The 108,285-nt window shown below is 41.6% G+C and carries 115 protein-coding genes, 1 tRNA gene, 1 rRNA gene and 1 pseudogene (1 of these 118 cut by a window edge); 105 read left to right on the top strand and 13 right to left on the bottom strand.

Annotation, left to right across the window (positions count from 1 at the left end; genetic code table 11):
- The 35 genes from WC848_05410 to WC848_05240 all read left to right on the top strand — a co-directional run.
- Nucleotides 1–651 (top strand): 16S ribosomal RNA (locus tag WC848_05410); the annotation flags it as partial.
- 915 nt (nt 652–1,566) lie between these two features.
- Complete coding sequence (locus WC848_05405) at nt 1,567–2,133, top strand: hypothetical protein (protein MFA5962093.1); 567 nt, start codon at nt 1,567–1,569, stop codon at nt 2,131–2,133.
- Nucleotides 2,134–2,164: 31 nt separating this feature from the next.
- A complete protein-coding gene (locus tag WC848_05400) occupies nt 2,165–2,497 on the top strand; it encodes a hypothetical protein (protein MFA5962092.1) in 333 nt (110 codons plus the stop codon).
- A 363-nt stretch (nt 2,498–2,860) separates the two neighbouring features.
- On the top strand, nt 2,861–3,511 hold the full coding sequence (locus WC848_05395) for a haloacid dehalogenase-like hydrolase (GenBank protein ID MFA5962091.1): 651 nt from the start codon (nt 2,861–2,863) through the stop codon (nt 3,509–3,511).
- Nucleotides 3,508–4,314, top strand: coding sequence for an amidohydrolase family protein (locus tag WC848_05390; GenBank protein ID MFA5962090.1), 807 nt, complete (start codon nt 3,508–3,510; stop codon nt 4,312–4,314). Before WC848_05395 ends, WC848_05390 begins: the two co-directional genes overlap by 4 nt.
- On the top strand, nt 4,311–4,814 hold the full coding sequence (locus WC848_05385; protein ID MFA5962089.1) for a cysteine peptidase family C39 domain-containing protein: 504 nt from the start codon (nt 4,311–4,313) through the stop codon (nt 4,812–4,814). Before WC848_05390 ends, WC848_05385 begins: the two co-directional genes overlap by 4 nt.
- 4 nt (nt 4,815–4,818) lie before the next feature.
- Nucleotides 4,819–5,355, top strand: coding sequence for an NUDIX hydrolase (locus WC848_05380; protein MFA5962088.1), 537 nt, complete (start codon nt 4,819–4,821; stop codon nt 5,353–5,355).
- Nucleotides 5,356–5,396: 41 nt separating this feature from the next.
- A complete protein-coding gene (locus WC848_05375) occupies nt 5,397–5,981 on the top strand; it encodes a Type 1 glutamine amidotransferase-like domain-containing protein (protein MFA5962087.1) in 585 nt (194 codons plus the stop codon).
- 159 nt (nt 5,982–6,140) lie between these two features.
- On the top strand, nt 6,141–6,461 hold the full coding sequence (locus WC848_05370; GenBank protein MFA5962086.1) for a hypothetical protein: 321 nt from the start codon (nt 6,141–6,143) through the stop codon (nt 6,459–6,461).
- 4 nt (nt 6,462–6,465) lie between these two features.
- Entirely contained in the window at nt 6,466–7,092 is a 627-nt protein-coding gene (locus WC848_05365; GenBank protein ID MFA5962085.1) for a Type 1 glutamine amidotransferase-like domain-containing protein, read from the top strand.
- Nucleotides 7,089–7,676, top strand: a complete 588-nt coding sequence (locus tag WC848_05360) for an NUDIX domain-containing protein (GenBank protein ID MFA5962084.1) — start codon at nt 7,089–7,091, stop codon at nt 7,674–7,676. Before WC848_05365 ends, WC848_05360 begins: the two co-directional genes overlap by 4 nt.
- Nucleotides 7,677–7,903: 227 nt before the next feature.
- Nucleotides 7,904–8,074, top strand: a complete 171-nt coding sequence (locus tag WC848_05355) for a hypothetical protein (GenBank protein MFA5962083.1) — start codon at nt 7,904–7,906, stop codon at nt 8,072–8,074.
- A 3-nt stretch (nt 8,075–8,077) separates the two neighbouring features.
- Nucleotides 8,078–8,623 carry a hypothetical protein gene (locus tag WC848_05350; GenBank protein MFA5962082.1) on the top strand — a complete coding sequence of 182 codons (546 nt, stop codon included), beginning with the start codon at nt 8,078–8,080 and terminating at the stop codon, nt 8,621–8,623.
- 6 nt (nt 8,624–8,629) lie between these two features.
- Entirely contained in the window at nt 8,630–8,866 is a 237-nt protein-coding gene (locus tag WC848_05345) for an ABC-three component system middle component 6 (GenBank protein ID MFA5962081.1), read from the top strand.
- A complete protein-coding gene (locus WC848_05340) occupies nt 8,856–10,640 on the top strand; it encodes a DUF2326 domain-containing protein (GenBank protein MFA5962080.1) in 1,785 nt (594 codons plus the stop codon). Before WC848_05345 ends, WC848_05340 begins: the two co-directional genes overlap by 11 nt.
- A gap of 94 nt (nt 10,641–10,734) precedes the next feature.
- Entirely contained in the window at nt 10,735–11,139 is a 405-nt protein-coding gene (locus WC848_05335; GenBank protein ID MFA5962079.1) for an NUDIX domain-containing protein, read from the top strand.
- A gap of 13 nt (nt 11,140–11,152) precedes the next feature.
- Nucleotides 11,153–11,677 (top strand): hypothetical protein, encoded by a 525-nt coding sequence (locus WC848_05330; protein MFA5962078.1) that lies wholly within the window; start codon nt 11,153–11,155, stop codon nt 11,675–11,677.
- Nucleotides 11,678–11,698: 21 nt separating this feature from the next.
- Complete coding sequence (locus WC848_05325; GenBank protein ID MFA5962077.1) at nt 11,699–12,595, top strand: DUF1749 domain-containing protein; 897 nt, start codon at nt 11,699–11,701, stop codon at nt 12,593–12,595.
- 29 nt (nt 12,596–12,624) lie between these two features.
- Nucleotides 12,625–13,305: a phosphatase PAP2 family protein gene (locus tag WC848_05320; GenBank protein ID MFA5962076.1), complete on the top strand. Its 681-nt coding sequence runs from the start codon at nt 12,625–12,627 to the stop codon at nt 13,303–13,305.
- 20 nt (nt 13,306–13,325) lie between these two features.
- Complete coding sequence (locus tag WC848_05315; protein MFA5962075.1) at nt 13,326–13,895, top strand: alpha/beta hydrolase; 570 nt, start codon at nt 13,326–13,328, stop codon at nt 13,893–13,895.
- Between the two features lie 9 nt (nt 13,896–13,904).
- Complete coding sequence (locus tag WC848_05310; protein MFA5962074.1) at nt 13,905–14,438, top strand: alpha/beta hydrolase; 534 nt, start codon at nt 13,905–13,907, stop codon at nt 14,436–14,438.
- Nucleotides 14,439–14,577: 139 nt separating this feature from the next.
- Complete coding sequence (locus WC848_05305) at nt 14,578–14,814, top strand: DUF5320 domain-containing protein (protein MFA5962073.1); 237 nt, start codon at nt 14,578–14,580, stop codon at nt 14,812–14,814.
- A 94-nt stretch (nt 14,815–14,908) separates the two neighbouring features.
- Nucleotides 14,909–15,184, top strand: a complete 276-nt coding sequence (locus tag WC848_05300; GenBank protein ID MFA5962072.1) for a DUF134 domain-containing protein — start codon at nt 14,909–14,911, stop codon at nt 15,182–15,184.
- Between the two features lie 49 nt (nt 15,185–15,233).
- Nucleotides 15,234–15,632 (top strand): cupin domain-containing protein, encoded by a 399-nt coding sequence (locus WC848_05295; protein MFA5962071.1) that lies wholly within the window; start codon nt 15,234–15,236, stop codon nt 15,630–15,632.
- A gap of 362 nt (nt 15,633–15,994) precedes the next feature.
- The gene (locus WC848_05290; GenBank protein ID MFA5962070.1) at nt 15,995–16,663 is read left to right on the top strand and encodes an NUDIX domain-containing protein; all 669 of its coding nucleotides are present in this window, start codon (nt 15,995–15,997) and stop codon (nt 16,661–16,663) included.
- Nucleotides 16,664–17,147: 484 nt separating this feature from the next.
- Nucleotides 17,148–17,969: a protein phosphatase 2C domain-containing protein gene (locus WC848_05285; protein ID MFA5962069.1), complete on the top strand. Its 822-nt coding sequence runs from the start codon at nt 17,148–17,150 to the stop codon at nt 17,967–17,969.
- The gene (locus WC848_05280) at nt 17,956–19,923 is read left to right on the top strand and encodes a hypothetical protein (GenBank protein MFA5962068.1); all 1,968 of its coding nucleotides are present in this window, start codon (nt 17,956–17,958) and stop codon (nt 19,921–19,923) included. The genes WC848_05285 and WC848_05280 overlap by 14 nt, the downstream gene beginning before the upstream one ends.
- A gap of 96 nt (nt 19,924–20,019) precedes the next feature.
- Nucleotides 20,020–21,711: a hypothetical protein gene (locus WC848_05275; protein ID MFA5962067.1), complete on the top strand. Its 1,692-nt coding sequence runs from the start codon at nt 20,020–20,022 to the stop codon at nt 21,709–21,711.
- Nucleotides 21,712–21,813: 102 nt separating this feature from the next.
- Nucleotides 21,814–22,644 (top strand): hypothetical protein, encoded by an 831-nt coding sequence (locus WC848_05270; GenBank protein ID MFA5962066.1) that lies wholly within the window; start codon nt 21,814–21,816, stop codon nt 22,642–22,644.
- 209 nt (nt 22,645–22,853) lie between these two features.
- Nucleotides 22,854–23,906, top strand: coding sequence for an NUDIX domain-containing protein (locus WC848_05265; GenBank protein ID MFA5962065.1), 1,053 nt, complete (start codon nt 22,854–22,856; stop codon nt 23,904–23,906).
- Nucleotides 23,907–24,189: 283 nt separating this feature from the next.
- A complete protein-coding gene (locus tag WC848_05260; GenBank protein MFA5962064.1) occupies nt 24,190–25,359 on the top strand; it encodes a hypothetical protein in 1,170 nt (389 codons plus the stop codon).
- Between the two features lie 168 nt (nt 25,360–25,527).
- A complete protein-coding gene (locus tag WC848_05255; protein MFA5962063.1) occupies nt 25,528–26,472 on the top strand; it encodes a hypothetical protein in 945 nt (314 codons plus the stop codon).
- A 143-nt stretch (nt 26,473–26,615) separates the two neighbouring features.
- A complete protein-coding gene (locus tag WC848_05250; protein MFA5962062.1) occupies nt 26,616–27,431 on the top strand; it encodes an NAD(+)/NADH kinase in 816 nt (271 codons plus the stop codon).
- 17 nt (nt 27,432–27,448) lie between these two features.
- A complete protein-coding gene (prs, locus tag WC848_05245; protein ID MFA5962061.1) occupies nt 27,449–28,351 on the top strand; it encodes a ribose-phosphate diphosphokinase in 903 nt (300 codons plus the stop codon).
- 26 nt (nt 28,352–28,377) lie between these two features.
- Nucleotides 28,378–30,318 (top strand): NAD(+) synthase, encoded by a 1,941-nt coding sequence (locus WC848_05240; protein MFA5962060.1) that lies wholly within the window; start codon nt 28,378–28,380, stop codon nt 30,316–30,318.
- Nucleotides 30,319–30,445: 127 nt separating this feature from the next.
- Here the strand turns inward: WC848_05240 and WC848_05235 are convergent, their stop codons facing one another.
- Nucleotides 30,446–31,207, bottom strand: coding sequence for a sulfite exporter TauE/SafE family protein (locus WC848_05235; GenBank protein ID MFA5962059.1), 762 nt, complete (start codon nt 31,205–31,207; stop codon nt 30,446–30,448).
- A 149-nt stretch (nt 31,208–31,356) separates the two neighbouring features.
- Between WC848_05235 and WC848_05230 the strand changes: the two genes are divergently transcribed.
- The 32 genes from WC848_05230 (at nt 31,357) to WC848_05075 (ending at nt 57,839) form a co-directional block, all read left to right on the top strand.
- Nucleotides 31,357–31,740, top strand: coding sequence for a hypothetical protein (locus tag WC848_05230; GenBank protein MFA5962058.1), 384 nt, complete (start codon nt 31,357–31,359; stop codon nt 31,738–31,740).
- Nucleotides 31,741–31,865: 125 nt separating this feature from the next.
- Complete coding sequence (locus tag WC848_05225) at nt 31,866–32,165, top strand: YggT family protein (GenBank protein ID MFA5962057.1); 300 nt, start codon at nt 31,866–31,868, stop codon at nt 32,163–32,165.
- A 155-nt stretch (nt 32,166–32,320) separates the two neighbouring features.
- Complete coding sequence (locus WC848_05220) at nt 32,321–34,138, top strand: tetratricopeptide repeat protein (protein MFA5962056.1); 1,818 nt, start codon at nt 32,321–32,323, stop codon at nt 34,136–34,138.
- Between the two features lie 96 nt (nt 34,139–34,234).
- Nucleotides 34,235–35,125: a hypothetical protein gene (locus WC848_05215; GenBank protein ID MFA5962055.1), complete on the top strand. Its 891-nt coding sequence runs from the start codon at nt 34,235–34,237 to the stop codon at nt 35,123–35,125.
- A 28-nt stretch (nt 35,126–35,153) separates the two neighbouring features.
- Complete coding sequence (locus WC848_05210) at nt 35,154–35,420, top strand: hypothetical protein (GenBank protein ID MFA5962054.1); 267 nt, start codon at nt 35,154–35,156, stop codon at nt 35,418–35,420.
- A gap of 123 nt (nt 35,421–35,543) precedes the next feature.
- Entirely contained in the window at nt 35,544–36,257 is a 714-nt protein-coding gene (locus WC848_05205; protein ID MFA5962053.1) for a hypothetical protein, read from the top strand.
- A gap of 38 nt (nt 36,258–36,295) precedes the next feature.
- Nucleotides 36,296–36,898, top strand: a complete 603-nt coding sequence (locus WC848_05200; GenBank protein ID MFA5962052.1) for a hypothetical protein — start codon at nt 36,296–36,298, stop codon at nt 36,896–36,898.
- 146 nt (nt 36,899–37,044) lie between these two features.
- On the top strand, nt 37,045–38,397 hold the full coding sequence (locus tag WC848_05195; GenBank protein MFA5962051.1) for an MATE family efflux transporter: 1,353 nt from the start codon (nt 37,045–37,047) through the stop codon (nt 38,395–38,397).
- 92 nt (nt 38,398–38,489) lie between these two features.
- Complete coding sequence (locus tag WC848_05190) at nt 38,490–39,332, top strand: Bro-N domain-containing protein (GenBank protein ID MFA5962050.1); 843 nt, start codon at nt 38,490–38,492, stop codon at nt 39,330–39,332.
- 187 nt (nt 39,333–39,519) lie between these two features.
- Entirely contained in the window at nt 39,520–40,359 is an 840-nt protein-coding gene (locus WC848_05185) for a dihydrodipicolinate reductase C-terminal domain-containing protein (protein MFA5962049.1), read from the top strand.
- 12 nt (nt 40,360–40,371) lie between these two features.
- A complete protein-coding gene (locus WC848_05180; protein ID MFA5962048.1) occupies nt 40,372–40,812 on the top strand; it encodes a hypothetical protein in 441 nt (146 codons plus the stop codon).
- 306 nt (nt 40,813–41,118) lie between these two features.
- Nucleotides 41,119–41,628 carry an HD domain-containing protein gene (locus WC848_05175; GenBank protein MFA5962047.1) on the top strand — a complete coding sequence of 170 codons (510 nt, stop codon included), beginning with the start codon at nt 41,119–41,121 and terminating at the stop codon, nt 41,626–41,628.
- Nucleotides 41,629–41,661: 33 nt separating this feature from the next.
- Entirely contained in the window at nt 41,662–42,681 is a 1,020-nt protein-coding gene (locus WC848_05170; GenBank protein ID MFA5962046.1) for an alpha/beta fold hydrolase, read from the top strand.
- Between the two features lie 193 nt (nt 42,682–42,874).
- Nucleotides 42,875–43,546 carry a DNA repair protein RadC gene (gene radC / locus WC848_05165; protein ID MFA5962045.1) on the top strand — a complete coding sequence of 224 codons (672 nt, stop codon included), beginning with the start codon at nt 42,875–42,877 and terminating at the stop codon, nt 43,544–43,546.
- Between the two features lie 131 nt (nt 43,547–43,677).
- Nucleotides 43,678–45,111, top strand: coding sequence for an AAA family ATPase (locus tag WC848_05160; protein MFA5962044.1), 1,434 nt, complete (start codon nt 43,678–43,680; stop codon nt 45,109–45,111).
- 430 nt (nt 45,112–45,541) lie between these two features.
- The gene (locus tag WC848_05155; GenBank protein ID MFA5962043.1) at nt 45,542–45,718 is read left to right on the top strand and encodes a hypothetical protein; all 177 of its coding nucleotides are present in this window, start codon (nt 45,542–45,544) and stop codon (nt 45,716–45,718) included.
- 3 nt (nt 45,719–45,721) lie between these two features.
- On the top strand, nt 45,722–46,069 hold the full coding sequence (locus tag WC848_05150) for a nucleotide pyrophosphohydrolase (GenBank protein MFA5962042.1): 348 nt from the start codon (nt 45,722–45,724) through the stop codon (nt 46,067–46,069).
- Nucleotides 46,070–46,072: 3 nt separating this feature from the next.
- The gene (locus tag WC848_05145; GenBank protein ID MFA5962041.1) at nt 46,073–47,929 is read left to right on the top strand and encodes a DUF2075 domain-containing protein; all 1,857 of its coding nucleotides are present in this window, start codon (nt 46,073–46,075) and stop codon (nt 47,927–47,929) included.
- A 31-nt stretch (nt 47,930–47,960) separates the two neighbouring features.
- On the top strand, nt 47,961–48,362 hold the full coding sequence (locus tag WC848_05140; GenBank protein MFA5962040.1) for a TIR domain-containing protein: 402 nt from the start codon (nt 47,961–47,963) through the stop codon (nt 48,360–48,362).
- Between the two features lie 7 nt (nt 48,363–48,369).
- Nucleotides 48,370–48,852, top strand: a complete 483-nt coding sequence (locus WC848_05135; protein ID MFA5962039.1) for a hypothetical protein — start codon at nt 48,370–48,372, stop codon at nt 48,850–48,852.
- Between the two features lie 18 nt (nt 48,853–48,870).
- Nucleotides 48,871–49,161 (top strand): hypothetical protein, encoded by a 291-nt coding sequence (locus WC848_05130; GenBank protein MFA5962038.1) that lies wholly within the window; start codon nt 48,871–48,873, stop codon nt 49,159–49,161.
- A gap of 148 nt (nt 49,162–49,309) precedes the next feature.
- On the top strand, nt 49,310–50,116 hold the full coding sequence (locus tag WC848_05125; GenBank protein ID MFA5962037.1) for a hypothetical protein: 807 nt from the start codon (nt 49,310–49,312) through the stop codon (nt 50,114–50,116).
- A 72-nt stretch (nt 50,117–50,188) separates the two neighbouring features.
- Nucleotides 50,189–50,914: a restriction endonuclease gene (locus tag WC848_05120; protein ID MFA5962036.1), complete on the top strand. Its 726-nt coding sequence runs from the start codon at nt 50,189–50,191 to the stop codon at nt 50,912–50,914.
- Between the two features lie 246 nt (nt 50,915–51,160).
- Nucleotides 51,161–51,955, top strand: a complete 795-nt coding sequence (locus tag WC848_05115; GenBank protein MFA5962035.1) for a type II toxin-antitoxin system antitoxin SocA domain-containing protein — start codon at nt 51,161–51,163, stop codon at nt 51,953–51,955.
- A gap of 11 nt (nt 51,956–51,966) precedes the next feature.
- Nucleotides 51,967–52,329: a hypothetical protein gene (locus WC848_05110; GenBank protein ID MFA5962034.1), complete on the top strand. Its 363-nt coding sequence runs from the start codon at nt 51,967–51,969 to the stop codon at nt 52,327–52,329.
- 160 nt (nt 52,330–52,489) lie between these two features.
- Complete coding sequence (locus WC848_05105) at nt 52,490–53,461, top strand: virulence protein RhuM/Fic/DOC family protein (GenBank protein MFA5962033.1); 972 nt, start codon at nt 52,490–52,492, stop codon at nt 53,459–53,461.
- A gap of 67 nt (nt 53,462–53,528) precedes the next feature.
- Entirely contained in the window at nt 53,529–54,359 is an 831-nt protein-coding gene (locus WC848_05100) for a KilA-N domain-containing protein (GenBank protein MFA5962032.1), read from the top strand.
- A 61-nt stretch (nt 54,360–54,420) separates the two neighbouring features.
- Nucleotides 54,421–54,714, top strand: a complete 294-nt coding sequence (locus WC848_05095) for a hypothetical protein (protein ID MFA5962031.1) — start codon at nt 54,421–54,423, stop codon at nt 54,712–54,714.
- 5 nt (nt 54,715–54,719) lie between these two features.
- Entirely contained in the window at nt 54,720–55,382 is a 663-nt protein-coding gene (locus tag WC848_05090; protein ID MFA5962030.1) for a metal-dependent hydrolase, read from the top strand.
- A 46-nt stretch (nt 55,383–55,428) separates the two neighbouring features.
- A complete protein-coding gene (locus WC848_05085; GenBank protein MFA5962029.1) occupies nt 55,429–56,400 on the top strand; it encodes a DUF4349 domain-containing protein in 972 nt (323 codons plus the stop codon).
- A gap of 112 nt (nt 56,401–56,512) precedes the next feature.
- Nucleotides 56,513–56,803 carry a hypothetical protein gene (locus WC848_05080; GenBank protein MFA5962028.1) on the top strand — a complete coding sequence of 97 codons (291 nt, stop codon included), beginning with the start codon at nt 56,513–56,515 and terminating at the stop codon, nt 56,801–56,803.
- A gap of 214 nt (nt 56,804–57,017) precedes the next feature.
- A complete protein-coding gene (locus tag WC848_05075) occupies nt 57,018–57,839 on the top strand; it encodes a sugar nucleotide-binding protein (protein MFA5962027.1) in 822 nt (273 codons plus the stop codon).
- Here the strand turns inward: WC848_05075 and WC848_05070 are convergent.
- Together WC848_05070 and guaA are read right to left on the bottom strand one after the other, a co-directional pair.
- Nucleotides 57,836–59,275: an amidohydrolase family protein gene (locus WC848_05070; protein ID MFA5962026.1), complete on the bottom strand. Its 1,440-nt coding sequence runs from the start codon at nt 59,273–59,275 to the stop codon at nt 57,836–57,838. The two genes, WC848_05075 and WC848_05070, sit on opposite strands and share 4 nt — an antisense overlap.
- Nucleotides 59,276–59,290: 15 nt before the next feature.
- Complete coding sequence (guaA, locus tag WC848_05065; GenBank protein MFA5962025.1) at nt 59,291–61,105, bottom strand: glutamine-hydrolyzing GMP synthase; 1,815 nt, start codon at nt 61,103–61,105, stop codon at nt 59,291–59,293.
- Nucleotides 61,106–61,249: 144 nt separating this feature from the next.
- Here guaA and guaB point away from each other — a divergent pair, with 144 nt between their 5' ends.
- Nucleotides 61,250–62,713, top strand: coding sequence for an IMP dehydrogenase (gene guaB, locus WC848_05060; GenBank protein MFA5962024.1), 1,464 nt, complete (start codon nt 61,250–61,252; stop codon nt 62,711–62,713).
- Between the two features lie 19 nt (nt 62,714–62,732).
- Here guaB and WC848_05055 read toward each other — a convergent pair whose 3' ends face one another.
- Nucleotides 62,733–64,205, bottom strand: coding sequence for a glycoside hydrolase family 28 protein (locus WC848_05055; protein MFA5962023.1), 1,473 nt, complete (start codon nt 64,203–64,205; stop codon nt 62,733–62,735).
- A 363-nt stretch (nt 64,206–64,568) separates the two neighbouring features.
- Between WC848_05055 and WC848_05050 the strand changes: the two genes are divergently transcribed.
- Together WC848_05050 and WC848_05045 are read left to right on the top strand one after the other, a co-directional pair.
- Nucleotides 64,569–66,410, top strand: a complete 1,842-nt coding sequence (locus WC848_05050) for a glycosyltransferase family 39 protein (protein ID MFA5962022.1) — start codon at nt 64,569–64,571, stop codon at nt 66,408–66,410.
- Nucleotides 66,370–68,226, top strand: coding sequence for a phospholipid carrier-dependent glycosyltransferase (locus tag WC848_05045; GenBank protein ID MFA5962021.1), 1,857 nt, complete (start codon nt 66,370–66,372; stop codon nt 68,224–68,226). Before WC848_05050 ends, WC848_05045 begins: the two co-directional genes overlap by 41 nt.
- Before the next feature lie 6 nt (nt 68,227–68,232).
- Here the strand turns inward: WC848_05045 and WC848_05040 are convergent, their stop codons facing one another.
- Entirely contained in the window at nt 68,233–69,408 is a 1,176-nt protein-coding gene (locus WC848_05040) for a geranylgeranyl reductase family protein (protein ID MFA5962020.1), read from the bottom strand.
- A 260-nt stretch (nt 69,409–69,668) separates the two neighbouring features.
- Nucleotides 69,669–70,892 carry a DEAD/DEAH box helicase gene (locus tag WC848_05035; GenBank protein ID MFA5962019.1) on the bottom strand — a complete coding sequence of 408 codons (1,224 nt, stop codon included), beginning with the start codon at nt 70,890–70,892 and terminating at the stop codon, nt 69,669–69,671.
- A 259-nt stretch (nt 70,893–71,151) separates the two neighbouring features.
- Here WC848_05035 and WC848_05030 point away from each other — a divergent pair, with 259 nt between their 5' ends.
- From WC848_05030 to WC848_05005, 6 genes are all read left to right on the top strand, one after another.
- The gene (locus WC848_05030) at nt 71,152–71,397 is read left to right on the top strand and encodes a hypothetical protein (protein MFA5962018.1); all 246 of its coding nucleotides are present in this window, start codon (nt 71,152–71,154) and stop codon (nt 71,395–71,397) included.
- A gap of 364 nt (nt 71,398–71,761) precedes the next feature.
- A complete protein-coding gene (gene secE / locus WC848_05025; GenBank protein MFA5962017.1) occupies nt 71,762–71,947 on the top strand; it encodes a preprotein translocase subunit SecE in 186 nt (61 codons plus the stop codon).
- Nucleotides 71,948–71,986: 39 nt separating this feature from the next.
- On the top strand, nt 71,987–72,532 hold the full coding sequence (gene nusG / locus WC848_05020; protein ID MFA5962016.1) for a transcription termination/antitermination protein NusG: 546 nt from the start codon (nt 71,987–71,989) through the stop codon (nt 72,530–72,532).
- Nucleotides 72,533–72,550: 18 nt separating this feature from the next.
- Complete coding sequence (gene rplK, locus WC848_05015) at nt 72,551–72,976, top strand: 50S ribosomal protein L11 (protein MFA5962015.1); 426 nt, start codon at nt 72,551–72,553, stop codon at nt 72,974–72,976.
- Between the two features lie 466 nt (nt 72,977–73,442).
- Complete coding sequence (gene rplA / locus WC848_05010) at nt 73,443–74,132, top strand: 50S ribosomal protein L1 (GenBank protein ID MFA5962014.1); 690 nt, start codon at nt 73,443–73,445, stop codon at nt 74,130–74,132.
- 113 nt (nt 74,133–74,245) lie between these two features.
- Entirely contained in the window at nt 74,246–74,809 is a 564-nt protein-coding gene (locus WC848_05005; GenBank protein MFA5962013.1) for an AAA family ATPase, read from the top strand.
- Nucleotides 74,810–75,263: 454 nt separating this feature from the next.
- Here WC848_05005 and pth read toward each other — a convergent pair whose 3' ends face one another.
- Nucleotides 75,264–75,809 (bottom strand): aminoacyl-tRNA hydrolase, encoded by a 546-nt coding sequence (gene pth, locus WC848_05000; GenBank protein MFA5962012.1) that lies wholly within the window; start codon nt 75,807–75,809, stop codon nt 75,264–75,266.
- A gap of 193 nt (nt 75,810–76,002) precedes the next feature.
- Nucleotides 76,003–77,478: an LCP family protein gene (locus tag WC848_04995; protein ID MFA5962011.1), complete on the bottom strand. Its 1,476-nt coding sequence runs from the start codon at nt 77,476–77,478 to the stop codon at nt 76,003–76,005.
- A 169-nt stretch (nt 77,479–77,647) separates the two neighbouring features.
- Between WC848_04995 and lepB the strand changes: the two genes are divergently transcribed.
- The 7 genes from lepB (at nt 77,648) to WC848_04960 (ending at nt 82,043) form a co-directional block, all read left to right on the top strand.
- Complete coding sequence (gene lepB, locus WC848_04990; GenBank protein MFA5962010.1) at nt 77,648–78,301, top strand: signal peptidase I; 654 nt, start codon at nt 77,648–77,650, stop codon at nt 78,299–78,301.
- Between the two features lie 33 nt (nt 78,302–78,334).
- On the top strand, nt 78,335–79,738 hold the full coding sequence (gene hisS / locus WC848_04985; protein MFA5962009.1) for a histidine--tRNA ligase: 1,404 nt from the start codon (nt 78,335–78,337) through the stop codon (nt 79,736–79,738).
- A gap of 64 nt (nt 79,739–79,802) precedes the next feature.
- Nucleotides 79,803–80,159: a histidine triad nucleotide-binding protein gene (locus WC848_04980; protein MFA5962008.1), complete on the top strand. Its 357-nt coding sequence runs from the start codon at nt 79,803–79,805 to the stop codon at nt 80,157–80,159.
- 54 nt (nt 80,160–80,213) lie between these two features.
- Nucleotides 80,214–80,468, top strand: coding sequence for a hypothetical protein (locus WC848_04975; GenBank protein MFA5962007.1), 255 nt, complete (start codon nt 80,214–80,216; stop codon nt 80,466–80,468).
- 13 nt (nt 80,469–80,481) lie between these two features.
- The gene (locus WC848_04970; GenBank protein MFA5962006.1) at nt 80,482–80,934 is read left to right on the top strand and encodes a GatB/YqeY domain-containing protein; all 453 of its coding nucleotides are present in this window, start codon (nt 80,482–80,484) and stop codon (nt 80,932–80,934) included.
- Nucleotides 80,935–81,094: 160 nt separating this feature from the next.
- Nucleotides 81,095–81,772: a hypothetical protein gene (locus WC848_04965; GenBank protein ID MFA5962005.1), complete on the top strand. Its 678-nt coding sequence runs from the start codon at nt 81,095–81,097 to the stop codon at nt 81,770–81,772.
- Nucleotide 81,773: 1 nt separating this feature from the next.
- Nucleotides 81,774–82,043, top strand: coding sequence for a hypothetical protein (locus WC848_04960; protein ID MFA5962004.1), 270 nt, complete (start codon nt 81,774–81,776; stop codon nt 82,041–82,043).
- Between the two features lie 66 nt (nt 82,044–82,109).
- Here WC848_04960 and WC848_04955 read toward each other — a convergent pair whose 3' ends face one another.
- Together WC848_04955 and WC848_04950 are read right to left on the bottom strand one after the other, a co-directional pair.
- Nucleotides 82,110–82,613, bottom strand: coding sequence for a transposase (locus WC848_04955; GenBank protein MFA5962003.1), 504 nt, complete (start codon nt 82,611–82,613; stop codon nt 82,110–82,112).
- Nucleotides 82,614–82,734: 121 nt separating this feature from the next.
- Nucleotides 82,735–82,816 (bottom strand) — tRNA-Leu (locus WC848_04950).
- Between the two features lie 120 nt (nt 82,817–82,936).
- Between WC848_04950 and WC848_04945 the strand changes: the two genes are divergently transcribed.
- The 7 genes from WC848_04945 (at nt 82,937) to WC848_04915 (ending at nt 87,432) form a co-directional block, all read left to right on the top strand.
- A complete protein-coding gene (locus WC848_04945) occupies nt 82,937–83,725 on the top strand; it encodes a ParA family protein (GenBank protein ID MFA5962002.1) in 789 nt (262 codons plus the stop codon).
- A gap of 10 nt (nt 83,726–83,735) precedes the next feature.
- A complete protein-coding gene (locus WC848_04940) occupies nt 83,736–84,734 on the top strand; it encodes a ParB/RepB/Spo0J family partition protein (GenBank protein ID MFA5962001.1) in 999 nt (332 codons plus the stop codon).
- Between the two features lie 51 nt (nt 84,735–84,785).
- Nucleotides 84,786–85,046: a pyrimidine/purine nucleoside phosphorylase gene (locus WC848_04935; protein MFA5962000.1), complete on the top strand. Its 261-nt coding sequence runs from the start codon at nt 84,786–84,788 to the stop codon at nt 85,044–85,046.
- A 75-nt stretch (nt 85,047–85,121) separates the two neighbouring features.
- Nucleotides 85,122–85,499 carry a hypothetical protein gene (locus tag WC848_04930; protein ID MFA5961999.1) on the top strand — a complete coding sequence of 126 codons (378 nt, stop codon included), beginning with the start codon at nt 85,122–85,124 and terminating at the stop codon, nt 85,497–85,499.
- A gap of 29 nt (nt 85,500–85,528) precedes the next feature.
- Nucleotides 85,529–86,221, top strand: a complete 693-nt coding sequence (locus WC848_04925) for a methyltransferase domain-containing protein (GenBank protein ID MFA5961998.1) — start codon at nt 85,529–85,531, stop codon at nt 86,219–86,221.
- 23 nt (nt 86,222–86,244) lie between these two features.
- Complete coding sequence (locus WC848_04920) at nt 86,245–86,397, top strand: hypothetical protein (protein MFA5961997.1); 153 nt, start codon at nt 86,245–86,247, stop codon at nt 86,395–86,397.
- Nucleotides 86,398–86,439: 42 nt separating this feature from the next.
- Nucleotides 86,440–87,432 carry a hypothetical protein gene (locus WC848_04915; protein MFA5961996.1) on the top strand — a complete coding sequence of 331 codons (993 nt, stop codon included), beginning with the start codon at nt 86,440–86,442 and terminating at the stop codon, nt 87,430–87,432.
- 175 nt (nt 87,433–87,607) lie between these two features.
- On the opposite strand, the gene WC848_04910 is transcribed toward WC848_04915, so the two are convergent.
- From WC848_04910 to dprA, 3 genes are all read right to left on the bottom strand, one after another.
- Nucleotides 87,608–89,104 carry a RelA/SpoT family protein gene (locus WC848_04910; protein ID MFA5961995.1) on the bottom strand — a complete coding sequence of 499 codons (1,497 nt, stop codon included), beginning with the start codon at nt 89,102–89,104 and terminating at the stop codon, nt 87,608–87,610.
- Between the two features lie 184 nt (nt 89,105–89,288).
- A complete protein-coding gene (gene topA / locus WC848_04905; protein MFA5961994.1) occupies nt 89,289–91,547 on the bottom strand; it encodes a type I DNA topoisomerase in 2,259 nt (752 codons plus the stop codon).
- 127 nt (nt 91,548–91,674) lie between these two features.
- Nucleotides 91,675–92,757: a DNA-processing protein DprA gene (gene dprA / locus WC848_04900; GenBank protein MFA5961993.1), complete on the bottom strand. Its 1,083-nt coding sequence runs from the start codon at nt 92,755–92,757 to the stop codon at nt 91,675–91,677.
- Between the two features lie 98 nt (nt 92,758–92,855).
- Here dprA and WC848_04895 point away from each other — a divergent pair, with 98 nt between their 5' ends.
- The 15 genes and pseudogenes from WC848_04895 to tyrS form a co-directional block, all read left to right on the top strand.
- Nucleotides 92,856–93,917, top strand: coding sequence for a sigma factor-like helix-turn-helix DNA-binding protein (locus WC848_04895; protein MFA5961992.1), 1,062 nt, complete (start codon nt 92,856–92,858; stop codon nt 93,915–93,917).
- A gap of 62 nt (nt 93,918–93,979) precedes the next feature.
- A complete protein-coding gene (locus WC848_04890; protein ID MFA5961991.1) occupies nt 93,980–95,257 on the top strand; it encodes a hypothetical protein in 1,278 nt (425 codons plus the stop codon).
- 13 nt (nt 95,258–95,270) lie between these two features.
- On the top strand, nt 95,271–97,160 hold the full coding sequence (locus tag WC848_04885) for a type IV secretion system DNA-binding domain-containing protein (protein MFA5961990.1): 1,890 nt from the start codon (nt 95,271–95,273) through the stop codon (nt 97,158–97,160).
- Nucleotides 97,161–97,325: 165 nt separating this feature from the next.
- Nucleotides 97,326–98,396 carry a tRNA 2-thiouridine(34) synthase MnmA gene (gene mnmA / locus WC848_04880; GenBank protein MFA5961989.1) on the top strand — a complete coding sequence of 357 codons (1,071 nt, stop codon included), beginning with the start codon at nt 97,326–97,328 and terminating at the stop codon, nt 98,394–98,396.
- A 47-nt stretch (nt 98,397–98,443) separates the two neighbouring features.
- Nucleotides 98,444–98,734, top strand: a complete 291-nt coding sequence (locus WC848_04875; protein ID MFA5961988.1) for a hypothetical protein — start codon at nt 98,444–98,446, stop codon at nt 98,732–98,734.
- Between the two features lie 25 nt (nt 98,735–98,759).
- On the top strand, nt 98,760–99,020 hold the full coding sequence (locus tag WC848_04870; protein MFA5961987.1) for a hypothetical protein: 261 nt from the start codon (nt 98,760–98,762) through the stop codon (nt 99,018–99,020).
- Between the two features lie 38 nt (nt 99,021–99,058).
- The gene (locus WC848_04865) at nt 99,059–100,999 is read left to right on the top strand and encodes a DUF2339 domain-containing protein (protein MFA5961986.1); all 1,941 of its coding nucleotides are present in this window, start codon (nt 99,059–99,061) and stop codon (nt 100,997–100,999) included.
- A 13-nt stretch (nt 101,000–101,012) separates the two neighbouring features.
- Nucleotides 101,013–102,266: a DUF3999 family protein gene (locus tag WC848_04860; protein MFA5961985.1), complete on the top strand. Its 1,254-nt coding sequence runs from the start codon at nt 101,013–101,015 to the stop codon at nt 102,264–102,266.
- A gap of 81 nt (nt 102,267–102,347) precedes the next feature.
- A complete protein-coding gene (locus WC848_04855) occupies nt 102,348–104,288 on the top strand; it encodes an alanine--tRNA ligase (GenBank protein ID MFA5961984.1) in 1,941 nt (646 codons plus the stop codon).
- Nucleotides 104,289–104,318: 30 nt separating this feature from the next.
- Nucleotides 104,319–105,719: a hypothetical protein gene (locus tag WC848_04850; protein MFA5961983.1), complete on the top strand. Its 1,401-nt coding sequence runs from the start codon at nt 104,319–104,321 to the stop codon at nt 105,717–105,719.
- Nucleotides 105,720–105,726: 7 nt separating this feature from the next.
- Nucleotides 105,727–105,844, top strand: a pseudogene (locus WC848_04845) (hypothetical protein).
- Between the two features lie 319 nt (nt 105,845–106,163).
- A complete protein-coding gene (locus tag WC848_04840; protein MFA5961982.1) occupies nt 106,164–106,391 on the top strand; it encodes a hypothetical protein in 228 nt (75 codons plus the stop codon).
- Nucleotides 106,392–106,560: 169 nt separating this feature from the next.
- Nucleotides 106,561–106,803, top strand: a complete 243-nt coding sequence (locus tag WC848_04835) for a hypothetical protein (protein ID MFA5961981.1) — start codon at nt 106,561–106,563, stop codon at nt 106,801–106,803.
- A gap of 94 nt (nt 106,804–106,897) precedes the next feature.
- The gene (locus WC848_04830; protein ID MFA5961980.1) at nt 106,898–107,623 is read left to right on the top strand and encodes a hypothetical protein; all 726 of its coding nucleotides are present in this window, start codon (nt 106,898–106,900) and stop codon (nt 107,621–107,623) included.
- Nucleotides 107,624–107,743: 120 nt separating this feature from the next.
- A protein-coding gene (gene tyrS / locus WC848_04825) for a tyrosine--tRNA ligase (GenBank protein ID MFA5961979.1) crosses the window boundary here: on the top strand, nt 107,744–108,285 show its 5' end (the start). The gene runs 670 nt beyond the window's last position; 542 of the gene's 1,212 nt are visible here — the first part of the coding sequence; it begins with the start codon at nt 107,744–107,746; its stop codon lies off the right edge, out of view.

The following is a 108,285-nucleotide window of genomic DNA, read 5'->3' as shown; positions in this document are numbered from 1 at the left end:
TTCGAGGGTGCTAAGCAGGTGCTGCATGGTTGTCGTCAGCTCGTGTCGTAAGATGTTCTGTTAAGTCAGGAAACGAGCGCAACCCCTATCGCGTGTTATATATGTCACGCGAGACTGCCCAGAACTTTGGGCGTTAGCCCAAAGTAATTTTGAAATCATAATTTTGAATTTCGAATGAATTTTTAATGATTCAATTTCGAATGTTTCAAAATTAGGGAATTATAATTTTATTCAAAATTGATAATTCAAAATTCAAAATTGCTTTGAGAGCGTAGCGAACAAAGTTCTGGGAGGAGGGTGGGGATGACGTCAAATCAGCATGGCCCTTTGACGCCCTGGGCAACACACGTGCTACAATGGACAGTACAAAGGGTAGCCAAACCGCAAGGTGGAGCCAATCCCAAAAAGCTGTTCTCAGTTCGGATTGAGGTCTGCAACTCGACCTCATGAAGTTGGAATCACTAGTAATCGTGAATCAGCTATGTCACGGTGAATACGTTCTCGGATCTTGTACTCACCGCCCGTCACACCAAGAGAGTCGGTAATACCCGAAGGCCCTGTTTCAAAGCAGGGACCACGGTAGGATCGATGATAAGGGTGAAGTCGTAACAAGGCATCCGTAGCGGAAGCTGTGGATGGATCACCTCCTTTCTAGGGAGATATGGTAAAATCGTAGAGTATTCTGCACAAAGACATCCGGTGTCAAAACTGAATGTTGCAGGATATTGATTTTGCCCGCTGGTCGTAATCTTGGAGTAATCCAAGGTAACAGCAAAGGCCGAAACGAGCCAAATAATCGTTAGTTGTAGGACTTGTACAGCTTACACATTGATTCAGTAATGAATCTCTCAGAGGATTTAGACTTCGTTTTTTGGACTAATCGCAAAAGGATGTGATAATTTTGCCACTAGGCATTTTGATGCCCAATTTTCTCGAGGGGAAATTGTGATAAAAAGGAAATATGTGAAACTGAGATACCTACACTTAGGTGTTTTTGTTTTTTATATTTCTTTTTTCTATTTTTTGGTTCTTTTCAGAAAGGAGACGTACGATGCAACAAAAGTTACCCCGCTGGGTGCCTATTGGATTTGTCATAGCCATTCTAAGTAGTTTTTATTTTGGCTATATCCGATTATTTCTTCATCAATAATTATTAGTGAAAGGAGGTGAGAAGTTGAAAGTTTTAACTTTTTGCCGGCTTGCTTGTGCCGCCGGATATTTTGTATTTGCGATTTACGGGGCATAGCCCCCAGATAATAAACCTGACACAGCGTTGTCAGAACCCCCATCCGTTTTTTGGATGGGGTTTTTTATGGGGCAGGTTTTTGTGTTTTTTACCCCGGAACGAGTTCGTTTTGTGGGTGGGTTTTTCAGCATTTTTTGTCCATTGCTCAGCTCGTTGACTAATAACTAATTTTGTGCTAACGTAAAACATCAACAATTAGTTGATAATAGCAGTTCTTTTAATGTGTAACATTCGGGATGAAGTTGCACAGTAACCATTAGGTTGGCAATAAACGGGATGCTATTGTCGACAACAACAGCTGAAAATCAAAGGAGGTTACAATGACTTTATTTTCTGAAAAAAGAAGAGATGCATTTTTTCAAGAATTTCCCTGGCTCAGCAAATATATTTCTCAGAAGCATAGGAAATATATCCAGCAGATTCTAGTTTCACGAGTGGACAAAGACCTGCTGGGAAGAATCATTCTTGAGAAATACATCGATAGCGGTGAAGGTGATGGATATTATCTCTTTGAACGAATCATTCTTCTTGACAAAAATGGGGACATTATAAAGCGGGAGCTTCCTCTGGAAGAATTCAGCTTGTGGAAACCTCATACGTGGAGGAGACATCGTTCTGTCGAAGGTAGGGTAGATTTCTCCCAGACAGTTGCTGAGTGCATCGTGAGCCTTGGCAATGAATCGGACAAGATTGCCTTTATCTTTTCCTCCTTCTGTAATTATTTGGTCATCTACAAGCCTCCCAAGAGATTTAATGTTCAAACTCTTCTGAAGGAGGTGGCGGAAGACAAAAGAAGAAGGGAAGAGGAAGAGAAAAGGAAGGAAGAAGAAGCTTTTATCGCTCAGCGACGGTCTATTAGAGAGGATTGGGATTCTCTGAATCCATAAATAGCTTAATGAACTAAAATGGGAGGGGAAAATGGTTGACGCATATTTGCCAGGAATTGGCGAGGAACCGCAACTGCCGAGTCAAGATGAGTTGCGAAAAGTGTTTAACTTCTATTTCGGGAGTGTCTATAAGGGCATTGACCCTAAAGACCCACTGGCTTTAAAGAAACAATACGAGAGCGCCTACAAGGCCTTGACTGCTCTGCTCTCCAAGGGGTCAAAGATTGAACCAATGCCAACATCCCCTGAAAATTTGCCTGAGCCGACTAAAGATGACCTGGCAGAGGTGGAGGCTTCTTGCGGGATATATGTCGTTGCCCTTGTTGGCTGCGTCAGAGGCATGGCAAGCGTGTTCTTGCAATAGGAGTCGCTCAATAGTGATTTTATCTTGGGGTGGTAGCAAGTTTCGCTATCACCCTGTTTTTATTTTCAGAGGCGAATAGGACTAATCGCAAAAGTTTGTGACTTTTGATAAGAACACCTCGAATGGTGTTTTTTGCGTTGACTAACCGCTCCGCTCTGTTTTACCGCCACAGCTGGCGGTTTTTTGCTATATCCTCCGTTCCCCGCTGGAGTGGATAACTCGCCTTGACTTCCTCTGCCACGAAGCTAATATGTCACTGACCTAAATATTAGCCACAAAATTTATGACCAAAGCCAAGTTTCTTATCTTTGAAAAAGTAAGAAAAAGCTTATCAATTCCAGGGGAAAACGCTATAATCAAACCATGCGTAATCAATACAAAACAATCTTTTTTGACTGGAACAAAACCCTCTCTCATTCTTTATTCTGGAGTCAGTTGGCTGATCCGAAACACGAACGGCGCGCGTGGCACAAAAACATCATTGATTATATCTTTGTCAAAAATAGATATTTGATTGATGAGTGGATGCGAGCTAAGTTTGACGAAAGATATGTCGCCAAATTGATTTCCGAAGAATTTGGTTATCCGGACAATTTGATCCTGAAAGATTTGGCGGAGAGTTGCCAAAAAATGCAACTGGTCAGCGATGAGGTTTATGACTTAGTTGCTCAGATTAGAAAACGGGGGACTCAATGTGTGATTGCGACGGATAATATGGATACGTTTTTGAAGTATACCAAGCCGGCACTAAAACTGGAAAACTATTTTGATGATTTTTTAGTTTCCTTTGAACAAAAAATACTGAAATTTGATGTGAAGAATAACTCTATCCCATTTTTTGATGATTACCTAAAAAAGCATAAGCTAAGCTATGAAGATGTTTTACTAATTGATGACTGCATAGACAAAAGTGGAACATATGCTAGACTTGGCTTTAGGGTACTTCAAGTTTTTAGCCCGGATGATTTTTTGGAGAAATTGAGAAAATGCGTTATTCAACAAGATAGCCTATGAATATGATAATTGATTCTCACGTTCATCTTTCAATATTTGATAATAATGTTATCTCTTTGCAGGGAGCGTTAGATTTGCTTTTGGAAGAAATGGTTAAAAATAAGATAAACGCCGCCATCATTATTCCGGATAATATTGAAGGTAGCGAAAAAATCGCTGATTTGGATAGGGCTGTTGAACTGATTGGAGAGTGTAAAAATCTGTATTTGCTTGGCAGTCCGCAAATTGTCCAAAGGGGCTCAAGTGAATTAGAAAAATATCAAAAAATCATAGAAGAAGGAAAAATTAAAGGACTTAAATTTTTTCCCGGTCATGATCCATATTACCCGACGGATGATAGGTGTCTGCCGTATTATGATGTGTGTCAGAAGTTAAATGTGCCTGTATTATTTCATACGGGAGAAAATTCAGGTGATAGTGAATGCGCCAAATGGAATGATCCAAAATATATCGTAGAAGTTGCCAAAAAATATCCGAAGCTTAAAGTTATTATCACGCATTACTATTGGCCAAAAATGGATTATTGCTATGATATAACCAAAGACATTCCCAATATTTATTTTGAAATTGCCGCCATGGCTGATGCGGAGGTGGTCAGGAAAAGTGGAGGCATAGAAAAAGTTAAAGAAATATTAAGAAAAACTATTGCTGATAGGCCGGATGAGGTAATTTTTGGCACTGATTGGCCGATGTGTAAAATCGATGAACATATTCAATTAGTGAAGGAATTGAATTTGAGTGATAGCGTTGAAGAACAAGTGTTTAGTGATAATGCGAAAAAAATTTATTGTTTGCAGATATGAAAATAATACTGAGGGTTGAATCATTTCAGGAAACACTAAGCGCCAGCATGTGTGGTCCAGCTTCGCTTAAAATAGTTCTCGGCTATTACGGTGTGGAAAAAACGGAAAAAGAATTGGCAAAACTATGCGAAGTGAAAAAAGATCTGGGCACTGATGCGCAAGGAATTAAAGGAGCAGCGGAAAGCCTGGGATTTAAAGTGGAAATAAAAAACAATAGCAGTTTTGGAGATATTGAAAAATGGCTAGAAAAAGGTGTGCCAGTGATTGTGAATTGGTTCACGCGGGGCAGAATAGATTACCCTGACTCAAATGTGCCGGATGGCCATTATTCAGTCGTGACGGGCTTAGACGAAAAATATATCTATCTGCAAGATCCGGAAATTGGCAAAATCAGAAAATTGGAAAAAGATGATTTTCTCACAGTATGGTTTGATTTTGGTGGAAAATATATCAAAGCTGATGAGCTAATCATTCAGCAAATAATTGCAATTTATAAATAATCCTATGCTAACAAAAATCGAAAAATGGAAAGAATTGTCGCGCGAAGTGGTTTTTCAAAAATATGGTCGAAAAATCGAGAAAGTGATGTTTCAATTTCCTGATGGGACGCAGAGTGATTATTACATTAAAAAAGAAGGTCCGACGATTTGTATCTTGGCGCTGACGAAAAATAACGAAGTGATTCTGGCAAGGCAATTTCGACCGGGACCGAATGAAATTCTCCTGGAACTTCCCGGCGGCGGAACGGAAAGCGGAGAGATGCCAGAGCAGGCGATTGAGCGTGAACTGCTTGAAGAGACGGGCTATCGTGGAAAAATTCAGTTTGTGGCAGAAATTTTAGATGATGCTTATTCGACGATGCGTCGGCGCTGTTTTGTGGCGACAGATTGTGAAAAAATGGCGGAGCCGAAAAATACCAGTTCGGAAATTTGTGAGACCATTCTTCTGACTATTCCTGAATTTCGTAAATTGCTTCGCGCCGGCCAACTGACTGATATCGAAGTGGGGTATTTGGGACTAGATTATTTGAACTTGTTGTAGAAATAAAGCCATTACTTTGTACTAGGAATTCTAAAAAATTTATGATCGAATATATCCTCCAAGGCGGTGGAACGAAAGAATTTTCATTCAAAAAATACATCAATCTCTGGAAATCTCTAAACCTGATTCCGAGAAAATCCAAGGTGTTAGTGGTTTTTTTCGCTAGACCAAAAGAAACTTGGGAAATGCTTTACAAAAAAACAAAAAATTCTAATTTTGTTTTTGGAAGATGGGATATTGAATATGTTTTAGCCTCGGATAATTCAAATGAATTTATCAAACAAATCAAAGAGTGCGACGTGATATCTTTCCGAGGAGGCAATACCCCGAAGCTTCAGAAAAGGTTAGCGGAAATTTCTGATTTTAGACAACTCTTGGAAGGAAAAATTACTATCGGCTCTTCAGCGGGCGCACTTGTGTTTGCGAAATACTATTATGACCAAGATTATGACCAGATTTTTGAAGGCTTGAATTTTCTGAATATAAAAATGATTACGCATTATAAATCAAAGGGAGAATATGCCGCTTCTAGTGGAGATGACAAGCTAAAAATGTTAAAGAGCTATAAAGAGGAATTGCCAGTTTATGCAATTCGGGAAACGGAATTTGTAGTAATCAATGAATAAATCGAGCGCCGTCATCAACTAATAGTGAACAAATTTTCTAGAAGCTTCTATAGAGGCCTCTATAGAAGCTTCTATTTTTAGCGGATAACAAATGATGTCTAAGTTATGCTTTTATGAATAGAGCTTTATTTGGGCAAAGATTTGCGCTATACTGAATATATGGAAACTTCTAACGTAAAATTGGTCGTCTTTGTTCCACTATCCCACGCGGATATTGTTCGCAAAGCATTGGGCGAAGCGGGAGCTGGCAAGATTGGCAACTATGATTTTTGCTCATTTTCTTCGCGCGGGATCGGTCGCTTTAAGGGCAATGAAAAATCTAATCCGACAATCGGCGAAGCGGGAAAGTACGAAGAAGTAGAAGAAGAACGAGTTGAAGTTATTGTGCCGAGGGAAATTTTGGAAAAAGTTATTAATAAAATGAAATCCGTGCATCCTTATGAGGAAGTCGCTTTTGATATTTATCCGATAGAAAATTAAGATTATGAAAATAATACTTGCGTCTGATGTGAGCTTTCTTTTGAAATATGGGTATGCCTTGACTGGTATTCCTAAAGATCAAATGAAAATCGGCTATATCACCACCGCTGCTAAAGGTGCGCGGGATAAATCTTTTTTTGAAAATGTAAAAAATATAATCCGGGCTAATGGGTATGATTTTGAGGAAGTTGACATCGAAAGTAAAACAAAGGAGGAGTTGAAAAGTTTTTTTAAGGACAAGAATGTGATCCATATGGAGGGTGGCAATACTTTTTATTTATTAAAAGCAATACGAGAGACTGGATTTGCTGAAATGCTAAAAGAGTTGCTCGAAGAAGGCAAGGTTTACATTGGCACAAGTGCCGGCGCTTATATTATGTGTCCTTCTATTGATGTTGCAAACTGGGATAAGACCGGCAAAAGCAGATTCGGGCTCACTGATTTTACCGCTCTAAATTATGTTCCATTTGTTTTGAAAGTTCACTATACCAACGAACAAGAAATGAAAGTTAAGGAGGGTATGCAAACTTTAAAATATCCAATCCGCATTCTCAAGGATGGGCAGGGCATATTTTGTGAAGATGGAACTTGCAAATTTGTTGGGGATGGGAAGGAGATAAAATTATTGTGAGCAAAATTAGAGAAAAAATAAATAAACTGATTCAAGCTATTGTTCCGCTTGATGAGATAGAACGAGAACATCAGAAGGACGTTTTGGATTGGATTGCCAGCGGCGTGGAAATTTTTCGCATTGAAAAACCAGCCACACCCTTGAAGCACTTGGTCAGTTATTCGGTTTTAGTTGATTTCAAAGAAAGAAAAATTTTATTGCTAGATCATAAAAAAGCATTGATAAAGCTTCCCAGCGGAGGGCATATCAACAAAAACGAGCTACCACTTGAAGCAGCCAAACGAGAACTGGTTGAAGAATTAGGAATCGAGCCTGCGCCTGCGTTTGGCGCTTCAGAGATCCCATTATTTATTACTGTGACGGAAACGGTCGGTTTGACTCCCGGGCATATTGATGTTAGTTTGTGGTACGTTTTCAAGGGAGACTCAAGTTTGAAGATTAACGACGAAACTGATGAATTCAAAAAAGAATTTGGTGGCTATCATTGGCTCGGTTTTGAAGAAATTCTCTCAATGTCGATTGAAGAATTTGACCCTAATATGCATCGGTTTGTTGAGAAATTGAAGATCTCCTCAAATAATTGAGAGCCGTCTTCTACTAATTTAATCCTAAAATATTACTTAGGAGCCGTAAATGAGGCCAAAGTGAGGGAGGTGATAAATGACAAGTATTTTTATTTTATTCTTGGAAACTTGGTTAGATAGGCTGCTAAAAATAGTCGAGCGCAATTAGATGTGATAATTGTTTTTTGATAATTAAAGTGTTATATTATAAATAGCGAGTTGCTTAATTTTAAATTATTTTTATTCATATGAATGATTGGCTAAATAATCACCAAGGACTACTTGCAATTATCTCAGTTGGGATAACAATTATAGGTTTTTTTATTACAAATAAAAATATTACAAACAAAAAACAAGTTCAAAAAAGTGGAAAAAATTCTCAAAATAATCAAGCGGGGAGGGATATAGATATCAAATAGCTTATGAACGAGAGGCAACGTATAAAATCAGGAGATAGATGTACCAATAATCAAGCTGGAGGCGATTTAATAATTAATTATAATAATGATGTTGCAGAGGAACAGAAGGATTATGGTATCATAGGTGAAATTTTTGATTATTTACTTCAAGGCGAATCTGTATTTTTGGGTGAATCAGATTTTAATGATCAGGTCTGGGGAAATGGCTTGGGCAAAATCCCTATTAATTTTTCTGGAGATTCAAAAATAACTATTGAAGAGTTAGTAAGGAAAACCTACAGCAAAATAATTTCAGTTGGACAATTCGTTAATGATCAAAGAGAACTCGGAGATGAAAAGATCGATTATCTTGTTATTAAGATACAAAAGCTATTTAGAGATATAAAGAGCGCAGAGAATCATTATGTTCCGATTGAGAAGGTATCAATCATAGAAAATATGGCATTGGATTTTCTCCCGAAATCAAAACGTGAAAATCCTGAATATTATTTCAATTCTCTTGCTGTTGCGTTATATTTTTTTGAAAGGTGTGATTTTGGTAAAAAATAAAAAATTATGGTTATCCCCTCAAAACATGAAAATCTTCAAAGAAATCTGCTTGTTGTTGGAGCAGACATCCTGTCTTTCTTGAAAAAGAAGCAATATAATGTGGAAAATTTATTCCAGGAAATTAGACAAAAAAAGTCCATAGGGATTGATCAATTTTATAATATACTTTCGTTTCTCTATACCGCAGAATTAATTGATTTTAATGATTTTAGCATTTCTATAAAAAATAATTATGTTTCTTAGCAAGCTTTATTCAGAACCAAGTGGATTATTTGAGTCAATCGAATTTGTGGATGGCTTGAATTTTATATTTGCCAAAAAAGACAATAAGAGTGATAAGAAAAAATCGTTAAATGGCATAGGAAAATCACTTTTATTAAATCTACTTGATTATTGCTTATTGTCCTCTGAGACTCAGCATATCAAATCAGCAAAAAGTAATAACGAGCTGGACGATTATAGCGTTGTTTTAGAATTTATAGTAGATGATAAAATCTATGTAGTCAAAAGATCTTTCAAGACACCAAATCAAGATATTTTATTTGGTGAAAAAGACAAAGAATTGAAGTATTATGGCAATACCAAGAAAGACAAAGAGCTTAGTCGAATCCTTTGTGATCTTATTTTCAAGGACGCAAATTACAATGGAAAATATTCCAATGAATGGTTAAGAAAGTTATTACCATTTTTTATAAAAAATCAGTCTACAAATGCAAAAGTTAACTTTAAGGATCCCATTAAATTTCTACACAATAACTCAAAGGAAGAGGAATTGATCCCGCTGCATCTGTTTTTAATGGGTATTGATAACACGGTTTTCTATAGAAATTTTGTTGTTTGCTCGGACATTAAGGCCTTGAGACCTGCCATAAGGGAGGTCACGAACCTCGTTCAAGAAAAATATGGATTAAATGATATTTCTCAGGCGGAAAGTGAAATTGATAAACTAAAATCTCAAATCAGCAGCTTAGAGAAAAACATTGACAGCTTCAAGCTGGCAGAACAGTACGAAGATGTAGAAAAAGAAAGCAACAAGCTTACATCTCAAATTAAAGAGTTATGGCATGATAATTACTCAGATAGGAGAAAAATAGAATTTTATGAGGAGAGTTTTTCATTAAAAGATGATGTAAATGTTGCAAAAATAAAAAAAATATATAGCGAGCTGAATGAGTTGTTGGCTGGAAATATTAAAAAAACATTAGACGATGCAATAAATTTCAGGAAAGCGATTTCTCAATCAAGAAAGGATTTTCTTTCTTCAGAAATTCACTCGCTAAAGGAATCCATAAAGGACAAGAGTAATAAGATTAATGAACTTGAGGAGAAAAGGTCAAAACTTTTCCAGTTTTTAAGTGCGAAAAAAGCAATTAATGATCTTTCGGAAGCATACATGAATTTAAGTAGAAAGAGAGATGAAATGAGCGATCTAGATGGACGAATTAAAACATATCGTGATTTAAGAAATGAAATGGCTGAGAGGGAAGTAGAAAGTGCGAAATTGTATGTTGAAATAGAAGCTTTCTCTCAAAAAATTAAAAAAGAGTTATCAGAATTTAGAAATGTTTTCTTTGAAATTCATGATGCTATATATGTCGAAAATGAAGGAGATTCAGCTTTTATTTTTAGTCCGAAAAAACGTAAAGATTCAAGAATCGATATGAATGTTGTCCTTTCTTCGGATCTTTCTTACGGGAAAAATAAAGGAAGAACGTTAATTTATGATTTGGCGATTCTATTTAATGCGATTAGAAGAAATTTATGTGGCCCGAAGTTTTTGGTGCATGATGGTATCTTTGACGGAATAGATAAGGCACATTTTATCAGTCTGTATGAATTTTTAGAAAATTTGAGCAAAACCGGGACTAAATTCCAATACATTGTAACTCTAAATGAGGAGGGGACACTTAATGATAATTTTGGTAATTCAGATAAGGTTAATCCAGAAAAAATATCTGAAGAATCGATTATCACTCTTACGCCATCAACTCCATTGCTTGGAAAAAATTGGAAGTAAATTATTTTGAAACCACCCTCCCAGGGTGGTTTTTTCAGGGGTGTCTGATATAATCGAGTTATATAAAATAATAAAAATTTATTTAATTAAATCTATGGAAAAACAATTTATCGACAAGCTAGCCTACATCCATCTCAAGGATGAAAAAGTATTGGAAACTTTAAGCAAGGGAAAAGATACGTGGTATATCCCCGGCGGTAAACGGGAGAAGGACGAAACTGACCAGGAGGCTTTAATCCGCGAGATCAAAGAAGAGCTCTGTGTTGATCTTGTTCCTGATACAATAAAGCATTATGGAACTTTTGAAACGCAAGCACACGGCAAGCCCTTAGGTACTGTTGTTCGCATGACATGCTGCACTGCTGACTATAAGGGCGAATTAAAGCCTGACGCTGAAATAGAGAAAATGGCCTTTTTCACTTATTCTCAAAAACCAATGACTTCTCCCGTTGACCACCTAATTTTTGACGATTTATACTCTAAAGGGTTAATCAAATAAATTTTTTGTTACAATGGACAAAGTATTGATTATCGGAATAAGCGGAACTGGCAAAACGAGATTGGCAAGAAAATTATCCGATTTTTCAAAAATTCCAGTCACTCATTATGACGAGTTTGTTTGGGGCGAAAATTGGAAAGAAATAGATGAAAAAATAGTGGAACAAAAATTAGAAGAGATTATTAAAAAGGATAGGTGGATTATTGAAGGCTTTATCCACCCAGCTGCCAAAAGTAAATTGAAAAATGCAGATACTATAATTTACTTGGATTATTCTGGCTGGCAGGCATTTTGGGGTGGTTTAAGCAGGTGGTGGAGATGTCGAGGCAAAACTAGACCGGAAATGGCGGCGGGGTGTATTGAAAAATTTGACTGGAATTATTTAGAAGTCATGTGGAAAAGAGCGGAAAGACCGGAAATAGAGGAGGCTCTAAAAGGTTTTGAAGATAAAATAATCCACATAAAAAATAGAAGCGGTACGGATAATTTTCTTGCCAAACTGTTTGCGGGGGAAAAATCGAGGACGGTCATCGACTAAATTGACTAAATTAATACATCTATGCAAAACCCAAAATACATCGAACTTAACACAAAAGACGGGTTGACTCTTCCTGGGCTTTTGTATGTGGGGAAAAAGTCCAAGAAAGTTGCTATTATGCTCCACGGCAATGGGAGCTCGTCGGTTTTTTATGATGAAGTGCAGAATCGAATATTGGCAGATGCACTAGAGAAGCGGGGGATCTCGAGCCTCTTTTTCAATAATCGCGGCGCGCATATTGTCAAAAAACTGAATGTGAGAAGGTGCGGAAAAATAGAAAGAATCAGATATGGGACGGCCTATGAAAAGATAAAAGAATGTGTGGAAGATATTGATGGGGCGATCAGTTTTCTCAAAAAATTAGGCTTCGAAGAGTTCTTTCTGATTGGCGAGTCTACGGGAGCCAACAAAATTTGTGTGTATAATTTCTACAAACCAAAAAACCAAATTGCCAAATACGTTTTGCTTTCCGGTGGAGATGATACGGGGATTTTTTGTGAGATGCTGGGAGAAAGAAAATTTTTTGCAATGCTGTCCAAAGCCAAGGAAAAAATTAAAGTGGGCAAAGGCACTGAAATCATGCCAGAACTGTTGGGATATGATCTTATATATTCCTATGCCAGTTTTTATGACACAGCGAACCCGGACGGAGATTATAACACGTTTCCATATTACGAAGTTATGAATAAAATTAACTTGTCGACAAAAGAGCGTTTCCGACATTTCAAATCAATCAAAAAATCTACGCTGGTCGTCTATGGTGAGATTGATGAATTTTCCGGAGTGGATGTCAGAAAGAGTGTGGACATTTTAAAAGGCTACAAATCAGATTTTAGTTATGAAATTGTGAAAGGCGCCGATCATTCATTTAGAAATCACGAAGCAAAAATGGCGAAAATTGTGGCTGATTGGTTGTGAGTCGAGGACCGTCTTCGATTAATAATATTATGCGAAATTTTTTCAACCAACTATTTCGAAATATCCTGAAGATTTTTTCCGGGTATAATTTGCTCTGGCATTTTTTGGCGATTGCGCTCACTTACATTATTGTGGTCTCTGGGTTCGACTGGAAATTTTTTCTCTATGCCATCACTGTCGCTTGGCGGGCTGATTTTTTTCCTGCCTTGGCGCTGGGAACGACTTTGCCGGTGCTTCTTCCGCTTATTTTGATTTTGGTTGGATTACTTTTGAAAAATAGAAAAGCATTGAAAGTTGGAGTGGCGGTAGCGCAAGCGGCTCTTCTTGGTGTGCTCATTTCCAGTTTCTATAAAGCTTTCACCGGAAGAATCCAGCCGCCCGGTCACTCGCATGCGGCGATTATTGATGGCAGTAAATTGGTGGACATTAGCCATCAGTTTCAGTTTGGCTTTTTGCGCCACGGCGTTTTTTGGGGTTGGCCATCATCGCACACGACCATTGCTTTTGCCATGATGGTCACCATTTGGGTCATGTTTCCCAAAAACAAACTTATCCGCACCATCGCCCTGGCCTATGCTTTCTATGTCGGCATCGCTGTGGCGATGACCAGCATTCACTGGTTTTCTGAATTCGTCGCTGGTGCTATCATTGGATCAGTGATTGGTATGGTTGTTGGCAGGAGTTTCTTGAAGGAATCAGAACGTAATTAAATAACAAAATATTTAAAATCATGAAACGAGCAATCATTGTCCATTGTTGGGAAGGATATCCGCAGTATTGCTGGTACTCTTGGGTCAAAAAAGAACTGGAAGCAAAAGGTTTTCAGGTTGAAGTGCCGGCTTTTCCAGAAACGGAAATGCCAAAGATGAATCAGTGGGTGCCGAAACTGCAAGAAGTGATTAGCGCGCCCGATGTCGAGCTCTATCTTATCGGGCACAGCATCGGTTGTGCTACGATTATGCGTTATCTGGAAACACTCAAAGAAACGGAAAAAGTCGGTGGCGTGGTTTTTGTGGCTGGATTTAATGAAAACGTAGGATTTGATGAAATCCAAAATTTTTTTGAAACGCCGATCGATCTTGCGAAAATTAAAAGCAGATCGAAAAATGGGTTCGTGGCAATTCATTCCGACGATGATCCTTATGTAGATTTGAAATATGCAAATATTTTCAAAGAAAAACTAGGGGCGGAAATTATCATCAAGCATAACGCCAAGCATTTTTCTGGGGCGATTGAAGGAGAAGACTCTTGCTTGGAGTTGCCAGATGTTGTTCAAAGTATCAATAAACTATCAAAATAAGCTGATAATATGTCTGACAAAATTTTACTTCTCCCCGGTTGGATGACCGGACTGAAATTATATCACGAGTCTGAAAATCTGAGCGTCCAAATCGGTACTTTTGATGCAAGCAATAATAGCAATCACATCATCGGGCTAAGTTTGGGTGCGCTTTCGGCTTTGCGAGATTGGGATGGGAAAGGAAAATTAATTTTAGTCAGCCCACCTTTGCCGAGAAAAAATATTTTCCGTTGGTTTTTGAATTGGGTAAAATTTATTTCTACCGAAGGGCTATTCTTTGAGCGACAAAAATATTCACTGAATCCTTTTTGTTATATATTGGAAATCGTGCGGTGCGTGAAACTTTTGCAACTTGATTTTTCCCAGAAGTTAGAGAGTATTCCTAAAGAAAACTTAATCATGATCAGAGGAAAAAACGATCATTTTATTTGTAGCGATGAGGCGGTACAATTTATGCGCGCCAAAGGCTTCTCGGTCATTGAAGTGGAAAATTGCGGACACAATTGGTGCGAGGAACTGGAGCGGGAAGTTATCAAGTGCTGAGCCGTTGTCAATTTGTGCTTTATCAAAAACCTGTCTACTAATCGGCAGGTTTTTTAGTGTTGACAAGATTGTAATATGGGTATATATTCATAACATAGCTTGAGCGAAATAAACTAAACTAGAAAGGCAGGTGATAAATATGCCACAATTAGATAAGACAGGACCTCTAGGCGCAGGACCGGGAACTGGCAGGGAAATGGGTTCTTGCGGAGGAGGTAAGGGCTTGGGACGAGGCTGTGGAAGTGGGCTTGGCCGAAGAAGATTTAATGCTCTGACAACGGCGGAGAAAAAAGAATTACTGAAATCGGAGATTGAAGATTTAAGGCAAGAGCTGCGGATGGCAGAGGAAGAGCTGAAGGGGCTGGAAAGTGAATAATTTTCTTCTGAAAATAGTCTTTCTCTTTCTTTGGCTGTCAAAGAGGGAGAAGCTTGTTTTTAGTGGTATAATATAATAAATTAAGAAAAATTATATGGTAAGGCCAAAAATATGTCGAAGGCTGAGGTTCAAGCCCAAGGCTCATTATTTCAAACCGCAGGGAATTCCCATGCATCAACTGGATGAAGTGGTTTTGACCAAGGAAGAAATGGAAGCGCTGAAGCTTAAGGATTTTGACGGGCTCGAGCAGACAGAATCAGCCGAAAAAATGAACACTTCGCAGAGCACTTTTCAGCGAATCTTAGCTTCCGCCAGAGTGAAAGTTGCCGAAGCGATTGTCAAAGGCAAAGCACTAAGAATTGAAGAATAAAAATGGGTGAGGTATAATAAAACCAAGCTTAATTATTAACAAAAAATATATGCAAGGATTCAATGCGAACATCGAAAAAGACACTTTGGAAAACACCGATTTCCGTCGTGTGCTTTACACTGGTAAACATAGCCAGTTAGTGCTTATGAGCCTCAAGCCGAAAGAAGAAATTGGCATGGAAGTGCACGAGGAAAATGACCAATTTTTTCGCTTTGAAAAAGGCGAGGGCAAATGCATCATCGATGATAATGAATATGCCCTGCGAGACGGCGTCGCAATCATTGTTCCGGCCGGCGCCCAGCACAACATCATCAACACTTCCGAAACCGAAGAGCTAAAAATGTACACCATTTATTCGCCGGCGCATCATAAAGATGGAATTGTCAGAGCCACTAAAGAGGAGGCGGAAAGTAATGAAGCGGAATTTGACGGCCAGACAACGGAATAATTATTCTTCCCATGTCTAAGAAAAAGCGCCTAGCCATGAGTTAAGCGCTTTTTTTGTGGCAAAAAAGGAACTCAGCTCCCTGTGCTGTTTTGTGTCTAGTCTAAAGCTAAGTGGACAGAAAGAATATAAGCATGGCGAATTTCGCCGGGTAGAAAAAGAAGAAATACGGAAAGGCGAAATTTCTGGGTGGTTCAAAGAGGAGTTTGAAATGACCTGAAACAAGTTGACTTTTTACTTGGAAATGTCACTACTATCAGCTTGGCATTCTTTGAGCAGTTGCGCATGGGCGCTCTTGACACAAATGAGAAGATGAATTAATATGTGTATATATAACACTAAGTGGGGAAGCATATTTAAATAGTATGATTACAAAAAAATACAAATTTGCGGTTATAGCGGTTGATGTGGTAATTTTCACTATCATTGATAATGAGCTTCAGGTGTTGCTGATTAAGATGAAAAAAAAGCCGTTTGAAAAATATTGGGCGGCGCCTGGCGGACTAGTTGGTCCTGAAGAATCGACTAATGACGCAGCCAAGAGGATTCTGTTGGAAAAAACGGGCTTAGGTGATGTTTATCTGGAGCAGCTCTATACTTTTGGCGAAGTAGATCGCGATCCGTTTGGGAGGGTGGTTTCCGTCGCCTATTTTGCCCTAATTCCCTGGGGCAATCTTGATCTGAAAACTACGGAAGAATATGCTGGAGTTCAGTGGTTTCCGATAAGTAAATTTCCGGCGCTGGCGTATGATCATGCGGAGATAATCGCAACGGCAATCGGCCGTCTAAAAGCCAAATTAGAATACACAAACATCGCCTATGGTCTACTATCTGAAACTTTCGCGCTGAGCGAATTACAAAACATTTATCAGATCATTTTGCAAAAGAAACTGGACAAACGAAATTTTAGAAAAAGGATTCTCTCGTTGGGAATAGTAAAAAAGAGCGGAAAACAAAGAAAGGGTCTTCCGAGCAGACCGGCTGATTTATATACCTTTACCCAAAAGAAGGCAAGTATGATCCAGATCTTATGATCCGTTTCGGAGGTTTTTTGCAGTCAGTTTCTCCTGTTTTTATTTTCATAATAGTAAGTGTAAAAAATACGTGAACATAGCTGGAAAGACTCGTTGATATTGTAGTTTCTATTAAGTGGCACTTTTCCCAGATTCAAAAAAGAAATATAAGAAATCTTGACTTGATAGGGCGCTTTTAATCAATAGAAGCGTGCTATCAGGCCAATGCAGTTCTTTAAAAACGTATCTATTATCTTGGTCTGGGTAGGATACGAATTATCACTGAGTCGAAATCGGGTGATTAATATGATTTGGGAATGGGAGGTTTTGAGTGTAAGGGGTATTGACAAATCTAGAAGTATGATGTATCTTTCGGAGTTCAGTTAAAAATGCGGTTTGCACTTCTGTGAGGCGATTATTTGGCTGAAAGATCATTGACAAATTGAAGAATTGGAAAAACAGATTTTACGAAGAAAAATCACTTATATAGGGAGGAAGAAAAGGAATGGATTATCGGTTCAGAATCGCGTCGTTCCCGGGAAACGATCATAAGCGCGTCGGAAAAAACAACCAGGACAGTCTTTATTTCGATCGTGTAACCGTCGAAAAGACGAATTACACCTTTGGGGTAGTCTGTGATGGTTGCTCGGCCGGTGCGCGTAATGAAACGGGAGCACATCTCATGGTCAGCTATATTGCCAGTGAGATTCCAATGATGTTGCAGGTCGGCGTACCGATGGAAGAAATTCCTGGAGCACTGTTCTCGCGTTGCATCGGATATCTTTCGGCGATAGCGTCGATGACCAGTATAGGTGATCCGATCAAAAGGATTAACTTTATCATCAACCATCTACTCTGTACCATCATCGGATTTATTACGGACAACGAGAGAGTCATATTCTTCTCAGCCGGGGATGGGGTGCTTGTCATTAATGATCAATTCATACAGATTGATCAAGACAACAAGCCGAGATATTTGGGGTACCATTTAGTTGACCGCAAATATCTGACAGCCAAAGACGGAATCGTGCCGGATGCCTTCATGGTGCAGACTTATCAGATGAGTTTTATCAATCGTTTCGCAGTTTGCTCTGACGGCATGTTGCCGGAAGCAGCGGGCGCCCTTTGGGGTCACACGGAAGATAAACTGGGAGTGCAGCGGGCGTTGAAAGTCCTCTCGCTTCGTAAGCTTATTTTCAAAGATGATTGCAGTGCAATCATCGTGGAAAAAATTTCGGCAAGCGGTGAGCTGGTCGGCAGTCTCAATTCCGGTGACGGAGTCGGATTATCGACAGAGCCCAAAGGAGGCGACCATGGCAGTAGCTAAAAGTACGGTTAAGAATAGAGATTGCTATGTCGGTCAAGGACAGGATCGCCAGCGTGTCGATATTGATCAGTCGCAAGTCATCGGTTCAGGTGGCGAAGCGGTTATCATCGGCGTTGGTGGCAATAAGGCTCTGAAGCTGTATCACCAACCGACAGCGGCAAGATCAGAAAAGCTAGGCTACATTTTTCAGAAGGGATTGAAATTCCCTGAAACAGTCTTCGGGCCGGAAGCTCCGGTTTATCGGAATAAAACTGACAAGGGGATTATTGGTTTCCAGATGAGTTTGATGCCAACCGGTGCCGAACCATTGGCGATGCTGATGCGGCAGGATTTCTGCACTCAGTATCGCGTCACCAACCAGATGAAAGCCAAGATCTTTTGCAATATGCTTATGGGTCTTGATGGCATTCATAAGGCTGGTAATACGACAGTGGGTGATCTCAATGATCAGAACCAGCATTTTGATCTGCATAAATTACTGATTTATTGGATTGATGCGGATAGCTGGCAGATTGGCAACAACTTTCCTTGCAGTGTCGGTTCGGATGATTATCTGACGCCGGAGCTGTATGGGATCGATCTGGCGAAGCAAGCGATGTTCAAGCCCGAACATGATTACTACTCTTTTGCGGTACTCTTGTTCCGGGCGATCATGATGGCGCACCCCTTCGGGAGTGGTTTCCATCGTTCGCACGTTTCCCTGTTCGAAAGAGCCAAGCATGGCCTGACCATTCTCGACAAGGATGTGCGGTTTCCCAAAATGGCAAACCCGCCGGAAATTATGACTGATGATCTGATCAATCTGCTCCTCGCGTATCTCAAGCGGCAACGCACGGATTCATTTCCGATCGATGCTTTGCGCGAATACAGCGAGCTGCTGGTGGAATGCAGCAATTGTCACATCTGGTATCCGGCGACTCGGAGCAACTGTCCTGGTTGCGCAACTAAAACAATCATGGCCGCTCAAATGGCCGCGAAAGTGGCTGGTTGTGTCAGTCGGATCATTCTGGAAACTCCGGGAGCAATCCTGCATTTCCAGCTGGTCGGTGACAGTATCTATTGTCTGGCTGATGAAGCCGGTACGACGGTGTTGTATATCCAACCACCTAGGGGAGTGATTGAGCGAAAGGAATTATTTGCCACAACTGTCGGAGCGCGCTATGAATTTTTCGAAGAGACCCTGGTTGTTTGCCCGAAGCCATCCGAAGAAGAACCAAAACTTTTTCTGCTGGATGTCAGCGGTGCCAAAATCAAGCCGATCACGAAATCCACCACTTCCAAGTTCGGTGGCAGTAGTGCGGTCTTCGGCTGTTCCAGTCGCAGATTGTATCGCATCGTGAGCAATAAAATCATGTCAGGCGATCTTTTCGGAGATCACTTGGCGGAACGTGAAGTGATTGAGGCGATGCCCAATCAGACCTGGTTCGTTGTCGGTTCCAATCCGGAACTGAAAAAGGAACTGCTGTTCGGGTGTTATCGGATGTTTGATGAGTTGAAATGGTTCCTGGTCGAGGGCGCTCCTGATGGACGAACCTACGACCGCCATAATGTCGAGCTTTCGGCACTATTGAAAGCCGAATCACTCATCGACACTTCAGTCCGGTTCAGTAATGACACGGTGCTTGTGATGCGGCAAACGAAACTTTCCGGTACGAAATATGTACGGGTCGAGCAACTTGAAGCGAAGAGTGGAAAGGTGCTCAGCTCATATCGCCAGAAAGTGTCTGATGCCAAGCTGTACAGTTCAATCCATGGCAAGGGCTATCTTGGTCACTCTGTCCTTCACGCAACCGATGACGGAATCGTGATGGAAATAGTGGCTGACCAAAGCACGTCAAACCTTCCCGGAACAGAGAATTATGTCACCGGCGTTTCCCAGTTGCTCCGCTATCAAAATGGGGTCCTGGTAATCAGTCGTGATCGGATTCTCTATCTGACGCCGGATTCCAAATAGTTTGGGATGTCGGTGGTGAAAGTTTTTTTGGTAAATCTGTATATAATGAAAAATAATCGCAGTAAAATCCCAACTCAAGAAAAGGAGTAACGAACAATGACGACACAAGTTCATCAGTACGCAAATGCATTCAGAAGAGGCTTCCTTGGAGAAGTGACCACGCAGGGCCTTTTGGGCCGCGTGATCCGTGGGAGAAGCGCCAAGGATTTTGAAACCCTGAGCGAAGATCCCGACAGAAAGTTAATTTTGCTGACAGATCCCGAAGGCCTGGCATCATTGGTCGGCACCCCCGGATTTTTGATTCTCATCAAAATCGGGTGGGAACCCGGCTATGCGATCCAGAAAATTCAGGATGGATATGAAGTCAAACTGGTCGTGTTCCGCGAAGGCGGACCGGCACAGCTCGCGACCTGGGACGGGATGATCGAAGTGACTTCGAGAGCGTATCCGGATATTGCCGATCGCCTGCGCCGTCACGCCGATGTCCTCAAGAACACCTCATTTGATGAATTCGAAAATGATTATGGCTGTGATATGTCCGTGGTCGATCACGAAGGAAAAGCAAATCCGGCGTTCATGACTTATGAGCGTTATGAGAAAGCAGCGGACACAGCAACAAACGCCCGGGCATTCCTGTATTTCGTCGTCCATCTGCGCGAGCAGTACAAGGGCGATGGGTATACTTATGACGACAAGGGTGTTCGGGGCATGAAAGAATATATCGCCCCCAACTGCAAGCTGACGGAATTGTATGACTGTGAAGTCATCAACTTCCAGGCTGAATTGCCGGCCGCCGTTCGTCCCAGAAAATCCGGGATAACATTACGCGGGCGTCAGATGCCGGCATATTATGATCCAGCTGATGCAGGCAGATTCTATTTGCCAAGGCTCGACTGGGTTGAGGACGAAGCCAAGCGCATGAATCTTCCACCCGCATCAAGTGATAGGGTGAAGACTCTGCTGGTCGGAATTGATATGCAGACCGACTTCATTCTTCAGGAAATTAAGGACCTCATGGGAAGAATTCTTCAGCCCGCGGGATCGCTGATGGTATCCGGTGCGGTGGACGATTTGCGTCGTTTCATCGAACTGATCTATCTATACCCGGAAAAAATCTCGGCGCTTCTGCTTTCGATGGACATGCATTTGGTCTGGCAAATCTTTTTCTCCCGTTATTGGAAGGACAAGGCCAACCAGAATCCAATGGTGTTCACGCAGATTTTGGCCTCGATGGTTGCCAGTGGAGAAATGCGGGCAAGAATCGAGCCTACCAAAGAAGCCGAGTCCTATCCGGGCGATCTCGAGAAAAACAATCAGACCCCGCTCATGATTTGGCCGGACCATTGCGGTGTCGGCACTCAAGGCGGATCGCTGATGCCGGCGCTGGTAGAAGCGATCTATTGGTGGAGCATTGTTCGGAAGGAACAACCGATGTTCCTGTTCAAGGGTTCGGTCCCAACGACCGAACACTATGGAATTTTCTGCCCCTGTATCGAGCGTCCCAATCATCCCAATGGCGGGTTGAACACTGCCATGCTGGATGCGATTGCTCGCTATGATGTGGTCGGTGTTGCCGGCGAGGCCGAGGATTTCTGCGTCCATGACAGTATGGTCCAGCTTCTTTCCTACTTCGCGAGAAAACATCCCCAGGCGCTCCAGAAGGTGAAATTCCTGACGGACTGCACGAGTATGGTTTTTCCGAACAACCGGAGGATCGCTGATGAGTTCCTGAGACGGATGGCCAGCCAGGGCATCCAGGTGACTACCAGCACCAAGCTGTTCGCCTGATTATTGCATCAGGAAAAACGTTAACGAATCGATGGCGGGAGCAACCGCTTCCGCCGTCCCAACATTATTCTGAAATTCTGAAAATGAGAAGGAGAACACAAGATGACAACAACAGTTCAGTCCGTAACAGATCTGTTTAACACAGACGATGCAGCAGACCTGGGGATCAAAGACGATACTTCGAAAATTATGATTGCCAATCTGAATGCGACGACCCTGCCGATGTGCGTGGGTGTGCCCATTCAGACGATTGAGACCGAGGACGTGATCATCATGTTTTTTTGTATCGACCGATCACCGTCCATGAAAGACGTCCGGGATGTTCTGATTGAGACGTTCAATGAAGTTATGATTGATGGATTACGTGGAGCGTCCAAAAAGACGACCAAAACGATCATTATCGGTGGTCTATCATTCAGCTCTGACATCACTCCGCTTTGGGGCGGTGGGTTCAAAAGACTTGAAGATCTGCCGTATCTGACTCATGCAGATTATGATCCCGAAGCCGGCTCAGCAACGAATCAGTATCAGGCCCAGGTCTATGCCATTACGGCAGCCTGCGCTCAAGCCACCGATGTTTTTTCACAGACGGGTACGCCACCCAAAGTCATTATCGTCGGTCTGGGTGATGGGGCTGACAATGTGGGACGGGCCAAGGCCAGTTCCGTTAAGACACTCGTCGATGGCCTCAGCCGTGAGCTCTTTCAATTCCCATTTGCCGTTTTTGAAACCTGGGAAAAGGTCGATGGCAGAAAAATTGCTAAGGACACGGGGTTTGATGTCTTCGAATTCAAGAAGGTCGCCGGTGAAACCACGGAAGATATTCAGAGACGTTTCCGACACATGATCGGCACTCTTTCCAGTCAGGTTATCAGCGGAAGCCTGAAGACTGTCGGAACTCCGACCACGGGCGGCTTCTGGGACCAGTCATAGTACCTTTCAACGAACATCAACATTCGGAGTCGAGCGAGAAAAATCTTGCTCGGCTCCGGATCCAATTTTTTCAACCACTTAACAATAGAATAGCCAGAATTTTTGAAAGTATTTTTTTCAAATCAGTACTTTAACCTTAAAGAATTGATCAGAGAAAAATCCAAGCGCAATTTTGCGGAAAGGAGTTCCGGATGTCGCAAAGAACAGCCATGTTTATCGGCAAACTTGACCCGCCTCATTGGGGGCATATCATCAATGTTGAATATCTTTTGAAAGAGGAGGAATTTGACCGAGTTCTGATCGTCATGGGCAGTGTTTATTGTCAGGGAATGAAGAAACACCCCCTTTCGGCTGTCTATCGGGAAAAGATGTATCTGGCCAGTCTTGTTGCTCGGGGCATTAATATCGATCGCGTGCCGGTCATCCATCTGCCCGATTTCCATGATTTTGAGAAATGGTATGGGCATATCCTGAAATTGCAAAAACGCTACAATGCCAAGTGGCTCGTGACTGGCAATACCGCGATGATCACTGACCAGATCTATGCACGCAAACTACCGATTCCTTTCGAAAGAATTTTCAATCCTGAAATGGAATTGCCGAGACAATATCAATTTCCTTTCCATTCCACCGATATGCGGGAAATGATTGAGAGAGGCGATTGGGAAGGTTTCAGGAAAGTGGCGGCACCGGGAACACTTCAACTTATGGGCGCAGTCAATGGATTTGAAGGAATCTGCCAGGCGCTCGAGCATGACGTGAATCAGTTCGTGGAAGGACGCCAAGCAGTCGATGCTATCATCGTCAATCGCTATGAAGGAAAAAATTCAATCATCTGCGGTTATCGCAGCCGAAAAAAACCTGACTTTCCCGGAGCATTGGCAGTGCCTGGTGGTGCCATTCGGATGTATGAAAATCCGGAAAGTGCCGCGGTTCGGCAAGCGAAATTGAAAACTGGCCTCACGATTGAACTCTTGGAAAGATATCTTGAACCGACACCAGTCCGCGTGAATGGTGTGCTGACCCAGATGAAATCCCTCGGAGTTTTTTCGCCCAAGGATCCCAAAAAGGGTCACAAAAAAGGTGGCTCCTGTCAGCCATTCCTGCTTGAGTTTTCAATGCCACCGCAAGTATTGTCGGCTTGGTTGCTGTCTTCCAAAGCTTTGACCGAAGTCTGGCTATACACCGAAAGTTTTGTGAAGGAAAAGGGTTTAGCTTTCCAACAATTGGCAATGGTTCAGAAGGCGGGGTATTGTCTCTGATTTTTTCAAACAAGAACAGTGCGGGGAGAAAGCAATTTCGTTTTCTCCCCGCCCAGAAAATTGTAACGAAAGATATTTGGTTCCAGTTTTCTCGCTTCAACTTCGGTTGAGGCGGAAGAGTACCTTAAAACTCAATTCATCAATCGAACGAAAGGAGATTGTCGAAAAATATTTTTCAGCCGGATGTTGAAATCAATAATGTGGAAGTTTTTGTGTTTGCAGAGAAATTCTGCCAAATATTTATTTTGAAATATCATTCAGCCAAATGCAAAGGAGAGAATCGATGGAAACAGTCAAAATCGCAGATCAGTATTTCAACAATTGCCGGGATATCGTTCTTCGGAATCCCAACTTGATTGCCACAGTGGTCCGCTACAAGGTGTTTGCACGGGAAGATGGCATTGTTGCCGGCAGTAACCGGGCCGTGGCTTTCATTTCCGAAAATACTTTTGGGCCGCTGAGAATCATGGCGCTCAAAGATGGTGAAGCTTTCAAATCGGGTGATCCCGTTTTGATCATTGAGGGTCTGTTTATGGAGCTGGTTAATCTGGAAACCACTTATCTGGGATTTCTCAGTTACAGCGGAGCGGCGACGGCGATGAAAGAAATTGTCGATGTGGCCGGAGCCATTCCGGTCGTTGATATGTCAGCACGGCATTTTCCGTGGAATATCATTGAGGAAGCGGCGCTGGCAGCTTATCTCGGCGGCGCAGCCGGTACATCGACTCAGGCCGGATACAACTACGTGCAAAGATTCTATAACCCGGGAGATGCCTTCAGACTTTATGCTTCTCTTCCGCATGCTATGGCTGCAGTCGTTTCCCATATGGCCGAAGAAGAAAACATCTTTCCCAGTGTAGCGGCAGCCATGCTGTTTCATGAGACATATCCGAACAAACCCATCACGGTGCTTGTTGATTTCGAAGGTCGCGAGCTTGATGTGGCCAAACAGGCGTTTGAGGTTTTCGGCGACAAGCTGTTTGCGGTCCGCCTTGACACGCACGGCGGAAGACAGCTACAGGGAACGCATGATCCGACTGATTTTCATATGCTGGAAAGCTATTTCCGGAAAAAAACAGGGCTGATTCTGAATAGCACCATGCGCGTCTTTGAAAATAAGTACGGCATGGAAATCGGTACATCTGAAAAATATTTCTTCGGAAACGGCGTTACGGCAGAAGCAACTTTTGTCATTAGGGACTATCTTGACAGCATCGGTGCCAACAATGTGAAAATCGTTGTTAGTTCCGGCTTCAACAAAAAGAAAGTTGCTGCCTTCAAAAAGGTTAATGCCCCGATGGATTTTATCGGAACCGGATCCTGGATCCGTTTTGCAATGTTCACTTCCGATATTTCCCATGTGAAGGAAAATGGCGAATGGGTCTATCGGACGAAGGTTGGTCGGAAACATGGAAATGGCGATGAACTTAAACTCGCATATGAGCGGGCATAGAAAGCGCCTGGCACGATAAGATGAATTGAAATAATCCAAAAGCAGGAGGCGAAGAAGAAACTTCTTCCCTCCTGCGCTTAATTGAATCACGAATAATTTCTATTATTCGTGATTCAACCGAGCGTTGTTCTTTAACCATACGAAACTCTAATGAGAAAGGGAATAGATATGTCCATTATTGAAACCAAGCGATATTATGTTGTCGGAATGAAAGGTGAGATTGTTGGTGTCTATGACAATCCGCTGGATGCAAGTCGTCAGGGCAAGAGCACAACACCAATCTTTGAATTTGTGCCGGTGAATATGGGGGAAATCCAGGCGGCGGAATATCAGGCAACGATGCATATGGATGACGAATGGGATCGGGAAAATGTCAGACAGCTTGCGCAGCAATTTTATTGTCAGCGCGATGATTATGGCTGTTTCGGCGATGTGATCCAGATCAGTCGGCATCGTGTGCCCGTTTCGCATAGCTATATCTATACCGTGGATTCCATGATGTGGCGCGCGTATATCAAGCCGGGACTGGCTTCCGATCTGGTGCTTTTCGTCCGGGATCGCAATGACAAAGTTTTTCTCATCCTGATCCGGCGGAAAAATGAACCTGGTGTTGGCACGATTGCCGCTCCGGGAGGATTCCTGAATGTCGGAGTCTATGACATCGAAACTGGAGCCAGATGTGCGCTGCGCGAGGGATCTGAAGAAATTTCTGTAGGAATGTCTGCAAGAGTATCTCAATCCAGAAGCCTGGATGATCCCAATGTTGACGGCCTTCTTATCTCAGTTGATATTGATAATAAGAAAGTCAGTGCCGCACTCAAATATCTCGGTATATATGTCACAGAAAAAAAGGAGCGGATCGCAGAAACGAACTGCAATAAACTCCAGATTAAGCGGGTCTATTGGACCTTTGCCTATGCAACCGTTGTCAATATTGACTCCGATTTGGATGCCGTGTCTGCAGCCGCATTATTCAAGGCATCGGATGATGCGAGGGAAGTTATCGCAGTTCCGTATGGAGATATTCCCGTGCTCGAATTGGGGCTTAAGCATCATCGTAAATTTATTGATGACGCAATGGCGTATGTCAAAAGGAATTTTATTATTCAGTAATCGCGTGATGGAGAGGAAGAACAATTTCTTTTCCATCACACTTTAATCGAGAAGCTCAAAATTTTTTTGGGAAGCTCGACAAAAGTGTAGAAACATTTCTTTAAAAAGTGAATATATAAATTAGCGAAAGAGAGGTGATTGTTATGACGCAAAAAAGAGAAGGTTTTGTGGTTGTCGCGAACAAGGGAAAGTCGCTGGCGATGCGAGTGAAGGAAGAAATGACCGAGTGGCTGCTTGCCGAGGGTCAAATCGTGATTGCTGAAAGCGATCCGCTCAAGATGCTGGCTCGTTATGTCATCGCCCTTGGCGGTGATGGGACGGCCATTCGGACCGTGACGGAATATTCGATCTACGGAGTCATTACGATTCCGATCAATATTGACGGCGGTGTCGGATTTGTGACCATTGGCAATATGAAAAACTGGGATACTATTTTGGGAAAAATCATCAAGGGAAAGTATATCGCGGAAAAGCGGATCGGATTGGAGCTGGAATATAAAGGCACCAAATATGGTCCGTTTGCTAACGATGTCGTGTTGAAACATACCGCATCAATGGCGACCATGAAATTGTCGGTCAATCGACACGTGGTCTATCGGGCGATGACGGCTGATGGTTTCATTATTGCCGCGCCGACCGGTTCGACCGGGTATAATGTAAGCGCTGGTGGAACTATCGCTTTGCCGGGCATCGAATGTCTTTTTGCGACACCGATGTATTCCGATCAGTTCAATGTCAAGCCGCTGGTCATGACGCCCGATTCTATCATCACGATGGAATTGGTCGGTACCAAGCCTTCTGGCGTGGTCAACTTAGTCGCTGATGGAAAGATTATCGGCAATATGACAGTGGGAGAAAAAATCATCGTCAAACAGCATGAAACCCGGCTGCTTTTCGCAGTCACTGATAGTAATGAATTTTATCGAGCCTTGCAGACCAAGAAAGGTCTTTCGCGCTGAATTAAGGAGGAAGAAATATGGCGACTAGAAAAATTATTTTTGCCCATCATACGATTACGGAAATGGCGGAGAAAGTTGCTGAGATGGTTGGTGTAGCAATAGGTGGGATATCTTGGCAGAGTTTTGGCGATGGTTGGCCGAAAATATTCATCGAGGATGCGGATCAGGTGAGAAACCAAGACGTTATTTTCTTTGCAAACTTTGAAAAGCCCGAATCGTTGTTCGAGCAATTCGCGATTCTCTATGCGATGCCGATGCATCTGGTGCATTCGTTTAGAGTCATCGTGCCTTTCTATCCTGTCGGCACGATGGAACGAGTGACAGAGTATGGGGAAATTGCGACGGCAAAAACTTTGGCACGGATGTTATCCACCATACCAAGGTCGCCGATCATCACAATTTTCGATATCCATGCCCTGCAGACCCAGTTTTATTTTGATGACACGCGAGTATTGCCTGAGTTGGTCAGTGCAATTCCGTTGCTCAAAGGGCGCATCAAATATATCCCGAATGTGGCAATCGCGTTTCCTGATGATGGAGCGCATAAGAGATTCGGTGCGATGTTTCCTGAATATCCTAAGATTGTTTGTAATAAGGTGAAAATGCCGGACGGAACAAAAGTTGTGACTATCAAAGAAGGTGATCCGCGAGGCAAATATATCATCATGGTCGATGATCTTATCCTTTCTGGTGGTACACTGATCGAATGCCAGAAAGTCCTAATGCTGGCAGGTGCCTACAAGATCAGTGCATATGCGACGCATGGCGTGTTTGTTCACGATTCATGGAAAAAGTTTACGCCCGATTTGTTTGATTTTGTTTGGTTGACCGATTCTTGTCCTGATACGGTGGCGAAAGTTGAATCAGAGCCGTATTTTGAAGTTTTATCGCTTTCACCGCTCATTGCGAAATTACTGTAAATATCTCATGAAGGAGGTAGTAACCAATGAAAAAAAATGATTATGGTTATGTCCGCGTGGCGGCAGCCAAGCCGCTCGTGGAGATTGCTGATCCGAAAAAGAACGTGCAAAATATGATCAGGTTGGCAGGTCAGGCAATAAGCAGAAATGTGCAGCTGCTTGTCTTCCCAGAGTTGGGAATGACAGGCTATAGCTGTGGCGATCTTTTTTTGCAGGACACACTACTGAATGAAGCTGAAGTAGAAGCGATGCGGTATGTCCAAGCGACGGAGAAGTATGATCTTATTTCCGTGTTCGGCATACCGCTCAAGGTTGGCGGCCAACTGTTCAATGTGGCTGTCGTCTGTCAGTCGGGAAAAGTGCTGGCGATCATTCCCAAATCGTATATTCCCAATTACAAGGAATTCTATGAACTGCGGCATTTTTCTCCGGCCGACCGGCTTCCCATAAAAGAGATTGAATTTTGTCTGCAGAAAGTCAGCATCGGAACAGATATTGTCGTTCTGACAACTATTCCGGATTTCTCTTTTGGTGTCGAGATCTGCGAAGACTTGTGGATGCCGATCCCGCCGAGTTCCCATCTGGCAGCCCAGGGGGCGACGGTAATCCTTAATCTCTCTGCGTCTAACGAATTGATTGGCAAGTCCGATTATCGCCGAGAACTGGTCAAGAATCAATCCGGGCGTTGTTTGTGTGCCTATGTCTATGTGTCGTGTGGCGCAGGAGAATCGACGTCGGATGTCGTTTGGAGCGGTCATATGTTGATCGCTGACAATGGTTCGATCGTTGCAGAAAAACAAGAGCTGTTCTTTAATGAGCGCTTGCTTGCCTATGATATTGATGTGCAAAGACTCAATCGGGAGCGGCGCGTGTCCGGGAGTTTTTCTCAGGCCATTGCCAATGAAACAAGCGTCTATGGCAAGACTTATCGGCAGGTGAGGGCTGAAATTGCTCCGCTCGATCTGAATAAGCTCAGTGCTATGTTTGTTTTTGACGCGAATCCGTTTGTGCCGAAAGATCCGGCGACGTTGGATGAACGTTGCAAGAATATTTTGCAGCTCCAAATCGCCAGTCTGGTGAAAAGATTTTCTTCGTTGGAGTCAGTCCTGAATCGCCAGGTTGTCATCGGAATTTCCGGTGGCCTCGATTCGACTCTTGCGCTCATTGCCACAGTTAGGGCGTTCGATATGATTGGCTGGCCGCGTAGCGGCATCATCGCAGTGACGATGCCGGGTTTTGGGACGAGCAAGCGTACACTGAATAACGCTATCAAGCTTTGCAAGGAGTTCGGTGTCACGCTCAAGAAAATTCCGATCAAAAAACTGACCTTACAATTGCTCCGTGATATTGAACACGAACCTTGTATGAACTGTCTCACTTGTGAGAATTCTCAGGCAAGGATCCGTACATTGATCCTGATGTCTCTTGGTTTCGTGATCGGGACAGGGGATTTGTCCGAGTTAGTTCTCGGCTGGTGCACCTATAACGGCGACCATATGTCGATGTATAATCCGAACTGCGGTGTTCCCAAGACTTTGGTGAAATTCGTGGTTGAGCAAGTCGTCAAGCTGGAAATGTTCAGCGATATTGCGTCCAAGATTATCAAGGATATCTGTGCGACACCAATTTCACCGGAATTATTGCCGGGACAGCAGACCGAAGCATTGATCGGGGAATATGATCTGAATGATTTCTTCATGTTTCACTCATTGCGTAACGGCTTCGAACCGGAAAAAATCAATTTTCTGGCTCGTCAGGCATTTGCCGGGGTCTATGACGTGGAGTATATCAAAGATCAGTTGGTGAAATTCTACCAGCGGATGTTCGCGGCCCAGTTCAAGCGCAACGCAGTGCCGGATGGGACCAAGATCGGTTCTGTCTCTGTTTCTCCTCGCGGTGACTGGCGCGCACCATCCGATGCCACAGGAAAACTGTGGATCGACAGTGCGAAAAGTATTGAAATTTGATACCCTTAAGGGGTGGACATCGTCCACCCCTTTCTTAATGCTTAAAAACTGATATCACGCTAAAATAGATCTAGAAATAAGAAAATAAATTCGGAATAAATATGCCTCTTGATGATCTGCGGTAGTTTTATCCCCAAAGTTGCGAGATAAAAAAGTATACGGAAAAAATAATGAGCATAATCCCAAAAAGCAATTGGATTGTGTTGGATTTAGTTTTGAGGTTAGTTTTGGCTCCGATATAAGCCATAGGAATTACACCTAGACTCATGGCGAGGCTGATTCCCAGGTCAATGTGACCCAAATGATAATGGATAATGCAAGCGGGGATGAACATCACCAGCACGGTCATGAGTGAGGTGGCAATCGCTTCTTTGATTTTGAGTTTGAAAATCAGGACATAGGCCGGGATGAGCAGCAGTCCGCCTCCGTTGGCGAGCATGCCCGAGATTGTGCTGGCGATAAAAGCGATAACGGTGACAAAGCTCGCATTGATCGGTTTATGCTCTGTAATATTTGCATTGATCTCGTGGCTGTGAAATTTTTTGTAGATAAAATTTATACCGATGCAAAACAAAACCACGGCGCTCATGAGCATGAGCGACCGGCCGGAAAATTTTCCTGACAAATATGAACCAAAAATTATTCCCGGGATACCGCCGACTAAACTCCACTTCAAAATATGATAATTGATCAGATGCTGTTTCCAATAGATGGCCAGGGCAATCATGATTGTGAGCAGTGCCGTCGGCAAAGGACTGCCTAGCGCGACATACTGTGGAGTATGAAGAAAGACGCGCAGTAGCGGAGTGTCGATGCTACTGCCACCGATACCAAAAAAAGCCGAAATAAATCCGGTAAGTAGTCCAATAAGAATTGCGCCGATTGACATAAATGTTCAGAAAAAAAGTTATAGTTTAATTTTAGAGGAATGTGGTTGGAATAGCAATGCTAATTAAAGGTGCATTATCTTTGAAAAGGTTTTTGTTTTATGAATTTTGTGGTATAATAAAATTAGTTAATAATTAACAAAACAAAAATATGAGCGAGATACAAATTTTTCAACTGTTCGGACTGACTTTTTTTGCCATCGGTATGGGCATGCTTGTCAATCCGAAATTTATTACCAATCTCCTGCGTGAATTCGGGCGCAGTAACTTCGCTACATTTTTTGGCGGTCTCATCAGTCTGGCAATCGGCTATTGCTTGATTGTTTTTCATGTCACGACGAACAGTCTCTGGTCGCTGTTTATTACACTGATGGGCTGGGTCGCCTTGTTCAAAGGTTTGGCGCTTCTGATGTTTCCTGTCCAGACCGGAACGTTCTATAAGAAAATTATCGGTAAAAAAGACAATTCCAAGGCGATTCCCTGGTTTGTGATCATCATCGGACTCATCTCTCTCTATTACGGATATTTTGCCTAGGCAACGTTTTCGGTTTTTCCAATAACACCCTTTCTGGGGTGTTTTTTGCGTCAAAAAGCCACCTAAATCGTATAGTTAGTATCCGTCGGTCGGAGTTGTGTCTGACAGTAAAATAATACAAACATATGTTGGGATTTATTAGAACAATAGTGAATATCATCGTTGGTGTGATTGAATTTCTCTTATCGTTGAGATTTATTTTCAAGTTCTTCGCGGTCAACTCAAGTACCCCGTTCGTAGCATGGCTCTATGGCTCAACGGCTTCCCTTGTGGCACCGTTTGCTAGGATTCTGCCAAACCTAAATATCGGAGGATTCGTCATTGACATCACCACACTGGTCGCTCTGATTGTCTATGCTTTGGCCGGCTATCTGCTTATGGAAATACTGTCCTTCGCCGGGCCAAGATACTATCGGCCTCAATGAACTTTGGTACTGATGATCGGAAGTGGGTCCCTGCGACTTGCACCCCCCGGCCAAGTAATTGGTTGGGGGATTTTTTAATTTCAATATGCGCTTAGCGTATTTCATGATAAAATAATACTGTTGAAAAAAACAATACTTAAGTAAAAAAATTTGGCATGTTGAAGAATGAATTTAAATTTGAAAAATACCGGTTGGTTCTCGGGATATTTTTTCTCATAGCGTCATGCTTTATTTTTTACCAGAATACTTTTAGCAATGGCTTTGTCTATGATGACAAAGAGCAGATCGTTACCAATTCCTGGATTAGGAGTTTCCAGAATGTACCCAAAATATTCTCTTCCGGTGTGTGGAGTTTCCGGGAATTTGGTAATAACTTCGGTGCCTATTATCGTCCAATCATGCATCTGATTTTTTCTGTCGAGTATCATTTTTTCCACTTGGATCCTTCCGGCTATCATGTTGTTAATGTCTGTCTTCACGCAATTGTAGCAGTGATGGTTTTTGCATTTTTGCGTCTGCTACTGAGAGAAATTTTCAAAGATAATGAGAGGGAAAAGCGAAAGACGGACAAAATTGCCTTTATCGCCGCTCTCATTTTTGCCATCTACCCGATAAACAGTGAGGTTGTCAATTGGATTTCTGCTGTTCCAGAGCTCACTTTTACCCCTCTTTATCTCTTGGCTTTTTATTTTTATATCAAAGCGAATACTGAAAGAAAATATCATTTTGTCTCGCTATTATTATTTTCTATTGCTTTGCTTTGCAAGGAAACGGCAATCATGCTACCAGCGATGCTTCTAGCGTATGATTTTATCATGGGTATTGATGCTCACTATAAAAGCTTAAAAAGGATTCGGAGATGGATCGCCAGAAATTATCTCTACATCGCCATTATCGTTGCTTATCTGACTATCCGAAAAATGATTATCGGCACTGCTGTCCAAAATATTGGCCTGAATTTCATCTATATTCTCCCGGTCTTTGCTTGGAGCGTTGAACTTTTTTTTAAAAATATCGGTGAAATAATCTACCCCTACAGGCTAAGCATCGATCACATCTATCATATTCAAGATTTTTTTCTGTTTTATCTTGCGTTTATCTTTTTTTGGTTGGTAATGTTTGCCTGGTTTGATGGTCTTGGCCGCAAAATGTTTTCTATTGTTTCTTGTGAAACGCGCAGACTGTTCCTGGTTTGCTTTGCTCTATTTGCAATTCCTCTTTTTCCGGCGCTTAATTATGTCAGCCTGCCTGACTGTGTCCTAGATGAACGTTATCTCTATTTGCCCTCAGTGGGCTTTTCTCTTTTGGTAGCTTTTATGATCATGAAGTTATTCGAATATGCGAAAAAAGATCAGTTGAAGAAAATGATATTGTTTGGCATGCTAATGATTCTAGGCGGAAGTTTTTATCTGACAGTCACGCAAAGAAACCGCCAATGGAAAGATAATCTTAGTTTGTTTTCTGATGCGGTTGCCAAAAACGGCGACTCGCCCTTAGCCCGGCTTAATCTAGCTGGAACCTATGGTGATCAAGGCAGCGTGGACCAGTACAAGGCACATTTTGAAATTGCCTGTCGGCTTTATTCTGATTATAAAATAGATGATTATGCTAATTGTTTCCTGGCGCATAACTACGAGCGCAACATTGGAAAGGCCTATTTCAATCGAGGTGATCTGGATAATGCGATCAGGCATTATAAGTTAGCACTGTCAGAGAATAGTCATTCGGCGGAAACACTTAATAATCTAGGCCTAGCCTACTATGCCAAGCATGATTTTTTCGAAGCAAAAAAAAATTTATTGCAAGCAGCAGAGATTTCGCCGGATAGCCAGACTATTTTTAAAAACCTCGGCCGACTTTATTGCAGTCAAGGTGATTTTTCTCGATCTGAACGATATTTTTTCCAGGCGTTGAAGCTTGGCTCTCCGGAAGATGAGATAATTGGCGCAAGAGTAGAATGTTCCAGTTTTTAGCTGATTTCTTTACTAAAAAGGGAGATACGATTAAAATAGGAATATGATATCCAAATTGGTCATCAGGTAATTAATTTTATAATCTGATTTGAAACTATGTTTGAAATGCCGGAAGCAATGAAAGAAACCAGCGAACAGGAATGGAAGGAGTCGGTCGGCCGCCAAAATGTCTTGACGAGCTTGGAGCGGATCGGTTTCCATGAATCACTCCATCAGGAAATAATTGGTCGCTTGGTACTCCTCGAAAAGGAATCGAAATTTAATGACGACTCGCGCAAAATTGAACAGGGGATGGAAAATGTTCTTAAATTGTTGGAAAATCGCTATTCGGAGCAAAATCCTGCACTGCGCCTTTCCGCAGAACAAAAATCCAGTGCGCGGATCGCTGCAATTTTGCATGACATTGGAAAATCAGGACCGGTCGATGCGACTCTTGGTGAGCAAGAAATGATTATAAAAATTTTTGCCTGTGAAAATATTCGCGATCCAAAATTATTGCTAGAGGATGAAATCATGAAAATCTTTGAGCCTAGTCAGATTGAAGATGTTCAGTGGATGCTAGAAAAATATACAATCGACAAGGAAACGACGATGCGGGATTTCTGGGATAAGCATGCTTATTGGACGCGGGACATTTTGGAAAAATATCCACAGGGCTTGGATAGTCGGACGCGGATTATCGCTGGATCGCACCATATCGACCATGATGTCGATCCTTATGGACTAGCGAAGGATAAGGGCGCGACTCCATCAGAAGCTAGAGTCATTGGTCTGCTGGAAGATTACGCGGACGCATTGCAAGGAAAAGCGCTCATCGCGCTCGATCAATACGAAGCGGCGGTTCGACGTCGGAAATTTTCCCACGCCCAAGCGCTTGCTTGGGTGCGAAATAATCTGATCAAATTTAAGGATGACAAATTGATGGGTCTTATTTTTGAGGCGATTGATGAATTGGGAGAAGCAGGGAAAATTTTCCAGCGCGAATAACAAGTCTGACTTTTTAATAAACATCAAAATGGACTATTATTTATTCCTCTATTTTTTTGCCGGCATCCTCCAGGATTTTTTGGTGACGCTTGATTGGCGCTATATCGCCAAACACAAAGTCCGACCAGCTGTCTTGCTTTCCTTCCTTTGCACGACGGTCCAGATGCTCGTGATCTATAATATCCTCTCGCACCTAGATGCTCAGCGGAGCACGCTGGCCATCATTATCTATGCCGCTGGCGTGGCCACCGGCACTTTTTTGGCGATGAGTTTCAAGATCGGGATGGATGATTAGTTTCTGATTGACTATCGCCTTGGTTTATGCTACAAATTAACTTCATAGCAACTTAAAAACCGAATAAGCTTCTTGGTTATTTTTAGCAGAAATTAATAATACAAAGAAAAAGGGAGGGAGAATATGGGCAATGATAGGTTGATCGGTATGACGACCGGCACGCTTTTCAAAAGCATCCCGGCAGTTTCGTCTGACATCATCAAAATCCACAAACGATTAGGTGGCGGTGCGATTGAAATTGGTTGTATTCGCAAACAGGATATATGCGGATTGGCCGATCTCGATGCTGTCGATATCCGGAAACATTTCGCGCATGTCTCAATACACGCTCCGACAGATCTGAGGTACAAGCTAAATTTTGAAACAATGAGTGTCTTGGGCCATATTACGAGAGCGCACGAGCGGTTCAATTTCGATTGTGTGGTGATCCATCCGGACACCGTTGACGATTGGTCAGTTTTGAAAAATCTCTCTCTGCCGATCAGCGTGGAAAACTCTGATTGGAGGAAGAAAAGTTATGGAACAGTCTCCAATTTGGAGCAGCTGTTTGAAATTAACAATTTTGGTTTTGTGCTCGATCTCAATCACTGCTTCAGTATTGACCCGCTGATGCGGCTGGCACAGCTGATGATTGAAAAGTTTTACGACCGGATCAGCGAAATCCATCTGAGCGGTTTCGTTGAATATCACGAGCCACTTTTTCTTACAAGACAGCTCGAGATATTGAACGCTGTGCCAGAGAAAGGGAATATACCGATTATTCTCGAAGGTGTCTGTGAAGATATGGCCGCTGCTCTGGCAGAAGTTATTTATGTCAAAAAATATCTCAACCGTTAATAGTAACTTTGTGTGACTACAACTGAAAGGAGAAATCTATGTGGGATTTTGACGAAAACAAGCCGAAAAAATTACCCGGAATAAGAGTTCATTCCAGTGATAAAGGAGAACTCGCTTTGGGTAATTTGACCGAGGAAGAACAAGAAAACATCAGATGCATGGTTCGTAACCATTTCTGGGTAACCGTGACGGATGGTCGCTTAGAGGTCATTCGCCGAAGGGAGGATGTGCCCGGTCCCACCGAAGATACGGACATGTTGCCTTTCTGGCGCCGCGCCTCTCCGGGTAATCAGCAACTGCAATTGTTTCCTGTCGAGATGGAAAAATATATCATGCCATCAATCATCATCCATGCTCCTTGTGGATACAACTATTCCCCGGAAAATTATGAGATCGAAGCGGAGAAATTGACGAGTTATGGCTTTATCTGCCTGAGATCAAGAAGGGGAGAAGACGCACGATTTTGGGAACTGTGGTATCTCCCAAGTCTTTGGTCGGCCGAAGGACGACTGAAGGAATACTTGAACTTAAGAGTAGATCAAAAGGGATCAATCAAAAAAGCAGTTTCGTTCCTTTGTCGCAATGCTAGCTTCGGATCGTTGGATCTGGCCTGGCAACGAGCAGCGATGGAATTGGAGTAGCAAAGCTGCTCAAAGAAGAGGGATTTGATTATTGGAGTAATTCAAAATCAAATCCCTCTATTTTTTTATCCATAATTGAGCTTGCTGGTTTACTAAACCCCGAATTTTCACTAAAATAAAGATGTAATTTTATTAAGGCTAAAATTATGCAAGACCAAGATTTGACGAGCGGGGATATTGGAAAGCAGATCCGCCTGATCGCCATTCCCGCCAGCGTAGGATTTTTTTTCAACACGATGTATAACGCCGTCGATACCTATTTCGGCGGTCTCGTTTCTACCGATGCGTTGGCGGCACTGTCACTTTCTTTTCCGGTCTTTTTTGTCATCATTGCCTTGGGCGTGGGCATTTCGACCGGTGCCTCGGCGCTCATTGCCAATGCGATCGGAGCGAAAGACGAAGAGGAGGCGCGCGTCTATGCCTCGCAAGCCTTGAGCTTCTCGGTCATTGTCAGCCTCTTTCTTACTGCGATCGGATTTTGGGTCGCGCCATATCTTTTCATGCTCCTGGGCGCCCAAGGAAAATATCTCCAGATCGCGACAACCTACATCAACATCATTCTTCTCGGCTCAGTTTTTTTCAGCCTGACCTTTGTGATGAGCGGAATTTTGAGCGCGCGCGGCGACACCGCGACTTTTCGTAATTTTCTCATCGTCGGATTTTTTCTCAATTGTTTTTTGGATCCCGTCTTTATGTTTGGCTGGCTCGGTCTGCCGGCGATGGGACTCGCTGGCGTCGCTTGGGCCACGATTGTCATCCAAATTATCGGGGTGGTCTATATGGGTTGGGTGCTCACTCAAAGAGGCATTCTTTGCAAAGAATGCCTGCCGTTGCTTGTTCCTAAACTCAAATATTTTAAAAATCTATTCGCACAAGGTTTTCCCGCCAGTCTCAATATGCTCACTATCGCGGTGGGAATTTTCATCATTACTTACTTCGTCGCCCCGTTTGGCAAAGCGGCGGTGGCCGCCTATGGCATCATGACCCGGATGGATCAGATCGCCATGCTTCCCTCGATCGGCCTCACCACAGCCGCGCTCACTTTGATCGCCCAAAGCAACGGCGCAGGAAATTTTGAGCGTTGTCGTCAAATCTATCGCACCGTGATGCGCTATGGCTTTTTCGTTGTCATTGTCGGAATGCTTGTGGCCTATCTTTTTGCCACACCGTTCATCGCGCTTTTCACCCATGATGCGGAGGTAGTGAAAATCGGCGTCCACTATCTTCACATCTCGATCTGGATCTATTGGGCCTATATGATCCTTTATCTCGTCGTGTCCACTTTGCAAGGCCTTAAAAAACCAAACTTTGCCATCTGGATCGGCATCTATCGCCAGGCCTTCGCGCCGATCATTTTTTTCTACCTCTTTACACGCGTGCTCAACTGGCACCTCGACGGCGTCTGGTGGGGGATTTTCGCCATCAACTGGACCGCCGTCGTCATTTCTCTTCTCTATGCCAAAAAAGTGATGGACAAAATGCTTGGGGTGAAAAAATAGAGAGCGGAAAAAGATAAAGCGTTTGCGTAAAGTTGCCAAATATTTGATATAATGATACAATATCATTATAATAAAAATAATTGAGCAAAAATATGAAAAAGAAAAAACAAGAAAATGAAACTCATCCAACAATCTTCGAGCAAAAAGAAGTGCGTCGCGTCTGGCACGATGAGCAATGGTATTTTGTTATAAATGATATAGTGGAGGCGCTGACTCAAACGTCAAATGTTTCTGATTATATCAAGAAAATGAGACTAAGAGATATTGAACTTGGCAAAGGGTGGGGACAAATTGTCACCCCCCTTTCCGTAGAGACAAAGGGTGGTGTACAGAAGCTGAATTGTGGCGATTTGCAAGGAATATTCCGAATCATCCAATCAATTCCATCTCCCAAAGCCGAGCCGTTCAAGCTGTGGCTGGCGCGAATCGGACAAGAGCGTATTGAAGAAATTCAAGATCCGGAAAGAGCGATTGTGCGAGCCAAGAAAATTTATGAACAGAAGGGCTATAATGACGATTGGATCGCAAAGCGGATGCGAGGCATCAATGTGCGAAATACGCTAACTGACGAGTGGCAAGGGCGAGGAGCAAGAGAAGGATTTGATTTTGCTATCCTCACAAATGAGATTTACAAAGGAGCGTTCGAGATGAATGCCAAGCAGATTAAGGAATTTAAATCACTCAGTAATCCGGACAATCCCAGGGATCATATGTCAGAATTAGAACTGATTCTCACTATGCTGGGCGAAGCGACAACGACCGAAATAACCACTACCAGAAATTCGCAGGGCTTGGGAAAGTTACGAGGTGACGCCCAAGAAGGCGGAGCGGTGGCCGGCAGAACCAGGCAGGATATCGAACAACGAACAGGCAAAAAAGTTGTCACAAGAAATAATTTTCTAACGCAAAAAAATCAAAAAAAGTTGAAAAAATAGGCCTTTTAATTTTTTTATAATTATGGTTTTAGGGATAAGATTTCAATTGACTATCGCGCCTATCTATGCTACAAATTAATTTCATAGCTTTTTAAAAACAGAATAGGTATTTTCAGACTATTCTTGGTATATCCTGACCATACTAATCATAAAACAAACAATTAAACTTTCGAAAGGAGAAGAATCAATGAATAGTGACCAAATCGTTGTAATGGTAAATGGCTTGCCTGGAAAAATGGCAGGCGAGGTATGCAATCAAATCGTGAAGGCAGACAAGATTAGATACCCGTTTAAGCTGTACGAATCTTCCTTGACTGGCCTTGAAATCTCGGCGTTCTCGTTTACTGTAGATGACGGATTTACCATTAATTTATTCACGCCTGGTGAAAGAAGTCAGCTTGTGAAAGGGATGACATGGTACAAGGATCGTTCTTTCATTGTTGTCGATTTCTCTCATCCCTCGGCGGTCATCGAGAACGCTAAATTCTATTGTTTCCACAAAATCCCGTTTATTATGGAGACGACGGGTGGGGATCAGAAAAAACTTGTGGAAATGGTCAAGGCGTCACAGACTTGTGCTGTCATTGCACCCAATATGGCCAAGGAAGTTGTCACTTTCTTGGCCATGATGGAGTTTGCGACCAAAAATTTCCCGGGTGTTTTTAGGGGATATACGCTGAGAATCGAAGAGAGCCATCAAAACGGCAAAGTAGACACCAGTGGTACGGCCAAGGCAATGGCAGGCTATTTTAATTCTCTGGGAATTCCGTTCTTCCCAAGTCAGATTGAAAAGGTGCGTAATCCCAAAAAACAAAGAGCGATGGGAGTTCCCGAAAAGGCGCTCTCTGCACACGGATGGCATACCTACTCCTTGCGTTCTCCTGATGGAAGTGTTTTTTTTCAGTTTACGCATAATGTGAACGGCAGGGAGGTATATGCGCTGGGAACGTTGGACGCCATCAACTTTCTCGCCAAAAATATCCAGCCTGGTGCTGTCTATTCAATGGCGGATGTACTCATTGGTTGAAAGGAGGAAAATGTGAGAAGAAAACCCGAACTTGGAGAAATTGTATTTTGGCCAAATCATGGAACCTTTGGGGTCGTGATTGATCCTGAGTTTTGGTCAAAAGAAGCAGGAATAGATTATCGAGGTGTCAAGCTGACATTAGCGGGGGAGAAAGTTCCCTTATTATTGTTAGGCTCACTGATGGCACTCAAGTTTCCGTGTGGTGCTAAGCATGATCCAGCGCCAAAAGTAAAACACAGCAATATATATTTCTTGGTTCATCCGGCCGATCTTTTTAGTATCGGCTCCGCCGAAGATTTAATCAGGTTCTGTCGTTGCGCTGTGCATTTTTCCGGAGGAAATGACAGGTGTTTTTTGGAACGTGTCTCGGATGAGGCAAGGGCGATACTCCATGTGGATAGGTACATAGAGGAATTGGCGGAATTTTTTGCCAAAGCTATCCCCAAGAAATGAATCGGTTTTTTATAGCAAATTTCAATTCGAACATTGTTCACAAAAAGGGGGTCATTCGCATTACGGATGATCCCTTTTTTCTTTGCCAAAGCGGGGAAATGGGGGTAGAATAGAGATGTACGCAATTTCAGCCCTAGGCTGATCCGCCTTGGGCGGAAATTACTTACATCCTTGTCCTCCTGCTCTCATTGTCATCCTGAACTTGATTCAGGATCTCAACCCTTCATGTCATTCCCGCGCAGGCGGGAATCCAGTCTCGCAGTGTGCCAAGTTGGATAATAAATTGCCAAGATAGATAAAATAATTATGCCAGAACTAATCGATATCGAATTTGAAAAGGCCTTGCGGATGCTTGTCGCGCATTTTCCAGTATCGCAAGAAGGATCAAGAAAACCGATCTTGTTTCATGTTATCCGCGTGGGAGTCTATCTCTATGAAAATGACTATTCCCGTGATGCAGTACTTACTGGACTTCTGCACGATGCGCTAGAATGGAGCGGTATTACCGAGGAGCTCATACGATCCGAGTTCGGGGAAACCGTCTTGCAATTAGTGCGCGCCAACACCAAGGATCGTTCGATTGAAAATTCAGACCAGCGCATTGAAGATTTGGCCAAGCGCGCGGCCGAGGCCGGACGTGATGCACTGATCATCCGCGCGGCGGACACGCTTGATAGTTTCAAACATTACACTAAGACTAATAATCTACCAGAGCTCGACTATTGCCGCAAAAACGCGCTGGCGATTTTCAAATTCAAACCAACCGATTTCACTGATGGGGTTTTTGAGGAGTTGGGAGGGTTCTTGATAGGCTAATAGCGGGGGAGGTAATATATTTGATGCAAGAATATGAAAAAAACCACGGCGATCATTTTTTTGGTGATCGTAAGCGGACTGGCGCTATTTTTGGCTTTCGATAGACCGAAGAAAGCTGCGCCGGTCGAGAATCCAAAAGTTGAAGAAAATGTGCCAGTTTCGCAAGTCGAGCCCCAAAGCGAAGCGGATTTTCCGATGGCGATCGAATCGTTGAGAAAACAAACATATCCAGGCGGAGAATTTGTGTTGGAAAAAACTCTGCCGAACGGATCGAACTACAAACAATCCATCGTTTCCTATCGCTCAGAAGGCTTAAAAATCTTTGGACTTTTGACTATTCCTCTCGCGAAAAGGCCGGAGCAGGGTTTTCCGGCGATCGTCTTTGTGCATGGGTACATCGCGCCGAAGCAATATTCGACAACCGGAAACTATCAGGGCTATCAGGCAGTGCTCGCGAGAGCCGGGTTTGTCACGTTCAAACCGGACCTGCGGGGACACGGCCAATCCGAGGGTGTTGCGACCGGAGCGCATTTTTCCGAAAAATATACCATCGACACGCTTGAGGCCATCGCTTATCTCAAAAAATATCCGGATGTTGATCCCGGAAAGATCGGTTATTGGGGGCATTCCAACGGGGGAGAAATTGGTCTGCGCGTCGCGGTCATTTCCCAAGATATCAAAGCCTATTCCCTCTGGGCGGGAGTGGTGGGCAGTTTTGTTGATGAGCTAGAGACGTATAATGCAAAAATTTCCTTCCTGCGCGGTTCCAATCCGCTGGTCGAGGAGTATGGCCTGCCCAGTCAAAATCCGCAATTTTGGAACCGGATCGATCCCTATGCCTATCTCAATGATATCTCTTCACCGATCCAGCTTCAGCACGCCACCGGCGATAAAAGCGTGCCGATCGAGCTTTCGCGGCGCTTGCGGGATGAGTTGGAGAAAGTGGGAAAAAAGGTTGAGTATGTGGAATATCAGGGAGACGACCATAATATCGGTCAGAACTCCTCCTTGGCTTGGCGAAGGACGATCCAATTTTTCCGGGATAATCTATAGCTTGAGGTGTGATTTTTGGAAATGCTGATCATGGGCAAATTTTTCCCAAGCAATTTCGTTCTGGCCATTTTTCGAGCTTAATAAAAAATGCGCCTGTTTTGGCGAACTTTTCTTTACGAAAGAGGGGAATTGGAGTAGGATTGAATTACCGATGGGGTTTTTGAAAGAGTAATTATATTTGGAAAAAGTAATTATGCCAAAAATCAAAGACTTGCCAAAACATGAAATGCCAAGAGAGAAGTTGCGGGAAAGAGGAGTGGAAAATCTTCGCGATAGTGAGTTGATGGCGATTTTACTACGAACGGGGATAAAAGGCAAAAATGTTTTGAAGATTTCCAGTGGAATACTGGCTAAATTTCCCAAGAAAAAACTATTAGAACTTGATTATAAAAGTCTATCAAAAATTAAAGGTATCGGTCCGGCAAAGGCGTGTCTTTTTTTAGCGGCATTTGAGTTGACCAAGCGCGCCTTGGAAGTGGAGGACAACAACCTTCCGATGATTATTTCCGCCAAAGATGTCGTGGCGCAATTGCAAGAATTGCGCACCATGAAAAAAGAACATTTTGTCGCGCTCTATCTCAACGCGCGCAGTCAACTGATTCACAAAGAAACCGTTTCCATCGGCACGCTCAACGCCAGCCTCATTCATCCGCGCGAAGTTTTCAAGTCGGCCATTGATCAGTTGGCGGCGTCAGTTATTCTCGCGCACAATCATCCTTCCGGTAACGCCGAACCGTCGGAAGATGACTTGGAAGTGACCAAGCGCCTCAAGGAGGCGGGGAAGATTTTAGGGATTGAGGTGTTGGATCATGTGATAATCACAAAAAGTGCCTATGCAAGCTTAAAAGAAAAACAGCTCGTCTAGGGTTGAATAGGAGATATCCAACAAGAGAATTAGGATAAAAACACTATATTTAAGCCAAAAAAACACTGTTTGACATTACTAGTCTAATATAATATACTAGTAACATAACTTACTAGTATAGTTTAATATATATGCAGCAGGAGCTAATCCAATATTTGCAAAAGCAAATAAGAACAACAGAGGATAGAATCCATAAATATACGCATGATATAAAAGGGGAGCAGCTCCCTAGTCGTTTTTTATTTGTAAAAATACAGAAATATCTGTTTGATTTTTTAGCTAAAAAATCAAACAATAGGTTGATTATAATCCCTGGGCTTCGCGGCGTCGGAAAAACAACCCTAATGGCACAGATTTGTAATGATATTATTCTCAAAAGAAAAAAACTTAGAATATTATTTTTATCCATCGATGAAGCGAGGAATTTATTTAATGTAGGTATTTCTGAGATAATGCAAGCTTATGAAGAAATCCTGAAGGTTGATCTTGAAAGCCTACAGGAAGATGTTGTTATTTTTTTCGATGAAGTACAGAGTGATCCCAAGTGGGCAAAAACACTTAAGATCTTGCACGATAAGACAGCAAGGATATTTTTTTGTTGCACAGGATCTTCGGCAGTCGTTCTGCAAACTACTCCGGATATCTCAAGGGGTCGGGCTATTTTTGAACGAATGACCCCGATGTGTTTTGCGGAATTTGAGATGGTTGGAAATAAGGTTTATCCAACAAAGCAATTAAAAAACAATATCAGAGAGGCGATATACTTTTCAGCTGATGCTAGGGAAGTTTATGCTAAGTTGGGTAATTTGCAAAGATCGGTGAATGAATATTGGAGTAAGGTGGATAGGCGAGATGTTGATAGATTTCTGACGTCAGGTTCATTGCCATTCACTTTGCAATTGCCAAACGAATCGGCAATTTATGATGCAATATCATTGCTTTTGGATGGGATTATAAAAAAAGACTTGCCGATGATGGGTAGTTTCGACATAAAAACGCTAACGCAAGCCAAGCGGCTGCTTTTTATTCTTGCAGAAAATGATACGACAAGCCTGAATACTTTAGAAAAAATATTACAGATTGATCGTTTGACAGTGCTCGGTCTATTAGACGCACTGGAAAAGGCGGAATTGCTTGTGAAGGTTTCAGCTTATGGATCCAATATGTCAGTCGCAAAAAAACCAGCGAAATATTTATTTATGTCTTCAGCGATTCGGATGTCTTTTCTCTCTATTTCCGGGCAAGAAGGTACTTTTATGACCAGAAAGGGAAAGCTACTAGAAGATTCTGTCGGGGCCCATCTGTATCGAGAGTTTATCCTTCGAGGCGGGGGAGCATTCCGTTATGATAGCGCTCAAAGCGGAGCTGACTTTATTTTGCAAATTGGCAATAAGAAGCAGATTATGATTGAAGTGGGGCTGGGGAAAAAAGATAGGAAGCAAATTTTGCATAGCATGAGTCGGATTAATTCTGATTACGGAATCGTATTTTCTAGTAGTCCCTTAGTCATTGATCAGGAAGAAAAAATTGTAAATGTGCCATTGGATTATTATTTTTTAATGTAAGAGCTGACCAATGAGTTTCAGCTGCTAGAATTAGCCTAAAAAGCCAAAAAGGCGTAAAATGATAAAGTGACAGGCTGGATATCAGGGGCGATAGGATTTTTTGGGTATTAAAATAGTTTAAAACTTTATTTTTAGAAAAATGAAAAATTTTTCCGAACTCGAATATTGCCGCAAAAACGCGCTGGCAATTTTAAAATTCAAACCAACCGATTTCACCGATGGGGTTTTTGAGGAGTTGGGAGAGTTTGCGGCAGCCTAAAGTGGTACGTAATTAATTACGTACACCCCGTGTCATTCATTCCCGCACCCGCTTCACAAGCATAAACTCCGGCGGCCTGCCTGCCGAAGCCTCGGCGTAGGCAGAGAATCCAGTGTAGGAGCTTATTAAGAAGCGCAAATCCGTATGGTTAAATAATTTACCTACAAATATATGCCAGTCAGAAAAATGGAAGACAAAAATATCCGCAAGCTGACCAAGGTCGGCAAGCAATCCATCGCCGTCACCATCCCCATCGAATTATTCCGCGCACTCGGTTGGCGGGAGAAACAAAAAGTGATAGTCAAAAAATCGGGGAGTAAATTAATTATTGAGGATTGGAAAAAGTAAATTATGTCAAAAGTAGATGATCTGACAAAACGAATAATCGCTTCTCGTGACGCGCGAGATTGGAAGCAATTTCATAATCCAAAAGATTTAGCCTTGTCTTTGGTTTTGGAAGCAGCAGAGGTAATGGAGCATTTTCAATGGAAGAATGAAAGTGAAATGAAGAAGTATGCAAAAAAGGCGAAAGAAGAAATCGGCGAGGAATTGGCCGATGTTTTATATTGGGTTTTACTAATGAGTCATGATTTAGAAATAGATGTTTTGAAAGCGCTGGACAAAAAGCAAACAAAAAACGAAGAAAAATATCCAATCGAAAAGGCCAAAGGCAGGCATACTAAATACAATAAACTCTAGATTATGATTGTTTATCAATCCACAAAGCAAGGTTTTTCTCAGGATGTTGTCACTAACAATATCGAAGTTGCGATATATGATATTTTTCAGAAAAAGCTAAAAAGAAAAACCACAATTAGCGAAATGAATGCCTGGAAGAATTCTATGATGTACATGGAAAATATTCTTCAAGACGAGGATATTCCAAGTGATTGCGGCGTCATGATAGAATACCAGATTCCACAAACATCAAAGCGAGTGGATTTTATTTTAACTGGTCAAAATAATGACAGAAAAGATCACGCAGTGATTGTAGAGTTGAAGCAATGGGAAAAAGCGGAAATTACCGAAATGGATGGAATAATTTCAACATTCGTCGGCGGAGGAATGCGCGAAGTTAGCCACCCTGCATACCAAGCCTGGTCATATGCAGCACTTTTAGATAATTTTAACGAAGCTATTACCAAGGAGGAAATAACATTAATGCCATGTGCATATTTACATAATTACATAGACGATGGGGCAATTAGGAATGAGTTTTATGCTGAGCATATAAAAAGAGCGCCTGTTTTTTTGAGGAAAGAGACATTAAAACTGAGAGAGTTTATCAAGAAATTTGTAAAATATGGAGATAAGGGCAAGGTAATGTTTCAGATTGAAAGTGGAATAATAAAGCCATCAAAATGCTTGGCAGACAGCTTATCTCTAATGCTTTTGGGAAACAGTGAATTTGTAATGGTAGACGACCAAAAAGTTGTATTTGAAAAGGCAAAATATTTAGCTCTTAAATCTACAGATCAAAGCAAGAATGTCTTTATCGTCGAAGGTGGTCCAGGAACGGGAAAGTCGGTTGTAGCAATAAATCTCATGGTCGAGCTTATTAAGAATGGCCTATTTGCTCAGTATGTCTCAAAAAATTCTGCGCCAAGAACTGTTTACGAAAGTAAATTAGTAGGAACTTTGAAAAAAACAGAAATATCAAATCTATTTTCTGGATCAGGATCATTTTATAATGCGAAGAAAAATATCTTTGGAGCTTTAATTGTTGATGAAGCCCATCGCCTCAATAGCAAATCTGGAATGTTCAAGAATATGGGAGAAAATCAAATTAAGGAGATAATTAATGCTTCAAAATTCTCAGTATTTTTTATTGATGAAAATCAAAAGATCCATTTTGATGATATTGGAGAGAAAGACGAGATTAAAAAATGGGCCAAAAAATTAGGAGCGAATGTTTTTGAAAGCGATCTTAGCTCGCAATTTCGTTGTAATGGTTCGGACGGATATCTCTCGTGGCTAGATAATGCTTTGCAAGTCAGAGAAACGGCAAATGTTATTCTGGATGACGACGATTTTGATTTTAAGGTCATGGATTCTCCTGAGGAGCTACGCAAAGTCATAGTTGAGAAAAATAAAGCAAACAACAAAGCTAGAATTGTTGCAGGGTATTGTTGGGATTGGATTAGCAGAAGAAATTCAAAGTTATATGATATTAACATTCCAGAGTATGACTTTAAGATGCAATGGAATCTTGGTTCTGACGGAAATCTTTGGATCATTGCGAAAAATTCTGTAAATGAAGCCGGGTGTATTCATACTTGCCAAGGCCTGGAGGTTGATTATATTGGCGTAATCGTGGGAGATGATTTGATTGTAAGAGACGGAGTCGTTTTGGTTGACCCATCGAAAAGAGCCAAAACGGATGCTTCAATTAAAGGATACAAGACGTTACTCAAAAAAGATGAAGCTTTGGCGAAAGAAAAAATCAGGTCAATAATCAAAAATACTTACAGAACATTAATGACTAGAGGCATGAAAGGTTGCTATGTATATTTTACAGATAAAGAAACAAAGGAATATTTTAAGAGTTTAATTAAATAATAACTAATTTCAATTTTTATAATAAAAGGATATGGATTATAGAAATTACTACCAACAAAAAAAGCGCGTATTTATTAGCTTTGATTTTGATAATGATCAATTTCTCAGGGATTCCCTTATCGGTCAATGTAAAAATAATGGCACACCATTTGATATGGAAGATTGGTCTGTGAAAGAGCCATGGAGTCAAGGTGAGTGGAAAGAAAAATGTTTGTCTAAAATAAAGAGATGTGACCTGGTTATTGTTATGGTTGGGGAAAGAACGCATGCTTGCAATGGAGTGCTAGCTGAAATAGCAATGGCGAGAGAGTCCTGTGTTCCTGTTGTTGGGTTGAAAGGTTTTCCTGGTAAGAGTTGCCCTAGGCCAGAAGGATTAGTAGGGTACTATGATTGGACATGGGAAAATGTAAAAAATCTAGTTAATAAATATTAAAAAGGGTATGGATAAAAAGCTTCTAAATAAGTCTGCACCAGAATACGGGGAGAATTATTATGCTCATTATTTTGATCAATATAAAATGTATGTTGAAAGCGCCGAAAGAATTAGTGACAGAAGGCAGAATGCCAATAATTTCTTCTTAACCATCAACACCGTTCTTATATCTGTGCTTGGGTTGTCTTTTCAACTTAAGCTGATAGAAAAGCTTAATTGGATAAAAATGGTTCTGGCATTACTCGGGTTGGTTATTTGCGTTATTTTTTGGTTCTTACTTAGAGCCTATAGACAGTTAAACTCTGGTAAATTTAAAGTTATCCATGAAATAGAGCAAAATTTACCATTGGCATTGTATGATTATGAATGGAAGATTTTAGGGGAGGGGAAAAAAGAAAAATTATATTATCCATTTTCTCATATTGAGCTGCTGATTCCTTGGGTTTTTGGTTTAATTTATTTGATCTTAGGAGTTTCATTCATTGGTTAATTTTTTTTATTAAAAAATATGGAATTTTTAAAAAATAACCTCGCAATTATTATAAGCGTTGTCACTATTTTAAGTGGTTGTTTTAATATTTATCAGTATATCGAAAATAGAAAACTAAAAAAATATGGCACAGAAAAAGACCTAAAACGAAGACAGGCAAGCTTGGAAAAATTACACAATGATCATAATGATCCTGTTCTTAAGCCAATGCGTTTAGGAGAAATAGCAAAAGAACAAAACGAATTTGCATACAGGGAAAAATGTCTTAAAGCCGAGATAGAATATTTGGAAAAAATTTTAAATAAATAATCTCATTTTTTGCAATTAATTGCATACACAAAAAAATGAACCAACCAAGGCTAGCTTTTCTTTTTTAGGAGTGGGATTTATGAGAAGAAAACGAAAGAGGTGATTAGGAGACACTGGGAATAACAATGATTTTGTGTTTAATGAAAATATGGTAACTATAATAAAATTTGAATGTCTACAAGCAATATCAACATACACCTTTTTGCTATTGATGATTTTGGCTTTTGTAAAATTGTTATTTTTTAGAGATGATAATGAAAAAAGCCTTCAAAAAATTATTGGCGGACTAGCTGTGTTTGTTGTTGCAATTATATCAAAAAATGGATGGGTGTTTAGTGTTTCACTTTTTATTGGTGGTCTTATTATTGCTAGCGAGGAGTTTATGCAAAAATTAGCAATTATTTTTAGAAGTAAAAGTGAGCATATCGGCCAGAACCTAAAAACAGAGCCAGCTACTCGATCAGAAATGGACAAAAAACAAGAAGATGAGAGTGTCGATAGTATCAAATGTGATGCTGAGAAAATAGATAGAAAAAAGCAATTTCAGGAAGAGAGAAATAAAATTAAAATCGCAGAAAGCAGAGCGCTGGAGTTTTTATCAAGTGAATATGGCACTTATTTTAAGCCTGAAATAAAAATAGAAACAAAACGAGGTAATTTAATTACAGATGGCATACTTTACGATTCTCCAGTTAGCGATGTAATTTCAAAAATTGTTGAGATTAAGTATGTAAAATCAGAGAGGGCTGATTTTATTGGGGAATTCTATATAAGGAGGACCCTTGAAAGAATTAGATTTTTATTGATAGATTTGCCAGTTCTCATCGTGTTGGTTTCGGAGAGCATTACAAAAGAAGATGCTATTAAAATAGCGCAAAGAATAAAAAGATTTGGTGATGTGGAGCTTAGAGTTATTAACATTACTATTGCGAATGAAATTGAAATTATACTATAGACACGGCAAATTAATTCAACTGGTGATTCTAAAAAATTTAATTACGTAATTAATTACTTGCATAAAACAAAAATGGCTAAAAAACAATCAATGGGCGAGATGGTATTTGTACTATATGCACTCGTTGTGTTTATAAAGGTCTTACCATTGCTATTCAAAAATATAGCTTTAGGGGTTTCTATTATACTCGTGGCTTTATTCTTGCCTATAGCTATTTATGTTTTATACAAGAAGCGAAAGAAGAGGAGCTTTTTTGAAAGTAAAAATTCACTGGAGGCGATAAAAAACTTAACCCCAACTCAGTTCGAAGAGTTTATTTGTCATCTTTTTGATAAATTAGGTTATGCAACTGAAGCAGTTGGAAGGCCAAATGACGGAGGAATTGATGCGATCGCTACAAAAGAGGGAGCGAAGCACTACATTCAATGCAAAAAATTCATCACTCAGCAAGTATCTGTCGGAGCGATGCGTGATTTCTATGGCGCTGTAGTTGACAAGCTTTCTGACGCAAAGGCCTTTTTTATCACGACCAATGTTTTCACGTTGGAAGCGGAAAACTTCGCAGTGGGAAAATCAATCGAATTGATTGATGGAAAAAAATTGATGGAATATGTGAAGACGGCTGGATTGGACAAAGCAATTTCTAATCGTCCCGTCTTTGGATCTAGCATTTCTGAAAAATGTCCAAAGTGTGGTGGTCACTTGGTTTTGAAAACTGCGCACAAAGGTTCTCATGCGGGAGAAAATTTTTATGGCTGTTCCAATTTTCCAAATTGTCATTATATAAAAAACATCTAATAAATTTTTCGTACAAAAAAATGAACCACTCAAAACTACTCTCCCTCCTCGCCCAGTGGGACGGCGAAGAGGAATTCGCTATCATGCTGGCTAATCGGCCGGAGCAATTGATTTTGTACAAGGCTTTTATCGTGAAATAGGGTGATAGGGATATGTCAAATAATCTCACAATAGCTATTGTCAAAATATTTGACAAAAGATATTATGCGGTGTAAGATTTGGGTATAAGTAAAAAGTATCAAAACTATGCCTAAAAAATTATATGAGAAAATCAAAAAGCTTCGTTTGAAGCAGGGTTATTCTCAAGACTATCTAGCTAAAAAATTGAGCCTTTCCCGTCCGACGTACATGCAAATCGAAAAAGGCGAGCGGGACATCACCGTGACCGAAGCGGGACTGCTGGCGGAAATTTTTGGTATGACGCTTGTGGAATTTTTGTCCGACACTGACGTGATAGACAAAACTGTTGTTTTGGAAGCGGAAGGGGATAGAAAAGAAAAGAAAAATGAAAATGAGATCAGAATTTCCGTGCCGGTTAAGAATCAGAAAAAATTCAAAACGGTCTTGACCTATATCTTGAAAAAGGTTGGAGGAAAACCGAATATCGGCATGACTGCGATCTATAAGTTACTCTATTTCATCGACTTCGATTATTATGAAAAATATGAAGAGCAATTGATGGGCGCGGTGTATATTAAAAATCATTTTGGCCCGACTCCGGTGATGTTTGCCAAGATTGTGGAAGAAATGAAAGCTAAAAATGAGATTGAAGAGGTTAGGTCGAAATTCTATGACCGGGATCAGAAAAAATATTTCCTAAATCCCGACTATCAAGTTGATTTGACACCGCTCACCGCTCAAGAAATCAAGCATATCGATTGGGAACTTCGGCGATTAGCTGATAAAACCGCCAAAGAGCTTTCCGATCTTTCTCACGAGGATATGCCGTGGCGGGCCGCCGAAATGGGAAAGCCAGTTGAATATAACGGCGTATTCTATCGGGATGAAAAACTGTCGGTGCGGGAATACGATAAACTCTAAGAAAAATCCGGATGATAAATTTCCAGGAAACAAGCGAATTTGCCAAAGAGCTGAAAAAACTTTCCAAGAAATATCGTACGCTGGGAAAGGATTTTTATCAGCTCAAAGAATTATATCTGGTTGCAGCGCCTCAAGGCAATGGAAGCAAGCATTGGAATCTGCTTCACAAAAATGATATATTGGAAATATATAAAGTGCGGATGCATTGCGACTCCACCAAAGGGAAATTCTTCCGCGTAATTTATGCTTATCATCTCAAAACCCAAACCATTGAGCTGATCGAATTTATTGAAATATACTACAAAGGCGATAAGGAGAATGAAAATCAGGAAAGACTCAAGGACTATTTAAAAAATTTCTCTCATTGCGAATAATTACCTAAAATAAAAAAAATGAACAACTCAAAACTACTCTCCCTATTCGCCCAGTGGGACGGGGAAGAGGAATTCGCGATTATGCTGGCCTAATCACCCTCGCTTGCCGGGAATTTATTATAGTGGTATAATATCATTGTAATAAATTAAAATAAATATTATGGTAACAAAAAAAGAAAAAAACACAGGGGCAGTAATCTATCAAGCTAAATCCGGAGCGATTGAACTTAAGGGTGATTTTAAACATGAAACAATCTGGGCGTCTCAAGCACAGATCGTTAGTCTTTTTGGAGTCGACCAATCTGTAGTGTCTCGTCATATAAGGAATATATTTAAAGACGGTGAAATTGAGGAAAAAAGCAATATGCAAAAAATGCATAATGCAAATTCTGACAAGCCTATCACGCTATATTCGCTGGATGTTACTTTGGGCGTAGGTTATCGTACTAATTCAAAGATAGCGATAGAATTCCGTAAGTGGGCAACCAAAACCTTGCGGAGCTACATCGTCGATGGCTTTGCCATCAACAAGAATCGGATCAAGAAAAACTATGATCAGTTTTTGGGCGTGGTGGAGGATATCAAAAAACTGCTGCCGCGTGAAACAATCATCGATACTGGCGATGCAATTGACCTAGTCACGCTTTTTGCTGACACCTGGCTTTCTCTGGATGCCTATGACCGGGACGCTTTGCCGAAAGGGAAGCTGACCAAAAAGAAAGTGGTACTCACAGCAACAAAAGTTGCGGACAGTTTGACTATGCTAAGGAGTGAATTGCTTCGTGAGAAAAAAGCGACGGATATTTTTGGCCAAGAAAGGAGCGCAGGAACGGTCGCGGGAATTGTCGGAAATGTGATGCAGACTTTTGGCGGAAAAGAACTTTACGGGACGGTCGAAGAAAAGGCGGCCTATCTTTTGTATTTCATGGTTAAAAATCATCCGTTCATCGATGGTAATAAAAGAAGTGGGGCGTTTGCTTTTGTCTGGTTTTTGCGGCAAGCTAACATCTTAGATGTGAGTAGATTGACACCTTCCGCCCTCACTGCGCTCACAATTTTGGTTGCGAGCAGTGATCCTAAAGACAGAGAGAAAGTTGTGGCTTTGATTTTAAATCTGATTGCGAAAAAATAGCTGCAAAAAACTTGCCAAAGAATGATTATACTGATATAATATCAGTATAATAAACGAAGTAAAAAATATGAAAAATAAAAAAATTAATGTTCAGGGGATTGACATAGCGATTATTTCTAAGGAAAATAACGATTATATCTCCCTTACAGATATGCTAAGAGCTAAGGAAGGAGATTTTTTTATTTCTGATTGGCTTCGGAACAGAAATACTGTTGAATTTCTCGGCATTTGGGAAAAAATAAATAACCCAAGGTTTAATTATGGCGAATTTGCCATAATTAAAAGTCAGGCCGGGCTCAATAGCTATAAAATAAGTGTTAAAGAATGGGTAGAAAAGACTAATGCGATCGGGCTAAAAGCGACTGCTGGCAGGTATGGAGGGACGTATGCTCACAAGGATATCGCATTTGAATTTGGCATGTGGATTAGTCCGGAGTTTAAGATTTACCTCATAAATGAATTTCAACGGCTGAAGCTTGAAGAAAACGAGAGATTGACCTTGGGATGGGATGCTAAGCGGATGCTTACAAAAATCAATTACAAAATTCATACAGACGCGATCAAAGAAAAGATTGTTTTACCTCAAAAATTATCGAAACACCTTGCTGATATCACTTATGCCAATGAAGCTGATGTTTTGAATGTAGCACTTTTCGGAATGACGGCAAGGCAATGGAAAGATAAAAATCCTAAGTTAGTCGGAAATGTACGAGATTATTCCACCGTGACGCAACTAGTTTGTTTGGCAAATTTAGAAAACCTCAACGCTGAGTTCATTCGTGCTGGATTATCACAGAAAAGTCGCTTGCTAAAATTGAACGAAAGCGCGATTTCTCAGATGAGATCCCTCGAGGGAAGCGCAAGTATGAAAAAACTAGAAAGTAGTTCCGGAAAGTAATATGCAAAAAAGGCATAATGCAAAATTTGCACTAACTGACTAAATATTAAAACTAAAACATATGTTCGAAAGATACATCGCGTACGTGAAGGATAATCCTAAGGGGTACTGGTTCAAGCAAAAACGGTTCGGCTGGGGCTGGACGCCGGTCAGGTGGCAAGGCTGGGTCACGATTGCGATCTATGTCGCACTACTCGTCGCTTCCGCCAGGATAATCGATGCAACGGCGCCCAAGAGTGATGTGCCTTACGCGTTTCTTGGCTTAGTAATTTTATGGACCGCCATCTTCTTCGCTATCGCTTTTAAGAAAGGCGAAAAGCCGAAGTGGAATTGGGGCTGGCCGAAGGAAAAATAAAATCTATGGCAAATTTCAAAACCCACATCAGCTTCGGCGTTTTTATCGGCATCGGTTTTATCGTTGCTGGTCTTATCACTTCCTTGATGGCATCGACCGAGGCGATCATCTGGATTTTTTTGGCCGTCCTGGTCGGTTCATTCCTTCCTGATCTGGATATGGATGAAGGTGTTCCATTTCAGATCCTTTTTGGCCTCTTGGGGGCGGGACTGGCTGGTTTAATTTTTTTGGGTCAATATCAAAGCGGAGAAAGAGGATTGAAACTGCTGGTCCTGTTCCCAATGGCAGTGTTTTTGCTGGTCCGTTTTGGCGCAGGCTACGTGTTTGAAAAATTTACCAATCATCGCGGCATCTTCCATTCCGTTCCGGCTGCGGTACTTTTTGGTCTTTTGACGATCTGGTTTTTGAATTTCTTGGCGATCCAAAGCGAGCAAAAACTATTCTTAGGCCTCGCGGTGAGCGTGGGATATTTGGGGCACTTGGTGCTGGATGAAATTTATTCTTCCGTCAATCTGCATGGTCATTCGCTTTTGCCCAAGCAATCATTGGGCAACGCGCTCAAATTTTATTCTTCTTCGAAAGTTGTTACGCTTTTGGTCTACATCTTTATTTTTATGCTTGTCACAAAACTGCCGGAAACGAAAGAGTTGTTGCAATTATTTAGCTAGATAAATTTGTGGTATAATGAGGCTAGTTAATTATTAACTTAAAAAAATGAAAAAAACCAAAATAATTGCCATAGTTGTCGGAGTTATTGTTCTCCTGTTTTTTGTCCTGGTTGCTTTTATGAGGAACATTTCTTCCACCAGCAAGATGGGAGGCGTGGCGCAGTGGGATGGTCTTGACGCTCCGATGTCGACAGGACTGTCTTCTGGTACGACGTTTAGCAATCCGATTTCTGGAGGGGCACAAGAAAAAAACATCACACGTGACAGTGCTCCCAGTGCCACTTATCAGGCATCGGAAAATAGTCAGTCGCTGACAGACAAAAAAGTAGTCAAGAACGGCAACCTGACATTGAAAGTGGATAAGGTCGATGCGGCTGTGTCAGCAATTGAAAAGATCGCAGAGGGGAATGGTGGAAGTTTATTTTCTTCTAATTTTTACCAAAATGATAAATCGCTCAAAAGCGGAACGCTTTCAATCAAAGTGCCGGTCGCTAATTTTGAAAAAGCTTTTGGTGAATTAAAAACTGTCGCCAGCGCCGTCGTGCGCGAATCGACTAATGGTCAAGATGTGACGGAGCGCTACCAGGACCTGGAGGGACGGATCAAGAACAAACAAGTCGAAGAGGCGGCATATCAAAAAATTCTCGATCAAGCGCAAAAAATCAGTGATGTGATCGAAGTCACTCAGGCGCTTTCGCGCGTAAGAGGGGAGATTGAATCTTTCCAAGGACAGTTGCGCTATTTGGCTTCTCAGACTGATATGTCTACGATCACTATCACCCTGTCGGAGGATTCTGGAATTGCTGTTTCTGATTCTTGGCGCCCATTGCAGGTGGCCAAAGATGCAATCCGTTCTTTGGTGATCAAGGTGCAAAATTTTGTCGACTTTTTGATCGTCTTTGTCATTACCTTTTTGCCGACGCTGATCCTTTATCTCTTGCTCTTCTGGATCGTCTATCGGATCGGTCGCTTCATTTTCGTGAAGCTGTTTGAGAAAAAGGAAGAGGAGGGCAAATAGATACCCTTAAAGAATGGTGTATTCTCGCAATATATGCGTTTTTGTGGTAGGATAATGGTAAATATGCTATATGATCTATTTAATTTCTGCCTCTAATTTTTAAAATATTTCAATGTTAATCAAAAAGAATATTTATATTTCATTCGCGATGCTTCTGGGAATGCTTTTAGTAGAAACTTTCCAATGGTTAATCGAAATCTGGCTAGTGGATCAATGGCTTTTTTCTGGTCTTTTGCCAAAGGAATATATCCATCTTGGCATACACTCTTATCTTCCGCCTTATCTGCAAATTATCCTTTGGGCATGTGGACTTTTCGGCGGCTATTTTCTTGGTCAATACTGGTGGCGGATTGTCTACGTTGAGCGCCAGCATCAAGGGATGAAAAAAAATAAAAAACATTAATATGGAAGAACTTTTGTATGCTTAGTAAGTTTCGATGAAAATCGTACTCAAAAAAAATTTCCAAAGCATCAAAACTTCCCTGCCAAGCATGATCGGTATTTTGCTTCTGTTCAGTTTTTGAGCCCGCCGAGCGACAGGACATGCTAGACAGGAATGATTAGTGATTGATAGTTTATAAGAGGAGCATGGTCTGCGTACTGTTTAAAGTGAAAATATGTCAACAGCTATCATCGGAGCGGGTTTTTTGGGCGGAGAAATCGCGCGGCAACTCTTGGAGAGTGGCGCGGATGTTTTAGTGACGCATAATCAAAATCCAAAATTTCCTGGTTCGCTCAAGTTTGATTTTTTTGCGGATGACAGTGAGGAACTTTTTTCTGGCCGTGAGATCGATACGGTTTTTTTGTCGGCGAAAATTGAGTTTGTGGAAGATCAAGAACTTTTAGAAAAAGCGATGCGCCAGTTTATCGCGGGCTGTGCCGGCAAGCGCCTGGTCTATTTTTCCAGTGATGGAATTTTTGCTGGTGAGCAAGGGAATTATTCTGAAAAAGATCTTCCTGTGCCCGTCACGAATTATGGCAAAAATTTAGCGCTTTGTGAAAAATTGATCCGAGAAGAAAGTGAAGACTATTGCATCATCCGTCCAAGCTATCTCTATGGTTTTTCTGGCGGGCGCTTAGATTCTCGTTTATCCAAAGCTTCTGAGGCGCTCAAAAATGGTGAGCGCTTAGAAAGATTCTCAGATATGTATAAATCGCCGCTCGGAGTTTTTCAAGTGGCGCAGGCATCGATAGGATTAGCCTTTTCTGACTATCAAGGTATTGTGCACGTGGCCGGTCCAAGAATGAGCGTCTATGAATTTCATAAGCAAGCACTAGAAGCGTTGGGTGTTTCGACGGACAATTTGGTCGATGTGAAAATGCCAGTCGAGCGGCCGGCGGATTTTTTGGCCGACACTTCTTTGGAATATTCTTTGATGAAAAAACTGACCGGCATCGAGCCGGCCAGTATTAGAGGCAGCTTGGAAAAACAATCCTAGTCTTTCTTCTCTTTTCTTACGCGCATTTCCATGTGTTTCTTTTGTAGCACATCTAGTAATTTTGTCTCATTGACGAATTGGTGGCGGCGGTCTTTGACGATGATCTTTCCGTTGATCATAAGGTCTCTGACCATCCGTCCGCCATGGGTGATGAGATTGCCGATGAGCGTAGCCGGATTATTTTCGTCATAAGGGACAAAACCGCGGTCGCGCAGTTTCCAAAAAACGATGTCGGCTTTCATGCCGGGCAGGATTTTTCCGCGGTCAAGGAGGCTAAGGACGCGCGCACCATTGGCCGTCATCATTTTGAATAGCGTGCCATATTTGATCGGGCGCGCATAAAGATGAGTGATGCGGGCCTGATAGGCTTCAGTCAAAAGATCGAGCTGGTTTTTGCTCACTACACTATCGGTTCCTAGGGAGATGTTTTTGTAGCCATTGGCATCATTGAATTGCCAAAAAGGAAAGACGCCGCTTTTATGGAGCGTGTTGGAAGTCGGCAGATGGACAATTCCGACTTGGTTTTCGGCCAGTTCGATGATTTCTTGCGGCTTGATGTAGATGGCATGTGAAGCGATGGTACGGGAATTTAGCAGCTTAAATTTTTTCAACACTTCCACTTCGCTCATACCATGACAGCGCAGCGTATTTTCTGCGACAGTTTGGCTTTCCGCCAGATGGACAGTCAGAAATGATTGATATTTATCAATGATTTTTTTTACTTTGCGTAAAGTGGAAAAAGGCGTTTTGTAAAGATAGTGCAACGAGATGGCAGGCGTGGAATAGAACTCATCTTTTTTCTGAAGTAATTTTTCCACCATTTCCGGTGAGTTGGTCGGACGGGAATTGCTTACGGCACTCACAGCGTTGAGCAGATTTTGTCTGGTGATCTGCGCGGCGATTTCACCTGACTCAAAACTCGGTCCGTGTGTAAGGGTCGTGGTGATTCCGTTTTTTTGCTGTTCGGTCAGATCGCCGACTGAGGCATAAAAAAGTGATTCTTCCGTTTCGAATTTTTGCCAAGCGGCCATGTTGGAGATTGTTTCATCGACGCTTTTTTCTTCATCAAGGATCATTGCGCTACGCAAAAGATACATATGGATATGGGCATGCGTGTTGATCAGTCCCGGAGTGACGACTGTTCCGCCGCGTTTTCCAGCGTCATAGATGAGGTCAAATTTTTTTGCTTTGATCTTTTCCAGCGGCGCTACTTCGGTGATGATATCATCTTTGATGGCGATAGATTGATTTTTTAAAATGACCAATTTATCATTCTCATTGCAGGTGATGATGAAGGGGATATTCTTGATCAGGATCGTCCGATAATTTTTTTTGTTCACTTGGTAGCGGCTGTGGTCATTGTTGGAATCGGTAAAAATATCAACTTTTGCTCCGACCGCTTTTTGCACCTCAGTTTGGATATTATTTTTTGGCATAATTTTATGGATTTATTATTCCCATTCCGTCGTTCCTGGCGGTTTATTAGTCAGATCATAAAAGACATAGGAAATACGCCCGGTAGCCAAAATGGCTTCGGTCATTTGTTTTAGCACTGTTTTTTCCATCTGGTAAAAATTTAGCGTCATCGCGTCACGGGTGTTGACCGGGCGCAAGACGATCGATTCTTTGCCACTTCCATCAGTGATGGGGATGAGGACGACGGGGAATTGCCAGATCTGTCCATAGATTTTGGTTGCGCGGATATTTTTAGTCACGATCGCATCTATCTCACGGAGCGTTTCTGTGCGTTTCTCGGTCAGATAAGCATCTTTTTTGATCAGTTGAAAAACAGGTTTTTTCCCAGGATTCAAAAGTAGGACGACGCGATTGACTTCGTGGACGGAATTGGTCGTATTGACTGAAATTTGGTCCAGTTTTTTCCAGGCTGATTCTTTCCAGATGGCGAGGGGATGTGCATAGGTGCGGTTGTCGCCCTGGACGCCGACTGAGCGGATAGGTAGGAGCGCTGATCCCATCTCGGGATAATTTTTTTGGTAGAATTTTTTCACCTTACTTTCCTTATCTTTCAGGTCTTCCTCTGGCATTTTATGATCAAGACAAAGGACGCGGATGGCGAGTCCCGGACCGGGAAAAGGATGGCGTTCGATCAAATTTTTTGGGAGTTTTAGAAGTTTGCCGATTTGGCGTACTTCATATTTATAGAAATCGACCAGGGGTTCGACGACCAAACCTTCGTCGATCATTTTTTGGATAGCATCGACGCGGTTATGGTGCGTTTTAATCTTGTCGGAATTTTTCGTCCCGCCTGATTCGATCGTGTCAGGGTAGATCGTGCCTTGTCCCAAGAGCCATTCCTTGTCGTTCAATTTTAATTTTTTTGTGACACTGTCTTTGATATCCAAGAAAGTCTGGCCGATGATCTTTCGTTTATTTTCCGGTTCGTAGATCCCTTTCAAATTTTCAAAAAAAGTAGCGCTCGCATCGATCACTTCCAAATTATCAAAACCGATCTTTTTAAAATTTTTGATGATTTCTTGGGATTCATCTTGACGCATAAACCCAGTGTCGATATAGAGCCCTTTCACCCGTGCTTTTCCCAAAGCTTTGGTCAACAGGGCAAAAGCGACATTGGAATCCACGCCGCCGCTCACCAGAACGAAGACTTTTTTCTTACCGACCTGTTTTTTGATCTTATCCACGAGATGGGCGACCAGATCTTTGATCTCCCAATTTTTCTGCGCCTTGGCAATTTTCAAAACAAAATTTTCCAGCATCTTTTTGCCTTCGAGCGTGTGGTCGACTTCCGGATGGAATTGCAATCCGTAGAAATTATTTTTTTCATCGGCCATCGCAGTCACTGGACAATCCTGCGTGGAAGCAGTGATGGAGAAATTTTTGGGAACTTTCGAGACGGAGTCGCCATGACTCATCCAGACTTTTGTTGTCCGCCGGATGTTTCTAAAAAGCGCCGTCTTATCTTTCAGCGCTAACTTAGCTCGACCATATTCTCTTATGCGTCCCGGCTTCACTTGCCCGCCTAGAAGATGGGCGAGCAGTTGATGTCCATAGCAAAGTCCTAGGATGGGAACGCCTAATTCTAAAATTTTTGGATCGACCGTGAGTGAATTTTTGTCATAGACCGATTGCGGTCCGCCGGAAAAAATAATTCCACTGGCAGTGGTTAATTTTTCCGCAGAAACGTCATGGGGATAGATCTTAGCCAGTACATTCATCTCACGGATATTGCGCGCAATGAGATGCATATACTGCGAACCGAAATCCAAAATGGCAATATGGTCTTTCATATTTTTGAAATTTTTAAAGTCAGGAGTTGAGCTCCTGGAGCTCCAGGAGCTCAACTCCTGGTAGCCGAATGTTTTTCAACATCGAGCGTTGATTATTTGGTCAAGATAGTTTATAATCCTAATATTATTATTAAATATAACTTTATGCAAGAAGCGTTGACGTACGATGATGTTTTATTAGTTCCGCAGTATTCGGAAATTTTGCCTTCGGAGACGGAGCTGGGCAGCCGTTTTTCGCGTAATATTCCCTTGAAAGCTCCGATCGTCAGTGCTCCGATGGACACCGTGACGGAACATAAGATGGCGATTGCGATAGCGCTTCAGGGTGGAATTGGGATCATCCATAAAAATCTCTCAGTAGTCGAGCAGGCAGAGGAGGTGCGTCTGGTCAAGCGTTACCAGAACGGTTTCGTGATTGATCCAGTGACGCTTTCCTTGGAAGATACTGTTGATGAGGTCTATCGGATCCGTGAGGAAAAAGGCTACAAGAAAATCCCGGTGGTTGATGATCAAGGAAAGCTGCTTGGTATCGTGACTGAGCTTTATTATTTCTGGCCTCAAGACAAAGGCAAAAAAGTCAAAGACATCATGAAGCCGGTAGCAGAGCTAGTGACTATGCTTGAAGGGGCAAATTTAGCTAAAGCCAATGAGGTGATCCGCAAGGAAAAATTAGTCGTGCTGTGCGTGGTGGACAAAAATGGAATTTTGAAATCGATCGTGACCAGAAAAGACTTGGAGAAAAACGAGTCTTTTCCTTTTTCCAACAAAGATGCTAAAAAGCGTCTCTATGTCGGCGCGGCGGTCGGTGTCGGCGCGGATCTTTTGGAACGCGCAGAAGCTTTGGTTGCGGCAGGGGTGGATGTGCTTGTGGTGGACACGGCGCATGGACATTCCAAGGGCGTGCTTGAAGCGGTCAAAAAATTGAAAAAAAATAAGCTGACGCAAAAAATTGATGTCGTAGCGGGCAATGTGGCGACAGCGGAAGCAGTCAAAGATCTCATCAAAGCAGGAGTGGACGGAGTGAAAATTGGCATCGGTCCCGGATCGATCTGTACGACGCGCGTGGTGGCCGGCATCGGTGTTCCGCAAGTGACGGCTCTCTTGGAAGCGATCCGTGGACGGGGAAAAAATGTCAACATCCCGATCATCGCTGATGGAGGGATTAAATATTCCGGTGATATCACGAAAGCTCTGGCATTGGGAGCGAGTTCAGTAATGCTCGGGGGACTTTTAGCCGGTGCGGAAGAATCACCGGGAGAAACAGAATTTTTCGACGGGCTGATGTATAAGACCTATCGCGGGATGGGATCGCTCGGCGCGATGCTCCGCGGTTCGAAAGATCGTTATGGACAGGGGAATGTGAAAGAAGTGGGAAAATTTGTACCAGAAGGCATCGAAGGCCGGACGATCTACCGCGGGCCGCTGGAAAAAATTACCTATCAATTGACGGGAGGTTTGCGTTCCGGCATGGGTTATTTGGGAGCTAAGACGCTGGCGGAGCTGGTCAAAAAAGCTCAATTTGTACGCATCACCAATGCCGGTTTCAAGGAAAGCCATCCGCATACCGTGACCATCACAAAAGACGCGCCGAATTATTTCAAAGGCTAGAAGGAGAAGACTTGAGCGTTTATTTCATTTCCACACAGCTCGAGTCGCTTTTTTTGCAAGTGGCGTTAGCTAGGGTTAGTTCTGTTACGTTAGTAAATTGAAAATAAGGTTTCTTTTTAGCGGAAAATGCAATATTTACTAGGTCAATTTGCCTGGCATTGCCAATCACAATGCCTTTTTCTGATTTAGCGGTAACGTTAGCTATGGTGACATTTTCTATCGGCTGTTCTGGTAGACCGTCAATTTTTACTAAATATTTTGGCGAATTTCCTATAACATTAATTTGATCGATATAGATATTATCAATTCGTGGTAAGGCGCTTGTGGAAGGTTTATTAGTGGAAGAGTCATAGTTCATGTCGAATTGCAAAGCGGCACTTTCAATGTTATTCATCTGGATGCCTCCGGCCCAAATGTTTTCCACATAACCACCGCGTCCCGGCAGAGATTTTACGCGTACGCCCTGACCAGAATCTTCGAATGAGCAATCTTTTATGTAGATATTCTTGACTCCGCCTGACATTTCACTGCCAATCGTAATGCTGGAGTGGCCATTTTTCATGCGAGAATTTTGAATGACGATATTTTCCGAAGGCCGGTTGACGCGCCAGCCGTCTTTGTCCACGCCCGATTTTATGGAAATAGAATCATCGCCGGTTTCTAAGTATGTATTATCTACTAGGACGTACTTTGAAGAGTCAATGACAATTCCATCGTTGTTGTGTCCGTCGGTAATAATTTGAATGCCACGAATAAGCACGTTTTCGCTATACAACGGATGCACTGACCACATTGGGCTGTTTTTTAGGGTAAAATCAAGCAGGCGGATATTTTTGCAGTTGACAAACTCCACAAAAAACGGTCGTAAAGCATCACCTTTTTGAGCAAAAATTCTTTCTTCCACGGGCACGTTATCATCGGCCATTTTGTAGAGCCTTTGGGCATCGCCTTTTTGGATATCTTTCCATTTGAGCCATTCCTTGCCTTGCCCGTCTAGTGTTCCCGTGCCACTGATAGAAATATTTTCACAATCTTTAGCATAGATAAAGGGAGAATAATTTAAAAGTTCAATGCCCTCAAAGCGCGTAAAAACGACCGGCAAATAATCTTTCGGATCTTTGCTAAACAGAATCTCGGCTTCTTTTTCCAAATGCAGATCGATGTTACTTTTGAGGTGGATTGCTCCAGTCAACCATTTGCCAGCAGGAACAATAACGTGGCCTCCGCCAGCGTTCGCGCATTCAATGACTGCGTCATTAAAAGCACGGGTATTGAGTGTTGCGCCATCATTTTTAGCACCGAAATCCGTGATGGGGCATTCTTTTTCTGGAATATTTAGATCAGAAAAATTGGGCATTTCAAAGGGAGGCTCTTGAGGGAAAGAAAGGGGAATTGCGGTTTCTTTGCGCAAAACTTTTTGCCAAGGAAAAACCCCCACAAATATGCAAAGTGTGGTTAGTCCAAGAAACAAAATGAAGGTTTTTTTCTTCATAAAATAGCGTCGGTTATTATTTTAAATTTACCCTAATCCATTATTTATAGGAGTTACGCGTTTCACCTCGCAGCCGTATTTTCTAAAAAAATAACTCGAACGCTCTTTTTTCTTTTCAAAATTTTCCCTCAATCGATGGCATCCAATGGAAAGTTTTGAAGAAAAAAGGCATTCTCAGACACGTTTTTTTAGAAAATACGGCTGACTCGGGCAAACGCGTAAGTCCTGATTTAGTATACACTAGTTGGCCATAAACATAAAACTAACGCGAAAAAACTCATTGGACTGCTGGTAATAATTGATATATGATACAAACAGAATTGAAAAACCTATTGAGATCGTTTTTTTATAGTTATGGCAAAAATGACCAATAAAATTTATCTATTTTCCTTTTTGGCGATAGCGTTTTTTGTTTATCTTTTTTTTGGACTCCAGCATCTGGCAAGATTTGAAACGGCCGATGAGCGCTATTGGATGTATGAAGACCCGGAAAATGGGCGCATCTATAGTTACTGGAACGCCCTAGGAAAGGGAAATTTAGAGGGCACCTATATAAACGATAAGCCGGGAATTTCATTGGCTTATATCTCCGGAAGTGCGCTTCTTTTTAAAGATAAACCGGCAGATAGGTTATTTCTTGATAATTCGGTGGAGCGCAAATATGACCCTCAAGAAACCCAGCGAGTGCATTTCCTGTTTCGATTGCCACTTTTGATTTTTAATGGACTATTTTGCTTGGTACTGTTTTGGCTTATCTGGAAATTTAGCGAAAATCAATGGATTGCGCTTTGGGCGACGATCCTCATTTTGCTTTCGCCGATCCTTCTGGGCATCTCGCAAATCGTCAATCCCGATTCTTTGCTCTGGTCTTTTTCCGCTGGAACGATTTTTGCTTTTCTAGGTTACCTCAAAACAAGAGAAAAAAAATTCATTTTTCTTTCCGCGTTGTTTTTGGGTTTTTCATTGCTTAGCAAATATAGCGCGGTAATTCTTATTCCTTTTCTTTTGAGTACGGTTATCGTCGATATTTATTTTGAGCAAGTAAGACGCAAAATTGCGGTTCGTGAAATTAGCCTATTGCTAGTGGCCTATCTTGGGACAATAATTGGAGCGCTGGTTGTTTTTGCTGTTTTTCTTCCAGCAGTATTTGTCCGCCCGGTTCTTTTGTATGATGCTTTTTTAGATTTAGCTGGATTTCAATATGTCCTTTGGGTCATTAGCAGCATGGTTTTTTTACTTTTTTTTGATGCCCTTATTTTTAAAGGTAAGACACTATTGGGGCTTATGAAAAAGACGAGAGTGCTGACTGTGATTTTTCCGCGAATTTTTGCGTTTATTTTTCTGGCGTTTTTCGTGTTTATCCTTTTTACTTGGGGTCTGGGAACTGAATATGGCGAAATTTTCATGAAAAATGTTTCCTTTGATTTGGAAAAATCATCCACGTTCACTGACAAGGCGCTTCTGGTGAAGATTATTTTGGAAATGATGCCTTTGATCTTTTCCCTAACTCCGCTTAGTTTACTTGCAGGCTTGTTTGTCTTGGGAAAAGCAAGCGTAAAAGATTTGGCGTATGCAAAAATAATTTTTTTAATTTTATTTTTTCTTGGCGCATTTTATGCGGCAGTTTTAGCGCAAAATTTGCTCGTAACTATTCGCTATAGCATCATGCTTTATCCTCTGATGCTGCTTTTGGCAGGCATCGGTCTCTGGGAGTTATTTTCTTGGAAGCGGTTGGAAAAAATTGACAAAAACTGGATAACGGCAGGAATTTTGCTGATCAGTTTTTGGAGCCTTTGGGAAGTTAGGCCATTTTATTTTAACTATGCCAGTGATTTGCTTCCTAATAGCCGGATTATCACGGACGCCTGGGGCTATGGCGGATATGAAGCGGCAAAATACCTCAATAGTTTACCTGACGCCGAAAATCTATTGATTTGGACTGATTATAATGGATACTGCCCTTTTTTCAAGGGGCTTTGTATCATGGGCAAAAGCAACGGGAGATTCAAGCTAAGAGAGGGAGAGCCGATCCCGGATTATTTTGTCAAAACTCGCCGTGGAGCGATCATGTATCGAGGGATGTGGGATATGATAAATGCTAAGTATTTACATGAAAATGGTGATACTGTTTGGGAGCTGGTAATCAATGAAAGAGCAAAAAATTATGTTAAAATTTTCAAATATGAGCCAGAAAAAAATGAATAATTCTGAGCAAAAAGAAACTGGACTATTATTTTGTTTAGCCCTGATTTTGTATTTTTCTTTCGGACTCTATCACTTGACCAAATTTGACACGGCTGACGAGCATTTCTGGATTGATCAGGGTCGCATCTCACAGTATTGGCACGCAATGGGAAAAGGGGATTGGAAAAAAACCAGAATCAATGATAAACCGGGAGTATCTCTGGCTTACATTTCCGGTCCGGGCTTGATTTTCGATAAAAATCATAGCGCGGAAATCAAAAAACGGGGAGATGTTTTTACGAGTTATGATCCGCAACAATTTCAAAAAATTAATTTTCTTTACCGTCTTCCGCTGCTCATTTTCAATGGCCTATTTTCTATTTTTTTCTTTTGGGTCATCGCAAAACTGACGGACAATCGCTGGATCGGTCTTTGGTCAGCCACGCTGATTCTGCTTTCGCCGATCCTCTTGGGCATTTCGCAGATTGTGAACCCCGATGCGCTTTCTTGGCTTTTTTGCTCAGCCGCAATTTTGGCTTACCTGCTATTTTTAAAAACGGATGCAAAGAAAATTGCCGCACTTACAACACTATTTTTGGGACTAGCGTTGGCAACAAAATATATTGCCCTTATCCTGGTATATTTTTTATTTTTTGTTTTACTCTCGTATCTGCTTTATTCTTATGAAACCAGAAAAGAAAGTCAGGAAATTTTTTCCCAAAAAGTTTTGCGCCTAGCGCTTTTCTACCTGGCAATTATTTTTGGAGGATTTTTGCTATTTTCTTTTTTGATGCCGGCCGTTTTCGTGAAAAGCAAATACCTTTTTGATGATGTGATTAATTTTAATCACAAGGGTTTTATTTTTTGGACTACATTGAGCGCAGATCTGGCAATCGCAGCGGATGCGTTTTTTTGGCAAAGCCGTGTGGTTTTATTCCTGATGGAACGATGTAAACGGTATAGTAGTATTATTTTTAAAGGTATCGTGGTAGTTGTCGCCGGACTGTCACTTTTGGCTTTTTTCAATTGGGCGTTCAAAATCAATCTGTGGGATCTGGAGGCAGTGCCATTTGATTCCCGGCAGAGTGATTTTTTTATCAGTTTGTCTTTTTGGAAAAAACTAATTCTGCAAGCGCGTCCGCTGGTTTTTTCCCTTACGCCATTGGTGTTCTGCGCGCTCATTTTTATTTGGCTGAAAACTGTTTTTCAAAAGACCCAATTTGCTTTCTTGGTTTTTATGCTTTCGGCTTTTGTGCTATTCTATTGGATTGTGGTAACAATGCAAAACTTGCTGGTCAATATCCGCTATGGCATCATTCTTACTCCACTGGTTATTTTTCTTGCGACAGTAGGGATCTGGGAGTTTTTGCAGTATAAAAAATTTCAAAAGCTCAACAAGGTGCTTATTTCCTTTGCGATTATTTTTGTCAGCGCGGTCAGCCTATGGTTCATAAGGCCGTTTTATTTTAATTATGCCAATGCTTTTTTGCCTCAAGAAAATCTAGTTACTGGCTCCTGGGGTTATGGTGGATATGAAGCGGGGCAAGCAATAAAAGCAATCACTGCCCAAAAAGAAGCGACGGTAATTGCGGATTATCCTGGTGTCTGCCCGTTTGTTTTTGGTCAATGTGTCGATATCAGCAATGATAATCGAAAAAAAGTGATTGAGGTGCTCAATCAAAATCGCGATGATGTTTATTTCGTTTTGACTCGGCGTGGCCAGGTGCGCTGGGGCTATATCGGGCAATTCATCGAGGCAAAAAAAAGCCCCCCGCTTTGGGAGCTTTTGATTGACAATCGGCCGGGAAATTTTATCCGAGTCTATAAACAGAATTAAAATATTTTAGTATTTTTCAATTTCGATTTTTTCATCACAGTAGTAACTCTTACCTTTGAATTTTTTCCGGTGCATGGTGAGGCGCATAAAATAATCGATGAATAGATTGAGCGGGCGCAAGAATTTGGCCCGGTCAAAAACTTTGGCTACGGCAAAGAAAGTAGACCAAAAAGTGATAGTAAAAATTTTGGGCGGAATATGGGGCGTGATGAATGTGTCCCAGATCAGCGGACGCATTTTTTGTCTGTAGGTTTTTTTAAGTTTGGTGCGATCGCCGGAAAGTGCCAGTCCGGCAATCTTTCCGCTGCGCATCGCATAATAGATGCCTTCGCCCGTGAGCATTTTCACTAGTCCCATAGCATCACCGCAGAGCAAAATATTGTCCGTGCAATAAGTCTTGACCACTCGCAGAGGCAATGCTCCGCCGAAAGTTTTCTTAATCGCATGCTCTTTAGGCAAGATATTTTCTTCCATCGTCCAAGCGATAAAAGTATCGAGATAATATTGCAAAGCGTGTTTGGGTTTTCGTACTATGCCGACGCCGACTTGGTAGCCGGTGGCTGTCGGAAAGATCCAGCCATAGCCAATCTCTTTCCTATACCCGGCGACTACATGCACATTCAAGTCTTTTTTTTCACAGGTTATGTTGCATTCCAGGCAGTAGCCGATCTGGTGCCTTTTTAGTTTTGGGTTACCAAGAAATCTAGATATTTTGCTATGGACGCCATCGGCCCCGATGAGATAGGTGGTAAAAATACTTTGCTCACCATCAGAAATTGTGTAGCCATTTTTTCCTTTGAAGGTAGCCTTTTGGATTTTTTGCAGATCAAATTTTAGAAAAGTGACGTTGCTTTTTTTGAGTGCCTCTTCGAGAAGCAGATTATCAAACTCATAGCGGTCGATCTGGTCAAAAAGATGTTTGAACCGTCTGTTGGCGATGTATTCACAATTCCAATAAATTTTGATTGTTTCGCAAGAATAAGCAGTCAGTTTATCTTTGATTTTGGCATAGTTCTTGAGTTCCAGTGGCCAATCGCGACTGCTCATCAGACCGCCGCCGCAAGCTTTGTGGCGCGGAAAATCAGACTTGTCGATGATTAAAACTTTCAAACCTGAAATATAATAAGCGGCGGTACTGCCAGCCGGCCCCGCCCCGACAATGATGACGTCGTAGTTTTCCATAAATATTTGTTTACTTAAGTCTAGGGGATAGTAATATTTTGGTCAAACAAATTTAGGACTTACGCGTTTGCCGTGATAACCTTCAGACCGCGTGGCCTTTGCAAGTTTTCTTGTTCCAAGGATAGCTATCAGTAACAGTGAGTTTATTTCCGGCTAATCCCGGCTCTAGTATAAGCTTATCACGGCAAACGCGTAAGTCCTAAAGCATTATAAAAAGCACCTCGCTTTTTACGAGGTGCCATTTACCCTTAGAATAAGACTTACGAAACAAAAGTCAAAGCAATGCCGGTTTTGTCCGCCCGGCCAGTGCGGCCGATGCGATGGATATAATCTTCGTAAGTCGCGGGGACATCGAAGTTAATCACGTGACTGACATTAGGAATGTCGAGTCCGCGGGCGGCGATGTCGGTGGCGACCAATATTTCTACGCGATCTTCTTTGAACATTTTGAGCGCCTGTTGGCGTTTGCCATGGGATTTATTGCCATGGATCGATTCCGCTTTAAAGCCACGAAGGCTAAGAATCTTGGAAAGTTTTTCTGTGCTGCTTTTCGTGCGAGCAAAGATGAGCACTTTCTGAAAGGCGGATTCATTAAGCAGGCTATGTAAAATTTCAATCTTATCTTCACCTTGCTTCACACGCACAACATCTTGATCGATCTGGGCGGGCGTGGCCTGGTTTCTGATTGAGATCCTGACTGGATTAACAAGAAAATCTTTGATCAAGTGTTCAATGGCCGGTGGCAATGTGGCAGAGAAAAACAGTGTCTGTTTTTTCTGGGTCAAAAATGACAGTAAGAATTTAATATCATTGATAAAGCCCATATCAAGCATCTGGTCGGCTTCATCCAGCACAACATTGGAAAAACGAGAAAGATCCAATTTTTTTTGTTGCACCAAATCTTTCAAACGTCCCGGTGTGCCGACGACCAAGTTCGGGCGTGAGCGCAATTGCGAAACTTGGCGGTGCATATTGGCGCCACCGATGATGACGACGGAAAAAAGATTAAGACCTCGAGTGAGGGCGATATATTCTTCTTGGATCTGTGTCGCTAGTTCACGGGTCGGTACGACGACCAAAAGTTTCTCGTCATGATTGGCCAGCATCTTATTGATCATCGGAATGAGAAAGGCAGCTGTTTTGCCTGTGCCGGTGTTGGCCAGACCGATCAAGTCTTTTCCTTCAAGGATGTGTGGGATGGTTTTATCTTGGATCGCGGTAGGAAGTTCATAACCACGCTGAGTGATTATTTGCTTTAAACGGTTATTGATCTTCATTTCCGCGAAAGGTGTTTCCGGCTTGTAGGCTTCTGCCGGGATATCAGTAACTGGAGCAGCTTTGTTGATGAATTTATCAATACTGATAAAGCTTCCGCGAAAACCTCGTTGACCACCACGAATGGGGCCATTGCTCCGTCCGGCGGGACGGGAAAAATTTCTGCGCGAAGAAGTACTAGTCGCGCGACTATAGCGTTTTTGAAACATATTTATTTGTGGAAGAGGCTTTCCTAAAAGAAAGGCTCTAAACATAAAAATTAAATGTTTTATGTTTAGATACTTGAGAGTTGCAGTAGACAAACGAAAGTATTAACATAAAAGTCAATTGTAGCACTGATTTAGCTGTTTGTCAAGCTTAATCTTTATTTAAATTTTGTAATTGACAAAGAAGCTTATGTTTGCTTGACTGGATGTATCTAATTACGGATGAATTGTTGAAAAAAACAGCCAAGAGAGAGGAGGAAATATGCCAGTGAAAGAGTTCTTTAAAACGGTTTGTGCGGGAGTTATGGTAGATCCTTCATCGGAAGCCTGCCAGAAGCTTGGCTATATGCCCAAAGAAATAGTCGCTAAATGTGACGATATTGGTATCGTTGTTGGTGTTGCGCCTAATGGAGCGGGCACGGATGTCGTTTGGTGTCTTTTTGAAAAAGACAACGGCCTGGTAAGGCATTTGCCACTACAATGCTGTTGCCAAAAAAAACTTTCATAGATCAAAGAGGAGGTGTCTATGCGGGAAAGATATTTTGAATTAGGCCCAGGTACCCGAAATGTTGAACGGACAGATGTGCCTTGTCCCGAATGCAGAACGGGAAAAGTGGTTATGTTTGACAAGTATATCTGAGGGTGGAGTAGGTTTCGCAGTTGCGATAACCCAAATTGTTCTTATCATGAACGAGGTCCACTTGGCGCATAGAACCGTATGCGCATACTATACTAGATACTCCCGGCTATCACAGTCCGGGAGATTTTTTATTATATAGTTTGACGTATTTGACAAAAAATCAAAAATGATATACGATGAAAACACTACAAAAAAGCCCCAAAGGGCTTTTAAAAAAGCTTAAAAAATCGTTATGAACAAACTTGTCCAATTTTTGAAAGAAGCCAAATCGGAGCTCCAGAAGGTGAATTGGCCGACAAAAAAACAAACCATCAACTATACTTTGACCGTGATCGGGATCAGTATCGTCTTGTCGTTTTTTCTCGGCGGACTCGATTTTGTTTTTGAGTATCTTCTGAAGACCTTTATCTTAAAATAAGCAATTTTTTATTAATTAAGTTTAGTTTTAGAAAAAACAATGGCAAAACAATCACAACATCACGGAAGATCATGGTATGTGCTCCATACCTATTCCGGCTACGAAGACAATGTAGCGCGTAATTTGAAACAGAGGATCGAATCGATGGATATGCAGGAATTTATCTTCGATGTGATGGTGCCGATCGAGAAAAAGATTAAAATTAAAGCGGGCAAGCGCACTGTGATTGAAGAGCGGATCTATCCTGGTTATGTTCTCGTCGATATGATCGTGACGGACGCTTCATGGTACGTCGTGCGAAACACACCGAACGTGACTGGCTTTATCGGTCTGGGCACAACGCCAACACCAGTTGATCCGAAAGAAATCGAGATGCTCAAAAAACGGATGGGTGTGGACGAGCCTAAGTATAAGATTGATGTGAAGGCAGGGGATATGGTCAAGATTATCGATGGACCGTTCAAAGAATTTGATGGTAAAGTCAATGAGGTGGACGAAGAAAAGGGACGAGTGAAAGTTTTAGTTTCCATCTTTGGTCGCGAAACACCAGTTGAGTTGGACTTTTTGCAGATTCATAAATTATAATTTTATAGTATTACCATTATGGCAAAAAAGATAAAGACAGTTGTTAAATTACAAATTCAGGCAGGGAAAGCTAATCCAGCGCCTCCAGTCGGACCAGCCTTGGGACAGCACGGAATCAATATCGGTGATTTTTGCGCTAAGTTCAATGACGCGACGAAAGACAAGATGGGCGATATTATCCCAGCGGAAATCACAATCTATGAAGATCGCAGTTTTGATTTTATCCTAAAAACTCCTCCAGCGTCAGATCTTCTGCGCAAAGCGGCAGGTGTGGAAAAAGGCGCGGGTAATCCATTAAAAGATAAGGTTGGTAAGATTACCGCGGCAAAGCTGCGAGAAATCGCAGAAAAGAAAATGTCCGATTTGAATGCGAATGATGTGGAAGCGGCAGAAAAAATCATTGCCGGAACCGCGCGTTCGATGGGTGTGAAGATTGAAGGGTAATTTTATATAACGTAGTACATTGAAATAGGGAGGTGCTCATGTTAGAGAGTAGACTGAGGTTTAGATTTTGGGTCGTGGCTGGCGTATATGCTTTTTTTGGCTTTGTGTTCACGTGGCTGTCATCGCATTACTTCCTTGTGGTTAATAAGAATCCCATTGCGTTTTTTATAATAATATCTGTCATTTTCGGATATACCGGGGGATACATTTGGCTCTCGGGGGATTATTTCAAAAGTGTTTTTGGATATTATCCCTGGAGAAAAAAACCAGACCATGATGATGAATGGATGGGTGAATTGCATGACTGATAAGGGCAACAAAGCAGATCATGCTCATTGCAAAAACCGGGTGGGAATTGTTAACCAAAAAAACAATTTTCCACCCAAAACTATAAAAATTATTTTTTAATTTTACTAAATATTTAACCAGTGGGAGATCGCTTGATCGCTTGAACCACAAAAATCATATGACACACGGAAAAAAGTATCGAGCAGTCGCGGAAAAATTAGACAAAGAAAAAAGCTATTCCTTGGAAGAGGCTTTGCAACTTGTGCGGGATAATAAGATCGCTAAGTTTGACGAATCAGTTGAGGTGCATATCAAGACAGGAATTGATCCAAAAAAAACTGATCAACAGATCCGTAGTGCGGTTTCTTTGCCACATGGAACTGGAAAGAATAAGAAAGTGGCTGTAATCACTTCAACAAGCGTTGATGACGCCAAGAAATCCGGCGCTGAAATTGTCGGCGGAGAGGAGTTGATCGAGCGGATCAAGAGTGGAAAAATCTTTTCTGAAGACGGAGGATTTGATGTCTTGGTCGCGACGCCGGAAATGATGCCAAAATTGGCGGTTGTGGCGAAAATTCTGGGACCTAAAGGTCTCATGCCAAATCCCAAGACGGAAACAGTGACGACTAAGATTAAAGAAACAGTGGACGCGCTCAAAAAAGGTCGCGCCGCCTACAAGACTGATAACTCTGGGAATATCCACCAAGTGGTGGGAAAATTATCTTTTACTGATGAAAAACTGCTGGAAAATATCAAAGCCTTTTTGGACAGCGTGGAAAAAATGAAACCAGCTAGTCTCAAGGGAAAATTGGTGCGTAACATCTCACTTTGCTCAACAATGGGCGTCGGTTTCAAAATCACAGTTTAATCTATCATCAACAAAAAAACTTTCGGTTTCAGTACTGAAAGTTTTTGTTTTTCAAAGCATAATTAGTCGCGGACTGTCCGCTAGCTAGCGGACAGTCCGCGACAAGAAAAAATATGAAAAGAAAAATAATTATCGGCCTGATCGGGGAAAAAGGAGCAGGAAAAGGAACTGTCGCTGAATACTTGATCGAAAAATATGGTGCGGTTCATTTTGGCACTTCCAAAATTTTGCGTCGGACGCTGGAGGATCTGCATCTTCCGGTGACGCGGGACAACTTGATCAAGTTGGCCTTGGTGCTCAAAGAGGGTTATGGTCCTTCGGTCATCATCGATTCTTTGATCCAAGATATGGAGAAGAGCGATGCGGATATCATCATTGCGGACGGTATCCGGATGCATGGCGATGTCGAGCCATTCCAGAAACACTATGGGGAGAATTTCTATCTGGCCTATGTGACGGCAGATTTGAAGTTGCGTTTCGAACGGACCAAAGCACGCAAGGAAAAAGCCGGAGAAGAGAATGCGACGCTGGAACAATTTCTTGAAGAGGAGGGGAAGTTGACTGAAATTTCCATCCATGAGATCGGCCGGCACGCCCAGTTTAAGATGAACAATAATGGCACAGCCGATGAGTTGAAAGAGCAGACAGAGAAGATGATGCAAGCACTTTTGAAGTAATCTTTTATAGTTGAAAATGTGAAAAACCGCCAGATGTAATTTTGGCGGTTTTTTGACCAAAAAAAGCTTTTATTAAGCCATTCTAGCTTTTTTTGTTTGACAAAAGTCCTATTTGGTGCTATACTATCAAGTTGGTGTATTTTTTGAAAATTCGATATTTTGCAAATTGGTTTTCAGGGTTTCGTGCGTAAGTTTGAAAGCGGAAACACCCTCCTTAGTTTTCGCGAGTAAGTCAAACGTATTTTTCCAGGATAATTCCGAGAGAGATGCAATCTTACGTGCGAAACTTTGAAAAACAACAAGGATGCAACTTACGCTTGTCCAAAAAATAATTTTCAAGGCGCGAGGCCTCTTATTGCTTTATTTTGTTATTTTTAGTTGGTCTGACTCCTGGGGTTTTATTTGGTTAGTCCGGGCTATAGATAAAATTATTTTTTGGACAAGCGTAAGTTTTTTAAGAAATAAATTTTTCTATTTCTTCCAGGATTGATTTTTCTTGCGCATTAATTTTTTCTAGCTCAAGCGCAGTCAATTTTCCCAAGACAAAATCACTGACTTCCATCTGGTTTTCAGTCTCATCTTTATTTTCATTCTTAATTCCGATTCGCAGACGAGCGAATTTTTTTGTGCCTAAAAGCTCGATGATATTTTGCACGCCGTTATGTCCGGCGGAAGTTGAATCACTAGCCAGCTTATATCTTCCGGCTAAGATGTCGATATCATCATGGATGACCAAAAGATCTTCGGGACTAAGTTTGTAAAAAGCCAGAATTTTTTGCACAGCTTCGCCGGACAGATTCATAAAGTTTTGCGGTTTGGCTAAGATTATTTTTTGACCATTTAGTTCGCCATGGGAAATTTCAGCAGAAAATTTGGCTTCTAGTCTAAAATTTGGCAATGACCATCTTTCCCGCAACTTATTGAGAAAAATAAATCCCAGATTGTGCCGCGTCGCGACATATTTTTGGCCGGGATTACCCAAGCCGATGATTAGTTTCATAATATTGCTTTAAATTATTTTAATTGCGTGAAGTATCCTCTTCGCCCTTCGAGAGAGGATGTCCGAAGGACAGGTGAGGGCAAGGGTAATGCTAAAAAAATAAAAATGTTCTGCGTAGGAAAGTAATAATTTTATCAAAAGCCCTTTCCCTCATCCGGCCTTCGACCACCTTCTCCCTAAGGGCGAAGGGGAATTAGTTAGATTTATTTTGCATATTTATCAGATCTTGATCATCTTGGGCTTTTTTGAAATCTTCGATCGAGTCTTCCGGCACGTTGTATTTTTCAATCAGATCCTTGCCGATGACTAGGACGATGTCCGGTGATTTTTTTTCAACTATTTTTTGGTATTTATCCGGCAAGGCATAGAAAACCTTAGCGGGAAGGCGAGTAGCTAATTCGTCAAGCGTGAATGGCTTGGTCCCTGAGTTGGAGTCATAGACGTTTGTCGTCTTTTCCTGATCTTTTCCTGGATCGGTGATAATAATTACGTTTTTGTAGACCAGATTTTCGCTGAGTAATTTTTGGATCTTGGTTACGATAGTATTATCTCCGCTTTTGTTAATGAGCGCAACCAAAGCGTTTTCCCCGCTAATTTCTTCGCGGCGTCTTTTGAGTTTATTCAAGTCAAAAATGTTTTGCGCCAACTCTTGGATTTCACTATAATTGCCGACGCGGGGGATTAGGACAAAGGCGGCAATATCGCCATAATAAACATGTGAGACTTTGAGCAAGCTGTCTTTATTCCAGGCATCGACAGTAGAATTGATGATGTTATTGGTGTCTAATTTTTTGCTCAGCTCAAAAAAACTGCCTATTTCATCCGATGACAGATTGGTCTTGATATTGTTCCCCAGCGCGTCGAAGAGCTTGTTCAAGGAAGAGATGTCAAAAAGGGTGGTGGCGGAAAAGATTTTATTTTTTGTCACTTGGATGATTTGTTGTTGCCTTTTGGCACGGCCAAAATCACCCTCTGGGTCATCGTGGCGTTCGCGAGCATATTTCAAGGCCATGTCTCCGTCAAGATGTTGAAAACCCTTTTTGAGATCAAATGTCTCATAGCTATAGTTCGGTCCGGGATAGCGCTCGTCATAGATGTCTCTAACATTTGTGATATTTACTCCGCCAATCGCATCGAGTACTTGCCGAAAACCGTCAAAATTAAGTACGGCATAATAGTGAATATCTAAAGAAGTGACAGTAGTGATTGTTTCAAGTAGTGGATCGATTGCTTTGCTCTGATCTTTTTCATTATTGAGTCCCGCCTGGTAGATGGCATTGATTTTTGTCTGCCAATCGGACGCGGGCACTTTGACATAGAGGTCACGCGGAAGTGAAAGCAATGCAACTTGGTTAGTTTTGAGATTCAAACTAGCAATCATGATTGTGTCCGTCAGATTTCTTCCTGGTTTTCCGTCTCCCGCTACGCCCAAGAGTAAAATATTGATTCTTTCACCATTGCTATTTTTTAACTCCAGCGGTTCATTTTTGGCAATTTGAGCGACAGAGGTGAGTGTGTCGAATAGATTTTCCGGTTTTTGGTAGACGTTTATCTTGTTGCTAAGAGAATTCAGTTTGTGCAAGAAAAAAGCTCCATAGGCGATTGCGCCGAGAAGGAGAAGTATGATAGACCAAAGAATCAGTTTTATCAATATTTTTTTTATCGCCATCCTTTTTTGTGAAAAAGTTGCACCGGAAGCTATTTAATCATAGCCTGTTAGTGGCCACAAGTCAAATTAGGGCTTTATATAAGGAAAAAATGCCCTTGCCAAACGGATAATTTTCTGCTATGCTTAAGAACATTCGAGGTCAACTTTAATCTATTTAAGAAGTATTTTTATGGAAGAAAAGGAACAGGAGGTGCGAGACGAAGTTCTTCGCGAAAAAGCAGGCTCTCCAAATGGAAATTATGTCGGTGTCGGAGGATTTGTTTTGGAAATAATCAAGATTATATTTTTGGCGTTCGTGATTATCGTGCCAATCCGGATGTTTCTCTTTCAGCCATTTTTTGTCCAAGGCGCTTCAATGGAACCAAGCTTCGAAAATGGACAATACTTGATCGTCAATGAGTTGGGGTTCAAGAAAACAACCGTTGGTCTAGATAGTATTAAATTTTTTACTGTTGGTGCTTTTCGAGAAATTACCAGGCAAAAAGTGGTTGTTTTCCGCTACCCGAAAGACCCGAGCAAATTTTTTATCAAACGCATCATTGGACTTCCAGGTGAGCGGATCGAAATAAAAGACGGCAGTTTCAAGATTTTTAACAAAGACAATCCCGATGGTTTCGTGCTTGACGAGAGCGCTTATTTGAACAAGAACGTAAAAACAGTCGGCGACCAATCAGTGACGCTTTCCGATAATGAATATTTTGTGATGGGGGATAACCGGCCGTTCAGTTCAGATTCGCGCGTATGGGGACCGGTACCAAGTGAGGATATTATTGGTGAGGTGTTGGTGCGCGCTTGGCCGCTCAATCAAATCTCAGTGTTCTAAATTTTTTAACTTAATTTTTTATCCCAACTTCCTATGCCTAAAGTCACAAAGAGTGTAACCAAAGAAAAGGGCGCGGTAAAAAAAGTTTCCAAAAAATCTAAAGCGGAAAAACCGAAAGACGAACCACTGGTTTTGCAGAATTTGCGCGGAATGAAAGACACTTTGCCGGAAGACCAAGCTTATTGGGAGCAGGCCAGGAAAGTCGCTGAACGCTTATCCCGAGATTATGGTTTTTCACGGATTGATGTACCACTTTTGGAATTTGCGAATCTTTTCACAAGAAATATCGGCGGCGGAACGGACATTGTGGACAAAGAGATGTATGCCTTCACGACGCGTGGCGGCGATAAAGTAGCCTTGCGGCCAGAGATGACAGCGGGAATTTGTCGCAGTTTTATCCAACACGGAATGCACACGCTAGCTAAGCCGGTGAAACTTTTTTCGATCGGCCCGGTTTATCGCTATGACCGTCCGCAAGAAGGCCGTTATCGCGAGCATTATCAGGCCAATTTTGATGCGTTTGGAGAAGATGATCCAATTTTGGATGCGCAGATGATCCAGATGGCGCATCGTCTGACACATTGTTTGGGCTTGAAATTTGTCCAAATCCAAGTCAATTCGATCGGTTGTGCTGTTTGTAAAAAAGACTACAATAATCTCTTGGTGAATTATTTGGAATCGAAAAAGACCAAACTTTGTCAAGATTGCAAGCGGAGATTGGAAATAAATCCGATGCGTGTTTTAGATTGTAAGGAAGATAAATGCGCTCAAGTGGCGGCCACGGCGCCGCAGGCCGTTGATCACCTTTGTGATGAATGTCGGGTGCATTTCAAGACATTGCTCGAATATCTGGACGAATTGGATCTGCCCTATACGATCAATCCGCGCCTTGTGAGAGGGCTTGACTATTACACAAGAACTGTGTTTGAAATTTGGTCCGGTTCAGAAGAAGGCAAGAAAGCTTCTCTTGGTGGTGGCGGTCGTTATGATCGACTGATAAAAATTATGGGTGGCGAGGATACACCAGCCATCGGCTTTGCGGTCGGCATGGAACGCATCATTGCAGAGATGAAAAGAGTGCAGGCCAAATCCTACAAACCGATGAAGCCGCGCGTCTTTTTGGCGCAACTGGGAGGCTTGGCCAAGAAAAAAAGTTTGCGCCTGTTTGCTGAGTTGGAGAAAAACGGAATTCTTACGGCAGAAAGTTTCGGCCGGGGCAGTCTCAAATCGCAACTGAAAATCGCTAACCGCTTGGGAGTAGAGCTGACGTTAATTTTGGGTCAAAAAGAAACGCTGGATGGCACGGTTATTATCAAAAATATGCAGACCGGCGTGCAAGAAACAGTTAGTATGGAAAAGCTGATCGATATCATCAAGAAAAAATTAAAAACGGACAATGTGGTTGTCTTTCACAATCACGAAGAGCCGATTATATAATAAAAATTTTAAGGAGAAATCCGCCTTCGCTTCTGTTGAAGCTTCGGCGTGACGAGGAAAAATTATGGAATGCTTATTTTGCAAAATCATCAACAAGGAACTTCCCGCTTCTGTTGTTTATGAAGATGATGATATCTTGGCCTTTAAGGATGTCCGTCCCTTGGCTCCAGTGCATATTCTGATTATTCCCAAAAAGCACATTGAGAGCTTAAATGACCTGACCGAGAAAGATGTCAACCTGGCTGGGCGGATGGTGCTCGTCGCCAAGAAAATTGCCATTGACTTTGACATTTCGCCAAAAGGGTATAAACTACTTACTCGGGTCGGTGAATGGGGCGGACAAGAGGTGGCGCACCTGCATATGCACCTCATCGGTGGAGTCCGGCTCTATGAGAATATCCGTCCTTGGGCGGATCGCTAAAATTAGATAATTGATTGTTTTGTAATTTGGTTGAACTTAGAAAGGAGGTTTTTTATGATCGAGGTAAAAAAGAAAGAACGTGAGTCACCGGAAAGCCTAATTAGGCGCTTTAGCCGCCGCATCCAGCAGAGCGGAGTTTTGATGCGCGCCCGAAAAGTGCGTTTTCGCCAGGATGAAAAAAGCAAACGCGAACTGCGCGCCGGAGCGATGTATAAGGTAAAAGTGCGTAAAGTTGTGAATAAGCTCAAAAAAATGGGCAAATTTGACGATCAAAACTTCAAAAACGTCAAAAAGAAATTGATCAAGTAATCTTATAAAACATATGCTAAAACAAACCATACTTGATGATCTTAAAGCCGCTATGAAAGCCGGGGATACAGTGAAGCGTGATACGCTCCGGATGCTTGATTCGATGGTGAAAAACGTCGAGATCGAAAAGCAAAAACGGGAATCCGGTCTTTCTGACGAGGAAGTGATGGAAGTGATTGGGAAAGCGGTGAAACAAAGAAAAGATGCTTCCGCGCAATATCTGTCCGGCGGACGCGCTGATCTCGTGGAAAAAGAAAATCAAGAGATTGCAATTCTGGCTGCCTACTTACCAGCCCAATTGGACGAGGCCACTGTGCGTGAAACGGTGAAAGCAGTGATCGCCCAAGTTGGTGCAACTGGAATGGCGGAAATCGGCAAAGTGATGGGACCAGCAATGGGAAAGTTGAAGGGCCAAGCCGATGGAAACCTGGTCAAAAAGATTGCTGAGGAAGAATTGGGGAAATAAAGCGTTCAGAAATTTATTACCGCATCTAATTGCAGGAACGGGTTTGTAACCCGTTCCTTTTAGTTTGTAAGGACCATCGGAGGGAGCGGGTTGGCTTGCCCTGATCTCGAAAAAATGCTAGGTTATATATAATTGATAAATTAAATAGTTTTATAATCTTATGAAAATGGAACAGGTGTTTGTATTGGGTGGCGGAGATATGCGCAAGGAAAAGAGTGGGGATTTTGTCGAATTTCAATCAGTAGGGGGCGTTGAGAATTTTTTAACTTATGAGGAAGAAGTTTTAAAAAGAGCTAGTCTCGGAGGACTTAGAGCCTCTAAACTTATGCGCGCTTTTGTTTTGGGCACCCTTATAGTTAGTTCATCAATGGGGCATGTTGCCATTGAAACAAAATCTGCAATAGCTGGAGAAATGGCCACTAAAGTTGAATCCAAAGAGCAATTACAGCTTCTAATCTCTGGAACTATTGACGGAAAAATACCATTTGAAATATATAAAACGAATTATCAGAGAGAGGATGATGTCGAATATCAGAAAAAAATAAAAGATGCTGATTTTATGAAAGTTGCTGAATTATGGAGAAAGGCTGATTTGAAAAGTTATAAGATTGTTGTTGGTGGAAAAGTGGCGGAAATTAATGAAGCAGAGATTTATTCAGATGGAGGTAGTCAATCTTTCAGAACCAATCTTGGAAATTTTTTTATTGCTCATCCATTAGCACAGGATCTTACGAGTGATGGTAGAAATGTTCTCCCGAAAAAGAGCAAGATTAGTTTAAATGACGAAAAAGATCATACAATTCAGATTAAAATAGATAACTTATTCAAATCTAAATAGTATGGCAACAAATACAGAAAAAGGTATAAACTTAATGATGAATTCCTCTCTGTCTGAAAATAATAGAGAGTATATGATTAATTTGCTGTCCCAAGCTAATGATAATCAGCTATGTGAGCTCGTCGCTTTATTAGAAGACAATCCCGACTTTCTTGAGAACTTAGTGGATATTTATCGAGCAAAGGAGGAATCGATAGTAAAAAATGACAAAATTTTGTGGCAAAGATTAGTCAATAAGGAGATCGAATTACTTAAAGAGTTGGAGAAGTAAGTCTTCTAGGAATTATTGTCGCATCCAACAGCAGGAACGGGTTTGCAACCCGTTCCTTTTAGTTTACTAGCTATAAATTTTATTAGGCGTAATTTCACAGTGCGGATTTGCGCTCGACCAATGCCAGTGCTCCGGTTCAGTGACATAATTTTTCTTCACTGGATTGTTGTGGATGTAATTTACTTTTTGCAAATAAAATTCCTCGGTTTCGATTATTTTCGGCATATTGGTTTTTTCCCAAAATTCATATTTTCCATCGGCGTCTAAAAATAATTTCAGCACATTGGGTTCTGTGCTTTCAATGTTTCTGTGAAATTCTTTTGAAGTAAATTTTTTGAAATCGCAAACAAAACCAGAAACATCTGGTGAGCTAGCTATTAGATGGAGATGATTTAGCATAAACACAAAAGCATAGATCTTTAGTTGCTTTTCTTTTTGGCAATATTTTAGCGAATCAGCTAGGATATTCCACCGATAATATTGATCGAAGAAGTAATAAAGATTTTTAACACTAAAAGTGAGGAAATAAGTTCCTGAGCTAAACTCTTTGTGTATTTTTACCGAAGGCATTTTTTGTTTTGATAAGCTAAAAAAGATTGTAAGCTATGCGGAACGGGTTACAAACCCGTTCCTGCCAAAAGGCGGGCGACACTAATTTGCTAGCTCGTTCCTGCGACAAGAATATTTTTTGTGCCGATGGTGGGACTTGAACCCACAAACCTTGCGGTACACGATTTTGAGTCGTGCGTGTTTGCCAATTTCACCACATCGGCGCGGTTTTCGCGCTATTTGGACTTATGCAAAAATTGTAGTATAATTTCATTATACAAAGATTATTCGCATGTCCCGTTTTCGCAATACGGGTTCGCGAAGCGAATAACCACTTATTGATTATGGCAAAGATTATTTCATTAGTCAACCAGAAGGGCGGAGTGGGTAAAACTACCTCGGCCATCAACCTTGCGACCTATTTGGCGTCGGCGGGGAAATTTGTGCTCCTAGTCGATCTTGATCCGCAGGGCAATGCTTCATCGGGCCTCGGGTTTGACATCCGCACGATTGAAAAAAGTCTCTATCACTCGATGATTTTGGGCGAACATCCTTCAAAAATTATTATGCGTACGGAAACACTGGGGCATGATCTGATTCCGTCTTCGCAAGATTTGGCGGGAGCGGGGATAGAACTTGTACATATGGACAATCGGGAATTTCGGCTCTATAACGTTTTGCGTGAAATTCGCACAAATTATGACTATATCATTATTGATTCTCCGCCTAGCCTTGGCCTGCTCACAATTAATGGTCTGGTAGCCTGCGACGAAGTGATTATTCCTGTGCAGACCGAATATTTTGCCTTGGAAGGACTGAGTCAGCTTTTGAACACCATCACGCTTGTGAAAGAAAATTTGCAGCCAAATCTCAAAATTATGGGTGCACTGCTCACGATGTATGACAAGCGCAATCGTTTGGCACGTCAGGTCGTGAAAGAAGTGCAAGATCATTTCCCTGGGCACGTTTTCGAAAGTGTCATTCCACGAAGTGTGCGTCTCGCTGAAGCACCTGGCTTTGGCAAATCAATCCTCGGATTTGATTCTTTTTCGCGCGGTGCAAGATCCTATAAAAATTTTGCCAAGGAAGTGATCGGGCTGGAGAAAAAAGAAGTTAAAAAGTTTTCAGTTTAAAAATAAAAAAATGGCACAAAACTATGGACTGGGAAGGGGATTATCATCACTCATCCCACAAAGAAAAGCAACTAGCGCGGGCGCTGACGAGGGGGAGAAAAAAATCACCAAGCCGGAAGCGGATTTTAATTATTTCGGTACACGCGCAGAAAAATTAGAGGTGCCCGGCGGAAACGGAGCTCAGCTCCGGAGCACCGGAGCTGAGCTCCGTAGCGATGTTGCGCCAAAACTTTTGGAAGATAATGAAGTTGAAATTAGCAAGATCGTGCCTAATCCGCATCAGCCGCGGTTTCATTTTGATGAGACGAAATTACAGGAACTTTCCAACTCAATCAAGGAGCATGGCATTATCCAGCCGATCGTGGTTAGTCGCAATGGTGAGAAATATGAAATCATCGCCGGTGAACGGCGTTTTCAAGCAGCCAAATTGGCAGGCCTTCTGAAAGTCCCGGTAATTTTACGTGACGTGACAGAACAACAGAAACTGGAATTGGCGATCATCGAAAATATCCAGCGGCATGATTTGAATCCAGTCGAGGAAGCGCGGTCATATCAAAAATTGATGGAGGATTTTGATTTGAGTCAAGAAGAAGCGGCCATCAAATTGGGCAAGAGTCGTTCGACGGTGGCGAATAAGCTTCGAATCCTGAACCTTCCTGTAGAGATTCAAAAGGCATTAATGGAAGACAAGATTACCGAAGGTCACGCCAAGGCAATTTTGGCACTGGAAAATCCGGAAAAACAAAAAGCACTGTTCGATCTGATTCTCAAAAGTGGTCTCACTGTCCGTCAGACGGAAAATAAGACAAAAGAAGTTTCCGTGCGTACGCACAGTCGCCAGGTCAGCGTTGACCCGGAACAAAAAGCCCTTGAGGATAATCTCTCTCAAGCCCTAAACACCAAAGTTAAATTGCAAAAATCCGGCGCAGGCGGAAAAATTGTGATTGAATTTTATTCCGAAGAGGAACTGAGAAATATCGCAGAGAATATTGAGCGGATTGGGAAGTAGGATCGAACGTAAATATTATTAACAAAATTTAGCACAATTAAAACAATTTTTATGAAACACAACAGCTACGCAAACGGCGGTCTTCAAAACATTGAGTTTAGTAACAATGGTTTCGATAAATCGGTCGGAGTTGTCGAGCCTGGCAAATACACCTTTACGCCTGATCGTGAAGAAACAATCCAGTGCTTAACGGGATTACTGGAAATCAATAATGAGCAATGCATACCAGGTCAAGAGATTGTAGTCAAGCAAGGTGCGCCATTTACTATTGTAGCAAAAGAAACCTCTAGCTATATTTGTCTGTATCAATAAGAATATAATATAGTGGAACTCAGCGTTATGGTAAAATCTTAAAAAAGCAAACCTTTAAAATTAGCAATTAAAATTATGGGCAGTTTCATCGAGATGAATGATACTCTGCAAATATCTAGGGAGCAGGGTTTTCCAAAAGAATTAGATTATGAGCAACATAAAATAAAGCCAATTGTTGCTTCTGATTTTGAAGGTAAAATTTTTGAGTTTAAAGATAAGCCTAAGGTTAGGATGTATCATTTACCGCCTGTTCGTAATTTTCTGGCTCAAAATATAGATGGTGAATGGCTTTACTGGGGACTTGTTCATGTTATTGAAGTTATTCACAACAATCTTAATCAAACAACTTCTGGAAAATTTAAAATAATCTATATCTATACACCAGAAGAAATGAAACACGCTCATAAGCTGATAGATAGAAACAAAGATACTGATTATTTGAAAGTTATGTGATTTTAATTGCGAAGAAAAGGCGATGCAATATGGACAAAAAAGAAAAAGAAAATAAAACAGATACGACCGTTGAAACTTATAATAATATCGTGAAGGAGTATATTGAGTATTTTAAGACCAAAGATCTGGGAGAGAATGTTCAATTTCAAAAAGAAATAGATTATATAGTTTCAGAATTAAAAGAAAATGCTGTGATCCTAGATGCAGGAACAGCCACGGGAGAATATCCTAAATATCTAACTGAGAAATGTTCAAAGAAATTTAGAGTTGTTGGAATCGATGCGGCAAAGAATATGATAGAAGTCGCAAAAAACAATGCACGCAAAGCAGAGTTTCAGGTAATGGATATTAGAAATTTAGAGTTTTCAAAGGAACTGTTTGATGTGATAATTTGTTTTGCTACGTTAACCCATGTTGATGATAATGAATGCTTGAAAATTCTAAATCAATTCGATCGTATACTGAAAAAGAATGGATTAATTGCAATAAATGTTTTGGAGTTAAAAAATAATAACAAAGAGATTTTTGGAAAAGAACCATTTAATCCAGAATACAAAACATACTTTAATAGGTATAGTAAAGATTTTTTCAGGGATTATTTTTCAAATAAAGGATATGCAATCCTGAAGTTCATTGATAATCCGCTGCTTAATCCAGAAAAATTTAACGGAGAATTGGCTGACGATAATCAATTTTCAATAATTGTAAGGAAAAATAAATAGTGCTTAGGAACGGAAATATTTATATGCGCAAAATCGATCTAAAAAACGTGGTTTGGAAGGAAGGGGAATATTATGTTGCTCAATGTTTGAACGTGGATGTTTCCAGTTTTGGAAAAACTAAAAAAGAGGCACTATGCGCTTTGGATGAAGCACTAGAATTATATTTTGAAAATTAAAATGTTCTCGAGGGACTTTAATACGATTTTAATTTTATAACTATGGGTATAGATCAGAGGTTGACATTTAATAGAATTGGTGGAAAAAACGAAAAAAATAAACCCGATGCTTTATTTGAAAACAGTGGTTTTAAGATAGAAAAAAAGCGGACATTAAACGGGGATAATATTTTTGAAATAAAAACTCACAGCGGGGATATTTTGTTTGTAGATTTTTCTTTTCCTGAATTTGATTTAAATAATGATAAATTATTTTACAGCAATAATCCTCCCGAGGTAAGAGCTACACCGTTAAAATTAGAATGTAAAACGTTTGAATTTTTGCAACTAGAAAATAAGTATAAAAATTCTTTAAGACAGAATTCACCCTCTACGCTTATTGGGAAAATTGAATTACTAGAACAGACTATGAAGCAAGAAATAAAGTCTAGTCTTGCTAATGAAAACATCCGCAGTAGTAATGATATTTTGATAAAAAAAAGTAGTGCTTGCGTTGGCCAATCGTTAATATCCTCAATGATTTTGAAAAAAGTTTTCCCCTCTCTGAGTGTGCAGACAATAGCGGGATCTACGGAGCAAGTTGGTCAAATGGAGTGTCAAACACACTCGTTTGGTCATGAATGGATAAGAATTCAGGAAAAAAATGAAGTTGTTCTGTACGATCCGCATTATCACAAAATTCGTTCTTATGATTTAAAAAATCCAACCACCAATGATAACGATCCTTTTGCAAAGTATGATGTTGATGCATTGCCTTTTGCGAAAATAGGTGAAATGCTAGAATCTGAAAGTGGGGATACTAATATGAAAATTATTGCAATAGATAATGAAGCTCGAGGGGAAGGATTGACATATAAATATCGTGTGCCAACTGACTTCGCTTTATACTCCCAAATATTTGGCAGTATTGCTGGTAATATTAGAAGTCGCGGAGGAAGTTTGAAAATAACCAACAACGGAATATCAACGCCAATTAAAAATCAACCTGATTCAGCAAGGTTGCTGTATCCTATTAAAAAAATAAACAAGGAGTAAAAGGTGATAAGCGGAATTCGCCTTGTAGCTCTAATCAGCTTTTTTCCAAAGCTGGACTAGAAATAAATATTTCCCTCCAAAAGGCAGGCAGGCAAGTCGGAGAGACTTGAGCCGACAGGGCGGGGGCAAATTGCCACCCTCCCTTTTTTTTAGAAAAGAATGGAAAGTAGATTTTTTATAACAACCCTTCTTTCTTCAAATATTTCTTAATCTGACTTTTTGCCAGAGACGTGCGGACAAACTTCAGCCAGTCGCGGCTGGGGTTTTTTTGATCTCGGGTGGTGAGAATCTCGATCACTTCGCCGTTTTGGATTTTATAATCCAAAGTAACCATCTTGCCATTGGCTTTGGCGCCATTCGCGCGGTTGCCGACTTCGCCGTGGATGCGGTAGGCGAAATCGATCGGCGTGGCATCTTCCGGCAGGTCGATTATATCTCCCTGCGGAGTGAACGCAAAAATATGATTTTTGAAAAAATCAATCTTGAGACTTTCCATGAACTCGGCGTCATCCTTGCCAAGATCATTTTGCCATTCGCGCAACTGATTGACCCAGGCTAATTCTTCGTCCGGCACGGCATATTTACTTTTCATAAAGAAATTTTTCAGTTTTCTTTTTTTCTCCGAATAGATCCAGTGCGAGGCAATGCCAAATTCCGCCTCGTCGTCCATTTTTTTGGTGCGGATCTGGACTTCCAGAAAGATGCCTTCTGGTCCAAAAATCGTGGTGTGGATCGATTGGTAGCCATTGGGTTTAGGCAGTGAGACGTAGTCCTTAATTCGGCCGACCAGTGGACGATATTTTTTGTGCACGATGCCGAGCGTTTCATAACAGTTGGCCAGTTCTGACACAATGATGCGGATGCCCAGGAGGTCATAGACCTTGCTGATGTCCATATCGTGGCGTTTTAATTTCTGGTAGAGGCTGTAGATGTGCTTGGTGCGTCCGAAAATTTCCAGCACGTTGATCCCTTCCTTGGTCAATTCCTTTTTCAGTTCAATGACCATCTTGTCGATGAATTTTTTTCTTTGGCCATATTCCGCCATGACTAATTTTTCCGTCGCGGCGAAATTTTCCGGATCGAGATATTTGAACGATAAATCTTCCAAGCGAACCTTGATCTCTCCGATTCCCAGGCGATTAGCGATCGGGGCAAAAACTTCCATCGTTTCCAGCGCGATGCGCTGTTGTTTTTCAGGCGGAAGATATTCTAGCGTTTCCATATTGTGCAGACGGTCGGCTAATTTGATGAGAACGACGCGGATGTCTGAGGCCATGGCCAAAAACATCTTGCGCAGATTTTCCAAATAATTATCTTCTTTCGCTCCGCGCAATTTTATCTTACCCAGTTTAGTGACACCATCAACCATGCAGGCAATTTCTTTGCCAAATTTTAGTTCCAGCTCCTTGAGCGTGACAGTTGTATCTTCCGGCACATCATGCAAAAGTCCCGCGGCAATCGTTTTGGAACCCAAGCCGATACGCGCCAGATTGAGCGCGGTATGCAAAGGATGCTGGATATAGTCGTCTTTGCCGGATTTGCGTTTTTGGCCCAAGTGGGCTTTCTCCGCGACAGCATAAGCACTGCGGATCAGAGCTTCTTTTTTGAATTCCAGATTGAACTTGACGTTACGCAGGACATCTTCAATGGTAATTTTTGCTTCGATAGACATAAAATTATTCTTTTTAACGCCTCCTCGCCCTTCGGGAGAGGATGTCACGAGCACGTGACAGGTGAGGGCAAGGGCTTTGGGTTAGGATAAAATCTAAATAAAGTTAGTTTTATCTTAATGTAATGCCCTTTCCCTCATCCGCCCTTCGGGCACCTTCTCCCTAAGGGCGAAGGGGATATGGATGCTATTTCTCAAAATTACATTCCTTGTTGGAACATTTGGTTTTGCCTTTGGCGGCGAAAACTAAGAGTGATCCACAGGTAGGACAAACTTCTCCGGTCGGTTTGTTCCAAAGGGAGAAATCGCATGCCGGGTAGGTGCTGCAGCCGAAAAAGGCACGGCCTTTTTTGGATTTGCGTTCGACGATATCGCCAACCTTGCATTTGGGGCATTTGACGCCGGTTTTGTTTTCAATCCGTTTGATATTTTTGCAAGTCGGATAGTTGGAACAACCTAGAAAGACACCGAATTTTCCCCGTTTCACTGCCATCTTAGCGCCGCATTTTTCACAGATCTCTCCGGAAAATTCTTCCTCAATCTTTTTTTCCGCCCCAGTTTTTTCTGTGTAACGGCAATTGGGATAATTGGAACAAGCGATAAATTTTCCGAAGCGGCCAAATTTCATGATCAGATCTCCGCCGCAATCCGGGCAACTCTTGTCCAGCTTTTCTTGAAACTCTTCTTTTTTCACTTCCTTAGTTTTGGTTTGGAGATTTTTATGGAACGGTTCATAGAATTCCCTGATGACCGGCACCCATTTTTTGGCGCCCTCGGCGATTTCGTCGAAATCTTTTTCAAGTGTGGCGGTGAAAGTCATGTCGACGATTTGAGGAAAGTGGGCGACTAGAAGATCGCTGACTAATGTGCCGATTTCTTCTGGAAAGAGTCGCTTCTCTTCGTTTTTATCGATATATTTTCTATCAATGATTGTGGAGATGGTTGGCGCATAGGTAGATGGTCGGCCGATGCCATTTTCTTCCAGCACTTTCACAAGCGTTGCCTCATTGTAGCGTGGAGGTTGGGTGGTTGTTTTGCCTTCGGATGTGGCAGATGCCAGCTCCAGTGCGTCGCCTTTTTCCATTGGAGGCAAAAGCGTGTCGGTTGTCGCCGATTTTTTATCGGCATAGACTTTCAGATAGCCCTCAAAAGTCAAGGTCGATCCGCTGGCGCTCAGCGCATAGACATTTTTGCTGGCTTTACTTTTAGCGGAAATATCGACTTTGACAGAGTTGAAAACGGCGCATTCCATCTGGGAAGCGATCATTCGGTTCCAGATCAGTCTATATAGTTTATACTGTCCTGGCTCGAGTTTAGACTTGAGTTCTTCGGGCGTTTTTTCCGGATAAGCCGGGCGAATGGCTTCGTGGGCTTCTTGTGCGCCTTTGGATTTATTTTTGAAATAGCGCGGACTTTTGAGCGCAAAATCTTTACCGAACAATTTATGGATCGTTTTTTGAGCAGAGAGCAATGACTCCAAGGAAAGATTGAGACTGTCTGTACGCATATAGGTGATGAAGCCCTGCTCGTAGAGTTTTTGCGCTAAGGTCATCGTTTGTTTGGAGCTGTAACCAAGACTACTAATAGCGGATTGTTGCAAGGTGGATGTTGTGAAAGGTGGTGGCGGAGTTTTGGTTGTTTCTCGTTTGGTCAGTGCCTCAACTTGGTAGTCACATTTTTCTAGATCAGCGATAATATCTAGGGCGCCTTTTTCTTTCGTGAGAATTGTTTTTTTGATCTTATAATCACCGGCGAACAATTTCAGCGTGGTGACGGCCTCAATCTTTTCTTCATTTTTTTTGACCAACTCGGCCGGGAATTCGGAATCCTTTCCGCCAGACTTAGTTTTCAAAGTCAGATTTATTTTCCAATAATTTTCCGCTTTAAATTTATCGATTTCTTTTTCTCGTTCGACAATGATGCGCAGCGCCATCGATTGGACGCGGCCGGCGGACAGTCCGCGGCGGATTTTTTTCCAAAGAAAAGGCGAGAGCTCATAACCAACCAGGCGATCAAGGATGCGCCGGGCCTGTTGGGCATCGACTAAGTTTAAATCTATCTCACGTGGTGTGGCGAGCGCTTTTTCAATGGCGGTTTTGGTGATTTCATGAAAGACGATGCGGGCAATTTTTTCACCCTTGAAATGCTTGTCCAGTTCCAAGGCCGTGGCAAGGTGCCAAGAAATAGCTTCTCCTTCGCGGTCTTCGTCAGTTGCCAGAATCACACTTTCGGCTTTTTTGGCCAGCTTTTTCAACTCATCGACGCGATCAGCGACTTTGTTGGGAATGACATATTGCGGGGCAAAATCGTGCTCGATATCAATGCCCATTTCTTTCACCGGCAAATCGCGGATGTGGCCATAGCTGGATTTGACCGTGTAACTTTTATCAAGAAATTTAGTGATAGTTTTAGCCTTGGTCGGCGACTCAACAATAATCAGTTTCATAGTTATTCGCTTCGCGAACCGGCGTCACGAATGCCGGACATACGAATTGTTATTAGAAAATATTTGTACAATGAATTAAGCGTTCGCTATTTATCATAAACCAGAATTGGATTTTCTCCAAGTTTTGTTACAAAAGAATATAATTCTGCCCGCCGAGATTTTTTACCCAGCCTTTGATTTCCATCATCATTAGTGTGGCTGAAATTGCTGATACTGAGAGTTTTGATTGCTTGGCAATATTGTCGATGTGGAGCGGCACGTCAGATAGGATTGTGAGGAGAATTTCTTCTTCTTTGTTTTCCGGCAATTTGAGTGTGGCTTGTTTTGTTTCTGTCAGGCTCTGCGAAAGATCGAATTCTTCCAGGATATCTTGCACGCAAGTGACCATTTTGGCGCCGGATTTAATGAGGTTGTTGGTGCCGATGGAAGTGGGGGAGAAAATTGAACCGGGGATGGAAAAAACTTCGCGGTTGCTTTCCAGTGCCATTTTAGCTGTAATCAATGTTCCACTTTTTTCTCCAGCTTCCACGACAAGCGTGCCAAGTGCGAGACCAGCAATAATTCTGTTTCTGGCGGGAAAAGTTGCGGCGGTAGCGGGCGTGCCTGGTAGATAATCGCTCATGACGATTCCGCCACTGGAGATGATTTCTTGAGCGAGATTATAATTAGCGCGCGGATAGATGGTTTCATTGTCAATCCCTCCGCCAAGAACCGCAATCGTTTTGCCTCTCGCTTCTAGCGTGCTGCGATGTGAAATGGCATCGATACCCAGCGCGAGACCGCTTACGATGACAAAACCGGCTTTTGCCAAATCACGAGCAAAGGTGCTAGCCAGTTGTTCGCCATAATTAGAAAATTTTCGTGAGCCGACAATAGCAATGGCGGGCGTGGAATCAAAAACTAAATTTCCCCGAGTATAAATGAGATAGGGCGGGCTGTGGATTTCTTTGAGCAGTTTGGGATAGCTTGGACTCAAAAAATCGATCACCTGAATGTTGGATTTTTCCACTTGCTCCCATTCCGCGTCCGGATCAATTCTTTGTTTTTCAAAAAAAATCCGTTCCGGCAAGATATCTCCGCCCAGCGCTTTTTGCAAATCGGAAAGACTGGCCTGCCAAGCATTCTGGGCTGTGCCAAATTCAGCCAGGAGTAATTTTAGTCTTTGTGTTCCGACGCCTTCAATTTTATTCAATGCATGGAGATATTTCATTCCTCAAGAGTACCACAGGGGTCGGAGGCTTGACAAATTAATTGATTATGTGCTAGTATTTCTGGAAGTCGAAAATAACTTAATTTAAGGCAAAAACGATGGTGGAAAACACAAATAAGCGCAATAATTCGCAAATTGGAGAAAAGAACTCCTTTTTTGATGTCGCCGAAAAAATCTTAGTCCAATTGCCCCAAAGAGCACAAGAGATTCTGAAAAAACGTTTTGGTCTTATGGGCGATTTTTCCGTCCAAACCTTAGAAAAGATCGGCTCTGACTATAGCATAACTAGGGAGCGGGTGCGCCAGATCATTTCTGATGCCAAAAAGAGCATCGGAAAGATTTGCGAAGAAGCAGATTTTCAAAAAGCGGAAAACCAATTATTTTTGGCAGTTGAAAAAAAATGTGGTATAATCAGGGAAGAGGAAATTCTGACCGAGCTGAATCCTGATGGATCAAAGAAAGAAGAAAACGCGATGCGTTTTTTGGTTAGTTATTCCCAAAAGATCCAAGCCATTGCCCACAAGAACAGAATTGAACGGTCTTGGGTGACCGCCGAAAATGTTTTGGAAAAAGTTTTGAAAGTGGCAAAAGCTGCCGAGGAAATGCTGTCGAAAAATAAGCAGCTGCTCAGTGATGATCAGATTTCCAAAGAGTTGGTGACACGTTTGCCGGAATTTTCCAAGAAAGACGTTTTGTGTTATTTGAATGTCCTTTCTGGAGTTAAGAAAAACAAATTTGGCAAATGGGGGATGCGCAATTGGCCCGAAGTCAGTCCGAAAGGCAGTCGTGAAAAGATCTATCTGGTTTTAAAAGAAGAAAAAGCGCCATTGCATTTTACCCAGATTGCGAAATTGATCGAGAAATATAAGCTGGGAACGAAGAAGGTGCATCCGCAAACGATCCACAATGAACTAATCAAGGATGAGCGATTTGTGCTGATCGGCCGAGGCATCTATGCTTTGGGCGAGTGGGGCTATTTCGGTGGAGCAGTGAAGGATGTGCTTAAAGATATTTTAGCGAAGAGCGAAAAACCCTTGGATCGAGAAGAAATTGTGCAAAAAGTTTTTGAAGTACGCAAGGTGAAACGGACTACGATCATGATCAACCTCAATGGCAAAAATTTTGAAAAAGTGGGCAGTGGATATAGATTAAGGAGATAGTTTTCTCCCCCTTTTCCAAAGGGAGGAATCATGGGCTATATTTATCTAAAATAAAAATTACAATGGATGGTTCTGTAAATACTTTTGATATTTTAAATACTTTCGGAAGCGTTTTCGCTACTTCTTGGTGGTTGATACTGCCGGTACCAGTCTGGTATATCTTTGGGATTGTTTGGAAGGATTACGTCGCTATTTATTCAAGCGATTCTTGGTTTTCGAAATATAAATGGACAATCCTGGAAGTGATTCCGCCTCGCGACATCGAGCGCGGTCCCAAGCCGATGGAAATTATCTACGCCGGAATGACTGGCGTAATGACGACGCATAATAATTTTGATGTTTGGCTTAATGGTGCATATCGCCAGGATCCGTTTGGAGTAGAGTTGGTCGGCGAGGAAGGCAGTGTGCATTTCTATTTTCGGCTCTTGAAGAAATATCGCAATTTGATTGAAGCTCAGATTTATGCGCAATATCCTGAGGCACAAATTTTGGAAGTCGAAGATTATTATAATAAGTTTCCGAAAGTCATTCCTAATCGCAATTGGGATCTTTGGGGGGCGGATTATGAGTTTGTAAAAAAAGAGCCTTACTATCCAATTAAGACCTACGATCAGTTTGAAGAAAGTATTACTGGCGAAATGATTGACCCGATGGCGGCGATGGTAGAGGTGATGGGAGCGCTCGGACCGGGGCAACATATTTGGTTGCAATATATGTTAGTGCCAGTGCAGGAAGGGGAGTCGATAAAAGGCGGTGAGGCATTGGCGAATACATTAAAAGGTCGACCAGTAGCCGTTACCGAAGGAAGGTTGTGGCATGATATTAAAGACGTATTTTTTAATATTTTCCCCGGGGTTTTTGGTCCGCCGGAATTTAAAGAGTTGGCCAAGAAAAAAGATGAGTTGCCGCTTGACACTAGGCTCTCTCCGATTGAAAGGGAGGTCTTGAAAGCAGTAGAGGAAAATTTAGGTAAGAATTTTTTCAAAACTAAGATGCGCCTGATCGTTCTAGGAAAAAGAGATGTTTTTGATAAATCTTTTGTCAGTGCGTTTAGTGGGGCAATAAAGCAGTTTAACGATCTTAATATGAATCAAGTCAAGCCCGAAGATATTAGTAAGACCTATGGAACAGGTTTTTTTACTCAGCGGATTTCTAATTTTCGTAAAAGAAAAATTTATGACCGCTATCGTCGGAGAAATACGGACGGAGTCAATATGTTATTTTCCACAAAGGAATTAGCAACAATGTTTCATTTTCCAGATTTGTCAGTCAAATCACATGCGATAACTCAGACGACTTCCAAGCTGGGAGCAGCTCCATCTAATTTACCAGTTGAATAATTAACATACATAAATGTCTAATATTAATTTTTTCGCCAAAACCAATTTTCGCAATCAAGAGCGGGTCTTTGGAATAAAAGAAGACGACCGTCGCCGGCATATGTATATCATCGGTAAGACCGGCATGGGAAAATCTAATTTGTTGGAAAATATGGCGATCCAGGATATCCGCAATGGCAAGGGTGTTTGTGTTGTTGATCCACACGGTGAATTTGCCGAGAAGATGCTCCGCGCCGTTCCCGCTAACCGGATTAATGACGTGGTCTATTTCAATCCATCGGACACTGAATTTCCGGTAGCTTTTAATATTTTGGAAGCAGTCGATGAGGATAAAAAGAATCTTGTCGCATCAGGCATGATGGGAGTTTTTAAGAAAATCTGGCCGGACGTGTGGAGTTCGCGGATGGAGTATATTTTGAATAATGCGATTTTGGCGCTTTTGGATTATCCTGGTTCGACGCTCTTGGGAGTGAATAGGATGATGAGTGATAAGGATTATCGCAAAAGAGTCTATACAAAAATTACTGATCCAGTCGTGAAAGCTTTTTGGATCAATGAGTTTGACAAATGGGAAGATAAATTCAGAAAAGAAGCTGTAGCTGCCATTCAAAACAAAGTCGGACAATTTTTGTCCTATACCTTGGTGCGCCATATCATTGGGCAACCAAAATCGACGATCGATATGCGTGAAATTATGGATAATCAGAAAATTCTCATAGTCAATCTTTCCAAGGGACGGATCGGTGAAGATGCGATGCGGCTTTTGGGCGGTATGATTATCACCAAAATTCAACTGGCAGCAATGAGTCGGGTGGATATTCCTGAAAATGATCGAAAGGATTTCTATCTTTATGTTGACGAATTTCAAAATTTTGCCACGGAATCTTTTTCTAACATTCTTTCAGAAGCCAGAAAATACCGCTTGGCTCTGATTTTAGCGCATCAATACATCAATCAATTAATTTTTGATGGCAATGCCACCGTGCGTGATGCGATTTTTGGTAATGTGGGTACCATAGTTTCTTTCCGAGTGGGCGCCGAAGATGCGGAGGCGCTGGAAAAAGAATTTGATCCGGTCTTTCTGATGAATGATATTGTTAATCTGTCTAAATACGATATTTATTTGAAACTGATGATTGATGGCATTGCCGGTGATGCTTTTTCGGCGCGGACATTGCCTCCAGCTGACATTTCCGACACAATTGATGGAGAGCAAAAAGTGATTGCAGTTTCGCGTGAGCGTTATGGAAAATCGCGCTTGGAAGTGGCGGAAAAAATTGCTCGTTGGAGCGGAATGGATGTAGGACTTGGGTTTGATGAATTTGATTCTTCTAATAATAATCAGCGCGCAGCTAGTCCCGCTAGGATTGAACAAAGGCCAGCTCGAGCAGAGAATACGATTGCGACTTCGCCAAGAGTGATTGAAGAACGAATTGTTCCTGAGGAGAATGTCTCAAGGGAAAGTCAAGCCCCGCCCAAAATTAGGCAGAATGATGAGCGAAAAAAAGAAGAAGTTTTGATCCAGAAGGATGAACAGCGGAAAGAACTATTTGAAGCAATTTGTTCAACTTGCGAAGAGAAAATAATCGTACCTTTCAAGCCTGACCCAAGCCGAAAAACTTTTTGCAAAGAATGCTTGCGAGACTATCAGAGAGCGAGAGCGAAGGTGCAGCTACAGAACAATCCTGCCGTGCGAAATGAAGCGAAAAGTAGCCACTCAGCGGTTCGGGAAGAGTTGAACAGTTCTCATCCCGCGGGACTTTTGCGTGATAGTGGAAAAATTAGTCTCGGTCAGATTTCCTATATTGAGCCCAGAAAGTTTAAGACGCCCAAAAAAGAGCTTAACTTAGACAAAGAAGGGATTAGAAATATAATTAATAGTAGTAAAAATAACAATGGGTAGATTTGATCTGAATCAAAAAATTTCTTCTGTGTTGGCTTTAATTTTTATTTTTGTATTGAGTTTCCTTGTGGCCTGGTTTGCCTTGTCTGTTGGAGATAACATTGTTGCTAGCGCGCCTCAGTCTGCGATTTTCAATCCGGCGAAAAGAATTCCTCGATAGATATTATGACTATACGACAAAAAAAAGTTCTAGTCGGAATGTCTGGTGGTGTGGATTCCTCAGTTTCTTGTGCGCTATTAAAGAACATGGGATACGCTGTAAGTGCGGCTTTTTTGCTTTTTTGGGACGTGGAAGAAAAAATAAAAAAAGCACTGTCTGATGCAAGAATTGTCTGTGAATCTTTGAACATCCCTCTGACAGTTATTGATGCGCGCGCGGACTTTAAAAAAACCGTAATTGAATATTTTCTTGCTGAGTATGTATGCGGTAAAACTCCCAATCCTTGCGTCCATTGTAATGCTCAGCTGAAATTCAGATTGCTCCTAGAAATGGCTAAGAAAATGGAAATAGATCTTGTGGCGACGGGTCATTATGCTCGGCTTAAAAATGTTAAGGCTGGTAATAGAATAAGTTATGAATTATTACCGGGAAATGATGGAAAAAAGGATCAGTCATATTTCCTTTATCGCTTAGGCCAAAAAGAATTGGCGCGGATTATTTTTCCCCTTGGTGAATATCAAAAAGCTGATGTGCGGAAATTGGCGGAAAAATTTGGTTTGCCGGTTTTTGATAAAATTGATTCGCAAGATGTCTGTTTTATGGCGGATAATAACTTGGAGAGATTTTTGGCGAAAAACATAAATCTAAAAAAGGGGAAAATCATCGATACTGAAGGACAGTTGCTTGGTAAGCATCGCGGATTGCCACTTTACACGATCGGGCAGAGAAAGGGAATTGAGATTGGTGGAACAGGACCATATTTTGTTGTGGCCAAAGACATGAAAAAAAATAATTTGATCGTGGCTAATGATTTGAAACACTTGGCAATTGCGCGAAAAGCGATTAAATTATTAGACGTTGTTTGGACAAGAGGTATCACACCAAAGTTTCCCCTGGCTGTTTTAGCGCGGACGCGCTATCATAATCCGCTTGTTTGTGCTATAGTTAAAAGTGATAAAGGTGAAAAAACTTGCCAGGTAAAATTTGATGTACCTCAAAAAGCCATTTCACCAGGACAATCGGTAGTTTTTTATGGCAAGGATGGAGAAGTTTTGGGCGGAGGCGTGATAACTTAATTACTTTTTTAAAAATTACAAAATTAAAAATTATAAAATTGAAACATATGTACATGGGAAATTCTTCCGGCGGTAGCAACACTAGTACGGATGACGCAGCCAAAGAAAGTCAAAAAAGGCGAATTCAAATGGAGCTTTTAATTTTGGATTCTGACACGCGAAAACTCACTAATGAAAAAACAACACTGGATGCGGAACTGCGAAAGTTGAAGCAAGATGGTGAGCGGATCAGACTAGAATTGGATAGTAAAAAAAAGCGCTACGAAATTGTTGCAAGAGAAATCTTATCTAAGGATGATGAAGTCAAACATCTGAAAAAGAAACTAAACTTGCTTTAATTTTAATTTTTTAAAATATAAATTTATGCTCGAATCAAAATTGCAAGAAGTCGCTTTAGGTATTTTGGGAGACAAGATTGTGGATGATGAAGAAAAGAAAAAAGTTTCCGAAGAGTTGCGTTTGCTTGAAAGAGAACTTAACGATCATATTTCCCAGCTTTTGCGCGAGTTGAGGAGGGATTTGGATTCAAGCGAGCTTAGAAATAAATTTAGCTCTTCTGATAGGGATGATATCGTAAAAAAAGTCGGAGAGAATATCAAGCGTTCAGAATATACTGGATTATAAATTCATGCTTTCTTAAAAAAATAATAAAATGAAAAAAAATGTCAAACGAAAACAATACTTCTGAAGAAATAATTGCAAGTCTGAATGCAATTGGTGGTGCCCTCTCAGATTTAAATCAAAAGGTAGAATTGCAGAATGAGCGAATTTTGCGGTTAGAGAAAGGTGATGTGAAAATAGCAAACACAGCTACTGCCTATGCGCCACCGCCACCACCGCCAGTGTCTGCTCCAGGGTCCCCCGAGTCTAATTATCCAGGAATCGATTTTTCCGGATCAGCGCAGCCGACTCAACAGCCAGTCGCTATGGAAAAGTCCAGTATGGAAGAAAACATCGGTGGCACTTGGTTTGCGCGGATCGGAATGGCTGCGCTTGTTCTTGGCGCTTCTTTTTTTCTGAAATATGCTTTTGATAATAATTGGATCGGCGAAGTTGGTCGGGTGATGATTGGTATCATTGTTGGGATTATCCTACTTGGACTTGGGGAAAAATTCATCCGTAAATATTTTGTCTATGGGCAATTGCTCAGTGGTGGTGGTTTGGCCGTGCTTTACCTTTCTATCTTTGCCGCTTTTGATTTTTACTCCCTCATCGGACAGATTCCGGCTTTTTTGATGATGATGCTAATTACGACTGTGGGAATAATTCTCAGCATCCGCTACGACGCAATTTCACTTATCATTGTTTCCACATTGGGCGGTTTTTTTACTCCTTTTCTTATCTCGACCGGAAAGAATAATGAAGCAGGACTTTTTTCCTATATCCTGATCCTTGATCTGGCAATCTTGGCCGTTTCTATCTTCAAGAAATGGAGATGGCTGAATGTTTTGGGATTTCTTGCGACGATGTTTGTTTTTATGGCTTGGGCGGGAGAATTTTATCGGGCCGATGAATTGCCCTTGACGATGTTTTTTCTGACCTTGTTTTTTATCACTTATTCCATCTCATCTCTCATTTATAATTTAGTTCAGAAAGAAAAATCATCCGGCATTGAACAACTGCTGACAATCATGGCAGGTTCGGTCTACTTTGCTTCCAGTTATGCTATCCTCGATCCCAAATATCATATTTTTATGGGATTTTTCGCATTGATCCTAGCTATCTATTATTTTCTCTGGGCCTATCTTGTCCGGGCGCTTACTCCTGAGGATGATAGTCTATATGGTTTTCTGGCTTTTCTAACGGTTGGTTTTGTGACATTGGCGATTCCTCTGCAATTTGATGGTAGGGTAATTACGATCGGCTGGACGATCGAAGCAATTCTCTTGCTCATTCTCGGAACCAAAACGGCTCAAAATGCGATCAAGGCTTTCGGTGTTGTTGTTTTCGAACTGGCTTTTTTCCGGATGCTCTTCATTGATTCTAATCACGGATCAAATGATATGGTACTGTTTAATAAAGTGATGTTGACATACTTGGTTGTGATTATTTCCGCCTACCTAGCTGCCTATCTTTTTCACGCTTATTCCCTAGAAGGCGAGGATGATAAGAATAGTTTCTTGGCGCCGAAAAAATTAGTCGCTACTTTTCTGATTACGGCCAATTTTTTAACCATCTATGCGATCAGTCGAGAAATCAGCTATTACTATGATCAAGAAATTAGGACGGTCCAGCGGCAATTGGAAAAAGACTATGCCATTCCCAAAAAAATGGATGTCGGTTCTTTTCAGCCATACCAAACGCTCAATGTAAATCAAGAGAAGATTAAAAAACTGCAAAATAAGAGCAGTGTTTCGCTTTCTTTGTTCTGGCTTCTCTATGGAATCATTCTGGTTTTGTTCGGATTCTTTTCTCGCGTCAAGGGCGTACGGGTGGGCGGACTTTTGCTTTTCACGCTTGCTATCCTCAAGCTATTCTTCTATGATCTTTGGAGTATGGGGACGCTCTACCGCATCATTTCTTCGATGAGTCTAGGCGTTGTACTTTTGGCTATTTCTTTCGCATATCAAAAATATAAGGACAAGATCAAAGAAATAATTTAAATAAAATAAAAAAATGAAAAAATCAATTCTCATTTGTGCATTATTTTTTTCAATTATCTCGACTGGTTGCTTGGCGGATTTTGATCTGACCCGCTGGAAGTACTATAAGGATATATCTTCTTCGGGTGGGGATATGGCCAAGATAACTTTGGATGATGAAGTTTTTTCTGGTGCCACGAAAGATCTGTCTGATTTGCGGATCATCGATGGAAATAATCAGGAAGTGCCGTTCCAACTCGTTTCCGCAAAGGAAAGGTCGAAGGTTGACCGAACTTCGGTCACTATGATCAATAATTCATTTGTGCCAGGAGAAAATTCTCAAGTGGTTTTGGATCTGGGAACTTCCGGTAACTTGGTCAATAACCTAAGGATCAACACTGTTTCAGAAAATTTCCAGAGAAATGTCAAAGTTTATGGCGGTAATGATATGCAAGCGTGGAATACGCTCATAGATAATGGCTATATCTATGATTTTACCGACAAAAAAGCCAATTTCAAGTCTCAAAATACGGAAATTTATTTTCCCAACAGTGCTTATCGCTACATCAAGATTGAAATCACAGATGAAAATGGGTCTCCAGTGAAGATCAATTCGGTGGACACGAGTAATATTGTCCAGGAAAAAACTCGAGGAAATGAGCGTCGTCCACAATTCAAATCTCTTGAAAAGTCGGATGAGAAATTGACAGAGTTGGTGGCGGATTTGGGGGCAAGCGGAATCCCGACTGACCGATTGAGTCTTGATACGAACAATATGAATTTCAATCGGGCGATCTTGGTCTATGCAAGTAATGATGAAAATGCGAGGGATTGGAACTATCTTGGTCAAGGCTATGTCTTTCGTTATAGCACTCCGAAATTCAATGGAGAAAATCTGACTGTAAATTTTCCGGAAACCAATAAGCGTCTTATAAGGATTGAGGTAATTAACAAAGATGACGTGCCTCTGTCAATCTCTGCTCTGCGTACTTTTTCCATCTATCGGGAAGTTATTTTCGAGACTAAGGCAACTGAAAAATATCGCCTATTTTATGGAAATGCAAAGGCCAATCATCCGCAATATGATTTGGAGAAATATTTCCAATATTTGGAGCCGGACAAGGCGGCACAAGCAAGTCTGGGCGGGCAAAAAGACAGTCCGGGTTTTGTCCCGGAGCAAGAACCGCTAAAGCCCCTGACAGAAAGAATTCCCTATCTACTTTCCGGAATTATGACGGTAACTTCCTTGCTTTTAATCTTTTTAGTCTATAAATTCTTGAAAAAATAAGTCAAGCTTCAGTTTGACTGCGAAGCTTAAGCATTATACAATTCAACGTAGACTGAATTTAAGTTTTTAACGTCTAAAACTATGCTTACAGCCAAAGATTTGCGCCAAAAATATCTGGACTTTTTCAAAAGTAAGGGTCACGCCATTATTCCTTCAGCGCCCTTGGTGCCGGAAAATGATCCAACCGTGCTTTTCACAACTGCTGGTATGCATCCGCTTGTGCCGTATCTGATGGGAGAGAGACATCCGCTGGGTAAAAGATTGGTTGATGCGCAAAAATGTATCCGCACAGGGGACATTGATGATGTGGGTGACAACCGACATCTGACTTTTTTTGAAATGTTGGGTAACTGGTCTTTGGGTGATTATTTTAAAAAAGAGGCGATTGAGTGGAGCTTTGAATTTTTAACTGACAAAAAGTGGCTGGGACTTGATCCAAAAAGGATTTGCGTGACAGTTTTCGCTGGGGATGAAAAATTGGGAGCAGATCGGGACGATGAGTCGATCGAGATTTGGAAAAAGCAATTTGAAAAAGCGGGACTGAGTAATGGTGTTTGCGAATTGGATCAAAAAGCCAAAGAGGACAGTCGTATCTTTCTTTTGGGTAGTGAGGATAATTTCTGGGGACCAGCCGGAAAAACCGGACCATGCGGACCGTGCAGTGAAATGTTCTATGACGTGAGACCGGCTGAGGGAAAACTTGTGGGAACGCATGATGAAATGGTGAAAAGTTTCCGTTTGATGGAAATTTGGAATGACGTGTTTATGGAGTTTAATAAAAAAGAAGATGGGAGTTTCGAGAAAATGGCTCAGCAAAATGTGGATACTGGGATGGGACTAGAAAGAACGATTACCGTTCTTTCGGGTAAGGACAATGTTTTTGATACGGATTTATTTGAAAAAATATTCCACGAGATTGCACTTCTTATGCCACAGAAAATGGAACCTAATATTCCTTTTTCTGAAGAAATCAGGCCACGTCAGCAATGGTACGCGAGCCTTAGTGAAGAAAAAAAACGCTCTGCCAGAATTATCGCTGATCACATCAAGGCAAGCGTATTCATTATTGCCGATGGAGTCGAACCGTCCAATACTGAGCGGGGCTATGTATTGCGTCGCCTCATCCGTCGTGCCATTCGTCAGGCGCATCTTCTGGGCATAAAAAGTAACTTTACCGCTAAAATTGCCAAGGTAGTACAAGAAATGTATGGGCAGTTTTATCCAGAAGTTATGCAAGAGAGAGTCTTGAGTGAGTTAAAAAAAGAGGAAGAGAAATTTAGGAGGACATTGGAAAGTGGTATAGCTAGATTTGGCAAGTTATTAGAAAACAAAGAGGGAAATTTTTGGATAAAAGGAGATCGGATAGCTCCCATATATCCTAATGATGATATCGTGGATACAATTTTTGATTTATATCAAACATATGGCTTTCCCTTAGAATTAGTGTTTGAAGAGTTGAAAAATAAAAGTATAAATATTGATGAAGTTAAGCTAAAGGATAAATTTGATGACAGATTAAAAAAACACCAAGATTTGTCCCGCACTGCTTCAGCTGGAATGTTTAAAGGTGGACTTTCTGATACAAAAGAAAAAACCACCGAACTGCACACTGTTGCTCATTTGATGCTGGCAGGATTACGCAAGGTTTTGGGAGAAAACGTCCATCAAAAAGGCTCAAACATTAATGGCGAGCGCATTCGTTTTGATTTTTCCCATCCAGACAAAATGACTGATGAACAGAAAAAGGCGGTGGAGGATTTTGTCAACGAGGCGATCGAATCAAAAACAGAAGTGACGCTGGAGGAAATGACACCGGAAGAAGCGAAAAATGTTGGAGCAGAAGGTGAATTTGGGCATAAATATGGCGACCGAGTGAAAGTTTATTCCATCGGCAATTATTCCAAGGAAATTTGCGGCGGACCGCACATCAAAAATACCGCCGAAATCAAAGGCAAATTCCGCATCCAAAAAGAAGAAAGCTCTTCGGCGGGTGTGAGGAGGATTAAGGCGGTGGTGGAATGAAAAAGTGAATAATAAATTAAAATAAAAAAAATGGAACAAGACCCAAATTTAGCAGGCGAAAACTTAAATAATATTCAGGGAGATGATGCCGCATTAGACCCCAAAAGAAAAATTTTCAGGTGGTCTGCATTAGCATGGCCAATTATCGCAGTTATTTTAGCAATTTTTTATTTAACAGATCTTAGCCTTTATGTTTTTTGGCATCCAGTTTTAACTTCCTTTATTAAAATTGTCTACTTTCCATTTTTTATTTTTTCTGAAAATGTGAACGAAGATTTATACTTCTGGCAAGGTACAATGATATCTTTTCCTAATCTAATAACTATAGGAATAGCAATTTTAGTATCTTTGGGGTTGCTTTATGTTTTTTCTAGACTGGTTATTTATTTAGTAGATAAGTATATCGCAAAAAGAGTAATTTTAATTTCGAATGTTTGTATTTTTATTATATTACTATCCGTTTCATTTGTGTTAACTAATCACCAGATAAATAAATGCGTGGCAGAAAAAGAAAAAAATCAAAATTGGACTGATCGTGAGGCGATGATTGGCCTTAGTTTAAAAAGCGATCTAAGAAATCCAAAAAAACAACTCATAATGTTGTATTTCTTGAATAATATTAAATATTTGTATAGCGATAACGAAATAGCAGAAAGTGGTTCTTGGGGCAGCAGTATCTTGATAAAAACATTGCCTGGAAAAGAGGTGGAAACTGCATGTACGTTAGAATTTAATCCTAGGGTTTCTAGCGCTTGGCCGACATCAATATTTAATTATATGAATTTTTCGGATTGGGAAAAAACTAGAGATGCTATATGTGAAGCGGAGGGCTTTGAATCTAGTAGTATTAAAAATTGTTTAGAGTTTATTCTGAAAGATTCAAAAAAAATGGAAGGCTTGAGTTATGAAATTTCTGAAAATGGAAAAGTGGAGATTTCAGAGAGGAAGACCGTAGATAATCAAGGCGTTTATTCGGATAAATTTATTTCTTTCAAAATAGATAATGACAAATACAAAGTTGAAGATCCAACTGAAACTGGTTTAACATTTGAAGATATTAAGTTAGGAAAATATGCTAAATTTTATGTCATAACAAAGCATTCCGATTTTGAAAAAATAAATGGATTAAATTTTACAGAGCCTTTCATGTTCATGTATGTGCCTAATTCTTCAGATCCTTCTTTTGATGTGATGTACAACGGAATGGATTTGCAAAATCAGGTTATCGATGAAAAAAATGAAATATTGGGAAATTATAATTACTTAATAAAAAACTTTAAAGAATCAGGACTTGAGAAAGTGGCTTATTACACCCAAGTAAATGGAAGAAAAATAAGAATCAGCCTAGGCCAACCGCAGTATTTTGCAAAATACTCAGAGTTGCAAAAAGAATTTGAAGAGATCATCTCAAGTATCAGTTTTAATTATTAGCAAGAAAAGTTTGATTGAAATGGCCAACAATCAAAAATACCGCCGAAATCAAAGGCAAATTCCGCATCCAAAAAGAAGAAAGCTCTTCGGCGGGTGTGAGGAGGATTAAGGCGGTGGTGGAATGAATAACAGAGAACACTGATCAGTGAACAGGATTCAGTAATGGTGTAAGATATTTTATTGACAAAATATTGTCGCGTGGTAATATTTTATTATAAATAATTTTGATAGTTTTATGAGCCTAAATCGCCAAGTCAAAACCAATATTTGGTCAACATGTTCCGGATCCGGGTCCCGACTTTATGTTGGCGAATTTTGGCTTGAAGCGAAGAGGAAAATGGTTCGATGAAGTTATCCTTTCGAAATAAACCAAAACCCGCCAACAGCGGGTTTTTTGTTCTTTAATTTCTCTAAGATGGATCACAAACAACAGGAGGGAATTCAATGATTATTCACGTAACGAGAGAAATCGGGCAGGTTCGCGTCTATAAGGCGAACGGAAATGAGACATTGATCAGAAAGTTTTTTGAACAGCAGGATGTCGAGGAGATGGTCATCCGGAAGTCGATAGAGGACAAATATCTGTCTCATGAGCGATTGGAGGAACAGTTGTCCGGCATGCTTAAGGCAGTTTTGCTGGATGAAGCGGATATTGAAGTTTATGTTTACTGATCCAACATTGGAAAAAGGGCTAGAGCGTCAAAGACGCCTAGCCCTGTCTTTTTCATGTTTTTAGAGTTAATTTAGGTGCATTTGACAAATATAAATAATTATGCTATTATTGTCAGTTACGGTTGATTTTATTGAAGCTTAAAAATCTATTTATAGGGAGGTGATTATAATGAAAAAAGCGTTGATATTCTTTGTTGTGGCGTTGATTTTTGCTAGCGGATTGTTAGCTGGCAAATATTTCAACATTAAATCGTCGCCAGCGGAGTCAAAAAAAACACCGGTGGTGGCCATGAAGCCCGTTATTAAGACTGGACCAGTAGTAATCGCTTCAAAAAAACAAATACCAATCCAGTCGCAACAAGTTCAGGAAATCGCACCCACTGGATCAATCCGGATTCGAGGTAAGCTTTGATTTTTTTAAGAAATAACAAAGATACTCTCCGGCGTGGTGTTGGAGATGCGGCTATTAACGATTGTTAAAAAGGTCTATCAGGGAAGGAGAAAAAATGAAAAAAAGATCAGTAGTTATCATAGCGATGGTTGCGTTTTTTTTGACATTAGTTGTTCTCTCAGGCTCGGGAATTGCTTCTTCGGACTCAAGACTTGAGACCATGAAGGACTCCGTAAAGGGGATTAAAGTTCTCCTCATGGCGGCTGATTTCGAGCCGCAGGATTTGAGTTGGATGATGCAAACTGGCCAAGATCCCGATTGGGATTATTTGGCTAAAGCATCTTTCACCATCCCGGTTGTTAATCGAGAATATGATACCACGCTCAGCGGTATCCCTGCCGGGAGTTATAAGGTAGCCCTTTTTGCTTTTGGGGAGAGTGAATGGGACGTCATTTTTTATTCCCCACCCGTAACGGTGTCCGTTATTGGCGGAAGGTCAGTGGGTATTTCCGTAGAGATGCTACCCGTCGGCGGACACTATATTATCAATTTAGGCTCCGGCCTGAATGAGGCGGAGATTTCCGCTAGGGTCAGTTTCATCTTTGATGGAGAGGAGATAAACCGTCAGCTTTACTTCTGGGCAGATACAAACGGTGAATTGAAGGCTGAAGTATTCATTCCCCATAGTGGCACTGGCGTGTCGCTAGGGCTGAGTTTAGGCAAGAAATATACAGAAATCGCATTGAATTGGGATGACGCGGTAAATGGGGTTATTTCAATTACCCCGAGTTTCTTCGAAGGCGGAGACTTGAATATTGATATCATTTGGCCTTCTGAATAATCTCGAAGGTCGATGGGCTCCGTTTGCGTAGTAATTACGTAGACGGAGCCTTTTTGTTTGCAATCAATGCGTTTTAGTGCTAAATTTAGGTGGTAAGCTAATTTATAGTGGAGAAAATTTATGCCAAAAGTATTAAAGGACAAAAAACTGATTGATGAATTTTTAGAGCGGGGAGTGGAGGCGATTTATCCTTCCAAGGAAGCTTTTCGCAAAAAACTGATGTCAGGTGAAAGATTGAAAATTTATCAGGGTTTTGATCCGACCGGGCCATATCTGCATGTTGGGCATGCGATGGGCATTCGCGCTCTGGGCATCTTGCAAAAATTAGGTCACGAAGTAGTTTTTCTTATTGGAGATTACACGGCCAAAGTCGGAGATCCAGACAAAGATACGACCAGAAAAATGCTGACAGACGAGGAAATTGAAAAAAATATGTCCGGTTGGAAAAAACAGGCTTCACAATTGATTGATTTTGGCGGAGAAAATCCGGTGCGTTTTGAGCGGAATTATAAATGGCTTTCAAAACTAAAACTGAACGATCTGATCAAATTGATGTCGACTATCACAGTGCAGAGGATGCTCGAACGTGATATGTTTGAACGTCGGATCAAAGAGGGTGATCCAATTCGTTTGCATGAATTTATCTATCCATTGATGCAAGG

This window comes from Parcubacteria group bacterium, from assembly GCA_041659505.1.
GTDB lineage: Bacteria > Patescibacteriota > Minisyncoccia > Moranbacterales > UBA2206 > UBA9630.
Note: the sequence above shows the minus strand (reverse complement) of the source record. Positions and strands in the feature narration are given on the sequence as shown.

What these genes read in the sequence shown, in the direction of transcription:
- WC848_04930 (MFA5961999.1), top strand. Translation starts at nt 85,122, where the DNA reads ATGGGCAGTTTCATCGAGATGAATGATACTCTGCAAATATCTAGGGAG.
- WC848_05395 (MFA5962091.1), top strand. Translation starts at nt 2,861, where the DNA reads ATGCGTAATCAATACAAAACAATCTTTTTTGACTGGAACAAAACCCTC.
- WC848_04840 (MFA5961982.1), top strand. Translation starts at nt 106,164, where the DNA reads ATGATTATTCACGTAACGAGAGAAATCGGGCAGGTTCGCGTCTATAAG.
- WC848_05005 (MFA5962013.1), top strand. Translation starts at nt 74,246, where the DNA reads ATGAAAAGAAAAATAATTATCGGCCTGATCGGGGAAAAAGGAGCAGGA.
- WC848_05080 (MFA5962028.1), top strand. Translation starts at nt 56,513, where the DNA reads ATGTTAATCAAAAAGAATATTTATATTTCATTCGCGATGCTTCTGGGA.
- WC848_05125 (MFA5962037.1), top strand. Translation starts at nt 49,310, where the DNA reads ATGGTAACTATAATAAAATTTGAATGTCTACAAGCAATATCAACATAC.
- WC848_05145 (MFA5962041.1), top strand. Translation starts at nt 46,073, where the DNA reads ATGATTGTTTATCAATCCACAAAGCAAGGTTTTTCTCAGGATGTTGTC.
- WC848_04995 (MFA5962011.1), bottom strand. Translation starts at nt 77,478, where the DNA reads ATGGCGATAAAAAAAATATTGATAAAACTGATTCTTTGGTCTATCATA.
- topA (MFA5961994.1), bottom strand. Translation starts at nt 91,547, where the DNA reads ATGAAACTGATTATTGTTGAGTCGCCGACCAAGGCTAAAACTATCACT.
- WC848_05260 (MFA5962064.1), top strand. Translation starts at nt 24,190, where the DNA reads ATGGAAACAGTCAAAATCGCAGATCAGTATTTCAACAATTGCCGGGAT.
- WC848_05255 (MFA5962063.1), top strand. Translation starts at nt 25,528, where the DNA reads ATGTCCATTATTGAAACCAAGCGATATTATGTTGTCGGAATGAAAGGT.
- WC848_05130 (MFA5962038.1), top strand. Translation starts at nt 48,871, where the DNA reads ATGGAATTTTTAAAAAATAACCTCGCAATTATTATAAGCGTTGTCACT.
- WC848_05400 (MFA5962092.1), top strand. Translation starts at nt 2,165, where the DNA reads ATGGTTGACGCATATTTGCCAGGAATTGGCGAGGAACCGCAACTGCCG.
- WC848_04945 (MFA5962002.1), top strand. Translation starts at nt 82,937, where the DNA reads ATGGCAAAGATTATTTCATTAGTCAACCAGAAGGGCGGAGTGGGTAAA.
- WC848_05095 (MFA5962031.1), top strand. Translation starts at nt 54,421, where the DNA reads ATGTTCGAAAGATACATCGCGTACGTGAAGGATAATCCTAAGGGGTAC.
- WC848_05390 (MFA5962090.1), top strand. Translation starts at nt 3,508, where the DNA reads ATGAATATGATAATTGATTCTCACGTTCATCTTTCAATATTTGATAAT.
- WC848_04890 (MFA5961991.1), top strand. Translation starts at nt 93,980, where the DNA reads ATGGATGGTTCTGTAAATACTTTTGATATTTTAAATACTTTCGGAAGC.
- WC848_05090 (MFA5962030.1), top strand. Translation starts at nt 54,720, where the DNA reads ATGGCAAATTTCAAAACCCACATCAGCTTCGGCGTTTTTATCGGCATC.
- WC848_05385 (MFA5962089.1), top strand. Translation starts at nt 4,311, where the DNA reads ATGAAAATAATACTGAGGGTTGAATCATTTCAGGAAACACTAAGCGCC.
- WC848_05150 (MFA5962042.1), top strand. Translation starts at nt 45,722, where the DNA reads ATGTCAAAAGTAGATGATCTGACAAAACGAATAATCGCTTCTCGTGAC.
- mnmA (MFA5961989.1), top strand. Translation starts at nt 97,326, where the DNA reads ATGACTATACGACAAAAAAAAGTTCTAGTCGGAATGTCTGGTGGTGTG.
- WC848_05315 (MFA5962075.1), top strand. Translation starts at nt 13,326, where the DNA reads ATGAAACGAGCAATCATTGTCCATTGTTGGGAAGGATATCCGCAGTAT.
- WC848_05405 (MFA5962093.1), top strand. Translation starts at nt 1,567, where the DNA reads ATGACTTTATTTTCTGAAAAAAGAAGAGATGCATTTTTTCAAGAATTT.
- WC848_04975 (MFA5962007.1), top strand. Translation starts at nt 80,214, where the DNA reads ATGATCGAGGTAAAAAAGAAAGAACGTGAGTCACCGGAAAGCCTAATT.
- WC848_05035 (MFA5962019.1), bottom strand. Translation starts at nt 70,892, where the DNA reads ATGTTTCAAAAACGCTATAGTCGCGCGACTAGTACTTCTTCGCGCAGA.
- WC848_05285 (MFA5962069.1), top strand. Translation starts at nt 17,148, where the DNA reads ATGGATTATCGGTTCAGAATCGCGTCGTTCCCGGGAAACGATCATAAG.
- WC848_05105 (MFA5962033.1), top strand. Translation starts at nt 52,490, where the DNA reads ATGGTAACAAAAAAAGAAAAAAACACAGGGGCAGTAATCTATCAAGCT.
- WC848_05190 (MFA5962050.1), top strand. Translation starts at nt 38,490, where the DNA reads ATGAAAAAGAAAAAACAAGAAAATGAAACTCATCCAACAATCTTCGAG.
- WC848_05085 (MFA5962029.1), top strand. Translation starts at nt 55,429, where the DNA reads ATGAAAAAAACCAAAATAATTGCCATAGTTGTCGGAGTTATTGTTCTC.
- WC848_05270 (MFA5962066.1), top strand. Translation starts at nt 21,814, where the DNA reads ATGACAACAACAGTTCAGTCCGTAACAGATCTGTTTAACACAGACGAT.
- WC848_04895 (MFA5961992.1), top strand. Translation starts at nt 92,856, where the DNA reads ATGGTGGAAAACACAAATAAGCGCAATAATTCGCAAATTGGAGAAAAG.
- WC848_05115 (MFA5962035.1), top strand. Translation starts at nt 51,161, where the DNA reads ATGCCTAAAAAATTATATGAGAAAATCAAAAAGCTTCGTTTGAAGCAG.
- WC848_04870 (MFA5961987.1), top strand. Translation starts at nt 98,760, where the DNA reads ATGCTCGAATCAAAATTGCAAGAAGTCGCTTTAGGTATTTTGGGAGAC.
- WC848_05380 (MFA5962088.1), top strand. Translation starts at nt 4,819, where the DNA reads ATGCTAACAAAAATCGAAAAATGGAAAGAATTGTCGCGCGAAGTGGTT.
- WC848_05160 (MFA5962044.1), top strand. Translation starts at nt 43,678, where the DNA reads ATGCAGCAGGAGCTAATCCAATATTTGCAAAAGCAAATAAGAACAACA.
- WC848_04830 (MFA5961980.1), top strand. Translation starts at nt 106,898, where the DNA reads ATGAAAAAAAGATCAGTAGTTATCATAGCGATGGTTGCGTTTTTTTTG.
- WC848_05335 (MFA5962079.1), top strand. Translation starts at nt 10,735, where the DNA reads ATGGAAAAACAATTTATCGACAAGCTAGCCTACATCCATCTCAAGGAT.
- WC848_05370 (MFA5962086.1), top strand. Translation starts at nt 6,141, where the DNA reads ATGGAAACTTCTAACGTAAAATTGGTCGTCTTTGTTCCACTATCCCAC.
- WC848_05120 (MFA5962036.1), top strand. Translation starts at nt 50,189, where the DNA reads ATGGCTAAAAAACAATCAATGGGCGAGATGGTATTTGTACTATATGCA.
- WC848_05175 (MFA5962047.1), top strand. Translation starts at nt 41,119, where the DNA reads ATGCCAGAACTAATCGATATCGAATTTGAAAAGGCCTTGCGGATGCTT.
- WC848_05320 (MFA5962076.1), top strand. Translation starts at nt 12,625, where the DNA reads ATGCGAAATTTTTTCAACCAACTATTTCGAAATATCCTGAAGATTTTT.
- WC848_05365 (MFA5962085.1), top strand. Translation starts at nt 6,466, where the DNA reads ATGAAAATAATACTTGCGTCTGATGTGAGCTTTCTTTTGAAATATGGG.
- WC848_05375 (MFA5962087.1), top strand. Translation starts at nt 5,397, where the DNA reads ATGATCGAATATATCCTCCAAGGCGGTGGAACGAAAGAATTTTCATTC.
- WC848_05295 (MFA5962071.1), top strand. Translation starts at nt 15,234, where the DNA reads ATGCAAGGATTCAATGCGAACATCGAAAAAGACACTTTGGAAAACACC.
- WC848_04920 (MFA5961997.1), top strand. Translation starts at nt 86,245, where the DNA reads ATGCGCAAAATCGATCTAAAAAACGTGGTTTGGAAGGAAGGGGAATAT.
- WC848_05305 (MFA5962073.1), top strand. Translation starts at nt 14,578, where the DNA reads ATGCCACAATTAGATAAGACAGGACCTCTAGGCGCAGGACCGGGAACT.
- WC848_04910 (MFA5961995.1), bottom strand. Translation starts at nt 89,104, where the DNA reads ATGTCTATCGAAGCAAAAATTACCATTGAAGATGTCCTGCGTAACGTC.
- prs (MFA5962061.1), top strand. Translation starts at nt 27,449, where the DNA reads ATGGCGACTAGAAAAATTATTTTTGCCCATCATACGATTACGGAAATG.
- WC848_04865 (MFA5961986.1), top strand. Translation starts at nt 99,059, where the DNA reads ATGTCAAACGAAAACAATACTTCTGAAGAAATAATTGCAAGTCTGAAT.
- WC848_04925 (MFA5961998.1), top strand. Translation starts at nt 85,529, where the DNA reads ATGGACAAAAAAGAAAAAGAAAATAAAACAGATACGACCGTTGAAACT.
- WC848_04855 (MFA5961984.1), top strand. Translation starts at nt 102,348, where the DNA reads ATGCTTACAGCCAAAGATTTGCGCCAAAAATATCTGGACTTTTTCAAA.
- WC848_05345 (MFA5962081.1), top strand. Translation starts at nt 8,630, where the DNA reads ATGGTTATCCCCTCAAAACATGAAAATCTTCAAAGAAATCTGCTTGTT.
- WC848_04940 (MFA5962001.1), top strand. Translation starts at nt 83,736, where the DNA reads ATGGCACAAAACTATGGACTGGGAAGGGGATTATCATCACTCATCCCA.
- WC848_05170 (MFA5962046.1), top strand. Translation starts at nt 41,662, where the DNA reads ATGAAAAAAACCACGGCGATCATTTTTTTGGTGATCGTAAGCGGACTG.
- guaA (MFA5962025.1), bottom strand. Translation starts at nt 61,105, where the DNA reads ATGAAAGACCATATTGCCATTTTGGATTTCGGTTCGCAGTATATGCAT.
- WC848_05200 (MFA5962052.1), top strand. Translation starts at nt 36,296, where the DNA reads ATGTGGGATTTTGACGAAAACAAGCCGAAAAAATTACCCGGAATAAGA.
- WC848_05300 (MFA5962072.1), top strand. Translation starts at nt 14,909, where the DNA reads ATGGTAAGGCCAAAAATATGTCGAAGGCTGAGGTTCAAGCCCAAGGCT.
- WC848_05045 (MFA5962021.1), top strand. Translation starts at nt 66,370, where the DNA reads ATGTTAAAATTTTCAAATATGAGCCAGAAAAAAATGAATAATTCTGAG.
- WC848_05140 (MFA5962040.1), top strand. Translation starts at nt 47,961, where the DNA reads ATGGATTATAGAAATTACTACCAACAAAAAAAGCGCGTATTTATTAGC.
- WC848_04965 (MFA5962005.1), top strand. Translation starts at nt 81,095, where the DNA reads ATGAAAATGGAACAGGTGTTTGTATTGGGTGGCGGAGATATGCGCAAG.
- WC848_05220 (MFA5962056.1), top strand. Translation starts at nt 32,321, where the DNA reads ATGTTGAAGAATGAATTTAAATTTGAAAAATACCGGTTGGTTCTCGGG.
- WC848_04955 (MFA5962003.1), bottom strand. Translation starts at nt 82,613, where the DNA reads ATGCCTTCGGTAAAAATACACAAAGAGTTTAGCTCAGGAACTTATTTC.
- WC848_05040 (MFA5962020.1), bottom strand. Translation starts at nt 69,408, where the DNA reads ATGGAAAACTACGACGTCATCATTGTCGGGGCGGGGCCGGCTGGCAGT.
- WC848_05135 (MFA5962039.1), top strand. Translation starts at nt 48,370, where the DNA reads ATGGATAAAAAGCTTCTAAATAAGTCTGCACCAGAATACGGGGAGAAT.
- WC848_04935 (MFA5962000.1), top strand. Translation starts at nt 84,786, where the DNA reads ATGAAACACAACAGCTACGCAAACGGCGGTCTTCAAAACATTGAGTTT.
- WC848_05210 (MFA5962054.1), top strand. Translation starts at nt 35,154, where the DNA reads ATGGACTATTATTTATTCCTCTATTTTTTTGCCGGCATCCTCCAGGAT.
- pth (MFA5962012.1), bottom strand. Translation starts at nt 75,809, where the DNA reads ATGAAACTAATCATCGGCTTGGGTAATCCCGGCCAAAAATATGTCGCG.
- WC848_05355 (MFA5962083.1), top strand. Translation starts at nt 7,904, where the DNA reads ATGAATGATTGGCTAAATAATCACCAAGGACTACTTGCAATTATCTCA.
- radC (MFA5962045.1), top strand. Translation starts at nt 42,875, where the DNA reads ATGCCAAAAATCAAAGACTTGCCAAAACATGAAATGCCAAGAGAGAAG.
- hisS (MFA5962009.1), top strand. Translation starts at nt 78,335, where the DNA reads ATGCCTAAAGTCACAAAGAGTGTAACCAAAGAAAAGGGCGCGGTAAAA.
- WC848_05330 (MFA5962078.1), top strand. Translation starts at nt 11,153, where the DNA reads ATGGACAAAGTATTGATTATCGGAATAAGCGGAACTGGCAAAACGAGA.
- rplA (MFA5962014.1), top strand. Translation starts at nt 73,443, where the DNA reads ATGACACACGGAAAAAAGTATCGAGCAGTCGCGGAAAAATTAGACAAA.
- guaB (MFA5962024.1), top strand. Translation starts at nt 61,250, where the DNA reads ATGCAAGAAGCGTTGACGTACGATGATGTTTTATTAGTTCCGCAGTAT.
- WC848_05215 (MFA5962055.1), top strand. Translation starts at nt 34,235, where the DNA reads ATGTTTGAAATGCCGGAAGCAATGAAAGAAACCAGCGAACAGGAATGG.
- secE (MFA5962017.1), top strand. Translation starts at nt 71,762, where the DNA reads ATGAACAAACTTGTCCAATTTTTGAAAGAAGCCAAATCGGAGCTCCAG.
- WC848_04885 (MFA5961990.1), top strand. Translation starts at nt 95,271, where the DNA reads ATGTCTAATATTAATTTTTTCGCCAAAACCAATTTTCGCAATCAAGAG.
- WC848_05340 (MFA5962080.1), top strand. Translation starts at nt 8,856, where the DNA reads ATGTTTCTTAGCAAGCTTTATTCAGAACCAAGTGGATTATTTGAGTCA.
- WC848_05070 (MFA5962026.1), bottom strand. Translation starts at nt 59,275, where the DNA reads ATGCCAAAAAATAATATCCAAACTGAGGTGCAAAAAGCGGTCGGAGCA.
- WC848_04980 (MFA5962008.1), top strand. Translation starts at nt 79,803, where the DNA reads ATGGAATGCTTATTTTGCAAAATCATCAACAAGGAACTTCCCGCTTCT.
- WC848_05275 (MFA5962067.1), top strand. Translation starts at nt 20,020, where the DNA reads ATGACGACACAAGTTCATCAGTACGCAAATGCATTCAGAAGAGGCTTC.
- WC848_05350 (MFA5962082.1), top strand. Translation starts at nt 8,078, where the DNA reads ATGAACGAGAGGCAACGTATAAAATCAGGAGATAGATGTACCAATAAT.
- WC848_05240 (MFA5962060.1), top strand. Translation starts at nt 28,378, where the DNA reads ATGAAAAAAAATGATTATGGTTATGTCCGCGTGGCGGCAGCCAAGCCG.
- WC848_04860 (MFA5961985.1), top strand. Translation starts at nt 101,013, where the DNA reads ATGAAAAAATCAATTCTCATTTGTGCATTATTTTTTTCAATTATCTCG.
- WC848_04850 (MFA5961983.1), top strand. Translation starts at nt 104,319, where the DNA reads ATGGAACAAGACCCAAATTTAGCAGGCGAAAACTTAAATAATATTCAG.
- WC848_05075 (MFA5962027.1), top strand. Translation starts at nt 57,018, where the DNA reads ATGTCAACAGCTATCATCGGAGCGGGTTTTTTGGGCGGAGAAATCGCG.
- WC848_05100 (MFA5962032.1), top strand. Translation starts at nt 53,529, where the DNA reads ATGAAAAATAAAAAAATTAATGTTCAGGGGATTGACATAGCGATTATT.
- WC848_04960 (MFA5962004.1), top strand. Translation starts at nt 81,774, where the DNA reads ATGGCAACAAATACAGAAAAAGGTATAAACTTAATGATGAATTCCTCT.
- WC848_05225 (MFA5962057.1), top strand. Translation starts at nt 31,866, where the DNA reads ATGTTGGGATTTATTAGAACAATAGTGAATATCATCGTTGGTGTGATT.
- WC848_05280 (MFA5962068.1), top strand. Translation starts at nt 17,956, where the DNA reads ATGGCAGTAGCTAAAAGTACGGTTAAGAATAGAGATTGCTATGTCGGT.
- WC848_05155 (MFA5962043.1), top strand. Translation starts at nt 45,542, where the DNA reads ATGCCAGTCAGAAAAATGGAAGACAAAAATATCCGCAAGCTGACCAAG.
- WC848_05185 (MFA5962049.1), top strand. Translation starts at nt 39,520, where the DNA reads ATGAATAGTGACCAAATCGTTGTAATGGTAAATGGCTTGCCTGGAAAA.
- WC848_05230 (MFA5962058.1), top strand. Translation starts at nt 31,357, where the DNA reads ATGAGCGAGATACAAATTTTTCAACTGTTCGGACTGACTTTTTTTGCC.
- WC848_05235 (MFA5962059.1), bottom strand. Translation starts at nt 31,207, where the DNA reads ATGTCAATCGGCGCAATTCTTATTGGACTACTTACCGGATTTATTTCG.
- WC848_04970 (MFA5962006.1), top strand. Translation starts at nt 80,482, where the DNA reads ATGCTAAAACAAACCATACTTGATGATCTTAAAGCCGCTATGAAAGCC.
- WC848_04835 (MFA5961981.1), top strand. Translation starts at nt 106,561, where the DNA reads ATGAAAAAAGCGTTGATATTCTTTGTTGTGGCGTTGATTTTTGCTAGC.
- WC848_05250 (MFA5962062.1), top strand. Translation starts at nt 26,616, where the DNA reads ATGACGCAAAAAAGAGAAGGTTTTGTGGTTGTCGCGAACAAGGGAAAG.
- WC848_05310 (MFA5962074.1), top strand. Translation starts at nt 13,905, where the DNA reads ATGTCTGACAAAATTTTACTTCTCCCCGGTTGGATGACCGGACTGAAA.
- WC848_05195 (MFA5962051.1), top strand. Translation starts at nt 37,045, where the DNA reads ATGCAAGACCAAGATTTGACGAGCGGGGATATTGGAAAGCAGATCCGC.
- WC848_05325 (MFA5962077.1), top strand. Translation starts at nt 11,699, where the DNA reads ATGCAAAACCCAAAATACATCGAACTTAACACAAAAGACGGGTTGACT.
- WC848_04875 (MFA5961988.1), top strand. Translation starts at nt 98,444, where the DNA reads ATGTACATGGGAAATTCTTCCGGCGGTAGCAACACTAGTACGGATGAC.
- nusG (MFA5962016.1), top strand. Translation starts at nt 71,987, where the DNA reads ATGGCAAAACAATCACAACATCACGGAAGATCATGGTATGTGCTCCAT.
- lepB (MFA5962010.1), top strand. Translation starts at nt 77,648, where the DNA reads ATGGAAGAAAAGGAACAGGAGGTGCGAGACGAAGTTCTTCGCGAAAAA.
- WC848_05110 (MFA5962034.1), top strand. Translation starts at nt 51,967, where the DNA reads ATGATAAATTTCCAGGAAACAAGCGAATTTGCCAAAGAGCTGAAAAAA.
- WC848_05055 (MFA5962023.1), bottom strand. Translation starts at nt 64,205, where the DNA reads ATGAAGAAAAAAACCTTCATTTTGTTTCTTGGACTAACCACACTTTGC.
- rplK (MFA5962015.1), top strand. Translation starts at nt 72,551, where the DNA reads ATGGCAAAAAAGATAAAGACAGTTGTTAAATTACAAATTCAGGCAGGG.
- WC848_05205 (MFA5962053.1), top strand. Translation starts at nt 35,544, where the DNA reads ATGGGCAATGATAGGTTGATCGGTATGACGACCGGCACGCTTTTCAAA.
- WC848_05050 (MFA5962022.1), top strand. Translation starts at nt 64,569, where the DNA reads ATGACCAATAAAATTTATCTATTTTCCTTTTTGGCGATAGCGTTTTTT.
- WC848_05265 (MFA5962065.1), top strand. Translation starts at nt 22,854, where the DNA reads ATGTTTATCGGCAAACTTGACCCGCCTCATTGGGGGCATATCATCAAT.
- dprA (MFA5961993.1), bottom strand. Translation starts at nt 92,757, where the DNA reads ATGAAATATCTCCATGCATTGAATAAAATTGAAGGCGTCGGAACACAA.
- WC848_05030 (MFA5962018.1), top strand. Translation starts at nt 71,152, where the DNA reads ATGCCAGTGAAAGAGTTCTTTAAAACGGTTTGTGCGGGAGTTATGGTA.
- WC848_05290 (MFA5962070.1), top strand. Translation starts at nt 15,995, where the DNA reads ATGATTACAAAAAAATACAAATTTGCGGTTATAGCGGTTGATGTGGTA.
- WC848_04915 (MFA5961996.1), top strand. Translation starts at nt 86,440, where the DNA reads ATGGGTATAGATCAGAGGTTGACATTTAATAGAATTGGTGGAAAAAAC.